Annotated in this window: 116 protein-coding genes and 2 tRNA genes (2 of these 118 running past the window's edge); 60 read left to right on the top strand and 58 right to left on the bottom strand. The window is 35.7% G+C overall.

Features of this window, described 5'->3' with window-relative positions:
* The 5 genes in view from J0L69_14950 to J0L69_14930 are tightly spaced (at most 51 nt apart) and all read right to left on the bottom strand, a layout consistent with a single transcriptional unit that may run on beyond the window.
* On the bottom strand, positions 1–689 hold the 5' portion of the coding sequence (locus J0L69_14950; GenBank protein ID MBN8694490.1) for an insulinase family protein. Its footprint begins 592 nt before the window's first position; the window shows 689 of its 1,281 coding nt (coding positions 1–689); the start codon lies at positions 687–689; its stop codon lies beyond the left edge, outside the window.
* A gap of 18 nt (positions 690–707) precedes the next feature.
* Positions 708–1,322 (bottom strand): adenylyltransferase/cytidyltransferase family protein, encoded by a 615-nt coding sequence (locus J0L69_14945; GenBank protein ID MBN8694489.1) that lies wholly within the window; start codon positions 1,320–1,322, stop codon positions 708–710.
* Positions 1,323–1,364: 42 nt separating this feature from the next.
* Positions 1,365–1,742, bottom strand: a complete 378-nt coding sequence (locus J0L69_14940; GenBank protein ID MBN8694488.1) for a GxxExxY protein — start codon at positions 1,740–1,742, stop codon at positions 1,365–1,367.
* Between the two features lie 51 nt (positions 1,743–1,793).
* Positions 1,794–3,032: an insulinase family protein gene (locus J0L69_14935; GenBank protein MBN8694487.1), complete on the bottom strand. Its 1,239-nt coding sequence runs from the start codon at positions 3,030–3,032 to the stop codon at positions 1,794–1,796.
* A gap of 14 nt (positions 3,033–3,046) precedes the next feature.
* Positions 3,047–3,994 carry a nitronate monooxygenase gene (locus J0L69_14930; GenBank protein ID MBN8694486.1) on the bottom strand — a complete coding sequence of 316 codons (948 nt, stop codon included), beginning with the start codon at positions 3,992–3,994 and terminating at the stop codon, positions 3,047–3,049.
* A gap of 63 nt (positions 3,995–4,057) precedes the next feature.
* Between J0L69_14930 and J0L69_14925 the strand changes: the two genes are divergently transcribed.
* Positions 4,058–4,966 (top strand): outer membrane beta-barrel protein, encoded by a 909-nt coding sequence (locus J0L69_14925; protein ID MBN8694485.1) that lies wholly within the window; start codon positions 4,058–4,060, stop codon positions 4,964–4,966.
* Positions 4,967–5,011: 45 nt separating this feature from the next.
* Here J0L69_14925 and J0L69_14920 read toward each other — a convergent pair whose 3' ends face one another.
* The gene (locus J0L69_14920) at positions 5,012–6,244 is read right to left on the bottom strand and encodes an HD domain-containing protein (GenBank protein MBN8694484.1); all 1,233 of its coding nucleotides are present in this window, start codon (positions 6,242–6,244) and stop codon (positions 5,012–5,014) included.
* 73 nt (positions 6,245–6,317) lie between these two features.
* On the opposite strand from J0L69_14920, the gene J0L69_14915 reads away from it, so the two are divergent.
* Genes J0L69_14915 through J0L69_14905 form a run of 3 tightly spaced genes read left to right on the top strand, consistent with a single transcriptional unit; the run spans position 6,318 to position 9,142 of the window.
* Positions 6,318–7,874, top strand: coding sequence for a bifunctional response regulator/alkaline phosphatase family protein (locus tag J0L69_14915; protein ID MBN8694483.1), 1,557 nt, complete (start codon positions 6,318–6,320; stop codon positions 7,872–7,874).
* Between the two features lie 14 nt (positions 7,875–7,888).
* Complete coding sequence (gene tsaE / locus J0L69_14910; GenBank protein ID MBN8694482.1) at positions 7,889–8,299, top strand: tRNA (adenosine(37)-N6)-threonylcarbamoyltransferase complex ATPase subunit type 1 TsaE; 411 nt, start codon at positions 7,889–7,891, stop codon at positions 8,297–8,299.
* Entirely contained in the window at positions 8,300–9,142 is an 843-nt protein-coding gene (locus tag J0L69_14905; protein MBN8694481.1) for a hypothetical protein, read from the top strand.
* 15 nt (positions 9,143–9,157) lie between these two features.
* On the opposite strand, the gene J0L69_14900 is transcribed toward J0L69_14905, so the two are convergent.
* Positions 9,158–9,988, bottom strand: coding sequence for a universal stress protein (locus J0L69_14900; protein MBN8694480.1), 831 nt, complete (start codon positions 9,986–9,988; stop codon positions 9,158–9,160).
* A gap of 119 nt (positions 9,989–10,107) precedes the next feature.
* Between J0L69_14900 and J0L69_14895 the strand changes: the two genes are divergently transcribed.
* A complete protein-coding gene (locus J0L69_14895) occupies positions 10,108–10,623 on the top strand; it encodes a 30S ribosomal protein S16 (protein ID MBN8694479.1) in 516 nt (171 codons plus the stop codon).
* Between the two features lie 72 nt (positions 10,624–10,695).
* Positions 10,696–11,541, top strand: coding sequence for a hypothetical protein (locus J0L69_14890; GenBank protein ID MBN8694478.1), 846 nt, complete (start codon positions 10,696–10,698; stop codon positions 11,539–11,541).
* 6 nt (positions 11,542–11,547) lie between these two features.
* On the opposite strand, the gene J0L69_14885 is transcribed toward J0L69_14890, so the two are convergent.
* The gene (locus J0L69_14885) at positions 11,548–12,516 is read right to left on the bottom strand and encodes a peptidoglycan DD-metalloendopeptidase family protein (GenBank protein MBN8694477.1); all 969 of its coding nucleotides are present in this window, start codon (positions 12,514–12,516) and stop codon (positions 11,548–11,550) included.
* A gap of 308 nt (positions 12,517–12,824) precedes the next feature.
* Between J0L69_14885 and J0L69_14880 the strand changes: the two genes are divergently transcribed.
* From J0L69_14880 to J0L69_14860, 5 genes are all read left to right on the top strand, one after another.
* Positions 12,825–15,209: a gliding motility-associated C-terminal domain-containing protein gene (locus tag J0L69_14880; GenBank protein ID MBN8694476.1), complete on the top strand. Its 2,385-nt coding sequence runs from the start codon at positions 12,825–12,827 to the stop codon at positions 15,207–15,209.
* 6 nt (positions 15,210–15,215) lie between these two features.
* A complete protein-coding gene (locus J0L69_14875; GenBank protein MBN8694475.1) occupies positions 15,216–16,259 on the top strand; it encodes a PorP/SprF family type IX secretion system membrane protein in 1,044 nt (347 codons plus the stop codon).
* Positions 16,260–16,282: 23 nt separating this feature from the next.
* A complete protein-coding gene (locus J0L69_14870; GenBank protein MBN8694474.1) occupies positions 16,283–17,002 on the top strand; it encodes a methyltransferase in 720 nt (239 codons plus the stop codon).
* A 129-nt stretch (positions 17,003–17,131) separates the two neighbouring features.
* Positions 17,132–18,043: a 3-hydroxybutyryl-CoA dehydrogenase gene (locus J0L69_14865; protein ID MBN8694473.1), complete on the top strand. Its 912-nt coding sequence runs from the start codon at positions 17,132–17,134 to the stop codon at positions 18,041–18,043.
* 28 nt (positions 18,044–18,071) lie between these two features.
* Complete coding sequence (locus J0L69_14860; protein MBN8694472.1) at positions 18,072–18,482, top strand: hypothetical protein; 411 nt, start codon at positions 18,072–18,074, stop codon at positions 18,480–18,482.
* A gap of 109 nt (positions 18,483–18,591) precedes the next feature.
* Here the strand turns inward: J0L69_14860 and J0L69_14855 are convergent, their stop codons facing one another.
* Entirely contained in the window at positions 18,592–19,854 is a 1,263-nt protein-coding gene (locus tag J0L69_14855; GenBank protein ID MBN8694471.1) for a competence/damage-inducible protein A, read from the bottom strand.
* A gap of 53 nt (positions 19,855–19,907) precedes the next feature.
* Here J0L69_14855 and J0L69_14850 point away from each other — a divergent pair, with 53 nt between their 5' ends.
* From J0L69_14850 to trxA, 3 genes are all read left to right on the top strand, one after another.
* Complete coding sequence (locus tag J0L69_14850; protein ID MBN8694470.1) at positions 19,908–20,678, top strand: DUF4197 domain-containing protein; 771 nt, start codon at positions 19,908–19,910, stop codon at positions 20,676–20,678.
* An 83-nt stretch (positions 20,679–20,761) separates the two neighbouring features.
* Positions 20,762–23,341 (top strand): YfhO family protein, encoded by a 2,580-nt coding sequence (locus tag J0L69_14845; protein MBN8694469.1) that lies wholly within the window; start codon positions 20,762–20,764, stop codon positions 23,339–23,341.
* Positions 23,342–23,430: 89 nt separating this feature from the next.
* On the top strand, positions 23,431–23,748 hold the full coding sequence (gene trxA / locus J0L69_14840) for a thioredoxin (protein MBN8694468.1): 318 nt from the start codon (positions 23,431–23,433) through the stop codon (positions 23,746–23,748).
* Positions 23,749–23,820: 72 nt separating this feature from the next.
* Here the strand turns inward: trxA and rplS are convergent, their stop codons facing one another.
* The gene (rplS, locus tag J0L69_14835) at positions 23,821–24,186 is read right to left on the bottom strand and encodes a 50S ribosomal protein L19 (protein MBN8694467.1); all 366 of its coding nucleotides are present in this window, start codon (positions 24,184–24,186) and stop codon (positions 23,821–23,823) included.
* A 296-nt stretch (positions 24,187–24,482) separates the two neighbouring features.
* On the opposite strand from rplS, the gene J0L69_14830 reads away from it, so the two are divergent.
* The 12 genes from J0L69_14830 to J0L69_14775 all read left to right on the top strand — a co-directional run bounded on the left by J0L69_14830 (position 24,483) and on the right by J0L69_14775 (position 33,686).
* Positions 24,483–24,776: a GIY-YIG nuclease family protein gene (locus J0L69_14830; protein MBN8694466.1), complete on the top strand. Its 294-nt coding sequence runs from the start codon at positions 24,483–24,485 to the stop codon at positions 24,774–24,776.
* 107 nt (positions 24,777–24,883) lie between these two features.
* A tRNA-Leu gene (locus J0L69_14825) sits at positions 24,884–24,964 on the top strand.
* A 181-nt stretch (positions 24,965–25,145) separates the two neighbouring features.
* A complete protein-coding gene (locus J0L69_14820) occupies positions 25,146–25,346 on the top strand; it encodes a hypothetical protein (protein ID MBN8694465.1) in 201 nt (66 codons plus the stop codon).
* A gap of 163 nt (positions 25,347–25,509) precedes the next feature.
* Positions 25,510–25,923 (top strand): hypothetical protein, encoded by a 414-nt coding sequence (locus J0L69_14815; GenBank protein MBN8694464.1) that lies wholly within the window; start codon positions 25,510–25,512, stop codon positions 25,921–25,923.
* A complete protein-coding gene (locus tag J0L69_14810) occupies positions 25,913–26,512 on the top strand; it encodes a TetR/AcrR family transcriptional regulator (GenBank protein ID MBN8694463.1) in 600 nt (199 codons plus the stop codon). Before J0L69_14815 ends, J0L69_14810 begins: the two co-directional genes overlap by 11 nt.
* 10 nt (positions 26,513–26,522) lie before the next feature.
* Positions 26,523–26,915, top strand: a complete 393-nt coding sequence (locus tag J0L69_14805) for a hypothetical protein (GenBank protein MBN8694462.1) — start codon at positions 26,523–26,525, stop codon at positions 26,913–26,915.
* A 36-nt stretch (positions 26,916–26,951) separates the two neighbouring features.
* Positions 26,952–27,401, top strand: a complete 450-nt coding sequence (locus tag J0L69_14800; GenBank protein MBN8694461.1) for a hypothetical protein — start codon at positions 26,952–26,954, stop codon at positions 27,399–27,401.
* A 10-nt stretch (positions 27,402–27,411) separates the two neighbouring features.
* Complete coding sequence (locus tag J0L69_14795; GenBank protein MBN8694460.1) at positions 27,412–27,699, top strand: hypothetical protein; 288 nt, start codon at positions 27,412–27,414, stop codon at positions 27,697–27,699.
* Positions 27,700–27,715: 16 nt separating this feature from the next.
* Positions 27,716–29,050 carry a TolC family protein gene (locus tag J0L69_14790; GenBank protein MBN8694459.1) on the top strand — a complete coding sequence of 445 codons (1,335 nt, stop codon included), beginning with the start codon at positions 27,716–27,718 and terminating at the stop codon, positions 29,048–29,050.
* Between the two features lie 24 nt (positions 29,051–29,074).
* Positions 29,075–30,124: an efflux RND transporter periplasmic adaptor subunit gene (locus J0L69_14785; protein MBN8694458.1), complete on the top strand. Its 1,050-nt coding sequence runs from the start codon at positions 29,075–29,077 to the stop codon at positions 30,122–30,124.
* A 12-nt stretch (positions 30,125–30,136) separates the two neighbouring features.
* Positions 30,137–33,235, top strand: coding sequence for an efflux RND transporter permease subunit (locus J0L69_14780; GenBank protein MBN8694457.1), 3,099 nt, complete (start codon positions 30,137–30,139; stop codon positions 33,233–33,235).
* A 1-nt stretch (position 33,236) separates the two neighbouring features.
* Entirely contained in the window at positions 33,237–33,686 is a 450-nt protein-coding gene (locus J0L69_14775; protein MBN8694456.1) for a DUF2141 domain-containing protein, read from the top strand.
* Positions 33,687–33,879: 193 nt separating this feature from the next.
* On the opposite strand, the gene J0L69_14770 is transcribed toward J0L69_14775, so the two are convergent.
* The 9 genes from J0L69_14770 to J0L69_14730 form a co-directional block, all read right to left on the bottom strand.
* Positions 33,880–35,322 (bottom strand): TolC family protein, encoded by a 1,443-nt coding sequence (locus tag J0L69_14770; protein MBN8694455.1) that lies wholly within the window; start codon positions 35,320–35,322, stop codon positions 33,880–33,882.
* Positions 35,306–38,509, bottom strand: a complete 3,204-nt coding sequence (locus J0L69_14765; protein MBN8694454.1) for an efflux RND transporter permease subunit — start codon at positions 38,507–38,509, stop codon at positions 35,306–35,308. Before J0L69_14765 ends, J0L69_14770 begins: the two co-directional genes overlap by 17 nt.
* 15 nt (positions 38,510–38,524) lie before the next feature.
* Positions 38,525–39,607 carry an efflux RND transporter periplasmic adaptor subunit gene (locus J0L69_14760; protein MBN8694453.1) on the bottom strand — a complete coding sequence of 361 codons (1,083 nt, stop codon included), beginning with the start codon at positions 39,605–39,607 and terminating at the stop codon, positions 38,525–38,527.
* Between the two features lie 703 nt (positions 39,608–40,310).
* Complete coding sequence (locus J0L69_14755) at positions 40,311–41,072, bottom strand: MBL fold metallo-hydrolase (GenBank protein MBN8694452.1); 762 nt, start codon at positions 41,070–41,072, stop codon at positions 40,311–40,313.
* 6 nt (positions 41,073–41,078) lie between these two features.
* The gene (locus J0L69_14750) at positions 41,079–41,660 is read right to left on the bottom strand and encodes a rhomboid family intramembrane serine protease (GenBank protein ID MBN8694451.1); all 582 of its coding nucleotides are present in this window, start codon (positions 41,658–41,660) and stop codon (positions 41,079–41,081) included.
* A 72-nt stretch (positions 41,661–41,732) separates the two neighbouring features.
* The gene (locus tag J0L69_14745) at positions 41,733–42,419 is read right to left on the bottom strand and encodes a queuosine precursor transporter (protein MBN8694450.1); all 687 of its coding nucleotides are present in this window, start codon (positions 42,417–42,419) and stop codon (positions 41,733–41,735) included.
* A 3-nt stretch (positions 42,420–42,422) separates the two neighbouring features.
* Entirely contained in the window at positions 42,423–44,471 is a 2,049-nt protein-coding gene (locus tag J0L69_14740; protein MBN8694449.1) for an OmpA family protein, read from the bottom strand.
* Between the two features lie 7 nt (positions 44,472–44,478).
* The gene (gene crcB / locus J0L69_14735; protein ID MBN8694448.1) at positions 44,479–44,835 is read right to left on the bottom strand and encodes a fluoride efflux transporter CrcB; all 357 of its coding nucleotides are present in this window, start codon (positions 44,833–44,835) and stop codon (positions 44,479–44,481) included.
* Positions 44,836–44,843: 8 nt separating this feature from the next.
* Positions 44,844–45,881, bottom strand: coding sequence for an anhydro-N-acetylmuramic acid kinase (locus J0L69_14730; protein MBN8694447.1), 1,038 nt, complete (start codon positions 45,879–45,881; stop codon positions 44,844–44,846).
* A gap of 151 nt (positions 45,882–46,032) precedes the next feature.
* Here J0L69_14730 and J0L69_14725 point away from each other — a divergent pair, with 151 nt between their 5' ends.
* Positions 46,033–47,172 (top strand): acyl-CoA dehydrogenase, encoded by a 1,140-nt coding sequence (locus J0L69_14725; GenBank protein MBN8694446.1) that lies wholly within the window; start codon positions 46,033–46,035, stop codon positions 47,170–47,172.
* Positions 47,173–47,299: 127 nt separating this feature from the next.
* Positions 47,300–48,673, top strand: coding sequence for a pyridoxal-phosphate dependent enzyme (locus tag J0L69_14720; protein ID MBN8694445.1), 1,374 nt, complete (start codon positions 47,300–47,302; stop codon positions 48,671–48,673).
* Here J0L69_14720 and J0L69_14715 read toward each other — a convergent pair.
* Complete coding sequence (locus J0L69_14715) at positions 48,670–49,824, bottom strand: FAD-binding oxidoreductase (GenBank protein MBN8694444.1); 1,155 nt, start codon at positions 49,822–49,824, stop codon at positions 48,670–48,672. The two genes, J0L69_14720 and J0L69_14715, sit on opposite strands and share 4 nt — an antisense overlap.
* A 56-nt stretch (positions 49,825–49,880) precedes the next feature.
* On the opposite strand from J0L69_14715, the gene J0L69_14710 reads away from it, so the two are divergent.
* From J0L69_14710 to J0L69_14680, 7 genes are all read left to right on the top strand, one after another.
* Complete coding sequence (locus J0L69_14710; GenBank protein ID MBN8694443.1) at positions 49,881–53,669, top strand: carboxypeptidase regulatory-like domain-containing protein; 3,789 nt, start codon at positions 49,881–49,883, stop codon at positions 53,667–53,669.
* Positions 53,647–54,642: a class I SAM-dependent methyltransferase gene (locus J0L69_14705; GenBank protein ID MBN8694442.1), complete on the top strand. Its 996-nt coding sequence runs from the start codon at positions 53,647–53,649 to the stop codon at positions 54,640–54,642. Before J0L69_14710 ends, J0L69_14705 begins: the two co-directional genes overlap by 23 nt.
* A gap of 67 nt (positions 54,643–54,709) precedes the next feature.
* The gene (locus J0L69_14700) at positions 54,710–55,726 is read left to right on the top strand and encodes a hypothetical protein (GenBank protein MBN8694441.1); all 1,017 of its coding nucleotides are present in this window, start codon (positions 54,710–54,712) and stop codon (positions 55,724–55,726) included.
* Between the two features lie 85 nt (positions 55,727–55,811).
* Positions 55,812–57,176 (top strand): peptidoglycan synthetase, encoded by a 1,365-nt coding sequence (locus J0L69_14695; GenBank protein ID MBN8694440.1) that lies wholly within the window; start codon positions 55,812–55,814, stop codon positions 57,174–57,176.
* A gap of 115 nt (positions 57,177–57,291) precedes the next feature.
* Positions 57,292–58,773: a hypothetical protein gene (locus J0L69_14690; GenBank protein ID MBN8694439.1), complete on the top strand. Its 1,482-nt coding sequence runs from the start codon at positions 57,292–57,294 to the stop codon at positions 58,771–58,773.
* A 68-nt stretch (positions 58,774–58,841) separates the two neighbouring features.
* Complete coding sequence (locus tag J0L69_14685) at positions 58,842–59,348, top strand: metallophosphoesterase family protein (GenBank protein MBN8694438.1); 507 nt, start codon at positions 58,842–58,844, stop codon at positions 59,346–59,348.
* 37 nt (positions 59,349–59,385) lie between these two features.
* The gene (locus J0L69_14680; GenBank protein MBN8694437.1) at positions 59,386–59,862 is read left to right on the top strand and encodes a hypothetical protein; all 477 of its coding nucleotides are present in this window, start codon (positions 59,386–59,388) and stop codon (positions 59,860–59,862) included.
* A gap of 4 nt (positions 59,863–59,866) precedes the next feature.
* Here J0L69_14680 and J0L69_14675 read toward each other — a convergent pair whose 3' ends face one another.
* Genes J0L69_14675 through J0L69_14665 form a run of 3 tightly spaced genes read right to left on the bottom strand, consistent with a single transcriptional unit; the run spans position 59,867 to position 63,643 of the window.
* Positions 59,867–60,652, bottom strand: coding sequence for an energy transducer TonB (locus J0L69_14675; GenBank protein MBN8694436.1), 786 nt, complete (start codon positions 60,650–60,652; stop codon positions 59,867–59,869).
* Positions 60,645–61,526: a peptide chain release factor N(5)-glutamine methyltransferase gene (gene prmC, locus J0L69_14670; GenBank protein ID MBN8694435.1), complete on the bottom strand. Its 882-nt coding sequence runs from the start codon at positions 61,524–61,526 to the stop codon at positions 60,645–60,647. The genes J0L69_14675 and prmC overlap by 8 nt, the downstream gene beginning before the upstream one ends.
* A gap of 2 nt (positions 61,527–61,528) precedes the next feature.
* A complete protein-coding gene (locus J0L69_14665; protein ID MBN8694434.1) occupies positions 61,529–63,643 on the bottom strand; it encodes a S8 family peptidase in 2,115 nt (704 codons plus the stop codon).
* A gap of 54 nt (positions 63,644–63,697) precedes the next feature.
* On the opposite strand from J0L69_14665, the gene J0L69_14660 reads away from it, so the two are divergent.
* Both J0L69_14660 and ettA read left to right on the top strand, forming a co-directional pair.
* Positions 63,698–64,336, top strand: a complete 639-nt coding sequence (locus tag J0L69_14660) for a hypothetical protein (protein ID MBN8694433.1) — start codon at positions 63,698–63,700, stop codon at positions 64,334–64,336.
* Positions 64,337–64,376: 40 nt separating this feature from the next.
* Positions 64,377–66,065, top strand: coding sequence for an energy-dependent translational throttle protein EttA (ettA, locus tag J0L69_14655; GenBank protein MBN8694432.1), 1,689 nt, complete (start codon positions 64,377–64,379; stop codon positions 66,063–66,065).
* Between the two features lie 56 nt (positions 66,066–66,121).
* Here the strand turns inward: ettA and J0L69_14650 are convergent, their stop codons facing one another.
* Together J0L69_14650 and J0L69_14645 are read right to left on the bottom strand one after the other, a co-directional pair.
* The gene (locus tag J0L69_14650; GenBank protein ID MBN8694431.1) at positions 66,122–66,313 is read right to left on the bottom strand and encodes a cold shock domain-containing protein; all 192 of its coding nucleotides are present in this window, start codon (positions 66,311–66,313) and stop codon (positions 66,122–66,124) included.
* A gap of 62 nt (positions 66,314–66,375) precedes the next feature.
* On the bottom strand, positions 66,376–67,581 hold the full coding sequence (locus tag J0L69_14645; protein MBN8694430.1) for an alanine dehydrogenase: 1,206 nt from the start codon (positions 67,579–67,581) through the stop codon (positions 66,376–66,378).
* A 28-nt stretch (positions 67,582–67,609) separates the two neighbouring features.
* Between J0L69_14645 and J0L69_14640 the strand changes: the two genes are divergently transcribed.
* Positions 67,610–69,079: a S41 family peptidase gene (locus tag J0L69_14640; protein ID MBN8694429.1), complete on the top strand. Its 1,470-nt coding sequence runs from the start codon at positions 67,610–67,612 to the stop codon at positions 69,077–69,079.
* Between the two features lies 1 nt (position 69,080).
* Positions 69,081–70,610, top strand: coding sequence for a beta-lactamase family protein (locus tag J0L69_14635; GenBank protein MBN8694428.1), 1,530 nt, complete (start codon positions 69,081–69,083; stop codon positions 70,608–70,610).
* Positions 70,611–70,715: 105 nt separating this feature from the next.
* Here J0L69_14635 and J0L69_14630 read toward each other — a convergent pair whose 3' ends face one another.
* From J0L69_14630 to hxpB, 7 genes are all read right to left on the bottom strand, one after another.
* Positions 70,716–71,513 (bottom strand): inositol monophosphatase, encoded by a 798-nt coding sequence (locus J0L69_14630; protein MBN8694427.1) that lies wholly within the window; start codon positions 71,511–71,513, stop codon positions 70,716–70,718.
* 68 nt (positions 71,514–71,581) lie between these two features.
* Positions 71,582–73,198, bottom strand: coding sequence for a T9SS type A sorting domain-containing protein (locus J0L69_14625; protein ID MBN8694426.1), 1,617 nt, complete (start codon positions 73,196–73,198; stop codon positions 71,582–71,584).
* A 1-nt stretch (position 73,199) separates the two neighbouring features.
* Positions 73,200–73,472, bottom strand: a complete 273-nt coding sequence (locus tag J0L69_14620) for a hypothetical protein (protein ID MBN8694425.1) — start codon at positions 73,470–73,472, stop codon at positions 73,200–73,202.
* Positions 73,473–73,703: 231 nt separating this feature from the next.
* Entirely contained in the window at positions 73,704–75,035 is a 1,332-nt protein-coding gene (locus J0L69_14615) for a dihydroorotase (protein ID MBN8694424.1), read from the bottom strand.
* An 11-nt stretch (positions 75,036–75,046) separates the two neighbouring features.
* Positions 75,047–76,165, bottom strand: coding sequence for an LptF/LptG family permease (locus J0L69_14610; protein ID MBN8694423.1), 1,119 nt, complete (start codon positions 76,163–76,165; stop codon positions 75,047–75,049).
* A gap of 1 nt (position 76,166) precedes the next feature.
* On the bottom strand, positions 76,167–77,297 hold the full coding sequence (tgt, locus tag J0L69_14605) for a tRNA guanosine(34) transglycosylase Tgt (protein MBN8694422.1): 1,131 nt from the start codon (positions 77,295–77,297) through the stop codon (positions 76,167–76,169).
* A gap of 41 nt (positions 77,298–77,338) precedes the next feature.
* Positions 77,339–77,986, bottom strand: coding sequence for a hexitol phosphatase HxpB (gene hxpB / locus J0L69_14600; protein MBN8694421.1), 648 nt, complete (start codon positions 77,984–77,986; stop codon positions 77,339–77,341).
* Between the two features lie 87 nt (positions 77,987–78,073).
* Between hxpB and J0L69_14595 the strand changes: the two genes are divergently transcribed.
* The 4 genes from J0L69_14595 to J0L69_14580 are packed head-to-tail and all read left to right on the top strand — an operon-like array spanning position 78,074 to position 80,863.
* Complete coding sequence (locus J0L69_14595; GenBank protein MBN8694420.1) at positions 78,074–79,216, top strand: glycosyltransferase; 1,143 nt, start codon at positions 78,074–78,076, stop codon at positions 79,214–79,216.
* Entirely contained in the window at positions 79,204–79,824 is a 621-nt protein-coding gene (locus tag J0L69_14590) for a sigma-70 family RNA polymerase sigma factor (protein MBN8694419.1), read from the top strand. The genes J0L69_14595 and J0L69_14590 overlap by 13 nt, the downstream gene beginning before the upstream one ends.
* A 1-nt stretch (position 79,825) precedes the next feature.
* Positions 79,826–80,455 carry a 16S rRNA (guanine(527)-N(7))-methyltransferase RsmG gene (rsmG, locus tag J0L69_14585; GenBank protein MBN8694418.1) on the top strand — a complete coding sequence of 210 codons (630 nt, stop codon included), beginning with the start codon at positions 79,826–79,828 and terminating at the stop codon, positions 80,453–80,455.
* 12 nt (positions 80,456–80,467) lie between these two features.
* Positions 80,468–80,863, top strand: a complete 396-nt coding sequence (locus J0L69_14580; protein MBN8694417.1) for a hypothetical protein — start codon at positions 80,468–80,470, stop codon at positions 80,861–80,863.
* A 56-nt stretch (positions 80,864–80,919) separates the two neighbouring features.
* Here the strand turns inward: J0L69_14580 and J0L69_14575 are convergent, their stop codons facing one another.
* From J0L69_14575 to J0L69_14455, 25 genes are all read right to left on the bottom strand, one after another.
* Complete coding sequence (locus tag J0L69_14575; GenBank protein MBN8694416.1) at positions 80,920–82,344, bottom strand: T9SS type A sorting domain-containing protein; 1,425 nt, start codon at positions 82,342–82,344, stop codon at positions 80,920–80,922.
* A 142-nt stretch (positions 82,345–82,486) separates the two neighbouring features.
* Positions 82,487–86,176 carry a phosphoribosylformylglycinamidine synthase gene (purL, locus tag J0L69_14570; protein ID MBN8694415.1) on the bottom strand — a complete coding sequence of 1,230 codons (3,690 nt, stop codon included), beginning with the start codon at positions 86,174–86,176 and terminating at the stop codon, positions 82,487–82,489.
* 717 nt (positions 86,177–86,893) lie between these two features.
* Positions 86,894–87,211, bottom strand: a complete 318-nt coding sequence (locus J0L69_14565; GenBank protein MBN8694414.1) for a rhodanese-like domain-containing protein — start codon at positions 87,209–87,211, stop codon at positions 86,894–86,896.
* Positions 87,174–88,457, bottom strand: coding sequence for an MFS transporter (locus J0L69_14560; protein ID MBN8694413.1), 1,284 nt, complete (start codon positions 88,455–88,457; stop codon positions 87,174–87,176). Before J0L69_14560 ends, J0L69_14565 begins: the two co-directional genes overlap by 38 nt.
* A gap of 67 nt (positions 88,458–88,524) precedes the next feature.
* Positions 88,525–89,088 (bottom strand): Crp/Fnr family transcriptional regulator, encoded by a 564-nt coding sequence (locus tag J0L69_14555; GenBank protein ID MBN8694412.1) that lies wholly within the window; start codon positions 89,086–89,088, stop codon positions 88,525–88,527.
* 20 nt (positions 89,089–89,108) lie between these two features.
* Complete coding sequence (locus J0L69_14550) at positions 89,109–89,462, bottom strand: TfoX/Sxy family protein (GenBank protein MBN8694411.1); 354 nt, start codon at positions 89,460–89,462, stop codon at positions 89,109–89,111.
* A gap of 31 nt (positions 89,463–89,493) precedes the next feature.
* On the bottom strand, positions 89,494–89,715 hold the full coding sequence (locus J0L69_14545) for a hypothetical protein (GenBank protein MBN8694410.1): 222 nt from the start codon (positions 89,713–89,715) through the stop codon (positions 89,494–89,496).
* Between the two features lie 358 nt (positions 89,716–90,073).
* Positions 90,074–90,283, bottom strand: a complete 210-nt coding sequence (locus J0L69_14540) for a hypothetical protein (protein ID MBN8694409.1) — start codon at positions 90,281–90,283, stop codon at positions 90,074–90,076.
* A gap of 10 nt (positions 90,284–90,293) precedes the next feature.
* Positions 90,294–90,851: a peroxidase-related enzyme gene (locus J0L69_14535; GenBank protein ID MBN8694408.1), complete on the bottom strand. Its 558-nt coding sequence runs from the start codon at positions 90,849–90,851 to the stop codon at positions 90,294–90,296.
* A 1-nt stretch (position 90,852) separates the two neighbouring features.
* Positions 90,853–91,464 (bottom strand): T9SS type A sorting domain-containing protein, encoded by a 612-nt coding sequence (locus J0L69_14530; GenBank protein MBN8694407.1) that lies wholly within the window; start codon positions 91,462–91,464, stop codon positions 90,853–90,855.
* Positions 91,465–91,474: 10 nt separating this feature from the next.
* Entirely contained in the window at positions 91,475–91,663 is a 189-nt protein-coding gene (nrtS, locus tag J0L69_14525) for a nitrate/nitrite transporter NrtS (GenBank protein ID MBN8694406.1), read from the bottom strand.
* On the bottom strand, positions 91,633–92,256 hold the full coding sequence (locus J0L69_14520; protein MBN8694405.1) for a thioredoxin family protein: 624 nt from the start codon (positions 92,254–92,256) through the stop codon (positions 91,633–91,635). The genes nrtS and J0L69_14520 overlap by 31 nt, the downstream gene beginning before the upstream one ends.
* Position 92,257: 1 nt before the next feature.
* Complete coding sequence (locus J0L69_14515; GenBank protein MBN8694404.1) at positions 92,258–92,707, bottom strand: DUF255 domain-containing protein; 450 nt, start codon at positions 92,705–92,707, stop codon at positions 92,258–92,260.
* Positions 92,704–93,021: a hypothetical protein gene (locus tag J0L69_14510; GenBank protein MBN8694403.1), complete on the bottom strand. Its 318-nt coding sequence runs from the start codon at positions 93,019–93,021 to the stop codon at positions 92,704–92,706. The genes J0L69_14515 and J0L69_14510 overlap by 4 nt, the downstream gene beginning before the upstream one ends.
* On the bottom strand, positions 92,996–93,673 hold the full coding sequence (locus tag J0L69_14505; GenBank protein MBN8694402.1) for a hypothetical protein: 678 nt from the start codon (positions 93,671–93,673) through the stop codon (positions 92,996–92,998). Before J0L69_14505 ends, J0L69_14510 begins: the two co-directional genes overlap by 26 nt.
* A complete protein-coding gene (locus tag J0L69_14500; protein MBN8694401.1) occupies positions 93,666–94,403 on the bottom strand; it encodes an NRDE family protein in 738 nt (245 codons plus the stop codon). Before J0L69_14500 ends, J0L69_14505 begins: the two co-directional genes overlap by 8 nt.
* Positions 94,391–94,897: a DinB family protein gene (locus J0L69_14495; GenBank protein ID MBN8694400.1), complete on the bottom strand. Its 507-nt coding sequence runs from the start codon at positions 94,895–94,897 to the stop codon at positions 94,391–94,393. Before J0L69_14495 ends, J0L69_14500 begins: the two co-directional genes overlap by 13 nt.
* 18 nt (positions 94,898–94,915) lie before the next feature.
* Complete coding sequence (locus tag J0L69_14490; protein MBN8694399.1) at positions 94,916–95,467, bottom strand: DUF4833 domain-containing protein; 552 nt, start codon at positions 95,465–95,467, stop codon at positions 94,916–94,918.
* Positions 95,468–95,608: 141 nt separating this feature from the next.
* The gene (locus J0L69_14485; GenBank protein ID MBN8694398.1) at positions 95,609–96,283 is read right to left on the bottom strand and encodes a hypothetical protein; all 675 of its coding nucleotides are present in this window, start codon (positions 96,281–96,283) and stop codon (positions 95,609–95,611) included.
* Entirely contained in the window at positions 96,273–96,830 is a 558-nt protein-coding gene (locus tag J0L69_14480; GenBank protein ID MBN8694397.1) for a YceI family protein, read from the bottom strand. Before J0L69_14480 ends, J0L69_14485 begins: the two co-directional genes overlap by 11 nt.
* Before the next feature lie 27 nt (positions 96,831–96,857).
* The gene (locus J0L69_14475) at positions 96,858–97,343 is read right to left on the bottom strand and encodes a hypothetical protein (protein ID MBN8694396.1); all 486 of its coding nucleotides are present in this window, start codon (positions 97,341–97,343) and stop codon (positions 96,858–96,860) included.
* A gap of 92 nt (positions 97,344–97,435) precedes the next feature.
* Complete coding sequence (locus tag J0L69_14470) at positions 97,436–97,741, bottom strand: hypothetical protein (GenBank protein ID MBN8694395.1); 306 nt, start codon at positions 97,739–97,741, stop codon at positions 97,436–97,438.
* A gap of 67 nt (positions 97,742–97,808) precedes the next feature.
* The gene (locus J0L69_14465) at positions 97,809–98,087 is read right to left on the bottom strand and encodes a hypothetical protein (GenBank protein MBN8694394.1); all 279 of its coding nucleotides are present in this window, start codon (positions 98,085–98,087) and stop codon (positions 97,809–97,811) included.
* A gap of 4 nt (positions 98,088–98,091) precedes the next feature.
* Positions 98,092–98,601, bottom strand: a complete 510-nt coding sequence (locus J0L69_14460) for a sigma-70 family RNA polymerase sigma factor (protein ID MBN8694393.1) — start codon at positions 98,599–98,601, stop codon at positions 98,092–98,094.
* A 204-nt stretch (positions 98,602–98,805) separates the two neighbouring features.
* Positions 98,806–99,600 (bottom strand): RteC domain-containing protein, encoded by a 795-nt coding sequence (locus J0L69_14455; protein MBN8694392.1) that lies wholly within the window; start codon positions 99,598–99,600, stop codon positions 98,806–98,808.
* Between the two features lie 87 nt (positions 99,601–99,687).
* Between J0L69_14455 and J0L69_14450 the strand changes: the two genes are divergently transcribed.
* The 15 genes from J0L69_14450 (at position 99,688) to J0L69_14380 (ending at position 113,712) form a co-directional block, all read left to right on the top strand.
* Complete coding sequence (locus tag J0L69_14450; protein ID MBN8694391.1) at positions 99,688–100,587, top strand: WYL domain-containing protein; 900 nt, start codon at positions 99,688–99,690, stop codon at positions 100,585–100,587.
* A gap of 51 nt (positions 100,588–100,638) precedes the next feature.
* Complete coding sequence (locus J0L69_14445) at positions 100,639–101,829, top strand: hypothetical protein (protein MBN8694390.1); 1,191 nt, start codon at positions 100,639–100,641, stop codon at positions 101,827–101,829.
* Between the two features lie 2 nt (positions 101,830–101,831).
* The gene (locus J0L69_14440) at positions 101,832–102,401 is read left to right on the top strand and encodes a hypothetical protein (protein ID MBN8694389.1); all 570 of its coding nucleotides are present in this window, start codon (positions 101,832–101,834) and stop codon (positions 102,399–102,401) included.
* Positions 102,385–104,028, top strand: a complete 1,644-nt coding sequence (locus tag J0L69_14435; protein MBN8694388.1) for an ATP-binding protein — start codon at positions 102,385–102,387, stop codon at positions 104,026–104,028. The genes J0L69_14440 and J0L69_14435 overlap by 17 nt, the downstream gene beginning before the upstream one ends.
* A gap of 242 nt (positions 104,029–104,270) precedes the next feature.
* Positions 104,271–106,055 (top strand): ATP-binding protein, encoded by a 1,785-nt coding sequence (locus J0L69_14430; GenBank protein MBN8694387.1) that lies wholly within the window; start codon positions 104,271–104,273, stop codon positions 106,053–106,055.
* Positions 106,052–106,906: a hypothetical protein gene (locus J0L69_14425; protein ID MBN8694386.1), complete on the top strand. Its 855-nt coding sequence runs from the start codon at positions 106,052–106,054 to the stop codon at positions 106,904–106,906. Before J0L69_14430 ends, J0L69_14425 begins: the two co-directional genes overlap by 4 nt.
* A gap of 3 nt (positions 106,907–106,909) precedes the next feature.
* The gene (locus tag J0L69_14420) at positions 106,910–108,001 is read left to right on the top strand and encodes a ribonuclease H-like domain-containing protein (GenBank protein ID MBN8694385.1); all 1,092 of its coding nucleotides are present in this window, start codon (positions 106,910–106,912) and stop codon (positions 107,999–108,001) included.
* A 1-nt stretch (position 108,002) separates the two neighbouring features.
* Entirely contained in the window at positions 108,003–109,229 is a 1,227-nt protein-coding gene (gene xseA, locus J0L69_14415; GenBank protein MBN8694384.1) for an exodeoxyribonuclease VII large subunit, read from the top strand.
* Entirely contained in the window at positions 109,198–109,398 is a 201-nt protein-coding gene (xseB, locus tag J0L69_14410; protein MBN8694383.1) for an exodeoxyribonuclease VII small subunit, read from the top strand. Before xseA ends, xseB begins: the two co-directional genes overlap by 32 nt.
* Positions 109,399–109,409: 11 nt before the next feature.
* Entirely contained in the window at positions 109,410–109,922 is a 513-nt protein-coding gene (locus J0L69_14405) for a hypothetical protein (protein ID MBN8694382.1), read from the top strand.
* A gap of 313 nt (positions 109,923–110,235) precedes the next feature.
* Positions 110,236–110,646, top strand: coding sequence for a hypothetical protein (locus J0L69_14400; GenBank protein MBN8694381.1), 411 nt, complete (start codon positions 110,236–110,238; stop codon positions 110,644–110,646).
* 20 nt (positions 110,647–110,666) lie between these two features.
* The gene (locus J0L69_14395; GenBank protein ID MBN8694380.1) at positions 110,667–110,927 is read left to right on the top strand and encodes a hypothetical protein; all 261 of its coding nucleotides are present in this window, start codon (positions 110,667–110,669) and stop codon (positions 110,925–110,927) included.
* Positions 110,928–110,938: 11 nt separating this feature from the next.
* Positions 110,939–111,652 (top strand): hypothetical protein, encoded by a 714-nt coding sequence (locus J0L69_14390; protein ID MBN8694379.1) that lies wholly within the window; start codon positions 110,939–110,941, stop codon positions 111,650–111,652.
* A gap of 166 nt (positions 111,653–111,818) precedes the next feature.
* The gene (locus tag J0L69_14385; GenBank protein MBN8694378.1) at positions 111,819–112,070 is read left to right on the top strand and encodes a hypothetical protein; all 252 of its coding nucleotides are present in this window, start codon (positions 111,819–111,821) and stop codon (positions 112,068–112,070) included.
* A 115-nt stretch (positions 112,071–112,185) separates the two neighbouring features.
* Positions 112,186–113,712, top strand: coding sequence for a recombinase family protein (locus J0L69_14380; protein MBN8694377.1), 1,527 nt, complete (start codon positions 112,186–112,188; stop codon positions 113,710–113,712).
* On the opposite strand, the gene J0L69_14375 is transcribed toward J0L69_14380, so the two are convergent.
* Positions 113,678–113,762 (bottom strand) — tRNA-Ser (locus tag J0L69_14375). The two genes, J0L69_14380 and J0L69_14375, sit on opposite strands and share 35 nt — an antisense overlap.
* A gap of 104 nt (positions 113,763–113,866) precedes the next feature.
* Between J0L69_14375 and J0L69_14370 the strand changes: the two genes are divergently transcribed.
* The gene (locus J0L69_14370; GenBank protein MBN8694376.1) at positions 113,867–115,336 is read left to right on the top strand and encodes a GWxTD domain-containing protein; all 1,470 of its coding nucleotides are present in this window, start codon (positions 113,867–113,869) and stop codon (positions 115,334–115,336) included.
* A 5-nt stretch (positions 115,337–115,341) separates the two neighbouring features.
* Positions 115,342–115,343, top strand: partial view of a glycosyltransferase family 2 protein gene (locus J0L69_14365; GenBank protein MBN8694375.1) — a 2-nt sliver only. 1,042 nt of this gene lie beyond the right edge of the window; a 2-nt sliver of its 1,044-nt coding sequence is all that appears in the window; its start codon straddles the right edge of the window (only 2 of its three bases are visible, at positions 115,342–115,343); its stop codon lies beyond the right edge, outside the window.

Below are 115,343 nucleotides of genomic sequence, written 5' to 3'. Positions count from 1 at the left end.
GCTGCCGGATTCCCCCACTCACTTTTTCCGAAATGTTGATTAAGAATATTGATAAGATTTGCGGAAAAGTTTCCGGATACAACAATAAAACAGTTTTTGGAGTTATAATGTGTTTTGTAAAAATCGAGAATATCCTGACGCTTTACTGTATCGAAATCTTCGTTTTTTAAGTCGATGCCATACGGGTGTGTTTCCCCGAATAGTAATTCCGAAAACTTTCTTCGCCCTAAATAATTTACTTTTTGTGAATTAATTAAATGTTTCTGTTTTCGGTTGGCTAAATAGATGTCAATTTCACTCTGCGGATAAACAGAATCTTTTACCAAGTCTTCCACATAAACTAAACTTTCATTCAAATATTTGTTTAATGAATAAAGTGTAACCGACGAAAAATCCTGTCCGGCTGATAATTCTAAAAACGAACCGTAATAATCGATGTTTTCAGATAATTGTAAAGCATTATATTTTGTGGTTCCATTTTCGAGTAAGGTATTGGCCGTGGAAGAAAGTAAAGTTCGGTTTTGATAAAACATACCTGCTTTAAAAATGAGCTCCACTTTGGTTAGTTCCTGCGAACCGGCATTAATACTGAAAACAGGAATGCCATTGTCCAATTTTTTTTCTTCAGCTTGAATAATGTCAATCTTTTCAATGGTTTTAAATTCCGGCGCAAGGGTTCTGTTTATCATGGGAATGAAGTATAAGTATTAATCTAAAAGATATTGCTGATGTTTATTGAATTTCTCCAGTGTTCTGATACCGGACGAACTGATATGTTCGAAATCTTTATTGCAAAAAATATTAATGATTTTTACATCCGGTTTTAATTCCTGTATGTAGCGATATTGATTTTGTTCATATTGAAAATCTGTTGAATTTCTTAATCCGCGGATGACTGTTACATCATACTTTAATGTGTCAAGAAAATCGGTGAGTAAAGAATCGTACTCGCAAATCTGACGATTTTTAATTGTTTTAGGCAGAGGCCAGTTTCTACCTTCCTTGGCGGGATTTTTTCCAAAGGCAATGATTACTTTATCGAAAATTAATTCCGCTTTTTGCAATACATTGTAATGTCCTTTATGAAAAGGATTAAAGCTTCCTGCAAAAACACCAATTTTAGGTTGATTGTATTTTACGAATGAAATAAGCGCATCGAGTTTTCTATCTTTATTGATTTTCGACAAATGTTTCAATCGTTCTTCGCGATATACCAGGTAATCGTGACTTTGAAATTGATTAAAAATCATTTTCTCGGTTTCCAATTGTTCTTCAAATGGTTTTTGAAGATAATGGTCGATACTATCTTTAAAATCTATCATTTCAGTTTGTTTCCCGCGGATATCGCAGATATACGCAGAGGTTTATAAATTATTTACTTTTCTATAAATTGAATTCGAAATATTATCAGTATTAAAATTAACTAAAATGCCCAACTTCTTATCATATAATTTTAAATAGGTCAAAACTTGTTTATGGTGAACATCCGCTAATTGTTCAACTGATTTTACTTCAATAACAACTAGATTATCCACTAAAATATCAATTCGAAAGCCCACTTCAAGTTTTTGACCTGCATAAATTAATGGAACAGGTACTTGAGTTTTCACGGACAATCCTTCTCGCTGAAGCTGAAAAGCCAAGGCTGCTTCATATACAGACTCTAATAATCCGGGACCAAGTTCATTATAAACTTTAAAGATGCACCCTCTTATTTTGTATGAAATTTCATTTTCAATTATATCTTCTTTATGCATAATAACATCTGCGATTATCACCGAAATCTGCGGGACTTATTTCTTTTTTAGATAATACAAAGTAGAGCAGTTGTTTTCGTCAAGAACTTTGTTAGCGATATCTTTAATATCATTAGCCGTAACAGCTAAATATTTGCCTATCTCCTGATTAATATAATCAGCATCTCCCATTAATTCGGAAATAGCCAGATTCGTTGCTTTATTTAAAACATCCGTTTCGGAAAAAGTAATGCTCGATTCAACTTTGTTTTTACATTTCTGTAATTCGTTTTCCGATACTAAACTGTTTTTAATTTTATTGAGTTCATGAATGATGGCTTTTTCAGCCGCTTCAATATCAACACCATTACTTAATTTTCCGGATACAACAAATAATCCCTCGTCAAAATCGCCCATTACGTAAGCATTTATTTCGGAGAACATAGGATTATCTTTTACTAATGAATTATATAAACGTGAAGAATTTCCTCTCGATAAAACATCCGATAGTAAATCACATGCATAGTAATTTTTATCATGACGAGACACCATATGGTAGGCTTTGTAAATGGAATCTACCGGTACATCTCTTTCAACGGTAAGTTTTCTCGCTTCGGTTTGCTTCGGCTCTTTAGGTAAATTTCTTTGCGGTTTAGTTCCTCCGGCAATTGGCTCGAACCACTTTTTTGCTAATTGTTTTACATTTTCCAACTCTACATTTCCGGCTACAACCATAATGGCATTACTCGGATTGTAATGCTTCTTAAAAAAGGATTTTACATCCTCCATGGTTGCATTTTCAATGTGCGAAATTTCTTTACCAATTGTTGCCCATTTATATGGATGAGTTTTATACGCTAGCGGGCGTAACAATAACCAAACATCTCCGTATGGTTGATTTAAATAGCGTTGTTTAAATTCTTCGATAACAACATTTCTTTGAACTTCTAAACTTTTGTCAGTAAACGCTAAACTCAACATGCGATCGCTCTCCAGCCAAAAAGCAGTTTCTAAATTTTCTGAAGGAACAGTGCAATAATAATTTGTAATATCATTCGTCGTGAAAGCGTTATTTTCTCCGCCTACCAATTGCAGTGGTTCATCATAATTGGGAATATTAATACTCCCACCAAACATTAAATGTTCAAATAAATGCGCGAAACCTGTTTTGTTTTCATCTTCATCACGCGCACCAACATCGTATAAAATATTGACACAAGCCATCGGCGTCGACTTGTCTTGATGAACAATAACAGTAAGATTATTTTGTAGTTTAAACTTTTCGAATTTTATCATAGTATAGTCGCGAATCAGAATGTTAAGTTACCGATTCTTTTAATGCAGGAATTAAAGTCTTTTATTATTTCTTCTACTATATCGGCGGCGGGTTTAATTTCGTTGATATCACCGCTAATTTGTCCGATTTCTAATTCACCTTCGGTTAAATCGCCCTCATACATGCCTTTTTTAGCTCGTGCTCTTCCTAAAAGAGTATTCAGTTCTTCAACCGAAGCGCCATTCTTCTCAGCTTCTAATACTTTATTGCAAAAGTCATTTTTAATTAAGCGAACTGGTGTCAATTGCTTAAGTGTTAAAATGGTATCGCCTTCCTTTGCTTTCACAACAGAATCTTTAAAGTTTTGGTGCGCTGAAGATTCCGGTGTTGCCACAAATCGACTACCAATTTGCACCGCATTGGCCCCTAAAGCAAAGGCCGCCGCCATTTGTGAACCGTAACCAATACCGCCGGCAGCTATCAGCGGAATTTGAATAGCTTTGCGAACTTGAGGAATTAAAACCATGGTAGTAGTTTCTTCCCGGCCGTTATGTCCACCGGCTTCAAAACCTTCAGCAACAATCGCGTCAACACCGGCTTCCTGACATTTTAGGGCAAACTTTACATTGCTCACGACATGAACAACTTTAATTCCATGTTCTTTTAAATGGTTGGTCCATGTTTTTGGATTCCCTGCGCTGGTAAATACGATTTTTACTCCCTCTTCAATGATTATTTTCATATGTTCCTCAATATTAGGGTATAGAAGGGGAACATTCACGCCGAAAGGTTTACCGGTCGCAGCTTTACATTTACGAATTTGGTCTCTTAAAACGTCCGGATACATAGAACCCGAGCCAAGTAAACCTAAGCCTCCGGCATTAGAAACGGCAGAGGCCAATTCCCACCCGCTGCACCAAATCATTCCGGCTTGAACAATCGGGTATTTTATGTTAAAAAGAGAGCAAATTGGATTTGACATAGGGATTAAAATTTAGTATATTTAAGCCATAAAATTAGAGATTTTTATTACTTTTGTAGTCAAATGAAAAAACTATTCTACTCGCTTTTACTTGTTTTCTTTTTTACCGCATCCTATTCTCAATGGTTGTGGGATTTTGGATTTGCAGTTGGAGCATCTAACTATTTGGGAGATATTGGAGGGAAGGAGAAAACCCGTCGTGATTTCGTGGCTGATATGAAATTAGCCAAAACACGTTGGAATGTGGGAGGTTTTGCACGTTATAAGTGGCGCCCAAGAGTTTCTGTAAAATTGGCTTTGGATTATTTGCGCTTAGAGGGGGATGATAAATTATCAACCAATCCGGGTCGCCGTGCGCGTAATTTGAACTTTCGTAATGATATGTTTGATTTGGCCTTTACAGCTGAATGGTTTTTTTATGAAAACAATGATTTAGGAAATACATATCGCTATCGTAATGGTTTCCGTGCCTATATTTTTGGTGGCGTTGGCGGATATTACAGTAACCCGAAAGGGAATTTAAATGGTGAATGGATTAAATTACGCCCTTTACAAACAGAAGGAATAGCTTATAAACCTATTGGCGTGAACATTCCTATTGGTGTTGGTTTTTATTTTACTTTAGAAAAGAAACATCGTATTGGTTGGGAGTTGAATTGGAGAACCACGTTCACTGATTACCTTGATGATATTAGTGGCAATTATCCTGATCAAGCTCCGGGAAATTCTTTGTCTGAAACAATGTCTTACAGAACAGAAGAATTAGGACCTAATTATCCTGATAATGCGCATTTTTCTCATGGTTGGGGCCAAAAACGTGGTGATAAAACCCATAATGATTCTTACATGACAATGAATTTATCATATAGTTATGTAATGCGTGGTAAGAGTTCGTTTTACCGTTCTCGCTACGGCCATTTCTTCAGTAAGAAGAAGAGAGGGGCAACCCGTAAGATTCGTGCTAAATTCTAATTTGGAAAATATGAATGAAAGCCCTGCAAATAATGCGGGGCTTTTTTATTTGAGTTCTTTAGTATAGCAAATGAAATGTTTCGTTACCGATTTATTTAAAGCTTGTATGTTTAATAAATCACTGGCAGTAGCAATGTCAACCAGTTTGCCCGTGTTATAAAGTATATTAATACCATGATCGCCGCTATTATAAGCACGGTTGTTTACGCTTTCTGAAAAAACAAAATAAGACGCTTCTTTTCGGCTAATCGAATAAGTTTTCATGGCCTTTTCAATTAGTTTGTTTTTATGTGCTGTAGCAATCGCTTCATTTTGTAATTCTATTTTGTACAAATTGCGCTCGAGCATGTTTTTGCAAAGTGTTTTTAAAATAAAATCATCGCAATCGCTCCAAGCTTTCACCGAAGCCATTACATCATAATCATCTAAAGCGGCAAACTTTTGTAACAACTCAGGTTTATTTAAAAAATCTTCTTTTGTGAAATCATTTTCTAAAAATAGAGAGAAGGTAGGTGTAGCAAAAAGAGGCGCACCTTTTCCGCTAAGCTCCTTGGCTCTTCTTAAAATGTTTACCAATAAATTCTCGGCACTCAAAACAGTTTTATGTAAATACACCTGCCAATACATTAAGCGCCGTGCAATTAAAAACTTCTCAATACTATAAATACCTTTTGCTTCAACAACCAATTTATCATCCACCACATTCAACATTTTAATAATGCGCTCACTGCTGATAACGCCTTCACTCACGCCTGTAAAGAAACTGTCGCGTTTCAAATAATCCAGACGATCCATATCTAATTGTGAACTCACCAATTCGTGTAAAAAAGGTTTGTTATACTGATTATTAAAGATTTTGATGGCCAACGACAACTTTCCTTTAAATTCTTTATTCAGGTTATCCATAATCATCGACGAAACATCTTCGTGATGAATTTCCTTAACAATGCTATGCTCCAGTGCGTGCGAAAACGGTCCGTGTCCGATATCGTGCAATAAAATCGCAATTAAAGCGGCGCGTGTTTCTTCGTCAGAAATTTTCACATCCTTGCTTTTCAAAACCTGCAAGGCTTCGCTCATCAGATACATGGCGCCAATTGCATGATGAAAACGAGTGTGTAATGCGCCAGGATAAACCAAATTCGTTAATCCTAATTGCTTAATACGTCGTAGACGTTGAAAGTAAGGGTGGTTTATAAGGGAGTAAATTAAATCATCATGAATGGTTACAAAACCATAAATGGGGTCGTTGATTATTTTACTTTTAATATTCGACATCAATGCTAAAAAATCTTAATTATCTACAATAATTTTACCTTTACTGCGTATATTGTAAAGATATAAAACGTTTATGGAAAAAAATACAATTCTTTGGGCCGATGATGAAATGGAGCTGTTAAAGCCTCACATTTTATTTTTAAATAATAAAGGCTATGATGTAATTACCGCTGTTAGTGGTGATGAAGCCCTTGATATTGTGAAGGAGAACAGAGGAATTGATGCCGTTTTATTAGATGAAAATATGCCAGGTTTAAGCGGACTGGAAACACTTGCGAAAATTAAACAGCTTCGTGCCGATTTGCCTGTTATCATGATTACAAAAAGTGAAGAAGAGCACATTATGGATGATGCTATCGGTGGAAAGATTGCAGATTATTTGATAAAGCCGGTGAATCCAAATCAAATTATTTTATCACTCAAGAAAACCCTAGATAATAAGCGTTTGGTTTCTGAAAAAACAAATACGGAGTATCGAAAGGAGTTTGGTCAAATCGGCATGACTTTAAGTGATAATTTGAAATGGAGCGAGTGGGTGGATGTGTTTAAAAAAATTGTGTATTGGGAATTGGAAATGGATAAAGCACAAGACAAAGGAATGTTGGATGTGTTAAAGATGCAGAAAGCTGATGCAAATACACAGTTCTTTAAATTCGTAGAAAAAAATTATGTGAATTGGTTAAATGGGAAAGATGCAAATCCACCAACCATGAGCCATACTTTACTTAAAAATAAATTTATCCCTGAATTAGACAAAAGTGAAAGCATCTTCCTAATTGTCATCGACAATCTTCGTTATGATCAATGGAAAATCATTCAGCCCGTGATTCAGGATTATTATAAAGTGGAGAATGAAGAATTATATATTAGTATTCTTCCTACTGCAACGCAATATGCAAGAAATGCATTATTCAGCGGACTTATGCCGAGTGAAATGGAAAAACGTCACCCTGATTGGTGGTTAAATGATGAGGATGAAGGTGGAAAAAATATGCACGAGGAAGATTTTTTGCAAGCACAGTTAAAACGTTTGGGTAAAGATGTTAAACTGTCTTACAACAAAGTAACGAATTATGCCGGTGGAAAGAAATTAGCCGAGAGTATAAATAACTTAATGCAAAACAAACTCAATGTAATCGTGTATAATTTTGTAGATATGTTAAGTCATGCTCGTACCGAAATGGAAGTGATTCGTGAATTGGCAGATGATGAACCGGCCTATAGAAGTATTACCATGTCGTGGTTTGAGCACTCGCCTTTATTGGATATGATTAAGCAGTTGGCCGCAAAAAAAGTGAAGATTGTTATTACTACTGATCATGGTACCGTACATGTAAAAGAACCAACCAAAGTATTAGGTGATAAAAACGTGAATACTAACTTACGTTACAAGCAGGGTAAGGCATTAGATTATAATGCCAAGGAGGTATTTGAGGTAAAAAATCCGAGCGATGCGTTCTTACCTAAATTACATCCGAGTTCACGATTTATATTTGCGAAAGAAGATCGCTTTTTTGCGTATCCAAACAATTTCAATCATTATGTAAATTATTATCGTAATACGTTCCAACACGGCGGTATTAGTTTAGAAGAAATGATTATTCCGTATATTACTTTATCACCACGTTAGTGAAGAGATTACAAATTGATATTAGTGATGCCAATAAATTGCCGGAACTTGCCAGGCAAATCTTAAATTTTGCGGGTGAATTAAAGGTTTTTGCCTTTGAGGCAGAAATGGGAGCAGGAAAAACTACTTTTATTAAAGAGTTGTGCAAAGCTTTAGGTTCTAAAGATAATTTCAGCAGTCCTACATATTCTATCGTCAATGAATATTTAACGCCCACAAAAAAATTATATCATTTCGATTTGTACCGATTAAAGTCGGCCGAAGAACTTTTAGATATTGGTTTTGAAGAATATGTTGATGGAAAACGTTATTGTTTTATTGAATGGCCAGAGTTAGCCTTGTCGTTTTTGCCAAAACCTTACCTGAGTATAATCATTAATGTAAAAGAAAATAATCGTTACCTTAGCGCCCAAATTATTGAGTAAATGCGCTTAAGTTTATTTTTAGTTTTCATTGCAGCAAGTCATTTGTTTTCACAAAACGACTCCCTGAAAATTAGTACAAAGAAAAAAGGAACCTTGTATTTGTCGGCAGGCTATACGCGTGTTTGGTTTTCAAAAAGTGACATTCGTTTTGTAGACCGCTCAAATACGTATCATCCGGAAACAGGTTATAATCACAATTATGATTTCACTGTGTATGACGCTGAGGCGAAGGATCGTCCTGATTTTGATAAAATCCCTGACATTGTAAATTTTACTGTTCCTCAATACGCTTATCGTTTAGGGTATTATTTTAATAATAAATCTGATTTAGCCGTTGAAATCAATTATGATCACACTAAGTATATTATGAAAGATTATCAAAAGTTGAGAGTGAAGGGAGATATCAATGGAACATACATTGACCAAGATACATTAATTGACCCAAAGAAGTTTTTACACTTCGAGCATTCGGATGGTGCAAATTTTCTATTGTTTAATATCGTGAAGCGTTGGAAGCTTGTAAATCCAAGTCCGCTTTTCAATATGGGTTGGGTTATTAAAGGAGGAGTAGGTTGTGTTATCCCACGTACGGATGTTACATTATTTGGTAAACGATTAAACAACGATTTTCACATTGCAGGATGGTTAGTGGGCGCTGAAACAGGATTACGCACTGAATTTTTTAAATATGGATTTTTTGAATTTGTTGGCAAAGCAAGTTTTGCGCACTATGTAAATTCACTTGTTATTGGTAAAGGAAATGGAAGAGCAACGCATCATTTCTTTGCGTATCAATTAACAGCCACACTTGGTGTACAAGTGCCGGCTTTTGGAAAAAAATAAGCTTTAAGTTTCGAATTAGAAGCCTGTACCAAAATGGTTCATGCTTTCACGCTTCATTGGGTTTACCGTCATAACAGGAATATTACTGATATCAACGATGTGTTGAGCTTCTGTACCACCAAAGAATTCTTTCACGCTTAATTCAGGTTTATTCATGATCATGATTAAATCCGACTCAATTTTGTTTGCATAATCCACTACTGTTTCAGCAACGTGATCGCTTGCAATTGATTTATTGGTACAAGAAATACCTTTACTCTTAATGAATTGTTTTACTTGATGAGAATACGCTAATAATTGATTTTCATAAGCGGCATCTGATGGACTAAACACTGAAAGTACACGAATAGAGGCGCCAAAATATTTCGCAAATTGAACTGCGATATCAACTTTTTCGCGTGATTGGCGGGATAAATCAAGAGGTAATAAAATATTTTCACAACCATCACGGTGTTCGCGACCGCGGATGGTAATTACAGGACAAGGAGCTTTACGGATTAATTTGGAAGCACTGCCACCGAAAATATCTTTAAATTTCATGTGACTTTCTATACCCATGATAATTAAAGTAGCACTAATTTCTTCCGCCACGCGATCCGTCTCTACATAAATGTCACCTTTAACATTCATGAATTCTACAGGAATTCCGCCACTTTCCGCTTCGGTTTGCTTGGTTAATTTGGTAAGATCTTCATAACGCTCTTCACCTACTTTTTCGTATACGTGTAAGAGAACGATTTTAGAGTGAGTATATTTAGCAAGGTTGTAAGATTGTTTGATGGCAAAAATTGATTGTTCAGAAAAATCGATTGGGATTAGGACAATGCCTCTTTCTTTAACTTGCATAGTTTTAGGTTTTTAAAGACGCAAAGGTATAAAAAAATGGCAACAAAAACAGGTATATTTATTTTTTGTAAAACCATAAAAAGTTCCGATATTTGCCACCCAATTAAAAATTAAATAAAATGGCAGTAAAGATTAGACTACAGAGACATGGGAAAAAGGATGCAGCCTTTTTTCACGTTGTAGTTGCGGATGGTCGTGCACCACGTGACGGAAAATTCATTGAAAAATTAGGCGTTTATAACCCTAATTCAAATCCTGCAACAATTGACATCAATTTCGACAAAACATTACAATGGTTAATGAATGGTGCTCAGCCAACTGACACTTGCCGTGCCATCCTTTCTTATAAGGGTGTAATGTTAAAAAAGCATTTGTTGGAAGGTGCCAAAAAAGGTGCTTTAACTGAAGCTCAGGTTGAACAAAAATTCAACAAATGGTTACAGGAAAAAGAAGGAAAAGTTAACAGCAAAAAAGATCGTTTAGCAAGCGAAGGTTCTAAAAAAGCCAGCGATCGTTTAAAAGCTGAAACGGCTAGTAAAGAAGCGAAGGCCGCTAAAATTGCAGCTAAAACAACAGCAGCTCCGGCAGAAGAAAATAATGCGGCAGCAGAAACTTCATCAGAGGAACAAGCATAAATATTTAATAAAATAAGGAGCCCCTTACGGGGCTTTTTTTATTTTTGTACCATAGGACTAAAACAATTTAAAGTGTACATTTTATTAGCTGACAGCGGATCTACAAAAACCGATTGGGTAGTTCTTGAGAACGGCAAGGTAATTGCCGATTATAAAACTATTGGATTTAATCCCTATTTTCAAACTACCGAGCAAATTTACGACGAACTAATTTTAAACCTTAAGCCATTTGTAAGTGAATACCTGCCAGAAGTTGATGTTTTATACTATTATGGTGCAGGATGTTCTAATGAGATAAATTGTAAGATAGTTGGTGATGGGATAAGGGCTGCCCTCGATTTGAAAAGCGTGAATATTGGTCACGACTTATTAGCTGCTGCAAGAGCCTTGTGTGGATCGAAATCAGGCATTGCTTGTATTCTAGGTACCGGCAGTAATAGTTGTTTATATAATGGAGTAGAAGTGGCTGAAAATGTCCCTTCTTATGGCTACATGTTTGGTGATGATGGCAGTGGAGCGCACATAGGAAAAACATTTGTACAGGCTTATTTTGATGGTGAGCTGCCTTCCAAAATCAGAGCCGCTTTTGAAGCAAAAGGATATCACAGGGAAGAGATTTTAGATAATGTGTACAAAAAGGGAATGCCGAGTCGCTATTTGGCCTCTATTAATTCTTTTGTGTCAGACAACATCAAAGACCCTTATATGAAAAAGTTAGTGAAGAATTGCTTTGTAAGCTTTTTTCACAAGCAAATTGAAAAATATACGGATTCAAGAAAGTATACAGTTCATTCGGTAGGTTCTATAGGTTACTATTATAAAAGCATACTTGCTGAGGTGGCGAATGAGGAAGGATATACACTCGGTAAAGTTATTAAGTCTCCTATCGAAGGCTTAATAGAATTTCATAAGAAATAGGAAGAGTTAAACTTTGAGTTTCTGACCAATTTGTAAAATCTTGGTTGGCTTTATGCCATTCTTTTTACAGATAGCACTTACAGTAGTGTGACAACGTTTGGCAATCACTCCCAGGTTATCACCCGGTCTTACTTTATAAATCCCGTATTTAACACCATTTTTTGTAGTGTATTTTACTGCACCAACGTCATGACGGTGACGATTGTGCATGGCACGTAAATCGTACTTGTTTTCAACGTCAGTTTTCCTTAGTGTAAATTCGTATGTTTTTAAATCTCCTTTTGCGTAGTCAATAAAGTCTTCTGTATCTAAAGCCTGCCCTAAATAACGCATTTCAAAATGTAAATGAGCTCCGTAAGAACGACCGGTATTTCCACCCAGACCTAATATTTCACCCGCTTTAATAGGTTGCCCGGCTTCTACTAAAATCTTGCTTAAGTGAGCATAAACTGTTTCTAATCCGTTAGTATGACGTATAATTACTACATTACCGTAACCGCTTATCTTACTTCTTGCGATTCGAACCATACCGTCAAAGGCAGACACTACAGTATCACCAATTTCCAAATCAATGTCAGTGCCGTAATGCGGACGATATCTTCTCCACCCAAATTCGCTGGTTATCATTCCTTTAAATGGCATTGAAAAACGACCTTCTCCTATATCAGTTAAACAAATCGTCACAGAATCTGTCCGAAAACAATCACTAAAATTATAAGGATGAATGGTAGTAGTATCCCAGGTGGCATATAAATCGTTGGAAGGAAACAAAATACTTGCTGTATCTTGTTCATCTTCTTCTATTTCAGCTATTTGAGTGTTTAAGGTGTGGTGAGTAGTATCGTCTCTTTTAGCCTTACTTTTCTTGTCATCACCGGGTTTATTCTTCTCATCATCTTTATGCAAATTACCTGCAAATGATGGTGTTACAGCCATCATAATAAGGAGTGCGCATATATGAATAAAACCCTTCATTTTCAGAATTTTGCAAAGTTTTAATATTTTACGAGAAATCCTACTGTTAATTTACGTTATTCATCCTAAAGTTATTAACAATTTGAATATTTCGGTTAATTACTTTAACAAATTCTGATTTTTAAATGTATTTTTTAAACGTTCACGAAAATTAAAAATCACCTGTTGATAGTTACCCTTCTTTCATTTTTATATGTAGTACATTATACTTATCTTTACCACTTAGTGAGTTTATTAAAGTATTGAGTGAGAAGCGCTCAAACTAAAATTTGTTTAGCTAACTTAGATTTAGATATAATACCTAAAATATGAAAAGATTTTTCTACGTTTTATTTTTACTGTTTATTTCCTTATTCACATTCTCGCAGGCTACTTTTACCCCTAACTTTGCTATTCCTTCGCCTTTGTGTTCCGGTATAGCGTTAACTACAACTTGCGCTGTAACACCAGGAACAACCGCAATTGTTGGTTACACCTGGACGTCAACTCCAGCCGGTCCGGTAATAGGGGCTCCAAACGCATCCGTTACTTCAATTAATTTCGGTACCGCAGGAACTTTTACTATTTCAGTTACCGCAACTGCGGGAGGAACAAATACAGCCAGTGTTAGTCAAGTTGTAACAGTTAATCCAACACCAACAATTACAGCAACTCCAAATCCGGCTACTATTTGTGTAGGTAATAGTTCCACTTTAACTGCAGCGGGAGGCACATCCTATACATGGACACCAAGCTCATCTTTAAGCAGCGCAAATGGTTCTCCGGTTACAGCAAATCCTAGTACAAGTACTAACTATACTGTTGTAGGTGAAAGCGGGGGGTGTTCAAGTACAGCTGTTGTGAGTTTGGTTGTTAATCCCGCTATGTCAGTTTTAGTAACAGCCTCACCTTCTTTCACAACTTGTCCTGGAGGTAGCGCAACATTAACAGCAACAGGTGCGGGTGCCGCCGGTGTTTATACGTGGTCACCGGGAACGGGACTAAGTTCTACAACCGGTTCAGCTGTTGTATCGTCTCCTACAGGTAATACGGCTTATACTATCATAGGACTGGATCCACTTACAGGTTGTACAGGTACAACAAATGTAAATGTGGTGATTGGTTCTCCTTTATCAGTTTCAGTTTCTCCTATAACCGCTACTACTTGTATTGGCGGTGCCGGTGTTACTTTAAGTGCATTCGGTGCTTCAAATTATGTTTGGTCTCCTTCAGCGAGTTTAAGTAGTGGTTTTGGTCCGGTTGTAGTGGCTACTCCAAGTACCTCTACAACTTATACAGTTTTAGGTTCAACCGGTACGTGTACAGGTCAGGCCGTTGTTAGTATTTCTGTTACTACGCCGCCTACATTGACAGTTACGCCAACGAATACGACCATTTGCTTAGGAAGTTCTTATACCTATACAGCAACCGGTGCAGGTACAGGCGGAACCTATACATGGACACCTGCTTTCACCCTGAATAATTTTACCGGCTCTACAGTAACCGCTTCGCCTACTGTTACAACTACCTATACCGTAACCGGACAAACCGCTCTCGGTTGTTTATCTTTACCAAGAGTAGTAACATTAACTGTAGTGCCTGTGCCAACGGCTACTGTTTCATTACTCACCAATACAAATGCCATTGCTACGAATACAATTTGTGGTAACCAAACAGCTACATTATCAGTTGCAACATCTACACCTCCTCCGGGAATGGCCTACAGTTACACATGGTCACCAACTATGCATATTGTTACCTCATCTAATTCAGCTTCTGTTTTGGCAATACCTGCTATGTCGGTTTGTACACAAAATTATTTAACGACGTATTCGTGTACGGTATCTTATGCAACTTTACAGGGTTGTAAAAGTTTAGTGGATACAGTTACTATGAGCGTTATTAATTGTTTTCCTCCTGTTGCCGATTTTACAACAGCTGTTGCTAACGACACCATTTGTACGAAAGGTTGTGTTTCTTTTATTAATACTTCATGCGGCGGTGAACCTCAAATTGTGAAGTGGTACTCTCCAGGAGGAAATCCTGACACTACATCGACACCATTCCCAACTATTTGTTATAATGTACCAGGTGATTACACCGTTAGTTTAGCAGTTACAAATCCTTATGGATATGATAGTATCGTGAAAACTAAAATTATCCATGTGGTCGACACGCCAAATACACAAGGGTTAAGAGATACTTGTATTCGTTTTGGTCAGTCGGTTCAACTTTACGGTATTCAAGCTCTGTATTATAAGTGGTCGCCTAATGATGGATCGTTAACTTGTCCGGATGGCTCTCCAAGCAGTTGTAATCCTTTGTTGATTTATAATCCTATTGCCACACCAACTATTACTACAAAATATGTCGTCACCGGATATAATAGTAAAAACTGTAAGTATAACGATACACTCACGGTCTGTGTCATAGATGATTGTGGTGAGATGTTTGTCCCTAATGCCTTCTCGCCCAATGGAGATGGCGTCAATGATGTCTTATACGTCAGGGGTAAATGCTTAGCAAACTTCACTTTTCAAATTTTTAATCGCTGGGGTGAGAAAGTATTTGAATCTAGTAATAAGGATTTAGGCTGGGATGGAACGTTTAATAGTGAGCCATTAAATACCGGTGTTTTTGTATACAGGTTACAAGGAACAACGGTCAATAATGAACCGTTTAACCTCAAAGGAAATGTTACTTTAATAAGGTAAACTTTTATGAATAAAATAATAAAAATAGGAAGTTTTTTAGGCGCATTATTTGCGGTTCATACGTCTTTTGCACAGGACGTACATTTTTCTATGTATAATGAAGCTCCTGTAAATATAAATCCTGCATTAATTACAACCGCTTACGATACCAGGGCGATTGCTAATTACCGTACTCAATGGGGAAGTGTTGGAAAAGCTTACACCACTTATGGAGTAAGTGTTGAGCAAGCTATTCGTCACTTGAAACTTAAGAAAAACTATATCGGCCTTGCTTTAAACATTAATAGCGATAAAGCAGGAGATGCGAAATTGGGTTCTTTAATGCCAAGCTTGGGAATTTGTTTTGTAACAAAATCATCTAAATTCAGTAAACTTTCCGGCGGATTACAAGCGGGTATGATTTATCGTACCATTAATATTAATTCGTTACGTTGGGATAGTCAATATGATGGTTACGCCTACGATCCATCTTTACCAAGTGGAGAATCTACTCCAAGAAGCGCTATAACAACATATGATATTGGTGGCGGTGTAAATTTCCATTATGCAAAAAGCGAACGTTATATAAGTGCTCAGGATGGTGCTAAATGCGATATCGGTTTTTCTGCATTCCATTTCCAACAACCTAAAAACTCATTTTTCGAATCAAGCGAGCGTTTACATACCAAATATATTTTCCATGCTAATTTAGATTATGGTATTAAGTCTGCTGCATTAGCCTTGGTTCCAAGTGTGCTTTACATGAAGCAAGGACCTAACACCGAAACAACATTAGGATTTATTTTCAAATACATTATCGAAGATCAAGCTACCTACACCAATGTAAAGAAAGCCAGTTCACTTTCGTTTGGAGTTTATTATCGTTTAAAGGATGCAGTGATTCCAACCTTGTTGTATCAAAAATCGAAATATGCCATTGGATTAGCTTACGATGTTAACTTATCGCAATTAACACCTGCTTCAAAATTAAAAGGCGGACTAGAAGTTACATTGCGTTATAATACCAGCCCGGGCTATGGAAGAGCTTTGGGTAATTCTGTAAACCGATAACCGAGCAATAATAAAATGAATTTATGTCCGGTTCAACATTTGCGTTTAAGCAATTTGTAATCCAACAAGACAAGTGCGCTATGAAAGTAGGCACTGATGCAGTTTTGTTGGGGGCATGGGTTTTTCCAAACGGATCAAAAACAATTTTAGATATTGGTACAGGAACCGGAGTTATTTCTTTAATGCTTGCTCAAAAAACAAGCTCCGCACAAATTACGGCCATTGATATTGACCCTAACGCTATAGAACAAGCCTCCATTAATTTCAAGGAAAGCAAATTTAGTGACAGACTTCAGGCAATTAATCTTTCTTTACAGGAATTCGCTAAAACAAATGAGTCGAAATTTGATTTAATTGTCACCAACCCGCCTTATTTTGTAGGCTCTTTAAAAAGTAGTGATACAAATCGATCGACGGCTCGTCACGCAGAAACCTTGCCTTACATTGAATTAATTGAGGGAGTTAAAAAACTGCTCAATCCAAAAGGTAAATTTTGTTTAATACTTCCGAAAAACGAGGCTATTTCATTCAGAGAAATGGCTGAAGCAAAGGGATTTCATTTATCGAAGTTGCTGAGAGTTAGAACACGATTAGATAAAGACACCGAAAAACGTCATGTGATGCAGTTTGAATTTCATCCCACTGAATTTTCTGAATCTACGCTTGTAATAGAGAAAGACTCTCGTATGTCCTATACCGATGAGTATAAAAATCTCACCAAAGATTTTTACATTAATTTCTAAATTATTTAGGGTTTAATCTTATTAAAAGTTACCACATCATCGGTTAAAAACTAATGTTTGCTTTAAATGGAATTGTCACTTAGATTTACGTGATAAATTAAGGCTAAGTCCTTACTAAAACTCTATTGTATGAAAAATATTACGGTTATAGGCAGCGGAACAATGGGAAACGGAATTGCGCATACCTTTGCTCAATTCGGCTATGCAGTTAGTTTAATTGATATCAATGAAGCTGCTTTACAAAAAGCTATCGCTACAATTACAAAAAATTTGGATCGTCAGGTTGCTAAGGGAAGTATTACCGAAGCTGATAAAGCAGCAACATTAGGAAACATTAAAACTTCTACCGATTTAAAATCTGCAGCGCAAAATGCAGATTTAGTAGTAGAAGCAGCCAGTGAAAACGTAGATATTAAACTTAAAATTTTTAAGCAGTTGGATGAAATTTGTCCTGAGAAAACAATTTTAGCATCTAACACCTCATCTATTTCTATTACACAAATTGCTGCAGTTACAAAACGTGCCGATAAAGTGATCGGAATGCATTTCATGAACCCGGTTCCTGTAATGAAATTAGTTGAGGTAATTCGAGGATATAATACAAGTGACGAGGTATGCCGTTTAATCATGGAAACCTCTAAAAAATTAAATAAAATTCCTGTTGAGGTAAATGATTACCCTGGCTTTGTGGCGAATAAAATTTTAATGCCTATGATCAACGAAGCCATCATTACTTTATATGAAGGTGAAGCGGGAGTAGAGGAAATTGATACAGTAATGAAGTTAGGAATGGCACATCCAATGGGACCATTACAGTTAGCCGACTTTATTGGCCTCGACGTATGCTTAAATATTATGCGCGTGTTACAAAACGGATTCGGAAATCCAAAATATGCGCCTTGTCCTTTATTGGTAAATATGGTTACTGCCGGACATTTAGGTGTTAAGTCAGGTAAAGGATTCTACGATTATTCAGGTGGCGGAAAAGAATTGGTATTAGCAGAGCGATTTAAAAAAAAAGATAGTTTAATACCTGCATAAACTTTTCTTGAACAGCTACAAAAACATATTGCCAATCGAATTTCCTGCTATTAAAAGCGCGGGTTTGTATTATTTCAATACACCTTCAGGTTTACGTTACGAAGTGCGTTTTGGAAGAAGGCAGGATAATATTCTGCATGCATCGATTGTGTTTGGTGTAGTGAATGATGAATTTGAAGGCGAGGAATATGTAACAACGAACAGAGGTGAGGTTTATCAGGTAATGAATACCATCGTTGAAATCGTGAAGGATTTCATTGCGCAACATCCTAAAGTCTGTATTTACGAATTCAATGCGGTTGGACGAGATGGTGAAAATGAAACTAAAGCCGAAAACGCGCGAATGATTTTATACAAACGTTTCCTCCCTAAAATTTACGATAAAACCTGGCAGTTTAAGATTGATGGCAATTACGCTTTGGTAACAAAGAGGGATTAGAACTTTATTCAGGGCTAAAGCCCATTTATATTGATTTTACATAAAACCCCGGACTTAAGTCTGGGGTTTTATGTATTCATAAGTTTTGGGCTTTAGCCCTGACACTATTTTATTCCTGTTTCAAAATTATTTTTCTGAGCATATTTAATGCAGCATTAGCTGTCATTTGAATATTACGCTGACGATTATCTCCAAATAAGAATTTGAGTGCAATGGTTTTTTCGGGCGAAGCAACGGCTACCCAAACCGTTCCAACCGGTTTTTCGGCTGTTCCGCCTGCAGGGCCTGCAATGCCGGAAGTGGCAATAGCATAATCGGTGTGAAATTTTTTTCTAGTTTCATTGGCCATTTGTATCACGCATTCTTTGCTGACAGCGCCTACCGTTTCAAACAAAGCGGCATCAACATGTAACAACTCATGTTTAATCTGATTTTGATATGGAACGATACTTCCATTAAAAATATCCGAGCTGCCCGCTAAGGATGTAAATAGAGAGGCGATGTATCCGCCTGTACAACTTTCGGCTAAAGAAACACGGAGTTTTCGTTCTCGCAATAATTCACTCACTATTTTCTCCAATCCCGGTTGATCTTCCCCGTAATTTTCATATCCATAAATATATTCCGGAATTATTTTACGTAGTTTCTCTATTTCATTTTCAATCACAGATTTTAATACCTCACTGTTTTCTCCGAATGTAGATAAGCGTAAACGGACAATTCCGGGTTGAGGTAGATAGGCAAGTTTAATATTGTTTTCTGCTAAGGCATCTTCCCATTTTTCAATTTTCTCTGCCAAAAAACTTTCACCGAGGCCTTGTGTTAAAACTGTTTTATGATAGATGTGAGGCAATTTATTTTCAGATTTTATTTTTGGTAAAATCAATTCACTCATCATCGATTTCATTTCATAAGGAACTCCCGGCATTGAAATAAAAACCGTGTTTCCTTTTTTCATCCACATGCCCGGTGCAGTACCGTTTTTGTTTTCAATCACAATACAACCTTTAGGCACTAATGCTTGTTGTCGGTTTATTTCTGTTAATTCACGGTTTCTTCTTTCAAAGAATCCCTTTACGGTATTTAAAACACGCTCATCAATTTCTAAAATAGTGTTAAAATATTCCGCGAAGGTTTTCTTGGTAATATCGTCTTTAGTAGGACCAAGTCCACCGGTTATAAACACAAATTCAGCACGTGTGACAGCATCATCAAAAGCCTTTATAATTGCCTCTTTATCATCGCTTACCGACGACATATGAACTACTTTTATTCCTAATAAATTTAATTGCTGGGCAATCCAAACCGAATTGGTATTGGTTATCTGGCCAATCAAAATTTCATCTCCAATGGTTAAAATTTCGGCACGCATAAAATACTTTGGCTTTATATTTGTACTAAAGTAATGGTATATTTATAATCCGTATGAAAAAGATATTAATAGTATTAAATGTGATGTTTGCTACAGCTTTAGTAAACGCACAAACTTTGGGTGATTTATGGAATCAAAACAAAGGGACCATCGTAAACACCGCTACGCAAGCCGCGCAAGCCGTAATTAATGGCACCAATTCCAACACACCATCACTAACCAATGAAGAAATCATTAAAGGTTTACGTGAAGCTTTAACGGTTGGAACAAACAGCTCAACAGCCAGTGCAAGTAAAGCCGATGGGTATTTGAAAAACACACGTTTATTCATTCCATGGCCGGAAGAAGCAAAAGACATGAAAGAGCGATTAACTAAATTAGGAATGAAAAAACAAATCGCCGATTTTGAAACCAGCTTGAATCGCGCTGCGGAAGAGGCTGCTAAAAAAGCTGCACCTGTTTTTATTGATGCTATTACCAAAATGAGCATCAGCGACGGAATGGCCATATTAAATGGAAATGATACAGCCGCCACTAATTTCTTGCGTAAAACATCCTATGCGCCATTATACGATCAGTTTTTACCGGTTGTAAAAGAAGCGATTGCAAAAGTAAACGTGACAAAGTATTGGAATCCTTTAGTGACAAAATACAATAAGTTACCGGGCGTGAAAAAGCAGAACCCAAATTTGGATGATTATGTTACGAAGAAGGCAGCCAATGGTTTATTTGTTTTGATTGCGGATGAGGAGGCTAAAATCCGTAAAGACCCTATGGCGCGAGTAACGGACATACTCAAAAAAGTGTTCGGGTTTAAAAAATAAATTTTTAATAAATAGTTAATTATATTAGGCAGAATTCAATGGGTTCTGCCTTTTTATTTTGATATTTGTTTGGATTAAAAATTATGAATTCACCACTAAAAAAATACTTACCATACATTGCAGCCATTGTGGTTTTTGCAGTTGTAACTTTAATATATTTCAAACCTCTACTTTCCGGCAAAGAAATTTCTCAGCATGATATCATGCAAGCCAAAGGAATGAGTAAAGAAATTGGTGACTTCAGAGAGAAAGAAAACACCGAGCCGTTGTGGACTAACTCCATGTTCGGTGGAATGCCGGCCTATCAGGTTTCTACATTATATCCCGGTAATTGGTTAGGAAAATTAGATCAGGCTTTCAAATTATTTTTACCTCATCCATCCGGTTATATCTTTTTGTGCTTCGCCGGTTTTTTTATTTTGTTGCTCTGTCTCGATATCGAACCCTGGCTTGCTCTAACAGGAAGTTTAGCTTATGGATTATCAACCTATTTTTTAGTTGCGCTAGGCGCGGGACATAACTCCAAAATAAATGCATTAGCGTATTTGCCACCATTAATTGGCGGTGTTATCACATTGTTTAAAGGTCGCTATTGGTTAGGGGCGGGCTTAACGGTTCTGTTTATGGCGATGGAATTAAATGCCAATCACGTTCAGATTTCCTATTACGGATTTATGATTATTGGGGCATTAATTCTTTCTTATTTCTATTATGCCGTAAAAGAAAAACAACTCCCCGCATTCGCTAAAGCATTTGGGATTTTTGTTGTAGTAAGTATTGTTGCCGTATTGCCAAACGCGGGAAATTTAATGTGTACAAATGAGTACGCTAAATACAGTATTCGCGGTAAGAGTGAATTAACAATTGATCGTGATGGAAAAAGTAATGCAGCGAATTCCACTTCCGGATTAGATAAAGATTACGCTACGCAATATAGTTATGGAATAGGGGAGACATTCACTTTTTTGATTCCGGATTATAAAGGAGGTTCTTCATTCAGTTCAATTGGTGATGCGGATAACAGTGCGCTCAAAAAAGTTGATCCGGAAATGCGTCAATCCGTTGCCAATAGCGGAACTTATTTTGGTGATCAACCTGCTGTTGGTGGTCCGGTTTACATTGGTGCCATTGTAATGTTTTTAGCTATTCTTGGTTTGTTTGTTATAAAAAACAGATTGAAATGGCCATTGTTGGGCGTTACTATTTTAGGGATTGCATTGGCATGGGGACATAACTTCATGGGCTTAACAAATTTCTTTATGGAATATGTGCCCGGTTATAATAAATTCAGAGCCGTATCCATGACGATGGTGATTGCTGAATTTAGTTTACCATTGTTAGCAGTGATGGCACTTGATGAGATTTTAAAAACAAAATCGCTCAATGAAAAAATAACATTGCAACTTTTCAAAAAAGAAATTGAATTCAAAAAAGTATTCATCATTGCTTTCGCGTTAACAGGTGGGTTTAGTTTAGTAGGTTATTTAGCTCCTGATTTAGTAAACAGCTTCCGCGGAAATAATGAAGAAGCACAAATGGTATACGCGTATACATCGCGCGGTGGTTACCCTGAAGATCAGGCACGTCAGTATGTTTCTCAATTAATGCCACAATTGGAAATTGCACGTAAAGAAATTTTTAAATCGGATGCAATCCGTTCGTTTATCTTCATCACCTTAGCTGCTTTGTTTATTTATTTATACATGAGCAAAAAAGTAAAGCGCGAATTATTGTTGGCGGCAATTGGCATTTTTGTGGCCATTGATTTATGGACAGTTGATACACGTTATTTAGGCGATAAATCATTTGTAAGTAAATCGCAGAATCAAGCCAGTTTTGAAAAATCGCCGGCCGATGAAGAAATCCTAAAAGATCAGGACCCGAATTATCGTGTATTGAATCTGTCTACAAGTCCGTTTCAAGATGCGGCTACATCCTATTGGCATAAATCCATTGGAGGTTATCATGGTGCTAAGTTGAGGAAGTATCAAGAATTGATAGATTTCCATTACGACCGACAATTGCAAACTTTTTATGGTGGTATTAATTCTACCAGAGGAAATGATTCTTTAGTGAATCAATTGTTTTCAAAATTGTATATGTGGAATATGCTAAACACAAAGTATATTATTGTTCCTGCCGGTGAAGATCGCAGTACGATTCCGTTTAAAAATCCACAGGCTAACGGTAATGCCTGGTTTGTAAAAAACATAACATTTGTGGAGAATGCGGATAAAGAAATCACCTCTCTCGGAAGTTTTGATACGAAATCAGCCGCGGTGATGCAAGTGAAATATAAAGGTGAAGTAAATGCGGAGGCTAATTACAGCGGAAGTGGTTCTATCAAATTAACGTCATACAAACCAAATCATCTTGTGTATGAAAGTGAGAGCGGAGAAAAGCAATTTGCGGTGTTCTCTGAAATTTACTATCCGAAAGGATGGAATGCTTATGTGGATGGCAATTTAGTAGCGCACGGGGCTGTAAATTACGTTTTACGCGGTATGCCAATTCCTGCAGGAAAACACAAAGTCGAGTTTAAATTTGAACCTCAAACTTATAAAACGGGTAATTCAATTGCCATGGTTGGTTCAATTTTAGTCTTCTTAACAATTGGCATGAGCGCATACATGGAATTTAAAAAGAACAAAAGTCAGGCTTAAAGATGCCAAAACGGCAAGAATAAAGCTTGGAACGGATATTGATAAACAATTAATGTATAACACAAAAAACAAAGAAAGGAAAACGTAACATGGCACTAGAAATTAATGACGCTAACTTTGAGGAGTTAGTATTAAAAAGCGACAAACCTGTATTGGTTGACTTTTGGGCAGAGTGGTGTGGTCCTTGCCGTATGGTAGGTCCAATTGTGGAAGAATTAGCTAAGGAATATGATGGTAAGGCAGTAATCGGCAAAGTAAATGTCGATCACAATCCAAATATCAGCATGAACTTTGGTATTCGTAACATCCCAACATTATTGTTCTTTAAAAACGGACAAGTTGTGGATAAGCAAGTAGGAGCAGTACCTAAGGCCAATTTAGCGGCAAAGCTAAATGCTCAAATGTAAAAAACTGCCATTATAGCATAAAAAAAGCCCCGAGGTTTGCACTCGGGGCTTTTTTTATATAAGTAGTTAAGATTATGCTTCTTCGTTGTTTTGAATCTTCTCACGAATACGAGCCGATTTACCGGTTCTTGCACGTAAGTAGAATAATTTAGCACGACGAACAACACCAACCTTGTTAGTTTCGATTTTGTCGATAAATGGAGATGCTACCGGGAAAATACGCTCAACACCAACACCGTTCGAAATTTTACGTACAGTGAAAGAAGCTGTAGCTTTTTCATTTTTTCTTTGGATAACAACGCCGCTAAATTGCTGGATACGTTCTTTATCACCCTCTTTAATTTTGTAGTGTACAGTTACGGTGTCACCTGCTTTAAACTTAGGATGTTTCACCTCAGGGGTTAACTGTTTTTTTACGTAGTCTAATAATAAACTCATTTTATTATTTTTTTAATTGTTAAGCTAGTCGGCATACTTTACCTTGTGTAAACAGCGGCAGAAAAGCGAGGCGCAAATATAGGTAATTATTGTCTTCGGGCAAATTTTATACCCCAATTTAGCCCATTTTTAAGGAAAAATCGCCAAATTTGCGGCCTAAAGCTCTAGTGTAGGTTCCGGCTGTAGCCGGAAAGTATACAAACCACGCTCAGGTGGTGGTCCCGATAGCTATCGGGAGGTATACACGTTCACTTGAGAGTTTTGTTCAGAATCAATGTATTGGTTTAACAATTACCTTGGCATCAGTTTATATATTATCATCTCAAAAGCTCAAAAAATTTTACATTGGAAGTTGTTTTGATTTAGAATTGCGTTTAACAGAGCACAAGAATAATAAGTACGTTGATTCTTTTACAACTTTGGCAAACGACTGGGAATTATTTCTCGAAATGAGTAATTTGGAAGGTGTAATTGCCCGGAAAATAGAGAAACATATTAAATCAATGAAATCAAAATCATACATTGAAAATCTAAAGAGGTTTCCTGAGATGAGGTCAAAGTTAATTTCTAGATTTTCAAACGAGGGTTAGAAATTATCCTTAAAATATTCATTTTAAACTTAAAATTCACCAAATTTGCGGCCTAAAGCTCTAGTGTTAGGCCCAACTGTCGTTGGGCGGTATGCTAAAAACCTCCTGCTCAGGTGGTGGAATGGTATACACGTACGCTTGAGGTGCGTATGCCGCGAGGCGTGGGAGTTCGAGTCTCCTCCTGAGTACTGAAGCAGACTATTTTTTAATAGTCTGCTTTTTTGTTTCTAATCCCCAGCAGAATCAAGGAATTTCGAATAAAAAATCATTTCGATATTTTAGCGGTTAAATAATCCGAATTTCTATTTGCATTGATAATGAAGTAATTGCAAGTTAGAGTCCGGTTCACCCAAAACCAAACTAAAAATCATGAACTCAAAACCTAAAAAACGTTTAAGTATTGCTGAATTAAAATCATATCCCGGATTTGAAAATTATACCGATGAAATGGCAGAAGAGACAATCGCTAGTCTTGAAACTTTATCAATTCTGTTTTATGAGCATTATCAAAAATCAATTCAGCAAAAAGAAATATTAAAGACACTTCCTACTTCCAAAGCCGAGGACTAAACAGAAATTTCCTATTACGTGAATTCATTAGTTTAACCAAGGCCTAATGCAGTAGCATGGGGCTTTATTATGATAAGAATTAGGAAATAAAATTTGTTAAATTCTTACTAGAGCTAAAAAATAATTATACCTTTGTAAGTGAACACTAACTTACATTGAAATTATGAAAGGAAAAAACAACATAGCTATCGGTTTTCTTGTAATGGGATTGTTTATGGCGTATGGCTTTCTATTGATTTATTTAAGAGACTTTGCTCCCGGTAAGGAAGAGTGGATTAATTCTTACTCAATAGGTAAACACTTTGAAACAAGATTAGCACATGTACACGGTAATCTTTTCGCCTTCTTAAATATTTTGATAGGTTACTTACTATTACATTTTAAAAATCAACTTAAAAACACAACGGTAATTTCTTGGCTTGGTTTAATTGGTCTGTTAATGCCAATAGGGATTTTGTTAGAAGTGTATTTGGGTGCGCCTCCGGTTTTTGTGCTTATTGGTGCAATTAGTATGACGGTGTCAGTAATTTGGTTAGGAATATCTTTTTATAAAATGAAACTTGAAAATGAAAAATAATAAATTCTCTGAAAGACAAATAGAAATCATTGAAGCTGCTACCAAAAGGATTGATGAGCATGGCATTCAGGATTTAACTATTAAAACACTTGCTGCTGATTTAAATCTATCAGAAGCAGCGTTGTATCGCCATTTTAAAAGCAAAAACGAAATATTACTTGGCTTGTTAACATACTTTATTGAGGAAATGAAAGGAAGGCTTGATGTAATACTTTCTAATAAAGATCGCAGTCCATCAGAACTATTAAAAGATCTGTTTGATTCACAACTGAAAACATTTGTACAAAAGCCTTCAGTAGTTAGTGTTATTTTTTCTGAAAGCATTTTTCAGTTTAATAAAGAATTGTCATCTACGGTTTCATCCATGATGGAATTGATGCAGAATCATATAGAAAGTATTGTAAAAAAAGGGCAGGCAAATGGATCTTTTAGTAAAATAGTGGGCGTTTCAACAACAACAACAATTATAATGGGCGGGATGCGAATTACAGTTCTTAAATGGAAACTATCAGGTCATAAATCTGATTTGATAAAAGATGGAAATAAAGTATTGAATGGCATATTAAAAATGGTAGAAACTAATCATTAACAAACAACTCATGAAACCAATTATTTTAAAAGCAGCAGCAGTTATCATTACATTATTTGCATTAATTACTCTATTTATGAGTACGTCTGTAATATTTGATTTGTTCGGAATAAGAGCGAAGGAGGGTAATTATGTATTGTTTGTTGTAGTCTCCAATTTTATTGCAGGTTTCCTGTATCTGTTTGCTGCATATGGATTATTTACAGAAAAAGCGTGGGCTACAAAATTACTTTTAATCACAACAACAATCCTTATTGTGAGTTTTGTTGGTTTGTTAATTCACGCAAATACAGGTGGAATTTACGAGCAAAAAACGATTAAAGCCATGCTTTCTCGTATTGCTATTACAGGCGCATTTGCAGGCATATCGTGGTTCTTTATAACAAAAAAAAGATTAGCATAAATGAAAAAATATTTGGCAATATTAATTGTGGTTCTTATGGGTATTACCTATGGCTGCAATAATCCTGTAAAGGAAGATAATAGTGAGATTTCGAATACTAAATCTATACCATCATCCAAGGAAAGCGAACACCAACATAAAGAGAGCGACTCCATTGAATTAAACAACGGGGCTAAATGGAAGGTTGTTCCGGAAATGATGGCGCATATTAGGAACATGGAATCAGACATTAATCGTTTTGTTGAAGCTAAACATATAGAACTAAAGGACTTCACACTACTTGGAGCAAGTTTGCAGAAAAACATTGATCTCTTAACTTCAAATTGCACAATGGAAGGAAAAGCCCATGATGAATTACATAAATGGTTGTTGCCTTATATTAATATGGTAGACAAATTGAATAAATCAAAAAATAACGATGAGGCATTGCACACCTTTGAGGAAATAAAAGCTTCTTATAAATTATTTAACATATACTTTGAATAAAAAAGAAATCATGAACATAAAATCAATTCACACCGAAGAAAAGCCTGTCAGCGCAAAGAAATTGTTTTCTACAACTGAAGGAAATGTAACTGCTTTAAAAATCAAAGCAAACGGCACATTAAAAGAACATATAACAATTGTTCCTGCATTACTTATTTGTATTAATGGCAATGTAGTTTTTAAAAATGAAAAAGGGGTAACAGAAAATCTTTCAAGTGGCGACATGGTTAACATTGAGCCAAACGTAAAACATTGGGTAGAAGGAATAGAAGACACTCAATTACTATTAATCAAATAAAAAAATTTGCCTAGTTATGTTAGTAAATACTCACTTATTAAAATTGAAATTATTAATGGTTCTCACCATTTTAATTTTCACAACCAATTCTGAGGCTCAAAATTGGTCACTAAAGCAATGTATTGATACAGCATTAGTGCATAATAAAACGTTGAAAATAGCACAAGGCGATATTGAGATTGCCAATGAGAGGAACAAGGAAGCAAAAGGTGGTTTAGTGCCAAAATTGTATGGCAATGTTGACTATCGGTATTACACCGATCTTCCGTATCAATTACTACCTGCATCTGTTTTTGGTGGACCAGCAGGCGTTTACAAAGAGGCTCAATTTGGTACGCCACACAATTTGAATGCAAATCTAACGCTTGATGTTCCTCTATACAACCCTCAAGCTATTGGAGCAATTACGGTTTCAAAAAGAGCAAAAGAATTAAATCAAATACAGTTTCAACAAACCGAGGAGCAAGTGGTATTTGATGTTTCTAATTTGTATTACAATGCACAGTTAGTATCAAATCAGATTGTGTTTATCAAAAACGGATTAAGTAATAGCGAAAAACTACTTAGTAATATTCAATTGCTTTACTCACAACAAATGGCAAAGGGTACAGATGTAGATAAAATTAAACTTCAGCAAAGTCAGCTAAACACACAATTAAGTAAGGCTAATGCACAGTACAAACAAATCATAAATCTATTAAAGCTTCAGTTAGGCATAACACCAACCCGACCAATTACAATTGAAGAAACATTTAGCACATCGTCAGAAGTAGTAAAGTATACAAGCAAACCAACCTCTGATATATTATTGTTTAATACGAAAGAACTGCTCTTGAAATCTGAATTAAAAACATTAAAACTTTCACATTTACCTTCTTTTTCACTTTATGGTACTTATGGAACTACCGGATTTGGAAACTACAGTGGTACAAATGATTTCTTTAAAACGTACCCGATTGGATTTGCCGGGGTAAAAATGTCTTGGATGATATTCTCCGGTACTACTTTAGAACACAAGGTTTTTCAAAAGAGAGAAGAGATAAAGCAAAATACAACTCGATTAGAATTATTAAATGATAAACAAAACGTTCAGATAGAAAATGCACAAATGCAATATGAAGTAGCAAGTTCTAATCTATTAAATGCCAAATCACAATTGACATTAGCAGAAACAATTTATTCTAAAACACTTATTCAGCAAAAGGAAGGTGTTGCCTCATTAACAGATGTTTTACTTTCAGATAATACCCAAAAGGAAGCACAACAAAATTATTTGTCGGCATTGGTAGATGTGATGAAGGCAGACTTAGAACTAAAAAAAGTATCAGGAAATATTTTAAAAACGAAATAAATTAATAATTAAAAATAACAGATAATGAAAAAGGTTTTATACATCATCATACCATTGGCATTAATTGCAATTGTAGTCATAAAATTAAAAAGTAATAAAGAAATCGTAATAGATAAAGTTTATCAATATGATAAAGAGCAAGCTATCCATGTTCAGGTAGATACAATCAAATCGGAATTAATAGGAGCTGAATTCGCTTATTCAGGAACATTTGAACCTAATAAAGAAACTAAGCTTAGCGCTGAAATACAAGGCAAGATAAATGATGTTTTAGTTGATGTTGGAACTTTTGTAACAAAGGGGCAATCATTAATTCAGTTAGATAATTCACTATTGAAATTGCAATTACAATCAGCGGAGGTTCAAGTTGAAGGATTAGAAGCTGATGTAAAACGATTTACTGTTTTAGCGAATGCAGATGCTGTACAAGGGGTTCAATTAGAAAAAGCAGAGTTAGGTTTAAAATCTGCAAAAGTTCAAAGAGCAACTTTACTTGAACAAATTAATAAAACAACCATCAAAGCACCGTTTAATGGAGTGGTTACTGCTAAACTTACTGAAGAGGGAGCATTTGCCGCACCGGGTGTGCCATTGCTTCAAATTACAGATATTTCAGTTTTAAAATTTACCGTTAATGTTTCTGAAAATGATTTGAGTTCATTTCAATTAAATCAAACCTTCTCGATTAATGCAGATGCTTATTCGGATGTGCTATTGTCGGGTAAAGCAACAATGATAGGTAGTAAAGCCAATATGGGCAGTAGTTTTCCTGTTCAGTTTATTGTAAGTAACACCTCCGATTTAAAAATCAAATCGGGAATGTTTGGTAAAGTAAATTTGAAAAGTGAAAATCAAAAAACAGGAATCATTATACCGGCTTCTGCTATTGTTGGATCGTCAACTCAACCACAAGTATATAAAGTAAAGAATGGAAAGGCTATTTTGCATAACATAACTATTGCACAAAAAATAAAAAATAAAACTGCTGTATCAAAGGGATTAGAAGAAGGTGATGTGATTGTAACAAATGGATTTATTAATCTATTTGACAATGCGAATGTAACTGTTAAATAAAATATTAGAATTATGAATATTACAGAAATATCAATCAAACGTCCATCGCTGATAATTGTTCTTTTCAGCGTACTTACCTTATTGGGAGTTATAGGATATAAAAACTTGAGTTATGAATTGATGCCTGATTTTAATCAACCTGTTGTGGTTATTAAAACTGTGTATCCCGGAGCAGAGCCCAACGAAGTAGAAACTTCGGTGTCCCGAAAAATTGAGGATGCTTTATCTAACCTAGAAGGGGTGGATTATTTGGTAACTAAATCATTGCCAAACGCATCCATCATTATTGCTAATTTAAAATACGGAACTGATTTGGATAAAACCATGCAGGATGCACAACGCTACATTGACAATATCCGCAAAGATTTACCGCAGGATATTTTAAGTCCTGTAATGAGTAAGGTTTCTCCGAATGATTTACCTATCATGTCAATTAGTGCAACAAGTAACTTGCCTGCAGCAGAGTTTTATCAAAAAATGAAAGACGAGTATCTTCCACAAATTCAACAAATAAAAGGGGTTGCAGAGCTTACGATTTTAGGTGGAGAAGAAAGAGAGATACAGGTTAAAGCAAACCGAGATAAATTAAAACTATATAAGATTTCATTGTATCAGGTTGTTGAGGCAATTAATCGTTCAGGTTTAGACTTACCTGCCGGGAAAGTACAAACGGATCAGGAGAATAACTCAGTTCGTTTAACAGGAAAATTTGCTACAATTGATGACATAAAAAATGTTCAAGTTGCTATGCCAATGCTCGGCAGTCCAGTCTATGTAAAAGATGTTGCTCAGGTCGTTGATGGAATAAAAGAAACAACATCGATCAGCAGATACAATGGAAAAGATGGCATTGGAATTCTATTAAAAAAACAAGGCGATGCAAATGCTGTTGATGTTTCAAAAATGGTTCGTACAAAATTTAAAAGTATCGAAGCACAAAATAGTAATTCATCTGTAAAATTCATCATTGCAGATGATAGCACAGATAATACAATTGCAGCAGTTAATTCGGTTGTATTTGACTTGGGTTTAGCAGTTATTTTAGTTTCTTTAGTAATGCTTTTATTTTTAAGAAGTTTCAGAAACTCTTTAATAGTAATCATAGCTATTCCCACCTCTTTGGTTACAGCTTTTGCAGTTATGTGGCTTTTAGGATACACTTTAAATTTAATGACCTTGCTTGCCATGTCTTTAATTATTGGAATCTTGGTTGATGATGCTACAGTGGTATTGGAAAACATTCAAAGGCATTTAGATATGGGAAAAGAAAAACGTACTGCATCAATGGATGGGCGCATGGAAATTGGATTTTCTGCATTGTCGATCACATTAGTTGACGTGGTTGTGTTTTTACCGATATTGTTTTTACAAGTATTTGTGGCAGATATGCTAAAGCAATTTTCGGTAGTTGTTGTAACATCTACTCTAACAAGTTTATTGGTAGGCTTTACGCTTACACCTTGGTTGGCTTCAAGAATAGGCAAGAAAGAGGATTTACAACCTACGAACTTCTTCAATCGTTTTTTACTTGGATTTGAACATCAATTAGAAAAATTCACCAATTGGTATGGCAAACAATTAGAATGGATACTCAGCCACAAATTAATTTTCACAGGAATAGTTGTTTTGCTTTTCGCTGTTACTTTGGGAATAATGAAACAAGGCATCATTGGTAAAGAACTTATTTCTACTGGTGATCAGGGTAAATTTCGTATGGCTTTGGAATTTGATAAATCAACTTCCATTCAACAAAACAATTTAATCGCTCAGAAAATAGAAACCTACATTATCAAGCAAGCAGATGTCTCTACTGTGTTTAGTAACATAGGTGGTCCGAGTACAGGCATTGGAAGTTTAGGTGTAGGATCAGCTAATAAAACTGAATTTACTATTCAGTTAAAATCCGCAAAAGAACGCAATAAGCAACCTACTGAAGAATTTATGAAAAAACTTAGGGAGGAATTAAAAATGAAATTTCCCGGAATAAATTATTCAATGGCTGCATTAGGATTGATACCACGTTCAGCTCCAATTGAAATTACTTTAAGCGGTAGTAATTTAGATTTAGTTATGAAAACAGGTAATGATTTAAAGTCGGTGATTGAAAAAATACCGGGTTCAGATAATGTGCGTTTATCTGTTGAACAAGGTAGTCCTGAATACAAAATAATTCCCGATAAAGATAAAATGCAACGCTTAGGATTAACGACAGCTTATGTTGGTATGAATTTAAGAACAGCTTTTACTGGCAATGACGATGCAACATTAACAGAAAACGGAACAGAATATCCTGTAAGAATTTGGCTTGACGGTTACAGTAGGCAAAATTATGAAGATGTACAGCGCCTCTCAATTGTTAATCCAATGGGGTTACCAGTAGAAGTATCGCAGTTTGCAACGGTAGAACGAGATAATTCACCATCCTTATTGGAAAGAAAAGATCGTCAGCCAGCGGTAACGCTTACATCTGACGCACTTGGTAGACCTTCGGGAACAGTTGCTGATGATGTAGTTGCTTACCTTAAAAATAACCCATTACCCGATGGAATTCAAATGACTTGGGGTAGTGATATCAAAAGACAAAATGATAGTTTTGGAGCATTAGGTTCTGTTCTATTGATCTCATTTCTATTGATTTATTTAATCATGGTGGCTTTATATGATAGTTTCGTTTATCCATTTGTGGTATTGTTTTCAATTCCTGTGGCTGCTATTGGTGCGTTTTTGGCATTGAATTTATCATTAAACAATCTTAGTTTATTTGCTTTGCTTGGATTGATTATGCTCATGGGATTAGTAGTAAAAAACGCCATTTTAATTGTAGACTTTACAAATCAATTGAAGGCGGAGGGAAAACATTTCAAAGAAGCATTAATCATTGCAGGAAAAGGTCGTATGCGTCCAATCTTAATGACAACCATAGCTATGATTATAGGAATGTTGCCAATTGCCCTTGGCAAAGGAACAGCAAGTGAATGGAAGAACGGATTGGCTTGGGTAATTATTGGTGGGCTTTTTTCATCATTGATATTAACTGTTTATTTAGTGCCAATGGTTTATTATTTAGTAGACAGATTGAAAGAAAAAATTGCAAATAGAAAAACGAATTAAAATGAAACAACTACTCTTATTCGCACTAGTCAGTATATCATTATTGACCTTATCTTCATTTAATGACCAAAAGGGAGAAACCTATTCTTTAACTGTGGAAGTAAAGGATCTGCAAAATTCGAAAGGTGTTGTTCAGTTTGCATTATATAATAAGGATGGGACAATCCCTGATGAAGATTACAAAAAGTGTTGTAAGATATTAAAAGAAAAAATACAAAATGGATCGTCTAAAGTAACCTTCAACAATCTTCCTTTAGGCAAATACGCTGTTAATATACTTCACGATGAAAATGAGAATGGCGAAATAGACAAAGGGTTTATTTTGCCAATCGAAGGGGTTGGTTTTTCGAATTACCAATCAATTGGTTTAACAAACCGACCCAACTTTTCAAAAGCAAGTTTCACGTTAGATAGAGATAAAAAAATCAGCATTAAAATCATTTACCTTTAAAGATGTATTAAGTCAAAAGTTGGAAATTTTGCCGCTTAGGGTATCCGAAGGTGAGTGCTCGTCAGAAGCCTAATTGCTTGAAAATCATCCAAAAAGTTCGATAAATCCAACCCGTAGGGTACAACTCCAAAAATCGGAGTTGAACGAATAAAAGCCGTGAGTATTCACGGCTTTTTACTTAAACAAAACAAACCTACTTCCACCCTCCGCCTAAAGCTTTATAAATATTTACTTTCGAGTGCATTTGCAACATTTTTGTTTCTACCAATTCAAACTTCGATTCCAGAGCATCTCTTTGCGTCATTAAAACTTCCATGTAGTCGGCTCGGGCCGATTTAAAAAGTATGGTTGATATATCGATGGATTGAGTTAGTGCTTCAACTTGCTTTTGCTTCAACTCGAAGCTGCTTTTTAAATTATTAAGATTGGAAAGTTGATTTGCTACTTCAATATAAGCGTTCAAAATACTACGTTCATAATTATACATCGCTTGAATTTGCTTGAAATTGGCAGAGTAATAATTAGCTTTAATTGCATTGCGGTTTATCAGTGGAGCTACTAAGTCTCCGGCTACCGAATAAATTAATGATTGTGGTGTTTGAAGAGGATATTTGACGTTAAAAGCCTGATAACCTATTCCGCCTCTGATTCCCAAAGAAGGATAAAATTCGGCCTTTGCTACTTTTACATTTAATTTAGCTGCTGTTAGCTGTTGCTCAGCTTGTCTGATATCCGGTCGGTTTTCTAATAATTGAGACGGAATACCGCTGTGAATGGAGTCAATAGAAATAAGCATAAAATCTGACGATTTTCTTTTTATTGGTTGCGGAAATCTACCTGCCAGGAAATTTAATTTGTTTTCTGTTTCTGTGATTTTTTGTTTTATGTAAAATTGTTGGCTCTGATTTTTGAAAACTTCTGCTTCGAACTTTTTTACTGCTAATTCGGTTACCCTGGCCGATTGTTTTTCGAATTTTATGATTTCAAGCGCATTTTTTTGAATCTCTATATTCTTATTAAGAATTTCTAACTGATTATCTAAAGCAAGTAATTCATAATAAGAATTGGCAATCTCTGCTATCAAATTAGTCACCATAAAATTTTTACCTTCAATTGTTGAGAGATATGAATGAATGGCCGACTTTTTTGAATTACGTAACTTTTTCCATATATCAATTTCCCAATTTGTATTCAATCTTACCATAAAATCAGATAAAGGATTTGGCGTTTTATTTCCGGGTATAATTTCATGCGCTTCATCGCTTACACCTTTACTGGTATAAAGTCCTGTTTTATCGGTTCCTGCTCCAACACCAAGTCCTACAAAAGGTAAATAAACACCTTTACGTGCCCGTACTTCGTTTTTAGCAATGTTTATTTCCTGAAGCAGGATATTTAGTTCCTGATTCTTACTTAAGGCGGTATCAATTAATGCCGATAAATCATTATCAGAAAAATAATCTCTCCATCTGATTTTGGCTGATGATAGTGTGTCCTGTGAAGTGGAAAAGTACTGAGGTGTTTGTTTATTCTCAGTTCTTTTTATCAATGATGGACCACTACATTCAACATAAAGTAGTGAGGCAAATAGCACAAAAAGATAATTGAGAAGCTTGAATTTAGTTGTTGTTTTCATTGTCTTGAGTTTGTGGAAAATTATCAATATGATGTACAAAGTCTTCCGATAAGGAACTATCATCTTCATTCTTTATCAGTTTTCTATTCTTAGCCATTGAACCAAATATGTAGTAAAGCCCGGGTACAATAATTATCCCGAAGATGGTTCCAAATAACATACCGCCGAGAGCAGAAGCTCCAATAGTTTTATTACCAATAGCACCGGCACCGTGGGCTACAACAAGCGGAATCAAACCGGCAATAAACGCGAAGGAGGTCATTAAGATGGGACGTAAACGAACCTTAGCGCCATTGATAGCAGCTTCCAATACAGGGGCACCTTCTCTTTGATTTTGAACGGCAAACTCTACAATTAAGACGGCATTTTTTCCGAGTAAGCCAACCAACATTACTAAACCCACTTGGGCATAAATATCATTGGCAAGTCCCATACCTTTTATTAAAAGAAATGAGCCGAATACACCAGCAGGTAACGAGAATACAACTGAAAGCGGGATGATAAAACTTTCGTATTGCGCGGCTAATACAAAGTATACAAATACAAGTACTATAATGAATATATATATGGCCTCATTACCACGACGGGTTTCATCGTAGGATAAAGCAGCCCAATCAATATCATAACCCACAGGCAGTGTTTTTGCTGCTACTTCTTTCACTGCAGCAATGGCTTCACCACTGCTATAACCGTCGGCAGGCCCCCCTCTTATTGCGGCAGTGTTATACATGTTGTATCTGTTGATTTCATTAGCGCCTTGTTTCTTATGAATTTTCATAAAAGCAGAAAAAGGAACCATATTACCCTTATCATTCTTGACGTATAAATTCATGATATCAGTTGGTAATTTTCTAAACTCAGGAGAGGCCTGAACAAATACTTTAAAAAACCGCTGATATTTAATGAAACCTAATTCATAAGTACTTCCAACAAATATGGAAAGTGTATTCATGGCGTTTCCAATCGTAACTCCTTTTTGCATGGCTGCTTGATTGTCGAATTCAATTTCATATTGCGGATAATTTGCACTGAAGAATGTAAACAAGCCGGTAATCTCTTTTCGTTTCTTAAGCTCATTCATAAAGTCGTTTGTTACTTTTTCCAATTGCTTATAATCGCCGGAATTTGTTTTATCCAACAATTGAAGGGCAAAACCACCGGCAGCACCAAATCCGGGTACAGCAGGAGGATCAAAAAATTCGATAGTTGCGCCCGGAATTTCCTTCGCTTTTTCTTCCAGTTCGTGAATGATTTCACTTACGCCATGTTTTCGTTCCGACCACGGTTTAAGGTTTATTAAGCAAGTTCCTGCATTGGAACCGCGACCTTCCGTTAATACTTCGTATCCTGCAATTGAAGAAACAGATTGCACACCATCAACGGTATTTATTAAACCAACTAATTTATTTGACAAATCATTGGTTCTTTCAAGAGTTGAACCCGGAGGAGTTTGAATGATAGCGTAAATCATTCCCTGATCTTCACTGGGAATGAATCCGGTAGGTAAACTACTGCTGATTGTAAATATTCCTAAGGCGAATATTACAAATAAGCCAACTGTTATTAGTTTTCGATGCGCAATTAGTTTTAATAAACCTACATATTTTCCGGTTAATTTATTAAAGCCGTTATTGAAACCGTCGATAAAGCGATTCATCCATGTTTTTTTTCTTGGTTTTCCATGATTGTTTTTTAAAATCATAGCGCATAAAACAGGCGTAACTGTTAAAGCCACAATTCCGGATAAAACAATGGATGATGCCATGGTGATGGAAAATTGTCGGTAGAAAGTACCAACCGGACCGCTCATGAAAGAAACAGGAATAAATACAGAAACCATTAATAAAGTAATGGCAATAACGGCACCACTGATTTCTCCAATAACTTTACGAACGGCATTGTAAGGAGAAAGATTTTCTTCTTCCATTTTCGCATGAACGGCTTCTACGACGACGATGGCATCGTCGACCACAATACCTATCGCTAATACTAGCGCGAATAATGTTACCATGTTAATGGTTAATCCGAAAAGTTGCATGAAGAAAAATGCACCAATCAATGATATGGGTACAGCAAGAGTTGGAATAAGTGTTGAACGCCAGTCGCCTAAAAATATAAATACAACTAATGCAACAAGTATGAATGCATCGCGTAATGTATGAATAACATTTTCGATAGAAGCATCAAGGAAATTGGAAACATCATAACTTATTTCGTAATCCATTCCGGGTGGGAACGTCTTTTTTAAATCCTCCAGCTTTTCTTTTACTTTACTAATTACTTCACTGGCGTTGCTGCCATAAGTTTGTTTGAGTACCATAGCTGCCGAAGGATGGCCATTAAGATTGGAATAGATATCATAATATTCGCTACCAAGGGAAACAGTAGCAACATCTTTTAAGCGAAGATTTTCTCCATTGGAATTAGAGCGGATAATTACATCTTCGTATTGTTTAGGATCATTATAACGATCAGAATAGGTGAGAACATATTCCAGGGCTTCGGCTTGTTTACTATCACCTCGTCCTATCCTTCCTGCTTTTCCAATGATGCTTTGTTCATTTAATGCTTCCATGACCTCGTCGGGAGACACACTATAAGCGCGCATACGATCCGGATTAAGCCAAACTCGCATCGCGTATTGACGACTCCCTAAAATGCGTACCTGACCAATGCCATTGATACGCTGTAATTCAGGTACCATGTTAACGCCGGCGTAATTAAATAAGAATTTCATGTCGGCGTTTTTATCTTTACTGTAAAGATTAACATACATCAACATGCTTGGAATAACAGGCGTTATAACAACGCCTTCCCTTTGTACCAGTGTAGGCAATCTGTTTGTTACTTGTTGTACACGATTGGAAACCTGAACCAAGGCTTGGTTGATATCGGTGCCCGGCTCAAATACAACTTGTATATTTGCTTCCCCGGCACTCGTAGCATCAGAGGTCATGTAACGCATGCCCCATGCTCCGTTTATGGATTGTTCGAGAGGAATAATTACAGATTCGGCTAATGATTTTGCGCTGGCACCGGGATAAGAAGCACTAACCATCACAACAGGAGGTGCTACTTCAGGAAATTGAGAAGTAGGCAAAGTTTTTATGGCCAGTACCCCAATAAATAAAATTACCAAAGAAATTACGATGGCAAGTACAGGCCGTTGAATGAATTTATTAAACATAACATTAATTTTTTTTTATTCTACATAAACACTTAGTTTCGGAATTACGTTTTCAGGCTTTTCATACGTAAAAGTTATTTTATCATTGTCTTTTACTTTTCGAATGCCTTCAAGAAGTATTTTATCGTTTTCATTTAAGCCACCTTTAATAAAATACAAGTCCGGAATTTCCTCGGCAATAGTGATTTCCTTTGCATGAACGCAATTATTTTTGTCAATTACATAAACATATTTTTTTTCTAACACTTCGAATGTGGCTTTCTGGGGGATGATAATTGCGTTTTTAACGGGAATAGACATTCTGATGTTTCCGGTTTCCCCGTGACGAAGTAATTTGTTAGGATTTGGAAAAGTAGCTCTAAAAGCAATATTACCTGTTTCGTTATTGAAATCAGCTTCAATAGTTTTTACTTCTCCTGGCTGATCAAACATCGTATTATTTGCCAATAATAAACTTACTTTATTAAGATTTTCTTCAGTCGAATGCATTTTGTAATTGAGATATTCAGCCTCCGGAACATTAAAGTAAACCCACATTTCACTGTTATCGGATAATGTGGTGAGTAAGTCGCCATCATCTACTAAGCTGCCTAATCTCACCTGAAAATGATCCATGATTCCGTCAAAGGGAGCTTTAATGTCAGTAAATTGTAAATGAGTTTGCGCTAAACTTAATTCGGCTTTTGCTTTATCCAATTTAGCTTTCGCTAAGGCAAGTTCATTGGTAGAAACTACATTTTTTTCCGAAAGTTGCTTTGTGTTTTGATATTCAATTTCCGCGAAATCTTTTTCAGCTTGCGCTTTTTGTAATTCAGCATTGTAAATAAGGGGCATAATCTTAAACATGAGTTGACCCTTTTTTACAAACTCTCCTTCATCCACGAATATCTTTTCTAAATACCCTTTTTCAAGTGCTCTCATTTCGATGTGTTGTATAGCGTGAATTTGACATACATAATTGCGTGTTATTACAGTGTCTTTTTTTAACGGACTTGTTGCGATAAAGCGAATGGCTTCTTCGTTTTGTTCGTGATTCGTGTGGCAACCGGTAGTATGTAATAGGATGTATGCGCTTAGTAATAAAAATATTTTTTTCATGATTATTTCTGTTAATTAATAGGTGTTAAAGGATGCTTAACGCGGTGGCTGTGTCGACAGATGCTAGCCACGGTTCATTACAATAATGATAGACGATGAAATTTTCCAGAGGGCTTCATGCCGCAATTGCATACTAAACACTCACCTTGAATAAGTGCTTGATATGAAATACATAATTGTAATTGTAGAGAAAAGGCTCTGGCCTCCGGTTATCACAATCTCAAGATAGAGAGTGAAAGATACTTTTTAGGAAATAAGTGACATTTGATGACATCAAACGAAGCTATTACTTTTTGGATAAGTGACGCTATGAAAGCAATACTAAGAACGAAAAATAAAATAATCGGAGTATCACTTTTTATGTGATTTTCTTCGTTTTCAGTTTCTTCTTCTGTTAGTTCTACAAATTGAAAAACCTTCAAAAATTTGTTTGAGTTTGCATCTGAAAAGGTAGGATTTTTAACGGTTGTCGAAGCGTTTGCGTTGGAAAGTGAAATATGCTTCTGGTTAAAATCGTAAGAAATAGAATTGAGAGCAACAAGGACAGTCCTGAATAAAAAAACGAGAATAAGTATTATTATGGTGTTTTTTCTCATGAAGAGCTCTAACAAAGTTTATGCAAAGTAAAGCCATTTTTTAGGATTCCGGCTTGTTTTTATCGAAAATTAACAAGGGAGCTATAAAAAGCCCCGGAAAACTAGCTTTAAAGCTCAATCTTCAAACCATCATAGGCTAATTGAATGTATTCAGGTAATTCTAAGCTAACGTCTTTATGCGTACCAAGCTGATGAGAAATGTGTGTAAAATAAGCGCGTTTTGGTTTTAACTCTTCCATTAATTCAATGGCTTCTTCAAAAGTAAAATGAGAAATATGATGATTTCTTCTTAAGGCATTCACAACAATAACTTCAGACCCTTTTATTTTTTCTTTTTCTGCTTCACTAATATAATTTGCATCGGTAATATATGTGAAGTTGTGTATCCTGAAAGCTTTCACACTCATCTTGTGATGCATAACTTCAATGGGTACAACCTTAATGCCATTTACATCAAATGTTTGGTCAACGATACTTTTTAATTCTATTTGCGGAATTCCCGGATATTTTTCTTCCGCAAAAATGTAAGCAAATTCACGCTTAATGGCACTCTGCACACGCTCTGTTGCATAAACGGGCATTATCATTTGATTGATGAAATTAAACGCGCGCACTTCGTCTAATCCTGCTATGTGATCCTTGTGTTCGTGTGTAAAAAGTACAGCATCTACTTTTCTGATATTCTCTCTCAACATTTGTTGTCTGAAGTCCGGCCCCGTATCAATCACAATGTTGGTGTCGTTGTGCTCTATAAAAACAGAGGTACGTAAACGTTTGTCTTTGGCATCTTGAGAAGTACACACGCGGCAATCACAACCAATTAATGGGATTCCCTGAGAGGTGCCGGTGCCTAAAAACGTTACTTTCAAAATAATCTAATGATTAAATATAGTCCTAAAAAAAATCGTGAACAACTCGGGTTTTAAAGCAATGGTATACACCACGCCAAAAATTGCACCCCAAAAATGGGCCTCATGACCAACTCTATCGGTTTCAGGATCTCCGGTTTTTCGTTTACTTAAATAATAACTTACGCCTAAAAATAAAATTCCCAATAACCATGCCGGCATTGGTAAAATAAATAAGTACAATGTTTGAAAGGGATTTATTATGATGAAACTAAATATAATGGCTTCTATGGCGCCGCTCGCTCCAAGCGAAGAGTAAGAAGAATTATTTCTGTTTCTATAATATTCGGTTATTGAAGCCGCGTAAATACCTCCGGTAAATAATCCTATATAGGCCAATTTCGCAAACTTAAATGCTTGCTCCTCGCCAAACTTGTCGGTAAATAAATCCACAAAATCTCTTTCCTCTACCTGGTAACCAAACATCCATAACGAGAATACATTTAAGAATAAATGCAAAGTATCGCCATGAATGAAGGCATGTGTTAAGAATCGATAATGTTCATTAAAACGACTGATGGAGTAGGGATGAAATAAATATTTGTTCATCAAACTCCGGTCGTAAAAGGCATATACCGAGAAAGCCAGTATAACAAAAATGAGTGTAGTAGTAACCATAGTTTATTCTTTCACGGCCTCTTCGGTTGCTTTCTCCGATTCGGCGGTTCCTAAAAATCTTTCAATTGCAAAATGCCCTAAATAAATTAACGGTATCAGCGCAACCGCTACCAATAATTTAAACACATAGCCATAGCTTGCGTTAATTATAAATTCTCCGAAAGCCCATTTACCGGGTAAAACAAAAGCAATGAACTGAACAACGAAAGTGTCGATTAACTGACTCACTAATGTACTGCCTGTTGCGCGTAACCAGATTAAACGTTTGCCTGTAACATTACGCAATTTCCAGAATATATATACATCTACTAATTGCGAACTTAAAAAGGCTACAATGCTCCCAACAATTATCCACTGACTTTGTCCGAACACCGTTAGAAATACGGAGTCGTTAACCGGTGAAAAATCAACAGCTTTTAAGTTAATGGCTACAGTAATCAGAATGTAAGTATATATTATTAACCCAATGGTTATGAAAGTGAGTTTTCGAACACCACTTCTTCCATAATATTCATTGATTAAATCGGTAAGGATGAAAACAACCGGCCATAAAATAATGCCGATACTTTGTGTAAAGATGCCGAAGAACTGAACCAGCTTTCCACCGATTAATTCGGCAACAATAGCATTGGTAACAAAAAAACCGGCGAGTATAATAAATACGAGGTCTTTCCGGTTTCTAAAGTCCATACATTATTTTTTAATTACGGTAAATTCAACACGACGGTTCATTTCATTGTGCTCTTTATCACATTCTTCACCACGTACACAATCATTCACCAAATTGGTTGCTCCTTTACCGATAACAACAATAATCTGTTTTTTGTTCACGCCGTTTTGTACCATGTAATCTTTAATGTTGCGCGCGCGCTTGTCGGATAAATTTTTGTTATATCCCGGACGACCTTGCGTATCGGCGTAACCATATACTTCCACTTTCAAATCGGGGTTGGCTTTTAAAACTTCAATGTTTTTATCGAGAATCGTTTTTGCATCCTCACGCACGTCAGAAGCGTTGAAGTTGAAGCGCACAGGAGTTACATTAAATCCTAAAGCGGCTAATTGCTCTTTACTTAATTTACCTTTAAAGTTTTTGAGTTCGTTAAGAATGCCACCGGTGTTTCCACCATTATTGTTTGCTAACACATCAACAGATTGTGTTGCCACAACATTAACACGCACAATATTACACAATACGATCGGTTCAAAACAAGTATCGCAATAGGCGAAGGCGCGTAGCTTTACGTTATTATCGCTTCCACCTGAAAAAACTGCTTCAGCATAATTTTCCGTGTCTTTCGTGTCGCTGTTATTAACCTTCCACTCATATTTTAAAACTTTTAAATAATCCGGTACTGTTGCAGTAAAGGCATAACGGTTATCAGCTGAGGAAATGGTTTCTGTTTTGATGCTTAACAAAGGATTTTCATCCGTTTCACAACGTTTGTTGTAATCTTTTAAATAATTGATTTTGTAGATGTCCATATCACCTTTTCCGCCCGGACGAGCAGAGGAGAAGTAGCCAATATTTCCATCTTTATTCTGCACCATGAAAATATCATGCGCTTGCGAATTAATAGGCATGCCTAAATTTTGTGGAGGACCCCATTTACCATCGGCACCTAATTCAGATTGATATAAATCGAAATTACCATAACCCGGTAATCCTCTGGAAGCGAAGAATAAGGTTTTTCCATCGTTACTTAAAAATGGAGCGTCTTCATCGTAAGGAGTATTTACATTGGGACCTAAATTCTCTGGTGTACCCCAAACGCCATCGCTTCCCTTAACCGAGCAATAAATGTCAAGTCCGCCGTATCCGCCTTTTGCTTCACTGGTAAAGAACAATTGTTTTTCGTCCTTACTCAAATAGGCATGATTTTGATAGGAGTCGAAGTTGATGTTTTTAGAAAGTTTTCTTGGTTCCGCTTTTTTCACTTCGGAAATTTCAATTTCATAAATTTTATTATCACGGTAAACAAATAATTTTTTTCCATCAGGTGACATAGAAATTACCGATTCGTGGTGCTTACGGAATTTAGAGCTCATGAATAAATCGGGAATGGTATAACGACGAGGCGTTTCAAATTTTCCATTATCGATTTTACTGATGTACATGCTTTCAAAATATTTTCCATCCAGATCGTTTATTTTTTCTTTTTCATGATCTTTACGACGGGAAGTAAAAAGTAATTCATTATCGGGTGTGATTACAGGAACATATTCCGGCATTTTTGAATTAATACTCGAGCCCAAATTTATCACATACCATTCCTTTTGAGAGGTAACAGAGTTGTTCGCCATGGCATAGGCACAATCTTGTTTTCTTTTGCTTAAGTCTAATTGAAAGTATTTATCCTCTTCATCGAGAGCGACTGCTCCGTTTAATTTTTCCAGAAACCCAATTGCTTTTTCGAATTGACCGGCATGCTGATAACATTTTGCCAAAGCATATAATAAATCCGGTAAAGTATCTGTTGGTGTGTGTGCATAAGCTTTTTCCAAATAAGGTAAGGCTTCTTCGTATTGATCCTGAAACTCAGATAATGTAATGCCTAAGCCTACATTCGCTTTATAGTTATCTTTATCTGTAGAAAGTATTTTTAAATAATACTCCTTCGCTTTTTCTAAATAGCCGTTTTCGGTTGAGCGAGCCGCTTTACGTAAAAAACGATTGGTTTGCGCCGACACCGTGCTAAAACAAAATGATAGAACAATAAGGAAACATATAAACTGACGCATGTAATAATTATTTACCTATAAAAGTAAAAAAAATCACAAGGCATAACAAGACACTTATCAAAATATTTGACGAAGCCCACATGATTTGACCTTGTTTTAACAATTCGTAGGTTTCAAAACTAAAAGTCGAAAATGTACTGAGTCCGCCACAAATTCCGGTTAAAAGGAACAATTTTAAAGTGGGTGTTTGCTGAAGTTTTTCGTTATAAAAACTTAATGTTAGCGCGAAAATGATGCAACTAATTAAGTTGGCGGTGAGTGTAGCAATTGGTAAGCTTAAACTTGATTTAGATAATAAATTTCCTAGCAAATATCGTAAGCTGCTGCCTAAACCTCCTCCTATAAATACCCATAAATAAGCCATGGTTAAATTTATGAATTAACGAAATAAACAGCGCCACCAACAGAATCTTTTTTTGCACCGGTTACCGAACAAAGTGTGTTAATCTGGTTGGTTAAACGTAAATAGCCTAAAAAAGCGAAAATCAAAGCTTCTTTAAAGTCAATTACTTTTTCATCCGGTATAATTACCTCACCTTTGTAAAATTTCTTTAGAGATTTAATCAAAAACGTATTTTTAGCGCCTCCTCCTGTCACAAATACGTTTTTTAATTTATTAGCATTAAGTACTTCCGCGATTTGAAAAGCGCAATGTTCAGCAATAGTACACATCAAATCATTAACCGGAATCACGTACTTTTCTACCACTCTAAGAAAATCAATCTCAAACCATTCTCTTCCTAGAGATTTGGCCGAATGACGCGAGTAAAATTCTAATTGATTTAATTCATTAAACAGTGCTTCGTGAATGCTGCCGGAGGCCGCCATTTCACCATCTTTGTCATATTCTTTTCCTTCTTTTTGCGCAAAAAAATTAAGTGCCATATTGGCTACACCAATATCAAAAGCAATTCGTTTTCCTTCTCTTTCGAATGAAATATTAGCAATACCGCCAATGTTTAAACAACTTTGATAATCGCCAAACAATAATTTATCGCCAATGGGTACCAATGGCGCACCTTGTCCGTTTAAAGCAACATCCAAACTTCTAAAATCACACACCGTAGTTAGGTTGGAAACTGCAGCAATGGTAGCGCCACAGCCCAGTTGTGTGGTAAATCCTTTAGCGGGTTGATGAAAAATCGTATGTCCATGACTGGCAATTGAACTTGGTTTTATTTGTGCGTTTTGAGACAGCTTAGCTACTTGTTTTCCTATAAACTTTCCAAATTGATGATGAAGTAAAAAGTAATTCTCAACATTTAGGTATGGCGCGGCTTGCAATTTGTTTTTTTGTGGACGATCATAAGCTACCGTTGTAGCATCCAATATCTTATAATTATATCCCGATTGATTTTTGCTGAACTCACAAATTGCAACATCAAGTCCATCTAATGAGGTTCCGCTCATTACCCCCGCTACTATGTATTTATCTGATTCTGACACTGTTTTTTAGTTGGAGAAAAAATTACAATAAAAGTCTTTAAAAATTGTGCGGATAGTCACATTCAGTTATATTTGCAAGGTTACAAAAAATAAGTCAAACTTAAATTATTATACCATGCATTTTGAACTTACCGAAGAGCATTTAATGATCCAAAAAGCAGCTCGTGAATTTGCACAGAACGAATTAAAACCGGGTGTGATTGAGCGCGATGAACAACAAAAATTCCCTACTGAGCAAGTGAAAAAAATGGCTGAGTTAGGGTTTTTAGGTATGATGGTTGATCCGAAATACGGTGGAGGCGGTATGGATGCTATTTCTTACGTTTTAGCAATGGAAGAAATTTCTAAAGTGGATGCGTCTTGTAGCGTAATTATGAGTGTAAATAACTCTTTAGTGTGCTGGGGACTTGAAAGTTTTGGTACAGAAGAGCAAAAACAAAAATATTTGGTGCCTTTAGCAAAAGGTGAGAAAATCGGGGCATTCTGTTTATCAGAACCGGAAGCAGGCAGTGATGCTACTTCTCAAAAAACAACTGCGATTGATATGGGCGACCATTATTTATTAAATGGAACAAAAAACTGGATTACTAACGGAAACAGTGCTTCAGTTTATTTAGTGATGGCGCAAACCAATGTGGAAGCCGGGCATCGTGGAATTAACTGTTTAATTGTAGAAAAAGGCATGCCTGGATTTACTGTAGGCCCAAAAGAAAATAAAATGGGAATCCGTGCCAGCGATACACATTCCTTAATGTTCGACAACGTAAAAGTTCCGAAAGCGAATCGAATTGGTGAGGAAGGTTTTGGATTTAAGTTTGCGATGAAAACTTTGGGTGGCGGACGAATCGGAATTGCTTCACAAGCTTTAGGAATTGCAAGTGGTGCTTATGAATTAGCTTTGGCTTACTCAAAAGAACGAAAAGCATTTGGAAAAGAAATCAGCAAACATCAGGCTATTCAGTTTAAATTAGCGGATATGGCGACTCGTATTGAAGCTGCTCGCTTAATGATTTTCCGCGCTGCTTGGTTAAAAGATCGCCATTTACCAATGGATAAAGAAAGTGCGATGGCTAAAGTATATGCTTCTGAAACGGCAATGTGGGTAACTACTGAAGCGGTTCAGATTCATGGTGGTTACGGATATGTAAAGGAGTACCATGTAGAACGTTTAATGCGTGATGCAAAGATTACACAGATTTACGAAGGAACAAGCGAAGTTCAGCGCATTGTTATTTCCCGTGCGCTCTTAGCATAATTCAATTAAGATAATTAACGCCCCGCTTTTGGTGAATCCTTAAGCGGGGCTTTTTGTTTACAACACGTCAAAATAAAATTCTCATTTCTTAAGGCTATTTTTTAATTTCGTAAGCAGTAATAAAATCATGAAAGTTTGTAAAAATATCATCGAAGCCATTGGTAATACACCATTGGTTCGTCTCAACAAAATCACGAAAGATTTACCTTGCGAAGTATATGCAAAGGTGGAAACTTTTAATCCGGGTAACTCCATTAAAGACCGCATGGCCATTAAAATGATAGAAGATGCGGAGAAAGATGGTCGTTTAAAACCGGGCGGAACCATCATTGAAGGAACCAGCGGTAACACCGGAATGGGGTTGGCAATTGGTGCAGTTATTAAAGGTTACAAATGTATTTTTACAACTACCGATAAACAAAGTAAAGAAAAAGTGGATGCTCTTCGTGCTTTTGGCGCTGAAGTTGTGGTTTGTCCTACGGATGTAGATCCTGAAGATCCGCGTTCGTATTATTCTGTTTCATCGAGATTAGTGAACGAAATTCCTAATTCATGGAAACCGAACCAATACGATAATCCAAGTAATGCCGTTGCTCATTATGAGCAAACCGGTCCTGAAATTTGGGATCAAACGGATGGAAAAGTAACGCATTTAGTTGTAGGAGTTGGAACAGGAGGAACGATTTGCGGTACCGGAAAATATTTGAAAGAAAAGAATCCTAATATTAAAGTGCTAGGTATCGATACTTACGGTTCTGTATTTAAAAAATATAAAGAGACAGGTATTTTCGATAAGAATGAAATTTACCCATACATCACTGAAGGTATCGGAGAAGATTTTTTACCGGAGAACGTTGACTTCAACATCATCGATCATTTCGAAAAGGTTACGGATAAAGATGCAGCAATTATGACGCGCCGTATTACCCGTGAAGAAGCGATTTTCGTAGGTAATAGTGCAGGATCAGCTTTAGCAGGTTTGTTGCAAATGAGCGGCATGTTTAAAAAGGGAGATGTGGTTGTTGTTATTTTCCACGATCACGGCACGCGTTACCTTGGTAAAATGTTTAATGATGATTGGATGCGAGAGAGAGGTTTCTTACAAGTGAATAAACCAAAAGCTTTGGATTTAATCTCTTCCCACAAAAATCAAAAATTGGTAACGGTAGAAGCTAACGCTACGGTGAATGATGCATTAACTTTAATGAATAAATACGGAATTTCTCAAATCCCTGTTACTAAAGGTGCAGAGTTTGTTGGGTCGTTAAATGATAGTTATTTATTCGCTAAATTGATTGAAAGCAATGATTCAAAAAACAAAACCATTGAATCAGTTATGCAGCCCGCTTTCCCAATGGTAGATGCACAAACACCTATCGATGAAATTTCAAAACTAATTACAAAGGATAACAATGCGGTTTTAATGAAAGATTTAGGTGGAAATGCCCACATCATTACTAAACATGACGTTATTCAGGCGGTAGCAAAAATGTCGAACTAAGAAACAAGTTGAGCAGCTTCTTTTCCTACTAAGCTGCCAATGGCAACACCCATACCACCCATTCTTACAGCGCAAACAATGTTTGCGCTGTAGTTTTTTATAATTGGTCGTTTTTCGCTGCCAACACCCATAATTCCGGCCCAACGGTGTTCAATTTCAAATTTTTGTTTTGGAAGAATAACCGTTTTTAAAAGTTGTTCCAATTGATTTTGAATTTTTGGCGTCACCTTAAGCTCAGTCGTGGTTTCACCCTCAAAATCAAGGTTTCGTCCGCCCCCAAATAATAATCGACCATCAATATTCCGGAAATAATAAAATCCTTCGTCGTAATGAAAAGTCCCCTTAATCTTTAAATTTTTAATAGGCTTTGTGATTAAAACCTGCGCACGGGCAGGAGCAACGTCTTTTATCTTCAGCAGTTCTTTTGCAAATCCGTTGATGGCAACTATACATTTTTTGCATTTAAACACACCAAATCCGGTGTTGAGTTCGACGCCGGATTTTAAATCTTTCAACTCATTTACATGTACACCTGAAATGATTTCAATGCCCGTTTTTTGAGCTAATTCCGCAAGTTGAGTGAATAGTTTTGAGGTGTCAATCTGACCTTCATGTTTATTTAAAATAACACCACTTAAATCGTTGAATCCAAACTTATTAATGCTTTTGTTGGCGATCGAATAACAATTGCTTTTGCCGATGTATTCCTTCGATTTTTTATTCAAATAATTTAGCTTTTCAGAGCATAACTCAAAACTCTTGTTTGTATTGAAAAGCTCATATCCGCCCCAGTTATGAAAATCGATGTTTTTATCGCCCAAATTTTTTCTCAGAAGCTGAAGTCCGTTCCAACGCATTTGAACGGTTTCCCATACACTATCTTCCGGCATTTTCTTTAAATCAGCGAGTAATTCGCTCGGACTGCCAAAGCAGGCAAATCCCGCATTTTTAGTGCTGGCACCCATTGGTATAATGCCGCTTTCCAAAACAAAAACTTTTGCTTTTTTGTGTTTGCGTTTATACTCAATAGCAGCAGTTAACCCAACGATTCCCGCCCCTACGACAATTAAATCAGCTAATGAAAAGTAATGTTTCAACTCCCAATAACTTATATTAACAGAAAGGTTTGAATTACTTGTCGGAATTGTCATAAAAAAGGGTAGATTATTTTGTAAATTTAAGATGTTTTTAGGATACTTGTTATTGTATGAAATTTAGGCAATTTTTAATAGTTACCTTCTGGGTCTTAATTTCTATTGCCTATGCTCAGGATGCGCCTACTTTTCCCTTGCATGTAGAGGGTACTATTACAAATCTGGAAGATACACCGATGCCTGGTGCTATCATTCAGGTTTCTCAAAACGGACAAGTGATTAAAAACATTACCACAGATGGTTCCGGAAGTTATCAATTCGATTTACCGCTTAATGCTGATTATGTGGTAACGGTTACCAAACCCGGGCATGTATCAAAAAAATTTACGGTTAGTACGAAGGGTGTTCCTCCTGATAGAGCAACGTCTAAATTCGGAACCGTTGAAGCTAGTTTAAGTTTATTCGAAAAAATGGAAGGGATTGATTATTCTGCGCTTAATCAGCCAATGAATAAATATTCCTACAACGCCAATAAAGAAAATTTTGAATACGATGCGAATTATCTGAATGCAATGATTGCTTCATTGCAGAATATTATGGCACAACAGGCAGCAGCCATTGAACGCGCTAAACAACTCGAGAGAAATTACCAAGCAGCGATCAAAGCCGGTGATAAAGCCTTCCAGAAAAATGATTGGGCAGGAGCAAAAGCTGCTTATACACAAGCATTGGGTTTAAAGCCAAATGAAACCTGGCCAAAGGATCAGATGACTCAAATTGATAAAATCATCAAGGAGCAAGAAGCATTAAACAAAAAGAAAGAAGAAGATGCTAAGAAGGCAGCGGAAGAAGCTGCTAAAGCAAAAGCGGAAGCTGAACTGAATGCTAAATATGCGGCAGCTATCAAAAAGGGAGATGATGCTTTCAATGCAAAAAATTGGGCGGCCGCGAAATTGGGATATAATGAAGCAATAGGTTATAAACCGGGCGAGCAATATCCGAAAGATAAATTAGCAGCGATTGATAAAGCGATTGCTGATGAAGCAGCGAATAAAAGTAAAGCTGAACTTGATGCTAAATACGCAGCTGCAGTAAAAAAAGGCGATGACGCTTTCAATGCGAAAAACTGGACAGCAGCAAAAGCCGGATATAATGAAGCATTAGGTTTTAAACCTGCTGAACAATATCCAAAAGATAAAATTGCAGCCATCGATAAAGCGATTGCCGATGAAGCCGCCGCCAAAGCTAAAGCAGATGCCGAAGCAAAAAATAAAGCGGAGTTAGAAGCGAAGTATGCCGCAGCTATTAAGCGAGGCGACGAAGGTTTCGCGAAAAAGGATTGGGCGAACGCAAAAGCCGCTTATACAGAAGCAAGCGGATTAAAATCAGCAGAGCAGTATCCAAAAACACAACTGGCTGCCATTGATAAAGCAATGGCTGATGAAGCTGCTGCTAAAGCAAAAGCTGATGCCGACGCGAAAGCAAAAGCAGAATTAGAAGCAAAATACGCAGCAGCTATCAAAAAAGGTGATGATGCTTTCGCAAAAAAAGATTGGGCAACTGCGAAAGGTGGCTATAATGAAGCATTAACAATTAAGGCAAATGAACAATATCCTAAAGATAAACTAGCCGCTATCGATAAAGCTATTGCTGATGAAAACGCTGCTAAATCAAAAGCTGAACTCGACGCTAAATACGCCGCCGCGATTAAAAAAGGTGATGATGCCTTCGCACAAAAAGATTGGACAAACGCTAAAGGCGGATACAATGAAGCTCTCACAATTAAAGCAAATGAGCAATATCCTAAAGATAAATTAGCCGCTATTGATAAAGCGATTGCAGATGAAGCTGCCGCTAAAGCAAAAGCGGAAGGTGATGCAAAGGCAAAAGCGGAATTGGAAGCGAAGTATGCAGCTGCTATCAAAAAGGGCGATGAAGGATTTGCGAAGAAAGATTGGGCAAATGCAAAGTCAGCATACAACGAAGCATTAGGTTATAAGTCGGCAGAAAAATATCCAAAGGATCAAATTGCAGCCATCGATAAAGCCTTAGCTGATGAAGCCGCCGCAAAAGCTAAAGCAGAAGCAGATAAAGCAAAAGCAGAGGCGGATGCGAAGGCGAAAGCAGAATTAGAAGCGAAATACGCAGCGGCTATTAAAAAAGGCGATGAAGCATTCGCTGCAAAAAATTGGCCAACAGCTCGCACGGGTTACAATGAAGCCTTAGGTTTCAAACCAAACGAAGCTTATCCAAAATCGCAATTAGCCGCAATAGATAAAGCGATTGCGGATGAAAAAGCAAATATGGATGCTGCTGCTAAAGCAAAGGCGGAGGCAGAATTAAATGCGAAGTACGAAGAGGCGATTAAGCAAGGTGATGCCGGATTTGCAAGTAAAGATTGGGCAAATGCAAAAGCAGCTTACAATAAAGCATTAGGGTTTAAGCCAGCTGAAAAATATCCTAAAGATCAAATTGCAGCTATTGATAAAACGTTAGCGGATGAAGCGGCAGCCAAAGCAAAAGCCGATGCAGATGCAAAATCAAAAGCAGAGAAGGAAGCGAAGTACGCAGCTGCCATTAAGAAGGGAGATGACGGATTTAACGCGAAAAACTGGACGAATGCAAAAGCCGGTTTCAATGAAGCTTTAGGTATCAAACCGGATGAACAATATCCTAAAGACAGACTCGCAGCTATTGATAAAGCCATTGCAGATGAGAACGCGAATAAATCAAAAGCAGAGTTGGACGCAAAATACAATGCAGCCATCAAAAAGGGTGATGATGCTTTTGCGAAGAAAGATTGGGCCACTTCCAAAGCAGGATATAATGATGCGCTTGGTGTAAAACCGGGAGAACAATATCCAAAAGATAAATTAGTAGAAATCGAAAAAGCTATTGCGGCAGACAATGCCAATAAATCAAAAGCTGAACTCGATGCTAAATACACCGCCGCTATTAAAAAGGGTGATGCGGCTTTCGCGAAGAAAGATTGGACAAATGCGAAGGCCGGATATAATGAAGCATTAACTGTAAAGTCGGAAGAACAATATCCTAAAGATAAATTAGCAGAAATTGAAAAAGCGATTGCAGATGAGTTAGCGAATAAATCAAAAGCGGAAGGTGATGCAAAAGCGAAAGCAGAGAAGGATGCAAAATACGCGGCAGCCATTAAAAAGGGTGATGATGCATTCACGAAGAAAGAATGGGTAACAGCAAAAGAAGGTTACATCGAAGCATCCGGCTTAAAACCGGAAGAACAATATCCAAAAGTTCGATTAGCTGCCATTGAAGCTGAAATTGCAAAAGAAGGTGAAGCAAAAGCGCTTGCTGAATTAAGGGCAAAGTATGATGCCATCGTTAAAAAAGCAGATGGTTTATTTGCAAAGAAGAGTTGGGTAGAAGCTAAAGCAGCTTATTACGAGGCATTACAGTATTTGCCGGATGAAAAATATCCTAAGATGCAAATTGGTGCTATCAATAAAGCCATGAGCGGCGCTAACGATCCAAATGAGCAAAAATACAAGGATGCGATTGCAAAAGCAGATAATAATTTTAACGGCAAACAATACAAAGAAGCAAAAACACATTATGAAGAGGCACTTACCTATAAAGGCGGTGATGCTTATGCAAAAGGACGCTTGTTAGAAATAGAAAAATTATTGAACTCTGATTCACAAGTGAAAACTGCCGACCGTAAGAAGGAACTTTTAGCAAAATATCCTCCGGGTGTAACTGAAGAAGTCATAAACGGACAAGGTGTTACCATTATCCAAAGAGCGGTTGTTAAAGATGGTGATGTTTGGATTTACCAGAAGAAAGTGTTTTCATGGGGTGGTATTTCCTACTTCCGTGATGGAAATCCAATTACCGAATTAATTTTTGAAAACGAAACGAAGCCTTAATGGGCCTATGCAAGTGAGCGAAAATATTTTTGAGGACATACGTTGTTGCGTGTGTGGCAATACCGATAAAAAAGCATTTACTGTTAAATACCAAAAATCAAATTTTGCGGTCGTTACTTGTAATTCCTGCAATTTGCATTTCATTCCACCTTATTACCGTAAAAAAATCAATTACGGAAATTATAAGGATGAAAAAGTAACGGAAGCTGTTCGTCAGGGTAATAACTGGGTGAAGGTGCAACGACACAAATTACGTTTTGATTTTATTAAGAAGTATAAATCTTCCGGTGATTTATTTGATTTAGGAGCTGGTTGGGGACACTTCATGTTGGCCGGAAAAGAGTTGGGATATAACGTGTATGGCATCGAGATTTCAGAGCAACCGTATTTGTATTCGAAAAACGATTTAAAATTACCGGTTGATCATATCGATTTCTTCGCGATGAAGGAAGATAAGCAATACGACATCGTTACACTTTGGGATGTATTGGAACACATTGATGAGGCCGATAAGTTTGTCGAGAAAATTGCACGTATCACAAAGAAAGACGGAATACTTGTATTACAGGTTCCTCAAATCGATAGTTATTTCGCCAAGAAGCATAAAGACAACTGGAAAATGATGGGACTCGATCACGTCAATTATTTCGGTAAGGATACCATTACCATACTATTAGAGAAATATGGTTTCAAGGTGGAAAAAATTAAATCCTCATTTGAATTAAAGTTGTTTATCATGTATACCATTTTACCTTTATTAAAACGGATAAAGGGCACTTCAAAGGCTAAAACAACGCAAGAGGCCAATTATGAAATCAAAGCCTCAGAACGCCAGAATTACTTTAATAAATTTACTTCCCGACCAATGTGGCAATTAAAACTCTTCGTTTTTATCCACAATATCATCTATAACTTATTGTCATTCTTCAATATTGGCGAAGAGATGATGGTAGTTGCCCGCAAAGTGAAGTAATTTATTTAATTTAGATATGGAATTTTAGTTCCGCAGGCATCTTAATTAAAAAACAAAATTAAATTATATGAAAAAGCTTATTGTTTTAACGGGTTTATTATTAAGCCTTGATTTAACAGCCCAACAAAAATCGGTTGAGGTAAAATTAAATTTATTGGATGGAAATGTGATAACAGGAACATCCATGATGGGTGATGTAGAACTGAACACATCATACGGAAAATTAATTATTCCGGTAGCTAATGTGAGCACGATTAAAGTCGGAATAGGTCGTGATAAAGCGGTAGCCGATAAAGCTCTAGGGTTTTTAAAAGTGTTGAATACTTCCACTAACGATGATGCCCGCAAAGCTGCTTATAATGACATCGTAAAATTAGGTGCAAAAGCGATTTCAGCAGTTTCCGATTTCAATAGCGATCCGAAAAATTACAATGAAAATTCATCGTATACAGGTGAATTTACTATCGATAATTTATTATCCGAATTACACTCTTCCGCTAATATAGAAGAAGGCGCTGAGGTGGATGATATTGTTACCATCGACGGACAATACACCATGGGAGGTACTTTTGCTTTTACTAAATTGGATGTAAAAACCGAATATGGAAATTTAAGTGTACCAAAAGAGAAAATTAAAAGCGTGGATGTTTCTGTTATCAGTGCCGGCGGAGCAGGGGAGTTAACTTTTAAATTGATGGCCACAAAACATATTAGTTCCAATCAAAATGGAGGTTGGTTAAAAACAGGTGTTACATTAAAGCAGGGACAAAAATTCACCATTATTGCTACCGGAGAAGTTACATTGGCAAGTTTAAGCAATCAAAAATACAAACCAGATGGAAGTTATGTAGCAACCAATGGTACGTCTTATCCTGCTACTGCTTCTGAAGAAGGAACCGGAACTACTTATCCTTCCTATGGAAATGTTGTTTATCATATTGGCGATGCCAGTACTGAAACGTTAAAAGCAGGCGCTAAATTCAGCGGTACTGCCAAATCAAGCGGCATGTTATATATTTCAATTTACGAAACGGTTTATAACGCGGCTAATACAGGCTCTTATACCGTTAAAATCGTGAAGTAACTATAAACATTTTACTGTGTAAAATAAGGGGAGCTATTGCTCCCTTTTTTTATGCTTTTAGCTTTACTTAGCGTAAATAAATTTTATGCGCGTACACTTAATTGCCATTGGAGGAAGCGCCATGCACAACATGGCTTTAGCTCTTTATGAAAAAGGTTTTATTGTTTCAGGCAGCGATGATGAAATCAACGAACCTTCTAAAAGTCGTTTGGCTAAAAAGGGCTTGTTGCCTTCTCAAATTGGTTGGTTCCCCGAGAAAATTACAGCCGATATTGATGCAGTAATCCTTGGTATGCATGCACGTGCTGATAATCCTGAATTAATACGCGCCAAAGAATTGGGATTGAAAATATACTCCTATCCCGAATATATTTACGAAGCAACAAAAGATAAAACACGAATTGTAATTGGTGGTAGTCATGGTAAAACAACGATTACGGCAATGATTTTGCATGTACTTAATTACAATAAAATGGATACTGATTTCATGGTAGGTGCACAATTGGAAGGTTTTGAAACCATGGTGAAATTAACCAAAGAAGCAAAAGTAGCAGTGATTGAAGGTGATGAGTATCTCGCTTCACCCATCGATCGCCGACCAAAATTCCATTTGTATCACCCTAACATTGCTTTATTAAGCGGAATAGCCTGGGATCATATTAATGTGTTTCCCACTTTTGATATTTATGTCGACCAGTTTACACAGTTCGTTAATTTAATAGAACCGAACGGCTCGCTTGTGTATTGCCACGAGGATAAAGAATTAGTGAAGGTGGCAGAAAAGGCAGGTACTGCTAACCAAATAAAGAAGTTCCCTTATAGTGTTCCTCCCAATAAAATTGTAGATGGAACAACTTATCTGCCGGTAAACGGTAAGGAAATTCCACTTTTGATTTTTGGTGATCATAACTTGATGAATTTAAATGGTGCACGCATGGTGTGTAATCAGGTTGGCATTTCGGATGATCAATTTTATAATGCTATTCAAAGCTTTAAAGGAGCAGCCAAGCGCTTGGAATTAGTGCATAAACAAGAACATTTTAATTTCTACAAAGATTTTGCGCATTCACCCTCAAAGTTAAAAGCAACCACAGCGGCGGTAAAGCAGCAATTCGCCGGACGTTATATTGTGGCTTGTATGGAATTGCATACTTTTAGTAGTTTAACTGAAGAGTTTCTGAATGAGTATAAGGGAGCGATGAATACTGCCGATGAAGCCATTGTGTATTACAATCCTCACACAATTGCCCATAAAAAGCTAAAACCTATTACCGAAGAACAAGTATTAAAAGCCTTTGACCGCAAGGATTTGAAAGTTTTTACAGATAGCGCTTCTGTTGTGAAGTACTTACAAGAAAAAAAATGGAATAACGCTGTATTGTTAATGATGAGCTCGGGTAATTTTGATGGTGTTGATTTCAAAGCTTTAGCTACGTCACTTCAGCTTTAAAAGATTGGTCATAGTCTATCAATGTTAACTGTACGGACAATTAACAGTCAGTGGTTTAGAAGTTGTTTTTTAATAACATGAAGACATTGTACTATTCACTTCCTTTATATTGAAAATGAAAAGTCGTAATTTATTATTAAGCCTGCTTTTGTTAAGCGTTTATTTAGCTAGCGCCCAAAAATGGTCGTTAAAAATCACCAGTCATATCGGTTACCGCAAATACATTGTTGACACGAAGGCTGTTAAAGACGAAGTACTTTTATCAGGTGCCGCTATTAAGCTTTATAAGGGAAATTCCGTTATCGATCAAGCTATGAGTGATGGTGACGGCTACTTTAGCATTTTTATTCCCGGAAACGGTGAATTTATTTTAACAGTGGCCTCTCCGGGATGCGTTACTAAACGCATATTTATTAACACGAATAATGTTCCTGAAGAAATTCAAAAGGATAATTTCAAACCAAATATTAGCATAGAAGGGTTTATATTATCGAAGCCTTTACCCGGAGTTGATTATTCAGCTTTGGAGCAAACATTAGCGAAAATTGTTTATATACCAAAAGATAGAAACTTCGGTGATGAAGAAATGTATACAAAGGAAGGTTTAGCGCTTGTTGCAAGAATAGAGGCGAATGAAATGGAATTGATTAATAATTTTTGCCAAGCCAATAAAGAGGGTGATGAAGCTGTGAAAAATGGAGATTGCTCTCTTGCAAAGAAAATGTATGAAAGTGCAATGGCTATGCTCCCGGCGGAGAAATATCCTGTAACGCAAATGGAGAAAGTTGGCGATTGTTTTAAGAAGAGGGAAGAGTTAGCGAAAAAAGCTGAAGAGGTACTTGCTGCAAAAGCTTTAGAAGAAAATTATTCTGAACTTTTAAGAAAGGGTGATGAGGCATTTAAAGCACAAAATTGGTCGATCGCAAAGGAAAGTTACACAGAAGCTTCGGCGTTGAAGCAAGATGAGCAATATCCAAAATATAAACTTATCGCAATTGAAAAAGCCATTGTAGAGGATGAGGAACAGAAAAAAGAAATTGCTAAGATGGATGAGTTAACGAAAAAATATTCAGACTTACTAAAACTGGCCGAAGGCTTGATGGCGAAAAAATTATGGACTGAAGCAGAGGAGGTATATTATGATGCTTTAAAACTTTTCCCAAATGAGAAATTGCCTAAAACACAAATTGTTGCCATCAATAAATTTGTAAGCAGAGAGTTTCCGGGAAATGATAAAAAATATAATGACGCGATAACAAGAGCTGTAAACCTGGAACCGGAGTATATTTATGCAATAAAAAAGAGCTATGAAGATGCTCTTACCTATGAGAGTGACGCCGCTTATTTAAAAAAGAAAACTACGGAATCGCCTACGAAAAATGCAGAGCATATAAAAGCTATCCTTGCAAAATACCCGTTAGGCTTAACTGAAGAAATAATTACAGGCAATGGAGTTGTTATCGTAAAAAGAGTGTTGGTAAAGGAAGGGGACGCATGGGTATATCAGAAAAAAATATTTAACTGGGGAGGAATTGCTTGTTACCGTGATGATGCAAGCATTACAGAATCCATTTTCGAGAACGAAACCAGACTGTGACATGATTCTCTAAATTGAATGTACCGTTGCAACATCGAAATGATTAAATCAATTTTCTTGAAAGTTAAATGAAAAGAATCCTTATCATTTCCGATACACATAGTCGTCTCGATGAAAAACTGATGAAATACATAGAGGAAGCTGATGAAGTGTGGCATGGAGGCGATATTGGCGACATCGAGCTTTGTCGTAAGATTGAATCTATAAAACCACTAAAGGCTGTTTGGGGAAACATTGACGGCGCTGAGTTCCGTTCAGAGTACGAAGAACATTTAGTTTTTATGTGTGAGGATGTAAAAGTGTACATCACTCACATTGGCGGTTATCCCGGCAAATATAATCCCAAAGCCAAAGCGTTTATAAAACAGGAAAATCCGAATCTTTTCATATGCGGACATTCACACATTTTAAAAGTGATGTTTGATAAGGAGTTTAATTTATTGCACATAAATCCGGGAGCCGCTGGGGTGCATGGATTTCATAAAGTAAAAACCGCCATTCGATTGCAAATTGATGGTAAGGAAATGAAGAATTTGGAAGTGATTGAGTTGGGACCGCGAGCTTCTGTTAACTAAACTTGTTAAGCCTTTATTTAATCTGTAATTTTGTACTATGTCAGAACAACAGGAAAAAGCCTATTTTAACGGAGAATCATTAAAGAAACTAATTGCTGCGGAGGGAAAACATCTGAAAGGTGTGATTTGTATTTTATGGCAGAACAGCATCAATAAGAATGATGTGGTTGAATTAATCGACCATGTTCAGTTTGTTTTTACAGATGGGTATAAATTAACTCTAGGAAGTAATCAGGACAATAATGGTTTGGAGGTAGTGGATTATAATTTTGAGCAGGAAAAAGCTGAATTGGCAAAAGAGTTTGGCGATAAAATAAAATTATTTGCCATTAATGCTACTCCTACCAAAATGTGGAAAGATGTAGAGGGCCTCAAATTAGATAGTATTCAAATTACAAAAGAAGGAAGCAGCACTTATTTAAGTGATTCTGTATTGTTTAATTTCGGCACAGAAAGACGCACAGTTTCCATTAGTCCGCTCGACGGAATTATCATTGATTTTTACGAAGAGTAAACGTTTATTGTCCGCTCGAGGAGTTGTCTCTATTCACGTTTTTTAAATTAAACGTAATGGGTAAAGTCATTTTGTAGCGAACATGTTTGCCATTTTTCACAGCAGGTTTCCATTTTGTTAGTAAAGCAACTCGGATGGCTTCTTCGGTACAGCCGCCATTTACACCTCGTGTCGACTTAACATTACTGACAAAACCATTGGTCTCTACAATAAAACTTAATTGCACTGTACCTTCGATGTTTTGAAGTTTGGCAACATTAGGGTATTCGATGTTTTCTAAAATAAAGTTGGGAAGTTCTTCATCACCTTTGTAAAATTCAGGAGATTTATCCGCTACTTCGTAAATTACAAAGCTGCTGTCTTGCGGTAACGTAATATTTTTTTTGTATTTCTTTCTTTCTTTTACTGATGCATCATATTTTGGGCCGCTGAAATTAAAAATTAAAGAACCATAGGCGTCTACACTTTTTCCTCCTATGCGGGCAGGTTCGAATTGAAAGTGTTTTAATAAACGTTTTGATTCTACTTCGTAGAAACCCTCGTGTTTTTCTTTAAAAAACGGGTCAACAACTTCACCATCTTTTGTAACAGTGAAAAAAATAGTTACGTTTTTTTCCTCTCGCCAAATAAAAGTTGGTGCAATATATTGTTGGGTTCTAACCACATGTTCTAATTGTGTTTTACCTCCAATGTTTATTGGTGGAGTTTCCGGGTTAGTTTCTATTTTTATTTGCGCCTTCATGGTAAACAGGGCAAATAAAAGATTCAATTGTAAAAATGTTCTAATCATTTCTTTCTGCTTTTAAAAAACGAATATTACCTGATAAATCCTTTAATAGGTTAACTGATTTAAATTCTCCGCATCCAATGGCAAGTTGCTTAATCTCCTGGGCATAAATCGGATTTAATTCAAAATATAAATTACCGCCTGCATTCAAATGTTTTTTACACAGTGTGATGATGCGTCGGTAAAAAAGTAATGCATCCTCATTATCTACAAATAAAGCAATTTGCGGTTCAAAATCTTTTACACGTGCATGCATGCTGTCGGCTTCTTTCTTTGCAATATAGGGAGGATTGCTAACTATGATGTCGTAATTCTCTAAACTGTAATCTGCCTCCTCAGTTAAAATGTTTACCTTATTAAACATAATGGTCACATTATTCAGAATAGCATTTTGTTGCGCGGTAATTAAAGCTTCTTGCGAAACATCCACCGCCGATACATTTGCATCCTCCAGATTTTTTTTAAGTGTAATGGGAATACATCCGCTGCCTGTACCAATATCCAATATATCCGGATCTTCAAATCCTGCGTTTTTGCAATCTTTTATAATTAATTCGACTAATTCTTCCGTCTCCGGACGAGGAATCAATACATCCGGATTGACTTTAAATTTTAAATGATAAAACTCGGTTTCTCCTAAAATATATTGGATAGGTTTGTTTTGTTTTAAAGCAAGTACACAATCATATAGTTTTATTACGTCGCTCTGATTGATGTTTTCATTCTTTCCGGTTAGAAGATCAGAGGGAGAATAATTTAAATAGTGTTTGCAAGCATATTGCGTTAATAATTTGATTTCTTCAGGCGAATAAACAGAAGCAAGTTCTGAATAGAAAAAATCAATTAAGTCACCCAGTTTATTAGAGGCAATGCGCATGTTTAGTCAATGGCAATAATTTTATAGTTTTGGTTTTTTCCACCTTCCGTGAATTGAACCATGTAAACTCCGGCTGCTTTTAAATTTCTGCGTTCAACAGTGTATTCATCCGATTTAATTTTCTCTTCGTAAATTAATTCGCCTATTGAATTAAAAATCTTCACTGTGCCGTTATATTCTTGTTTTAATTTGATGAGTATTTTCTCGTTAAATGGATTCGGATAAACATCACCTTGGTTTTCCAAAGACGTGTTTTCGTTTAATCCTGCAGTCACTACACAAGTAAATGTACTGAAGCCATCCAGTTTACCATAACCCCATTTGTTGTTAGGAAGAGCAGTTCCGGTAAATCCGTCTTTGTAGGTACAATTAGTGATGGCTTGCTTTACCTGTATGTTAGTAGAAGCAGGAAAGGCTTCTAAAAATAGCGCGGCTAAACCAGCCACAACCGGCGAAGCGGCTGAAGTTCCTCCTCCTGCCACATGAAAACTTCCTTGTGAAACTGCCGTTGGTGCATTCGTAATTAAATTAGCTTGCATGGATAAAACGAGACATGAGAAAATTCCTGCGCCTGAAGCTGCAACATCCGGTTTAATTAAATTGTTTCGAGTTGGTCCGCAGCTGCTGGAGCTGGCTAACTGTCCGGTAACATCTGTATTGGTGATTAAAGTATTAGTTACATCATAATAACTGTTTAAGTTTATGTAATTCCCTACAGTAATTACTTGATTGCTGCATTGAAATCCACTCACCATGGAAGAAACCGTATCAGGCATGGTGTATTTTACGATTTTAGGATAGGTTGTTGCCGATGGTAATCCTGTTGAAACAAAATCAAAATTCCAGGCATCAAATACTCCGGTTCCGTTGCTTTCTATTCTCCAAAAATAATTAGCGCTATCCGGAACAATTTCTAAAAACAATTCATAAACGCCATAAGCATTTACACTCGCTAAACTTTTTACAATACCAATGCGGTTGGTGCCATTCTTTAAAGTATCCGTTTTTAAAGTAAATCCGTAATTGTAATTTTTAAATCCTATTCTGCCTAAATCAGTAAAATTCGGACTATTTGCACCCACCGAATATTTTACGTTTTTAATATTCGCGGTATCTGCATACAACCAATAGTAAACATTACCGCTTGGTTTTTGTAACCAGGTGAAATTAGTATCGGTAGCATTCACCATATTTTTCGTGTGGAATTTTACAGTACCGGCATTTCCTGCTGCAGCAACTAAAGCGCGTCCCGGAATATTTGAAATAAGAGCTTCAATCATTTTAGCTTCAGTATCGGTTGCATCGTGACTACCATAATAGTCACCTAAACTGGCATTAATCACAAAAGGTTTTCCTGCCGCAGTGGCTTTATTTACGATATACTGAACACCATCGGCAATAATCGGAGCCGGCTTATTAAAATCAACAGCCACAACAATGATATTTGCTTTAGAAGCAACGCCGGCATGTTTTCCGTTTGCTAAACCATTTCCTGCGGCAATTCCACTTACGTGTGTACCATGTCCCCAATACGGCAAATCATTATGTGTACAAACTGATGCGTTAATTTGTGCCGCAGTCCATTCTTCACCATAATTAAAAGGCATAGGTGAATTGGTTGGTGTATTAACGGTTTGATCCCAAATAAAACTGATGCGGGTATTCCCCATGGCATCTTTAAAATCAGGATGATTAAAATCGATACCGGTATCAATAATCCCTACAATAACATTAGTTCCTTCGTATGCAGCAGTTAAAGGTGTTGTTCCCGCTTTTACCGGATTGATTCGGTTACGCACACGCATCGTATCATTCAATGGTCTCTTTCTGTTCTCAATTAACTCTATGTATTTAGCGGCTTTGCTTTCGATTAATGGAGCCAGAGCGTTAACACCTAAATTAACACAGGCTATCGTTCCCGCGTGGTATTTTACTTTTATACCCAGGGTTTTTTCGGCAGCCACTAATTTTTCAATATCACCATCAATCAATACATCAAAGGTATTTCCCGGAAGGGTATTGTTGTGTATTCGGCTTTTTAATGAGGTGCTGATGTTTTTCTGAGAAAACAAGGAAGCACTTATCAATAAACTTAAAATAATGGTAAAATAACGCATCGTAAGATTGGTTGTGTCGTATAAAAATAAAAAAAATAATCATCTTTGCCAATCATGAAGCCTTCGCTATTCATACTTTTCACCACTTTTTTTCTACTAAAGGGTGTTTCGCAGGGTGATTCGGTGGCTTTTTCGAATAGTTTTGTGTTGTATGAGGGACTTTACCTCAATTATTCCGATTTAAAACATAACTGGCCCATTCCTAAAGAAAAAATAAACACTAGCATTGATAAAAAACAACTGGATTTTTACACGAAACTAATCGAAAGTGAAGATGTAGAGTATATGGAGCGCGATGGGAAACCCGCTAAAGTAAACTCAGGTAATGTTTGGGGATTCTGTCAGAATAATGTCATTTATATAAACATTAACCGTGTTTTTTTTCGTGTTCCGGTTTTTGGCGCGATAAGCTATTTTGTGGCAGCTGTTCCTGTTAATACATCGCCCGGATACAATGTGTTTATCAATACTTCCGGAGGCTCCAATGCCACTGAAATGCGTGAATTTTTACTCGATTTTTATACCGGTGAGCTAAAAGAATTTAATTCTGATTTACTCGAAAACTATCTGAAAAAGGATGAGGAAATACTAAAAGCCTACAGCACTTTATCTAAAAAACAAAAGAAGGAACAGGCCTCACGTTACATTCGTAAATACAACGAAAAACACCCTATTTACTTTCCCCGCAATTAATCTTTTTTTTGTACATTCGTCTCTCTAATTTTTAATTACTATGGCAGAAGAAGGAAGACAAATAATATTCAGCATGGTGAAGGTGTCGAAAATTCACCCACCACAAAAACAGGTTTTAAAAGATATTTACATCTCATTTTATTATGGCGCTAAAATTGGCGTATTAGGTTTAAACGGTTCGGGTAAATCTACTTTACTCCGAATTATGGCTGGTTTGGATAAGGATTATCTTGGAGAAATTCACCAATCTCCGGGTTATTCAATTGGCATGTTAGAGCAGGAGCCAAAATTAGATGAAAACAAAACAGTAATTGAGATTGTACGTGAAGGCGCAAAAAAGCATGTGGATATTCTTGCTGAATTTGAGGAAGTAAATAATAAGTTCATGGATGAAGAGATAATTAATGATCCGGATAAAATGGAGAAATTAATTAATCGTCAAGCGCAATTACAGGAGTTGATAGATCAAAATGACCTGTGGAATTTGGATAATCGTTTAGAGCGCGCTATGGATGCGTTACGTTGTCCGGAGAGTGATACACCTGTAAAAGTATTGTCGGGTGGTGAGCGTCGTCGCGTGGCTTTATGTCGTTTGTTAATACAGGAACCTGATATTTTATTGTTAGATGAGCCTACCAACCACTTGGATGCTGAATCTGTTGACTGGTTAGAGCAACATTTAAAGAGTTACAAAGGAACTATTATTGCCGTTACCCACGACCGTTACTTCCTCGATAATGTAGCAGGATGGATTTTAGAATTGGATAGAGGAGAAGGTATTCCTTGGAAAGGAAATTACAGCAGTTGGTTAGAACAAAAAGGAGAGCGTTTAAAACAGGAAGAGAAAACAGAAAGTAAGCGTCAGAAAAACTTAGCACGAGAATTAGACTGGGTGCGTAAAGGTGTAAAAGGACGCGGTGTTAAGCAAAAAGCCCGTTTAGCGAACTATGAAAAGATGCTTGGTGAGGATGTAAAAGCAAAAGAAGAGAAATTGGAAATTTTTATTCCTAACGGTCCGCGCCTTGGTACAGAAGTAATTGAAGCGGTAGATGTGTCAAAAGCGTTTGGCGACCGATTATTATACGAGCATTTAAATTTTAAACTACCTCCTGCAGGTATCGTTGGTATTATTGGTCCGAATGGTGCCGGTAAAACAACTTTGTTTAAAATGATTATGGGTCAGGAGAAACCAACTTCCGGTGAGTTTAAAGTTGGCCCAACAGTTAAGATATCTTATGTAGATCAAACGCATAAAGATATTGATCCGAATAAAACGGTTTATGATGTGATTAGTGGCGGTTTAGATAACTTATTATTTGAAGGTAAAGCTATCAACTCAAGAGCTTATATCTCCCGCTTTAACTTTAGCGGCTCCGACCAGGGTAAAAAATGCTCTGTGTTATCGGGTGGAGAAAGAAACCGATTGCATTTAGCTTTAGCTTTAAAAGAAGGTGGCAACGTGTTGTTATTAGATGAGCCTACCAACGATTTAGATGTAAATACACTCCGTGCTTTAGAAGAAGCGTTAGAGGATTTTGCAGGATGTGCCGTAATCATCAGCCACGACCGTTGGTTTTTAGATCGTGTTTGTACGCATATTTTAGCATTCGAAGGAGATAGCAGCGTTTATTATTTTGAAGGCGGGTATAGCGAGTATGAAGAAAACCGCAAGAAACGTTTAGGTAATGTAGAGCCTAAGCGCCCGAGATACAAAAAACTCACAGTTTAATCCAACAAAAAACCCCGAATTTTCATTCGGGGTTTTTTGTTAAAAGGGATTATATATTAGGCAAGTTTTACTTTTACTGCATTAATTCCTTTTTTACCTTCTTGTAACTCGTAAGTAACTACGTCGTTTTCTTTAATCGGTTCAAGAATGTTTGTTACGTGTACAAAATACTCGTTTTTTGATTCGTCATCTTTAATAAAACCAAATCCTTTGGCTGTGTTAAAGAATTTTACTGTTCCTTTATTCATTTTGTTAGTTATTAATTAGCCAAATTTACAAATTAATTAACATGAAATCCATTTTTCTAACATTATTTAGCGTAATCGGCTAAATATTCGAAGGCAGGGCAGAGTTTGCCATCCTTACAAATACTTGCTCTTTCAATCACCGAATCGTTGTCTTCCCCAATAATATTAGGTAAAACGCGTTCCGTTAAATCCTTACCGAAGTCGTCGCTGGCATCACGTGGTAATTCGCATGGCAAATTATCTACAGCCATAATACAAACTGTATCCTTATTAAAAGGCAAATCTTCGGTGTCATTTTTAATGTTATAACCGTAAAAAGGCTGTGAAATCGTACTGGCACGCATAGTGGTTGGTACCGAACCGTCGATATCGCAGGTTACATCGGCAATAACACTAATATGAAAATCAGTGGCTTTCATATCTTCTTTGGTAAACATTTTTGGTGAACGGGGATCCCAATAATGAGCCGAAATGAATAAATCAGTGACTTTAGTAAAAGGCACAAATTTAGATACAAAGTGCTCCGGGTGCTTAAAAAAGTCGTTCAAGTCAAAGTTATGGTCATCGGGCCTTTCCACATAATCACGAGGGTTCAACTGACAATAAACAGGCTCACGGAAAGACGCCATCAAAAATTCTTCGGGCGTTACTTTACGAATACGTAAAGCACTTAAAGTTTCAATTACACCATTGGCAACACGACCACCACCGGTTAAACAAATTTTAATATTCGGAAGCTTCACACGCTTTAATTCTTCTTCCATTTCGGCACGGTCGCGGCATAAATTGGCAGGTTTTATCCGGAATAAGTCATATTTCAACCCATATCCTAAAATCCCATTATATGCGCCTACTACACCGGCATAACGACCAAAGCCAATAATACGGTTGTGGTTTTTATCGGTGAGGGTTTCGTAATCAATCATTTGAATTTTCTTTTCAATCAAAGCCTTCATCAATTTCTTATTGTGAGGCTGTTTTTTGATGGTATGCGAAAAGAAAAAGTACTTTTTATTTGGAATTAACTTATCCGTTGGCACTTCTTTTACACCCATTAGTATATCACAATCATTCAAGTCTTCTTGCAAGGTGACACCAAAGGAAGTGTACTCATCGTCACTGTAACAGCGAATTTTACTTGGCTGAACAACAATCTCCACATGCGGGTATTTACGCACCAACTCAGAACAAATTAGGGGGGTGAGCGGAACGCGCTTATCCGGCGGACTTTTTTCTTCACGTAAAACGCCTATTTTGATTTTTTGCATAACATTCTTGATTAACTTTACAAAAGTAATGTTTAAAAGCGGTATTAAAAACAGATTCAAAGCATTAATAACAGCTATTGTTATGATGCTGTTTTGCCTGAGTATACCGGCGCAAAAAAACTTTACACTTACTAAAAAGTACGCGCCTGCTCAATTACTGGAAGATGCGACTATTATTACAGATGCCGTTTTAAAAATGCATCCGGTTATCGGAATTTATTATCCGAAGTCGTATTACGAATCTGTTTTTAATAGACTCAAACAATCGATAACAGATAGTTTAACCGAGAAGCAATTCCGACTCAAATTGAAGTTGGCTTTTGATGAATTGCATTGCGGACATACCGAAATATGGAACTCTAAAGCTTATATCAAACTTGTAAAACCAATTAAGTTAAATTTTGTTCCATATTACATGGTGGCATTGGATAAAAAATTATACGTTGCTACATCAATTAATCCTAAGAGAGATTCATTATTAAAACTAGGTACCGAAATTTTAAAGATAAATGATATTCCGGTCGATTCAATTCTGAATTACAGTATGCATTTCATTAGTGGGGATGGTTACAATACAACCGGCAAACAATTGTACTTACGTACGGGGTTAAATTATTCTTATCCCAGTTTGTTTGGTCGGCCTGATTCGTTTATTGTTGAAACAAAGTATAAAGACCAAATACAAACACATTGCGTTCGGGCTATTAACTTAAAGGATTTGCCTTCACAAAGTTTTCAGCCTAAAACTGATTCAACATTTAAAAAATACCGAAAATCAAATATAAGTTCAGGTTATTTATCGGATGACAAAAGTGTTGCCGTACTTAAAATTAAGTCATTCAAGTCTATTAAGTATAAAAAAGTGTATCGCCGTTATTTTAAAAAAATCAAGAATGAAAACATTCAGCATCTGGTGATTGATTTGCGTTATAATGGTGGCGGAAACTTAATGAATAGTTATCGATTACTCTCTTATTTTTTAGACAAGCCGGAGACAGTAACATTGAAAACACACATAAGCTCCTATCCGAATAAAAAATACACACGCGGTAATTTCGGATTTAAATTTACACGCTGGGTACTTGGGATAGAAGGTAAAAAAATAATAAAAGGCGATACAGTGTATTATACGCACACTATAAAACCACGTAAAAAAAATCATTATAATAATAAAGTGTATGTGCTTACAAACGGAGGAACTTTCTCCGCCTCTTGTATTGTGGCTGCTTATTTGAAGCAAAGCAATAAAGCCATTTTGATTGGTTCTGAAACAGGAGGCGCGCGTGAAGGATGCAATGCAGGGGTGACACCTTATTACACTCTTCCAAATACAAAAATTAAAGTAAGAGTTCCTGCATTCAGAATAATTCACGATATTAATCCTTCCATTACAGGTAAGGGAATAAGTCCGGATTATGAAGTCAATTATTCGCTGATTGATTTTTTAAGCCGTAAAGACTTAGAGTTTAAAAAAGTTAAAGAACTAATAAAACAATAAAATGAAAAAAAATGTATTAGCACTATCCTTGAGTTTAGTATCAATGAGCTTATTCGCACAGGGGAATTTTATCAAAGACAGTTTAGATGTGTTTGTGAACCGTGAAATGAAGCGTTGGAATATGCCGGGTATGGCGATTGCTATTGTGAAAGATGGAAAAGTAATTGTGGCGAAGGGCTATGGTTATGCCGATGTAGCTAAAAAAATCCCCGCTACTGAAAATACGGTGTTTCAAATTGCATCCAACAGTAAAGCTTTTACAGGAACTTCATTAGCCTTATTGGAGCATTATGGTAAATTGAAATTAACAGATCCTGTAAAAAAGTATTTACCTTATTTCAAAATGAAAGATGCGTATTTAACCGAGCATGTGAACATTAATGATGTATTATCACACCGTATGGGATATGCCACTTTTCAAACCGATTTATTAAACTGGGCGGGAATTCCAAGCCGCGAATATTTGGTAAGAAATATGGAGAATGTAGACCTGCCTTATGGTTTCAGAGAACAATATGGCTATTGTAATATTGGATTTGTAGTAGCAGGGGAAGTGCTAAAGGCCGTTAGTGATACAACCTGGGATGAATATGTGAAGCATCACTATTTTACACCACTGGGTATGACAAATAGCAGCACATACTTTTCTGATTTTATGAAAAACCCGAACAGTTCAAAGGCCTATGCAGTCATTAATGAAAAGTTGGTGGAGATTATGCCTGCAAATATTGATAATATTGGTCCAGCTGCTTCTATATCATCCAGTGTAATCGATATCAGCAAATGGATTCGTATGCAAATTGATAATGGGATGTTTGAAGGCAAGCAAGTAGTTCCTGCACAAGTGATCCAAAAAACCAGAAAATCATTAAGCATAACCGGAAATGGACGAGGTAATTTGAATCATTTTTCTACTTATGGATTAGGATGGTTTATGAAAGACGAGAATGGAAGGAAAGTTATTTCGCATGGGGGAGGAGCAAACGGATTTTTAAGTAAAACGGTAATTATTCCACAAGAGAAGTTTGGTTTTGTTATTCTAACTAACAGCGATAATCAAAGTTTATTTGAAGCCTTGAGCGAAATCTTGATAAAAGACGCAACCGGACAAAACTACTTCGATTACAGTTCTTTTTTTCTTAAGAACAACAACGAGAATGTGAAATTAGAATTAGATTCGGTAAAGAAATGGAAAGCTGAAGCTGCAAAAATTAAACCCGCAAAAGATGCTTATAAAAAGCTTGAAGGTACATACAAACATCCTGTTTATGGTATGGTAACTGTAAAAGCGAATGCTAATAATGCAGAAATGTATTTTCAACACCATCCTCAATACAAAGCGGTGATGCAGTGGATAGGCGCGGAGCGATTGGTTTGTGAGTTTAATGAACACATTGCAGGCTATCAGGTATTGCGATATTTTGAAAAGGATGGTAAACAAATCTTAGATGTTAAAGTGAATGATTTTGTAGACATGGATCATTACTTGTTTGTAAAGGAGAGCAATACGTATTTTCCTTTTAAAAAATAAAGCATAAAACATAAACAAAAAAGCCAATCAATTCGATTGGCTTTTTTGTGATAGATTAATACTCTATGGATTTTCAATCCTCTGTTCCTGAAAGGTAAATAAACCCTACATCAAATTCCCAATCACAACATCATTAAGTTCGTCTTTAATGAGTCCGTTACTGCCGATGATTTCTTTTCCGTATAACCAATTATCACCGTCTTTAAAATCGGTAATGGTACCACCGGCTTCTTCTACAATGAGTGCAGCAGCAGCCACATCCCACGGACTCAAATTATATTCAAAAAAACCATCAACACGTCCGCAAGCTAAGTAACATAAGTCAGGAGCCGCAGCACCTATACGGCGAACACCATGTGTGTTTTGCATCAAATGTTTTAAAGCTTTCATATAACCGTCCAATTTCGAAAAATTATAAATTGGGAAGCCTGTTGCAATTAAACTGTCTTTTAATCTTTTGTTCTCTGATACTTTAATAGGATTGTTATTTAAATAAGCACCACGTCCTTTAACTGCGGTAAAACATTCGTTACGCGTAATCTCATACACTACACCTAATACAATTTCACCATTATGTTCTAATGCAATGCTCACTGCATAGCAAGGAATCCCATGCACAAAATTAGTGGTACCGTCTAAAGGGTCAACTATCCAGTTGTATTCTTTTTTTCCGGCGGCAGAATTTTCCTCAACGATAAATCCACAACCAGGAATAATTTCATTAAGATCGTTCACGATCATTTCCTCAGCGGTTTTGTCAACATAACTCACCAAATCGTTTAATCCTTTTACTTCAACTTTTGAGTTATTGAAAGTTTCACGTTCTTTCTTAATGAACGCACCGGCTTTTTTTGCTGTTTTTACTACATGCGGTAAAATGGAATTTAAACTTACTATTATCATGGATTTAAGTATTAGAAATAAAAAAGCCTCAATTAAGAGGCTTTACAAAAGTAATGTTTTGTATTGGATTATTTTTGAATGAATATCTTTTTGCTTTGCGTATCTTGCTCACTAATTATTCTAAGGAAATAAATGCCAGTTTCAGCATCAACAGGAATTACTGCCGTTGAATTACCAGATTGATAAAATTGTTCTCCAGAGATAATCACATTACCGGAGGTATTATAAACTTCGAAATTATATTTACCTGCAAATTTTGATGCTATGGAAATATTAATTTGATTTCCTGAAGCCCAAGCAACAAAACTTTGATCTTCACAACCTTTTACAGCTTCAGTATTAAATGTTTTTGATGTTCCATTTAAATCAGTTTCCGAAAGGCGGTAATAAGCAATATCATCAAACGCATCCTTAATTACATAATAATATTTTTTAGCATTGTAGCTTTTTCCGGCAGCTTTTACCTGACCAACCGGATAAAAATTAATTCCGTCCATACTTTTTTCAATCGTAAAATAATCAGAATTAATTTCAGTAGCAGTTTCCCATTCGCAAACTATTTTACCTTTCTCGCATTTAGCGGTGAAACCATTCAATTCTACAGGTAATACATTACATCCACCCAGTACGTTTGTTAGTACAATGGAATAATTACAAGCATCTCCGGCAAATCCATCTACAGCCATGTAAGCACATTGGCCCGCAGCTACATTAAAGTTAGAAGAAGTAACCGAACAGCCATTTGGTACCTGACCATTTCCTAATCCTCCACAAGAAGGAGTACTTTGCCATACTTGTGTTAGTGCGGTTGTTGTTCCTGTAAACACTGCAATTTGAGCACCATTATTCGGAGCAGCTAACACACAATTACTCACTGAGAATTGTACATTCCATGTGCCTGCCGAAGAGGCGCAGAATGTGTACCATGAAATGTTATTAATAACAAAATTTACATCATCACCGGGAGTTACACATGAAGGACAAGTGGTACCGGCATTATTATCTAACTGACCAAATCCTCCACCGTTTTCTGCACCGTTATTATAATATCCACCATTAGTTGTACCTGTGAAAGTAACGCCACAAGCGTTAATAGCAGAAGCAGTAGGTGGGCTGGAATTCGCCGCAGGAGTGGCTACACTTATACAAAAGTTAGGTAAAGTAGCACCACATCCACCACCACTAGCACTTTGAATTCGGATTAAATAAACGCCCCCAACAGTTAAGCCTGTTAAGAGTGGATGGTTTCCCGAATCACCATTCGATAATAAATAAAAAGAAGTTTCAGCCCCTTGATAATTATTATTGGTAGTCCAATTATATGCCGGGGCTCCACCGCAAGGAGCACCAAAAACCCCTGCTGTTGAACATCCTCCTGCAACGCTTGCAAATGGCCCAAATACGGAAATAATTGGGTAACATCCCGGAGTATTTGTAAGTAGAAAATTTAGAACCATGGAAGTTTGACTTGCCGTAAAACTATACCAAACTGATGCACCGGATGTACCGCCTCCATAACTTACTGTACACTCGCTAGCCTGCAGATTAGAAGAGGCCATGTTTTGCGCGCATAAAAGAGATCCGTTTACCGTTAAATTCGTAGCGCTGGCACAGTTATTATTTGCAGGTTGCGCAATAATTCTGAAAGATGAAAGGATAATTAAATAAGTTAATAGTCTTTTCATTTTAATGAGGTTTGGAAGAATTTTTATCTGAAGAAGATGATTTTTTATCTGTTGTTTCGTTGGATGGATTGTACATAATCACTTGCAAAGAATCCGGATTAATTGGATTAGGTTTAGTTCCTGTATACTCTTCTTTCAATGAAGGCTTCACTTTTTCTTCTGTTTCGGATTTAAGAGGCTTCTTTGAAATTTCTTTAACGTTATTATCTATATTCTGACTAAAGCAAATAGTTGAAGAAAATAGACTAAAAGTTATAAAAGCATATTTTGCCATTTTAAATTTCTTTCTTATGTATATACAAAAATAACAAATTATACTGTATGTCAAGTATTTATTGAGAGGAATCGTTAACAATAACTTATTGATTATTGAAATCTAAAATTTTGCTGAGTAAAGCAAAAAAATAAATGAGCGGAACGTTTATCTAAACGTTTAGATGAAGATGTGGGTTATATCTTTTACTTAGAGCTTTATGATTAAGTTAGGGTTAAATACAACCGCTAATTAGCCAAATAGTAATCTGTCACCCTTCTGACTTTCATCAAATTTTCCGTTATCGTAAACCAGGTTTCCATTTACAAAAGTTTTCTCAACCACCGAATTAAAAGTAGTACCTTCTAATGGACTCCAACCACATTTATATAAAATGTTTGATTTATCAACGGTTTGGGATTTGTTAAGATTCACCAAAGCCAAATCGGCATAATAACCTTCACGTATATAACCGCGATTTTTGATTTTAAATAAATCGGCTACGTTATGACACATCTTCTCAGCGATTTTCTCCAGGCTAATTTTTCCTTGCTTATGAAATTGAATCATAGCCTGCAAACTGTGTTGTACTAATGGTCCGCCACTTGGTGCTTGCAAATATGGTAAACTTTTTTCTTCGATGGTATGAGGCGCATGATCGGTTGCTACAACATCAATGGTGCCATCCAGCATCGCGGCAAATAATTTATCGCGGTCGTAAGCTGTTTTTACTGAAGGATTCCATTTGATGAAATTACCTTTGGTTTTATAATCTTCATCACTGAACCATAAATGATGAATGCAAACTTCAGAGGTAATACGTTTTTCTTTTAATGGGATTTTGTTAGTAAACAGGCTTAATTCCTTTGCGCTTGAAATATGAAACACATGTAAGCGCGTGTTGTGTTTTTTCGCTAACTCAACCGCGAAAGAAGAAGAGCGGTAACAAGCCTCATCATTACGAATGATAGGGTGGAAGTAAGCCGGTAAATCTTCACCATACTCCTCAATCATTTGTTTTTGTTTTTCCTTTATCATCACATCATCTTCGCAATGCGTAACAATAATGGCATTTACTTGCGAGAACACATTTTCTAAGGTCTTAACATTATCTACCAACATATTTCCGGTTGAGGAGCCCATGAAGATTTTCACACCGGCTACTTTGCTGTAATCACATTTTTTTAATTCCTCAATGTTGTCATTGGTTGTCCCCATTAAAAAGGAATAGTTGGCTAAAGAACACTCGGCTGCACGTGCGTATTTTTTTTCTAATTCCTCAATGGTAATGGCCGGTGGTTTGGTATTGGGTTGTTCCATGAAACTGGTAACGCCTCCGGCTACTGCAGCTTTCGCTTCGGTGTAAATTTCGCCCTTATGTGTTAATCCGGGTTCACGAAAATGCACCTGATCATCGATTATACCGGGAAATAAATGCAATCCTTCCGCATTAATTTCCTTTGCACCTTGCTCATCAATCTCCGGTTCTATACGGGCGATGATGTTGTTTTCAATTAAAATATCGTAATTACCAATAATGCCTTCGTTGACTACTGTTGCATTTTTAATAAGTGTTTTTTTCATGGTATTTAATTTTATTGTTGTGCCGTTTTATAAAAATAGAAAGCGACAAATGAGAAAATAATATTGGGCGTCCATACTGCCAGCATAGGCGATGCAAATCCTGTTGTTGCTATGGTGGTGAAGATGTACATCAACATGATATAAATACAACTTAAAAATAATCCCAAAGCAATTTGAATACCTACACCACCGCGCACTTTACGAGAGGAAATAGCCACACCAATAATGGTGAGAATAAAAGTCGCGAATGGAAAAGAAGTTCTCCTGTATTGTTCCACTTCAAAAAACTCGATTAGATTAGAGCCTTTTTGTTTCTCTTTGATAATGTAATTTTTTAATTCAAAATAGGGCATCACTTCAATCTTACTTTCGTATCGCCACATATCGGCCGGCGTAAAATCTATTTTTATTCGCAAGGTGTCGTAGGTTTGATGAATTTCTTTATGAATTGGTTTCTGGAAAGTCAACGTATCTAAACGTTCTTGTTGTGTTACTTGTCGCTCAAACGCATTTATTAATATCCATTGTTTGCCAATGGTATCCCAACTCATTTTTTCAGCTTTAAGTATGTATGTTTGGCGATTATTCACAAATTGCTCAATGGAAACTTTAAAAGCAGTGTTGCTTTTAATTTGATACGATTCGAGATACAGAACTTTATTTGGACCAATTATTTTATGTACATTTTTATCATCTGAGATGTAATTTTTATTTATCCATTTGTCTTCAAAACCAATTTTCTTTTTTTGAGCTAAGGGGATGATGAAATGATTAAGCAAGAGAGAACTAAATCCAATGATGAAAGCTCCAATTAAATACGGTTTTAAAATTCGGTTAAAGCCTGCACCGGAACTTAAAATGGCAACAAATTCGGTGCGGTGCGCCATTTTTGAAGTGAAGAAAATGATGGAGATAAATGTAAAAAGCGGACTAAACATATTCCCATACACAGGAATAAACATGCAATAATAATCCACAATAATTTCCTTTAAAGGAATATTATCAGTAACGAATGTTTGAATCTTTTCCTTGATATCGAAAACAATAAATATGGCGAGAATAAGTGAGATTGAGAACACGAAGGTTCCCAAAAACTTCTTTAAGATATATTTATCTATTATCGTCAGCAATTTATAAGCGTTGATTTAATTGAATTACCATTTTGTTTTTCCATTCGTAAAAAGTACCATCAATAATTCGTTTTCTTGCTTCGCCCACTAACCACAAATAGAAATGTAAATTATGCACACTTGCAATTTGCGATGCCAATATTTCACCGCATTGCAATAAATGTCTTAAATAAGCTTTGGTGTATTGTTGATCGGTAAAACATTCGCTGCTGTCATCAATAGGTGAAAAATCATTTTTCCATTTTTCGTTTTTAATATTGATGATGCCATTTTTAGTAAATAACAAACCGTGACGGGCATTGCGCGTTGGCATCACGCAATCAAACATATCAATGCCAAGTGCAATGCTTTCCAAAATATTGACTGGCGTTCCTACACCCATTAAATAACGCGGTTTTTCCCAAGGTAAAATATTACACACAACTTCAGTCATGGCGTACATATCTTCAGCAGGTTCTCCCACACTTAATCCGCCAATCGCATTTCCAAAACAATCTTTACTCGCAATGTATTCTGCACTTTGTATCCGTAAATCTTTATATACACTTCCCTGCACAATTGGAAATAATTCCTGATTGTAACCGTATTTTGGTTCTGTACTTCTGAATTGCTTCACACATCTGTCGAGCCAACGATGTGTCATGCCCATCGAGTCTTTTGCGTATTTGAATTCGCAAGGGTAGGGCGTACATTCGTCAAAAGCCATAATGATATCCGCACCAATGGTGCGTTCAATATCCATTACACTTTCCGGCGTAAAAAAATGCTTACTTCCATCAATGTGCGAAGTAAAAGCCGCACCTTCTTCGGTCAGTTTTCGTTTATGTGCTAAAGAAAATATCTGGTAACCTCCACTGTCGGTTAAAATTGGTTTATCCCATCCGTTAAATTTGTGTAATCCACCCGCATTTTCCAGTACCTGCAATCCAGGACGTAAATACAAATGATAGGTATTTCCTAAAATAATTTGAGCATGAATATCCTCTTTCAATTCACGTTGGTGTACCGCCTTAACGGTTCCTGCTGTACCAACCGGCATAAAAATGGGAGTTTGAATCGGACCGTGATCAGTTTCCAACAAACCGGCACGGGCTTTGCTGTTGGGGTCGGTATTTTGGACAGTAAATTTCAAGGTATACAAATGTAAGCTATAAGGCTCTATTTAAAGGGAATTTAGAATAATTTAATAATATCTTTCAAGCTATTGAGTTTATAATCGGCCAATACAAAGCGCGGGTCATCAAAATGCTCTTTATCAGGCACAGCTACAACTTTCATATGCGCCGCTTTAGCTGAAATAACACCGTTCACCGAATCCTCAATCACTAAGCAGTTTTGCGGGTCAATGCTTAATTCCTCAGCGCATTTTAAAAAGACTTCAGGATGTGGCTTTCCGTATTTCAAAAACTCAGCAGAAACTACCGATTTAAAATAGTGTCGCGATTGAATTTTTGTTAGAACAGCGTCCATCAGTGCATGCGAAGAGGAAGTAGCTAATCCTATAGGTAAATGGAGTTTTTTTAAATGCTCTAATAATTGTGGAGCACCATCAATTGGCATTCCCTTTGCGTGAATGAGTTCTATGAGATGATTAATTACATTTTTATCGAGTTCCTCCGGCTCAATGTGACGGATATTATGGTGAAAAAACCAATGTTTTACTACTTCTTTGAATCGCATCCCGGTTGTTTTCCGGCAGTCTTCATCGGTAAAATCTATACCAATATCATTAAACCCCTTTATCATAGCTAGGCGCCAAAGTGGTTCTGAATCAATCAGCACACCATCCATGTCAAATATTACAGCTTTTATGTTCTGCATTTGGAAGGGATAATTGTTAATTTCTTTGTTTAATAAATGCAAAGATATCTTTATTTGGCTTTGGCTGTGCAGGTAAATTTGTGAGATATGTGGTATCCGGAATTTAAACAATTTGGGTTGGAAGAAATATTGGCCATTGCCGGATTTTTGGTGTTTTTGGCCCTTATCATTTATTACTTTATGGCTTACTGGCCGGTGGCGGCTTTAAAAACAACACATAGTGGTGGATCTGACGGAAGAGAGCCTGTTTCGGTGATTATTTGTGCCCGTAATGAGGATGAAAATCTCACAGAATTTTTACCTAAAATATTAACGCAAGAGTATCCCGAATATGAAGTAATTGTGGTGAATGATTGCTCGTGGGATAATACGGAGACCGTTATAGATGAGTTCGCGAAGATTTTCCCAAACCTTCGTAAAGTAAATATTAAAGAGGATGCGTATTATAAGCATGGTAAAAAATTCGCTGTAATGGTTGGGATTAAAGGTGCGAAATATGAAAACATGTTATTTACCGATGCGGATTGTTATCCTTCCTCCGACAATTGGTTGAGCGAAATGGCTGCAGGATTCACAACCAAAAAAGAAATTGTACTAGGATATGGAGCATACATCAAAACAAAGGGTTTTTTAAATACACTCATTCGTTTCGATTCTTTTTTAATTGCGCTTGAATACATGACAGCCGCCATGAAAGGAAAGGCTTACATGGGAGTGGGCAGGAATCTGGCTTATAAAAAATCTTTATTTTTCAAGCATAAAGGATTTTCAAGTCATTACCACATTACATCCGGTGATGATGATTTATTTGTGAATGAAGCGGCAACTCCTGAAAACACCAATGTGTGTATTAGTCATCATTCCATCACCTATTCAAAAGCAAAAACAAATTTTGGTGATTGGCGACGTCAGAAGATGCGTCATTTAACCACTGCGCCGCATTATACTTCTTCTTCAAGGGCAAAAATTGGAGCCTCATTTGCTTTAAAGTACTTGTTTTATGCCACATTGGTCGTTCTTTTTTGCTTTAAGGGCACCGTTTTGGTAGGGCTTGGTCTTTTTTTATTGAAAATAATGTTTCAAATGATTATCTTTAATAAAGCCGCAAAGAAGTTTAATGAACCCGACCTTTGGGCTTTGTCATTCTTCTACGAAATCGTTCTTTTAGCAACGTATCCTGTTTTTCACATTTCAAAAATGTTTCACAAGCCAAATAAATGGACGAATTAGAAAATACCGATAAACTAACAACCAAAGCCGTTTATGATTATAAACTGGTTCAGGCTGCGCTCAATCAGGGCGATCAGAAAGCCTATGCGGAGTTGTTACATCGGTATAGGGAATCCGTTTATTTTATGATGTTGAAAATGGTGGGGAATAAAGATGATGCAGATGATTTGACCATTGAAGCTTTCGGCAGAGCATTTAAAAGATTACATCAATACACACCTAATTTCGCCTTCAGTACCTGGTTGTTTAAAATTGCCAGTAATAATGCCATTGATCACTTGCGTAAAAAGAAACAAGGGGAAGCGTTTTCTTTAGATACGAAATATGTAAACGAAGAAGGTCAGCAGTTGTCGCAAAATATTAAGGCCGGTACTTTGGATCCCGAAGAAAACTTCATGAAAAAGCAAAAGATTAAAATGCTGAATGAAGTGGTAGATAAATTAAAGCCAAAGTATAAAGAATTAGTGGTGATGTTTTATTACCAGGAAATGAGTCATGAAGAGATTTCTCAAAAACTGAATTTACCAATTGGAACTATAAAGGCTCAATTATTCAGAGCGCGTGAATTTTTATTCAACATCTTAAAAAACTCGGGCCACAACATGTAATATGAAGCCTGATATTATCTTTAAATATTTTCCGGATTTAAGTTCAAAACAAAGGCAACAGTTCGAAGCTTTGTTCGATTTGTATGTTCATTGGAATTCTCAAATAAATGTAATATCCCGAAAGGATATTGATTTGTTATATGAGCGTCATGTTTTACATTCTCTAGGTATCGCAAAGGTGATTCAGTTTAAACCGGGAACCAAAGTGATGGATATTGGAACAGGAGGAGGATTTCCGGGATTACCATTAGCGATTATGTTTCCGGATTCGCATTTTAATTGTGTAGACTCGATTGGAAAAAAACTGAAAGTGATTAATGAAGTAAGTGCCGGCATAGGCTTAACAAATCTCACTACGCAGCATGAGAGGGCAGAGAAGGTGGATGGTAAGTTTGATTTTATTGTGAGCAGGGCTGTTACTGAATTTCCGGTTTTTTACAGTTGGTTGAAAGGTAAATTTTCCATGAAGAGTTTTAATGATATGCCTAATGGAATTCTGTATTTAAAAGGAGGCGATTTAAAAGAAGAGTTCGGAAGATTCTATAATTCTTGTCAGTTTTTTGATTTGAAAAACTATTTTGAAGAAGAATTTTTTGATACTAAAAAAGTGGTGTACTATCAGTGGAAGTAATTTTTTTGTTTAGTGAAACTTACAATAAAAATAGTTTCTGTCGTTTTACTTTTGTTTAATGGAGTAGGTGCTTTCTATGGAGGAGGAAGTTTAATTCTTCATCCCGATGGGAGCGGATTACAAATGCCGCTCGAAATTTTAAAATCATCTCCTTTCAGTGATTTTTTGATTCCGGGGATTGTTTTATTTATTGTAAATGGTCTGGGAAGTTTCTTTGCACTGCTTACGGTTTTATTCAATCAAAAGAAAAATTATTTATTTGTGATGGCAGAGGGTGTTGTTTTGTGTGGATGGATAGTAATTCAGATTGTAATGATAAAGCAATTATTGACTTTGCATTATGTGATGTTTACAACAGGTGTATTGCTGATTGTGACAGGTTATTTAATAAGGAGACTCCATAAATAAAAGCAACAAAAAAGGCGGAGATTTTTCTCCGCCTTTTTTATGATTAGATCAGTTGATTATTGTTTAATTAATTTCGTAGTCGTTACATTGTTGTTCATTTTAATAATGGCATAATAAGTTCCTGAAGGAAGATTATTAATGTCAAAACGAACAGCTTTCTCCGATGTAGTTACTGTTTTAACGGATTGACCTAAAATATTTACAATTTCAATAGATTTTTCTGATTCGTTTCTGAATTCAATTGTAAAATTACCGGCGTTAGGATTTGGAGTAATTTGAATACCGTTAGTTTCAGCTAAGTAGTTTGTTATTCCTGTACATAAGTCTACAACAATGTTAGTTGAAGTTGAATTAGTACAACCGGTAGAAGAATCTGTATAAGAATAAACGGCAGTATAAGTTCCTGCGTTAGTTCCGGGAGTAAATACGTTACCGGCTACGTTAGTTCCAGTATACACACCACCTGCAGGAGAACCTGTTAAAGAAATAGTACCTGCATTAACACAGGTTGTGTACATAGAAGCTGTTAATGATACTGTTGGTAACGCATTTACGTTTACGGTAAAAGTAACCGGTGTAGCGCTACAAGATGTATTAGCACCCATTAATGTGTAGGTTGTAGTAACACTTGGAGAAGTTGATATACTTACTGAGTTAGAACCAGTGCTCCAAGTATAAGTTACAGCCCCTGATCCTGTTAATACAGCTGAATTTCCAGCACAAATAGTACTGGTTCCTAATACCGATAAAGTAGGAGTTACAGGATTGGTAGCGTTGTATAATGCTAAAACTTGAGCAGGAGTTAATGCGCTGGTATAAATACGGAAATCACCCATTAAACCAAGCGGACTTAAACCTGTGCTGCTTGCATAGGCACCTACTTTAAAAGGAGTAGTACCATTTAATGTAATGCTTCCTGCTTGAACAACAGTTACAGTTGCAACACCGTCTTTATACCCAACAATATTTCCTGCAGTTTGGTCGTAAACATAAGTAACCATGTTAGAGGTAGTTGTTGCTGCGTTGCTTATTAATACATCGGTAATACCTGTTCCGCGTAAAATCCAGTTATTTGGACCAGCTACACCATTTGTAAAACAACGAAATGAAGTTCCTGATTCACCAAAGATATACCATAAGGTTGAGCTAGGTTGAATGTTAGAAGTCCAAAATGAAATAGACCAAGAACCTGTTAAACTGGGAGTCCAACCTGTGTTAACGTAATCAGTTCCGCTACTTGCTCCTGTACCTACTAAAGCAGGCATACATCCAATAACACCGGTTTGTGTTTGTGCGCCAACAATTGTTCCAACTGTTGCGCTTGGTGGTGGAGAGGTTGCGTAATTTGTTACGGTTGCTCCTGCACCATCAAATTTATAATGTAATAAGTCTGGGGTAGGAACTTGCGCGTTAATTGTAGTTGTTGTAAAAGCGAGTGCCAATACCGACAAAAGAGATTTTTTAAGTAATTGTTTTTTCATTTTATATAAATTTTATACGAAGATATGAATACATTCTGTCATAATAATGTTAAAAAGAGCGTTTTTGTTAGATAAATAATGTTTATTAACCGATAAAAGACAATTATTCGTAGAAAATGCTACGAGCTAGAGAAGCGCCAAATTACTTTTTATTCAACCATTTTCTTGCGTTCACAAACGCTTCAATCCAAGGTGATACTTTATCGTTATTTCTTCCTTCCGGATAATGCGCCCAGTTCCAAGGAAAAATCGAACGTTCTATATGCGGCATCATCACTAAATGTCTTCCTGTTTTATCACACATCATCGCTGTATTAAAGTCGGAGCCATTTGGATTGGCGGGGTAGGTCTGGTAACCGTATTTTCCAACAATGTTGTATTTGTCTTCTGTATAAGGTAATTTAAATTTCCCTTCACCATGCGAAATCCAAACGCCTAAAGTAGCACCTTCTAAACTTGAAAGCATTACCGAATTATTCTTTTGGATTTTTACTGAAGTAAACCCGCTTTCATGTTTTTGAGAGGTGTTGTGATGCATTTTTCCATGTACTTCATGCTCAGGATTAATTAATTCTAATTCCATGAAGAGCTGACAACCATTGCAAATACCGATAGATAAAGTGTCCTCACGCTTAAAGAAATTTTTAAGTGCTGTATTCGCTTTCTCATTGTATAAAAACGCACCTGCCCAACCTTTGGCCGAACCTAATACATCCGAATTAGAAAATCCACCAACTGCACCAATGAACTGAATGTCTTTTAAATTTTCTCTTCCGGAAATTAAATCCGTCATATGTACATCTTTCACATCAAAGCCCGCTAAATACATAGCATTTGCCATTTCTCTTTCAGAATTACTTCCTTTTTCACGAATGATAGCAGCTTTTGGTCGCTTTGTCATATCGAGCGTAGTCGAGATATTTTCGAGTGTTCCATTAAAATTACTTGGAAATTCAAATTGTAATGGTTGATTTTTATAATTGGAGTAACGCTCATTCGCCATTCCGTTTCTTGATTGTTTAGAATCAAGTAAGAAAGAGGTTTTATACCAGGTATCTCTTGTTTCAGAGATATTGAATGTAAAGGAGTCAGAATTATTTTTTACAGTCAAATTATTTCCTTCCACAACCTTACCAATTTTGAATAACTGAATGTTGTTTTGAGCAAATACACTTTCAATAGCTGAATCTCCTTGAATAACAACGCTTATATTTTCATTAAATAATGCTTTTACCGAATCTTTCTCATTCAAGGCCGTTAAATCAATTTCAGCTCCAATGTTTACATTTGAGAAACACAATTCAAGCAAGGATGTGATTAATCCGCCACTTCCAACATCATGTCCTGCGGTAATTTTTCCTTCCTTAATTAAATTTTGCAATGTATTGAATGCGTTTTTAAAATACGCGGCGTCTTTAATAGTCGGAACTTCATTTCCAATTTGATTGAGAATTTGTGCAAACGAGGAGCCGCCAAGTTTGAAATTATCCTGAGAAAGATTTATGTAATAAATATTTCCACCGTTCCTTTTGAATACCGGTTCTACCACTTTCGTAATATCTGAACAGTTAGCAGCTGCCGAAATAATAACAGTACCCGGAGAAATTACTTCATCATTCGGGTATTTTTGTTTCATCGACAGTGAATCTTTGCCGGTAGGAATATTAATTCCCAATTCAAGTGCAAAATCAGAGCAACCTTTTACGGCTTCATATAAACGTGCATCTTCTCCTTCGTTTTTACATGGCCACATCCAATTAGCAGATAAAGAAACGGATTTCATACCATCCTTTAATGGAGCCCAAACAATATTGGATAAAGCTTCTCCAATGGAATTGCGTGAACCGGCAACCGGATCTACAATGGCAGATACAGGCGAATGTCCGATGGAAGTAGCAACGCCTTCTTTTCCCTTATAATCAAGTGCCATTACACCAACATTGTTTAATGGTAACTGTAACGGACCTGCACATTGCTGTTTAGCTACTCTTCCGCCAACACAACGGTCAACTTTGTTGGTTAACCAATCTTTACAAGCAACAGCCTCTAATTGTAAAACCTGATTTAAATAAGTGTGGATTTGAGAAGGGTTATACTCCAGGTTAGAAAAATCTCGCTTAACAATTTTATCATTCATGATGGTTTTTGGCGAGCTTCCGAAGAAATCTGCCAAATCATAATCCATCGGTTTTAATCCTGTTGTTTTGGAAACGAAAGTAAAACGATGATCGTTGGTTACATCACCTACCTGATACATAGGTGAGCGTTCGCGTTCAGCAATACGTTTTAAAGTATCAATATCTTTTTCTCCAATCACTAATCCCATTCTTTCTTGCGATTCATTTCCGATAATTTCTTTGGCGGATAATGTCGGATCGCCTATAGGAAGTTTATCTAAATCAATTAATCCTCCGGTAGCTTCCACTAATTCTGATAAGCAGTTTAAATGTCCGCCTGCACCGTGATCATGTATTGAGATAATAGGATTGTTATCACTTTCCACTAAACCGCGAATTGCATTCGCTGCGCGTTTTTGCATTTCAGGATTAGAACGCTGAATGGCGTTTAATTCAATACCCGAACCAAAAGCACCGGTATCCGCTGATGAAACTGCAGCGCCACCCATTCCGATCCGGTAATTTTCTCCGCCAAGAATCACAATTTTATCGCCTGCTTTTGGTTTTAATTTGAGAGCTTGGTTTACTTTTCCGTATCCAATACCGCCAGCGAGCATAATTACTTTATCGAAACCTAATTTACGTTTTGTGTTTTTTAGTTTATCGGTTTGTTCATGCTCAAACGTTAATACAGATCCTGTAATTAAAGGTTGTCCGAATTTATTCCCGAAATCAGAAGCGCCATTGGAAGCTTTGATAAGAATATCCATTGGAGTTTGGTACAACCACTTACGTTCTTGCATCCCTTTTTCCCATTCACGATCTTTTTCTAACCGCGAATAAGAAGTCATATATACAGCAGTACCTGCTAACGGTAAGGAGCCCTGCCCTCCGGCTAAACGGTCACGGATTTCTCCACCCGAACCTGTTGCAGCACCGTTAAAAGGCTCTACGGTGGTAGGGAAGTTATGTGTTTCTGCTTTTAAAGAAATAACCGATTCAAATTCTTTTTCTTCATAATAATCCGGCTTATCAGCGGTCTTAGGTGAAAACTGGGTTACTTTCGGGCCTTTAATAAATGCTACATTATCCTTATACGCAGAAACTATTTCGTTGGGATTTGTCTCGGAAGTTTTTTTAATGAGTTTGAAAAGGGAGGTTGGTTTTTCTTCCCCGTCAATTACAAATGTTCCGTTAAATATTTTATGGCGGCAGTGTTCTGAGTTAGCTTGAGAGAATGCGAAAATTTCGGAGTCAGTTAATTTTCTTCCTATCTTAATGGAAAGTTTATTGAGGTATTCAACCTCTTCCGGACTAAGCGCTAATCCTTCTGATTTATTGTAAGCATCAATATCACTGATTTCAAGAATTGGTTCCGGTTTTATGTTGATGGTGAAAATCTCCTGATTAAGCTCTTTGTATTTTTGAGAAAGCATCGGATCAAATTCAGTATAATCCGAGTTTACTTTTTCAAATTCTTCAATTCGGATAATTCCTGCAATGCCCATGTTTTGAGTGATTTCAACGGCATTGGTACTCCACGGAGTGACCATGGTAGCGCGCGGACCAACAAAAGTTTCGCTTAAAACAGATTTTTCAATTTTTGATGCGTTTCCGAAAAGCCAGTTTAGCTTTTGGATGTCAGCAGCAGAAAGTTCATTGTTCGTTTGAACGGCGTAAACCGTGTTGGAAGTATTACCAAAGAAATGAATCATTTTATAATAGATTTAAGCTTTAAAAATCAGTGGCACAAAGGTAGATAAACCTATAAAATATGATAAAAAGGAAAAGAATAATTATCCCTAGAAATCAACAGGGATTCCGGTATGATTTTTTATGTGAATAGGGTTTATCTGCGGTGACCCCTTTTACGCCCTGAATCACAATACAAAAAGAAGTCTGCCGCGCATACAGTCTTCTTTATTTTCGCTAGATTGTCTTGCTATTCAGGATTATCTGCGATGATCCCTTTTACTCCGTGAGTCATAATGTAAAAAGCCGTCTGCTGCGCATACGGTCTTTTTTATTTTCGCTCATCAACTCGAAAGTAAACTTTCGGTTGATTCGCTCAAATAAAAAAGCGCCCAAAGGCGCTTTTTACATTTATCAGCGGGCTCAAATTTACCCTGTTCGAACCAAATAACCAAAGAAAACCCCGAAGAAAAGAAAGAAGCTCAAATTCAGAGGTTTTTAGCCGATTTACGGGCAATAAATCACTTCTGCAAGGTATTTAGAGTTGGTCAGAAATAAAGGCAGTTATCGTATTTTACGGTAAATTTACGCTAAAAATTAAGGGTGTTTGGTTTATACAGATTTGGTTAGGTAAGGAATAACACGGACTATTTAATTAATTTATTACCCCTATCGCTGTCTACTATCCATTCCGTTAATTCTTTTCATTCCGCTCCATTCTGTCCCTTGATAAATTGTTTTTAGTTTTCAAGCCACCCAAAAGTTCCACCGCAAAGCCAAGTAGAATTTTTAAATCCTAACTCTTGCAGTTTCTCTGCTGCTTGTGTCGAACGCCCTCCGCCTTTTCCACAAGCCGTAATTACAAAATCACTTTTATCAAATAATTTACTTGCCAATTCTATTTCTAAAATAGCAATATTAATCGCACCAGGTATATGAGATTCCTCAAACTCTTCTTTGCTTCGCACATCAAGTATTTTGACTTGCTGCTGTCTTGTTTCTATTAAATGCTTTAACTCTTTAAGAGCAATGCAATTGTTGGGTGGTACATTCTCCATTTGTCTTATTTTTAAACCAATTCAAAAACTTAATTGAATTATCATTTTTACACTTCATGCGGTAAAGAATAATAACTGATGACGCAACTGTTAATAAGCCGATTACAATTATTGAAGCGTTAATGCCTAATGCATCCGCAATTATACCCGTTAAAATTGCGCCAATGGCGTAACCAGAATCTCTCCATAATCTGAATATTCCCAAACTTTTTGCCCTGTCGTGTGGATTGGTGTTCTCTGCAATTGTAGCAAGAAATGTCGGGTAAACCATTGCTGTTCCCCAGCCCAAAACAACCGAAAGAATAATGTAATGAGTCATTGTTTGAGCCCAAGGCATTATTAATAAAGCCAGTCCTTGTAAAAACATTCCGGTGAACAACATATCCTTCTTACAAAAATGATCCGCCATCTTTCCTGTTACTAATTGTCCCAGTCCCCAAACGGCAGGATAGGTTGCTGTTATGATTCCAATTTGTTCAAGACTAAAATTCTTATGAGCCAATAATATTGGGAATATTCCCCATACCATTCCATCATTTAAATTATTGATTAGCCCTGCCTGCGTTACTGACCCAAGATTTTTATCTTTCCATGTAGTATCCCAAAATATATTTTTTAGTAAAGGAACATTGCTTGATGTACTTTCTTTGGCAACATGATGTTTAGTGTCTTTTATAAATAACCAACTTCCGAAAAACCCAAGCAATGATAACGCTATTCCAATAAAAAATGGGTATGGTCTCACCCCATATTGCCCGGCAACCCATCCAGTAAGAAAGGCTACAATTGCGACTGATAGATATCCTGCAAACTCATTTAATCCCATTGCGAAACCACGTTGCTTTTCTCCAACAAGATCAATCTTCATCACAACTGTGCTACTCCAAGTTAATCCCTGATTGATACCTAACAATATATTCGCAGCAATGATCCAATTCCAATTTGGCGCATACATTAAAATAAGAGGGACAGGAAGAGCAAATAGCCATCCAATAACAAGAAGATTTTTTCTGCCAATTTTATTTGCAAGCGCACCTGTATAGTAGTTTGTTATTGCTTTTACTAATCCAAATACAATTATAAAGGATAGAATTGCAGTTTTAGCGGCAATATGAAATTCACCCTCTGCAATTTTTGGGAGTATTGATCTTTCAAGACCTACCATACCTCCAACAAACGCATTTATAATTACAAGCAGGGTAAACTGCTTCCAATTTTCTTTAAGACCAAGTTTTACATTTTCCATTTAGGGCATATTGACAATACAAAATTACCTTGATGAAATCTGAAAACACTTTACATATGATAAGAAATTACTTTTGTCCTCGAATTCGGCTAAGGCTTACAGGAGTGATGCCAAGATAGGATGCAATATACTTTAACGGAACTCGCTTAAGTACGTCCGGTGCTTCTTTTATTAAGGAATTATAGCGTTCCTCTGCTGTGTGAAATTGTATGCTTTCAACTCTGTTAACTGTATCAACCAAAGCTGCTTCAAATATTTTCCTGAACAGACTTTCGACATCATGGTGCTTATCGTAGAGTTTAAAAAGTTCACTTGAATTAATAGCAATCAATTCTGAGTCCTCAAGCACCTGAATTGCTTTTTTAGAAGGTCTTCCGGTAAATAAACTCTCAAACCTAACAACCATGTTGTTTTCAAAAGAAAAACTCTCGGTGATATCAATATCTTCTTTAAAATAATAGATTCTTGCTACCCCTTTTTTCAAAAAGTAAATTGTTTTGCACGTGTGACCGATTGATTGAAGTTCGTGATTCTTTTTAATTGCAATTACTTTACAAATTTCAGCAATAGCTTTCTCTGCCTCTTTAGAAAGCGAATTATATTTTTTGAAATAATGAAATAGAGAAGTCATTTAACATCATTAATAATTAATTATTTCACCTTCTTCGTCTTCTTTTTACTTGCTTTTGCCAAAGAGTTAAATTCGATGCATAAATCCACCCAATATTCAAATGCCTTTTTGGTTTTCATTCCTTCATCACTAATAAAAACGTACCCTTTCATTCTTTTTCCTGTAAAATCCATTGGTCGGCATCCTGTCTTTTCAAGAACAACTTCATCCATTGCCGGATTAATTCTGCACATCATTTCATCTTTAACTACGCCAATGCACATTTTCCCGTTAACCATAAAACAAACACCACCGAACATGTACTTTTCTTCAACTTTTGGTAAATCGACTAACGTTTCTCGTATGCGATCAACTAATTTTTCATCAAATGCCATGCGCTAATTTAATTCTTTTTACTTAATCGAATCAAGCACAACAAGATTTTCCAGTTTCTTGAATAGGTGGACACGGAACCGATCCATAGCTGCAATACACACAGCAATCTCCTTGCTTTGGTTTTAACTGAGCTTTGCAGTTCTCACATTCATAAAAATATTGACAGGCATCTGTAGGCATTGTTTCTTCTTTTTTATGTCCGCAGTTGGGGCATGTAATGGTTGACTGGAGAATTACACTTTTGTTTTTCATAAGATTAAATATTTTTGTTTCATAATAATTCATCAATCCGGAAATCATTAATCCAATCATTCCAAGGTTAGTAAATTCATTACCCTCATAAGAACTAAAATAATTGTAGAACACCAACCCAACGGATACAACAGCAATAATAAGTGCAGTTATCTTTCTATGATAAAGAAAAGAGAACACGCTTCCAATAAATGCAAGAAATGAAAAGCCAAGGAAAACATACATTGTAGAATTTCCGAATAACTCAAATGAACTATACCCAAGACTTGAAATTACCACTCCAAAGAGAGGAAAACAACAAGGTGAGGTGATTGCAGTTAATGCAATTCCTATTAACCCGATTTTTTCTATTGCTAGCTTATTGTTCACTACTGTTTTTATTTTTCCTAATGGGAATTTCACAATTACCCAAAAGTAAGCATTTGTTCATTAAGCCAAATATCAGGACAATTAAACCAACTACTCCCATTCCCCAAATGCCGTTAATAATCGCAGATATAATAATCACCACACCTAATGGTATTAAGGTTAACCTAAAGAATCCGTATTTTTCAATTATTTTAATCATGGTATTACTTTTAATATTTATACCCAGTGCCTTTGTCTTGCTCAAGTTCAACACCAAGCCCAAGCACCATTCTATTCACAAAATTAAAATAGGCTATAACCAAGTTTGCATCTAAGATGGCTCTGTCCTCTAATCCAAGTGCCTTCAGTTTTGAAATAAATGTTTCTGTAGGTAAACTTGGAAGTCTGGTTAATTGCCATGCCATATCGCATAATAGCATGTCAACACCAGTAATATCTAATTTGCTAAAATCCCTTTTCAATTGGTCTATCTTCTTTTGATCCTTCCAATAATGATTTAAGGCTTCAGCATGATGTATCTGACAATACTTGCAGTTGTTTGCTGCACTTACCACCACAGCTATCATTTCACGCTGAGCCCTGCTTAAGGGAGATTTAGAGTACATGATGGTCATGTAAAAATCCATATGCTTCACAATGGAATCCGGATTTAGGCTTTGTATTTTATGGACTTCTGCCAATTTCCCCCTCTTTGCTACTAAGTCATCATAGATAACTTTTAAATCGCCTTCAGCTTCATTATGCTCTATTACTTTAATATGCGGCATACTACTTTGTAATGATTAATTTCTCCTTTAAAATATTTCCTGAATCATCTGTTAGCGTGATGTAATATGATCCGTTATTCCAACTTGATGTATCTAAAAATATTTCACTCTCAACTACGCCCTCTTTTTTATAAATGACATTTCCAATGCTATTTGTTACAGTTAAGGAAAATTGTTTATTGCGATCGTTGTTAAATTCAATCTTTGCTTGATTAATGGATGGATTAGGGTATACATAAAGTTTACCCGGCTCAGTATATTTAATTGTAATAGTTTTAACTTCTGTAAACTGAGCATATCCAAGTCTTAACTTGTAATAATTAACTGAATTTAAAAGTGGGCTCTTATCTGTGAAATTATAAGGTGTTGCCGAGCTGCTACTCCCGCAAACTCCACCAATATTTCCAATTTCCTCATAATTTACACTGTCGGAAGAATGCCATACAGTTATGCCATTGCAAGTTGGGCCACTATCTATTGTCCAGTACAGCAAAACCTCTTTATTGTTTGGGATCAAATAAAAATTTGACAAATTCACATGCTGCGCTTTAACGGAAATAAAACCGAAAAGCAGAAACATATTCATAAATAGTAGCCAAACACGTTTTCTCATTTTGTGGTTTTTATTTAATTGCTTTCCATGATGAATAAAGTGATACACCAAATGGTACACAATAGGTCAATAAAACCTTAAATAATAATTTTATTGACCATTCGCCATTGAAAATAGAATCATAACTATTAATCAAGTTTAAAACTGTACCGATGAGCAATGCCACTTTTAAGGCTGTAAAATAGTTTTCCTTTCGCATTGTGCCATTAACTGGGTAAACTCATTTATTATTGTTTGTCCTTTATCTCGAGCATACCATAAATGCAATTCTTTCTCAAAATCTTCCCAAGTTATAGTATCCTTATTTTCTTTCCAGTTCAACATAATTTGTTGTGCCGGGGTTGGTCGTGGCCCCCATGTACACAACAATTCACCTGTTTCATTACATAGTACTAAAAGCTTGGGAATAGCTTTCGCTCCATTTGAATGATATTTATCAATCAATCCGGGATAAGCATCTCTTGATATTATTTTAAAGTTATACTTGCCCTCTGAACTCTCGGCAATTTTATTAATTACGGGGATTATTTGTGCGCAATCACCACACCACGCATCGCCAATTAAAAGCATATTCACGGGGTGAGATTGCGACTTAAATTTATTAATAGCATCTGAACTCAATTGAACTGTTTTATCAAGTCGATTCATTCGCTGAACATTCAACTTGGTAAACTCAAGCAACTTTTCGCTTTGAGTGTTACCTGTTGTTTTACCACCTGCAATCAGGTTATCTACTAATTCTCTGTACTCTGCGTAACTTAAAGCAGATTTAAATATTTTTTCTAATTCCATATTATTTTGCTTTTGCAACAACTTGTTCGCCCATTTCTAAAAATTCTTTTGACTTACGAAAGCCCATTGCTTTTCCTATGAATTTACCGTCAGGTTGTAAATAGATTAAAGTAGGATAAGCTTCTACGGAGTATTTTTCCGCTAATGCAGATCCATCTCCGGATTTTTCCATGTCGATTGCAATGCAAACAAAATTCTTATTGTAAAAATCTCCCACAGCTTTATCTGCAAAGGTTTTATTTTTCATCATTTTGCATGGCCCACACCAACTAGCATAGGCATCAAGAAAAATGTATTTATTTTCTTTTTTAGCTTTATCCAAAGCTTGTTGCCATGTTCCGGTAAAAAATTGGATTCCTCCTTCAACTTTTACTTCACTTTTTCTGTATTTAAATCCGGAAACAAAAAGAAGTATGGCAAGTGAAATTGTTGTAAATGCTATTGTCTTCATATATTCTTTGATATTAGTTTAAATTTTACTTTTTGTTCATTCTGAATAATATTCACTTCTGCACAATGACTCAGGTAGGTATATTCATAATCAAGATTAAGATTGATGGTTTCTCCTGAAACTTGTTGGAAGATTCCCGAACATTCCAATTTCCCTTCAGGACTATATCTAGCTATTAAAAAGTCATCCCCATTACTTTCTATATTAAACCACGATCCACAACCTTCACCGCTCAGCCATTTAATACTTTCCGGCAAATGAATTGGTTTACTTGGACTTGGTACGATTTTATGATATACTTCTGCTTGCTTCATTTGAGAATGGGATGGGAATGTATTTTGGTTTCAGAACAGGTGAATTACATGTAACACCAATGATTGCATAATTCGATAATGTCTTTACATTTCCGATGGGTGTTGGACTTAATGTTTTTGGATAATTCAACACTAACTTATGATACCACTTTGGAGAACCACTTACAATAACTGTATTTACGAATCGGGAGCAGTTAGTTCCATTTGGTAAAAATGGCCCGTAAGGAATTGGTGATGCTAATTGCATTTGATTTGCTTTATTAAATGCTTTATTGAAATCAACATCGCAATACGAAGCATGCAAGTTTCCATTGCCATGACAAGATTCGTTTTTGTAAAGTTCCCATAATATCTCATTATAATTTGTTAGTCTGCCATTTTTATCAAAAAGCGCTTTGCTTTTTATTTCGAGATCATGGTCGGAATAAGCACTTCTAACTCGTCCATATTGATAGGGTGCATGGTAACGACCAAAATCGAAATAGTGGCAGTTTCCGGATTCCTTTTCAATTAGAACAACTGCTGCATGTCCAACTTTGTAATAGTTCGATTTATTAATGCCGAACCATTTTAAAGGCTTGTCGTACCAAGCCCCGGCTTGTTTACATAAAGTTTCAGGCCATGCCAGTGCTATTGCTATTCCGCTATACATGTACTACCTCCTTTTGATTGAGTTTAACTGTGTGCAACTTGTTTTGAATGATGTCATGATAATTAAATAGAGCTTCACCTTCATTAAAATGAATTTGCGAAATACTCAAAGTCATTAAATCACCTTCTCCCTTCATTAATAAATCTTCCGAACTTGCTAAACCATGTTTTCTATTATGGAAGTCTAATATCATTGCATCAACAAAATCAATATGTTTATTAATCCACTGTTTAAAAAGTCCTTCTCTTTTTTGCTGTACTGTTGGATTGTATAAAGTGGCAGAAGACCATATTTGAGGAGTGGCTGTATCTATTTTTTTTAAATGTTTATTTTCTCCATCCCAACGAAACTCGTCAAAGGCTTTAAGATCTCCGGAAGTGTAGTCTAATAACAGTAGTGTAAATGGTTCAACATTTTCTAAATCAATAGAATTGTACAAATCATTTGCATCACTGTATTTAAAGCTTTCTAAAAGAATCAATCCTCTGCTTCGACTATAACTCTCCTTCTTTACATGATTTACAAAAGCTCCGTTTAACAAACAGGTTGTCTTTCCATCTAATGATGAGGCAATCCAGGTTCCACCTGCCAATGCATCTTTCGGATAAACAAGTTGAATTCCATCATTCACATATAATGCAGGACTCAATGTATCACGACTCGCTTTCTCATCTCTGCTTGAGGTGAAATAAAATCCTGCGGGAGTTGGTATGTATGTTACTGTGCACATATTTTTATATGTCTGATGGTTGATGGTGCGTAGCCGAATGTGTTTTTTACTAACGATGTCAACTGCATTTCAGTGATAGCCACTTTAATTAATGCCTGATGGTGGATGCTATGCTCAAGATTATAAGCAAGTTCTCTGTAAAAGGATGATTGAATTAAAGTTGGTTTCTGATCTTCTACAGTTGAATAATCTGCAACAAAGGTTACCGGAAAATCGGCTTTTATGTCAAGTAAGGCATTGATAATATCATCAATGGTCTTTGATGCGAAATGCACGTCTGACTCCAATTTTAAATCACGCTGACGAGCATCGTAGTTTACTTCTTTACTTTGCTCACCTTTGAATAAGCATTGGTAAAACTCTAAAATATGACGCACATGCTGACCAATTGAAGCATTGCTTAAAATTTCGAGTTGTCGGTTGTACTGTTCTTGTGATAAACCCTTTAAAAGATCATTTATTTCCACAAGGTTGTTGATGATGTGTCCGGTCATAATTTTATGTTTAATGGGTTATGGCTTAATGATTTCGGTTACTTCTGCCGAAGCAGATGGATCAAAGGCTTTTACTTCAACGTATTTTACATTCGGAACCCAAAAAGTTCCACCTTCAATTTTTACAAGAATATTATTTAGAATAGTCAGTTTGTTATTGATATAGCCATATACATGGTATTTTTTATCCGTAGCGGATTTCAATAGATAGAATTGCTTTTTATGGTATGAAACAAATTCAAATGAGAATGACTTTTTCTCTGCATCAATCATTTTAGATTGAACACCATAAGCGTAATTTCTTTGAATGTATGTTAAAGGGTCAATTTTTCCTCCTTGTGCATACTTCACCCAATAAACTTTAATCGGTTCCTTTTCATTCAGATTACCATCCTTATCTTCATTTAGCGTATAAACAATTGTATTGGCATTAATAGTACGCTGAACATAAAAAAGAAGATTGTCTACTCCTTCCGGTTTAGGATATGTATTTACCTCATTCACGTTTGCTTTGGGTGTAAACGAAGCAGTGATGATTAATACTCCCAATAAAATAAATATGTTTTTCATTTGCACGAGTGTTTAGAAAATGATAATTGCTTTACTTCTAAGGGGATAGTAGTAGATGAATTGAATTCCTTACAGGAATAACGGAAATATTTTAACAGAAAAGGTAACTTATTGTATTTAAGTTAAATACAGTGGCAATTGTTATGTAAATAATTGCTGCAATTGCTTTTCTAATGAAGCAATTATATCACTTGCCACTTCCGTCTTAGATTTCAAAGGAAAATGTTCTATTGAGTTATCTCTAAAAAGAAGGCTGATTTTATTGGTGTCAAATCCGAAGCCTTCCCCATTTTCATTAGTGGTGTTCAGTACAATAAAGTCCAAATTCTTTTTTTGCATTTTACCTTTACCATACTCAAAAATATTATCGGTTTCCAAAGCAAAGCCGATCGAAAATTGATCTGCTCGTTTTACCTTGCCGAATTCATAAGCAATATCCGGATTCTTTGTTAACTGAATGGTTATGGTTTCATCATTCTTTTTGATTTTTGATGACTCCATTATCAAAGGTCTATAATCGGCTACAGCAGCCGTAAAAATAGCAATGTCAACACTATCGAAATAGTGCTGACATGCTTGTAACATTTCTAAAGCTGTTGTTACCTGAACAATTTTAATTTGCGAAGAGTTACATTTTAAATTTGTTGGGCCGGAAACTAGAATTACATCTGCACCCTTGTGGTTTAACTCCTCAGCAATGGCATAACCCATTTTTCCGGATGATGCATTTGAGATGAATCTTACAGGATCAATAAACTCTTTAGTTGGCCCTGCTGTAATTAATATCCGTTTCCCGCTTAACATTTTAGTATTCAATTTTCATTGTTACATCAATGGTCTTTGCAATGTTTTTTGAAGGTTTACCTTTTTCAAATGCAATTTTATAATCAGCCAGTACAATTTTAAGTTTTGTATCAACTGTAATTTGTCCACCTTTAACGGTAACTGTTCCCTTTTCATTCACAGGATTTGTCGTCTCTTTAATAGTCATCTCACCCGAAACGGTAGCGTTGTAAACTCCATCTTTAGAAAAGTTGATATCTTTTAAATTGGTGATCTTTCCTTTGAACTTCGCCTTTGGAAATGCTTTTGTATCAAGGAATTTTTCGCTGTTAAAGTGCTTTTGCATCAAGGCTTTTTTGAATTCAAAACTTTGCATCGGTACGGATACAACTACATCGCCTGATTCCTTGCTTAATGTTGCTGTTGACGCATAGTTTACTGCGCTAATATCCTCCGCATCAGTGTGTGAGAAAATATCAATTTGACTTTTCTTACTGATTAATTTATCATCAGTTTGTTTAAAACTGAATAAAGTAATTGTTCCAATTACTAAAGCGATAACTACTGCTACTTTTTTCATACTATTTCTTTTTATATTAATTGATTGTTATTCTGTTACTACATCACATTTCTCGAGTAATACATTTTCGTATAACTCTAAATCCTCGTCATACTTTGCTCCTGATCGAATGATTCCTTTTATTGCGGTTTGTTGTCCTATTTGTAAGACGTCAGCATTCTTATTTGTCTCAGCCATAAAAACACACTTAACACCGGCTTTGTCATTGGCTTCCTGCAACAAAATGGTAACTTGATTATTCATGTCTGTATCCTTTGATTTAACCGTTCCCTTTATGACAAATATTTTTGAGTCACCCTCATCACCCAAATATTTAGCATTTGCAGCCTTTTCATCTTTGAGGTATTCATTAACGATACTTGTTGAACTAACAGAGAAATCCGCCTTTTGAGCCTGCACATCTATGTGGGGCATATTCCATAAGTAAAAAACAATTGCTCCGCCTACCAATGCTCCGAAGAGGATAGTAAGTAAAACTATTTTTCTGATTTTCTTTTTTTTATCTACAGTCATAAGTGATTTGTTTTGGTTAGAGAAGTATATCATGAGGCAATTATTTAATTGACCTCATGATACAAGACTTAGGAGATACCTAAAGGCTTCGATTATTTCATCTTCTTGCACTCAGCAGTGCAAGTATGACCTTTTTCGCCACAAGCGTATACATGCCCGCTTGATGTGCAAGCATTTGTACAAACGTGATCTTTCATAGCAGCAGCCTTGTTCTCTGCTTTTTTGCAATCCGCTGTACAAACATGGCCTTTTTCACCGCAACTGGAATGACTGTTTGTAGCAGTACTCTTGTTTGTTTCCGTTTTGGTAGTTGATTTAGTTTTGCTTGGAGCTGTTTGAGCGCTGGCTGCAAAAGAAATTCCTGCTACGATAGCAAGGGTGAAGATGATTTTTTTCATTTTTAGATTTTTAATGGTTTATACTTGTTAGTAGTAAGCCATTTTAAAACCTTACACAAAAAATGAATTATTTTTTAAGATTATCGTCTATCGCCTTCTGAATGCGTGTTTTAGAAGTATCTGCTAACTTCAAATTTGAAGGATTGGAGAATGATTGACGGTTAGATTTTAAGGCATTCTCAATTATAAGGCTTTGTTTTTGGTAACCCGCACATTTATCGCACATGGCAAGATGCATTTTCAACTTCACACGATCCATAAAAGATAATGGTGCTGCATGACTTTTCTCTATCAAAAGAGTAGCTTTATTGCAGGATAACATAATTATGTTCATTAACTTTTTCATTTTTCTATGCTTTAAACCAGTTTTTTTCGAGGCAAGCCCTTAATTGTAACTTAGCCCGGTGAATGATCACCCAATAGTTAGTCGAAGTAATATTTAATTCCTTACAAACTTTTTCTGTTTCTTCTTCCTCCACGAGTTTTAAAAGGATAAGTTGTTTCTGATTATCAGGAAGTTTGTCGATGCAAAAATTTAAAGCGCTCGCTAATTCCTTGTTCTCAATACCATTTAAGTTTTCTACTCCCCATGAGTGTGGAGCAGCGTTTTCTTTCCAATCTCCATCCTCGGAAAAGTAATTGTCGATGTACGAATTATCCTCAAAAGAAAAACTTTGGTTATTTACTTCATATTTTGTTGAAGCTTTGCGATAATGATCCGCAATTTTAAATTTCAATATGGCGAACAACCATGTGCGCTCACTGCTTTTCCCTTTAAAACTCTCCATTGCTTTTAATCCGGCAAGGAATGTTTCTTGCACTAAATCTTCCGCCAACTCTGTCTTTCCTGTTTTACTCATGGCATAGCCAAACAGCTCATCAGCATAAGTTGATGTCCAGTTATGAGGGTTGAGTATGTTTTGAGGTTGATTCAATGTGGTACAAAGGTAGAAAAGATCATTAAAATTTAAAGGTAAAATACAAACATATTCGAATTAACTACCTTTCATTTTAAAACATCCTATTCTCAAATAGAATAGACACCAATCCTACTTGTTTTTGATTTACCTCTTTCTTTTTCCTTCTATCAATGCTGTAGAATAAGTTTTATAAGCATCTTGAAGATTAGTAAAAATTTTTGGCTCATAATCATTTTTTGACTTATGAATGCTTGATGAGTGATTGCTCTGCCAGTTTTTACTTAACTCAAGATCAAAAATATTTGCTAATAATTCAACTATTTTCGTTATCTCTCCCTTTCCATTATTGATATATCCGGAAGTGTGTAGTCCGTAAACTAGCTGAACAAATTCATTTTTGTTGTCCCTACTTCCTGTCCATTTAATTATAGTTGAGTTCTTTAATGATGTTTCGGAAGCTATAGTAGTTTCAATTTCAGTTGTTATTGTAGGAAGAATATTATTTTTAATGAAGATTGTACTTAAATTTTGTGCAACTTCGTTACTAGCCAAATAACGTATAAAAAAGTGTTTCAGCTTTTTTGAATCCAAAACAAACTCCCTTAATTGCTTTTCTTCATCGCTAATATAAATTGGTAATGCTACACCATTCTCGATTTTTTTTATATCCAATTCATCCTTCACGTCTTCTCCATAGATTTTTTGAAGTAGAGGTAAGATCTCTTCGATGGCTTCACCTCTCCTATAATAAGTATTAAATGTTTCAACCATTTTCTCTTTATACTCACCAACAACTTGAATTATATTTAATAAGGCAAATTCTCTTTCGATTTCATCCCTTACAAATTCTTTATCCTTTGCCCTATTATAGCGTTTCTCAATGTTGCACTCAACTATTCTGATGTAGCGTTTAAGTAAATGTTCAAAAGTTTGTTTCATTTTCAATTCTTTAGGTTTGGGACAAAATAACAAAAGGTCATTGTCAATTTCCGTCAAAAGTTTTATATTTACTTTAAATACAGGCAGATGAACGATCAGGCAAAATTTCAAAGAATGTTGGAAATACTTATGAAGTTATCCGGCAGTTATGGATATAGTGTTAAACAACTTGCTGAAGATTTTGAATCATCCGAAAGAACCATATACAGGTATTTGACAACTTTTAAAAATGCCGGATTTCTATTAGATAATCACAATGGGTATTTTAAAATAGACAAAAAGTCTCAGGACTATAAAGACCTAAGTAAGCTAATTCATTTTTCGGAAGAAGAAGCACACGTCCTAAGCAAAGCAATTCATTTAATTGACGATGAAAGTAAATTCAAGAATGATTTGTATGAAAAACTGTATGTCCTTTTCGATTCTGACAAGGCGGTAAATAAAATTGTGAGAAAGGAGAGTTCCGAGAACGTTATAAGTTTAAAAGGAGCAATTAAAAACAAGGAGCAGGTAATTTTTCATGGATATAGATCATCTAATAGCGATAACATCCGAGATCGACTATTAGAGCCATTTGCCTTCACGTCAAATTATAACTATGTGTGGTGCTACGATATCGAGGCTAAATCATCTAAAACTTTTAAAGTTGCTCGGATTAAAGAGGTAAAAATAACTGATAAAAAATGGAAGAATGAGAAGCTTCATAAACGTAATGAAATTGATGTATTTAGGATTGGTGGGGAGAAAACTATTCCGGTAAAACTCATATTAAGCCTTATGGCTTATAATCTTTTACTAGAAGAATACCCTCTATCTGAAAAGTTTTTGATGAAAAGCAAGGATAATAAGTACACATTTGATGGATGGGTCTGTGATTTTAACGGTGTAGGGCGGTTTGTATTAGGCATGATAGATCAAGTAGAGATAGTAAGCCCCAAAAGCTTAAAAGACTACTTAAACAGTAAAATAAAGAATAAACGATTCTAATTGACGGAAATTGACAAACAGCTGATGTAATTTTGAACTTAGCAAAAACAAATGTTAACCTTTAACTCCATAAAAGAACTTATCAAAAGCTTGGATTGGTCGAAAGACCTTCTATCCGAGATGTTTGAGAAACGGAATTCCTTTTCATATAAATATGAAATGGCATTGGAAATTTTGGAGGAAGATAGAATTGAAAAACTAATCGAAAAAGAAGTTCTCCGGAGGAATGGTGCTTTCCTTGAGATAGATGAAAAATACCTCCAATTTTTTGAGTTGGTTTTGGAAGTGAACGAGCAGGTAAGCACGGCCTTTATTCATGAAAACATCCAACATGTAAAAGAAAGCATCAATTATTATCTAAAGGAGAGTGGCTCGGATAAGCAGTATTCTTATTTAAAAGTGATTAAATCCTCATTACAAAAAATTGGAAGGATAACTCATAGAAGTATTATTGACCTAAATAGAAATATTGAAAACACATTTAAAACAGAACCCACCTATAAAGTAAAAATTGCAAAGCTTGAGAATTTTGATATCAAAAGAAAGGACATAGAATTTCTCATTCATCAAACTGAGAAATTAGTTACGGAAGAAGAACTTACTTTCTTTAAAGCAGCGTTGGACGAAGAGCTAAAACGGATTACTAATTCCTTGAGAATAAAATTGAATGAAGGGAGACACAATTTAATTGAGACCCAAAAACAAATAATAAATTATTTAAATCAAATAAAACATCAAAGCGAGTTTATTGAGAAAATAAGACAAATAAAATATTTAAGAGATCAATTTGAACTGAAGTCTAAGACCAATTTCTTGGAAGTATTGTCTAACAATAACTCTGTTATTTTTGAACCAAAATCTTCATATCCGCTGAAATTATCGATAGATTATTTGCAAACAGATGAAGCCTATCAAAGTATATTAAAAATAAGTAAAAAGTTTACAAATGGTCACAAAAATATAGCATTAGCAGAAGCAATAGAGGATTCTTATTTGGAAACCGAAACCGAAGAAGAAATTTTTATCAATTTGGAAGAAGTGAAAAATGGCTTCATGGCTTCAGGTAATAATCTATATGACTTTGTTCAGAGTTATCGTTTCCCTAAGGATGTTTCATTTGAGGAGCGGTTAACTTTTTTCTGTCAGATGATCTCACAATACGAAAACGAGTTTAACATTGCTGATACATACAATAAGAAAAATGAAATAGAGTTCGTAATGGTTTATCCAAAAAATAATTAACTATGAATATTCCTCAAACAGGTGAAATTTTTGAAATACTTAGCAAAGGACAGTTTATTTCCTCCAATAGTGCTGACCATAACTTGCGGAAGTTATATGATATTATAAATGATGAAAATAATTTTGATAAACTGTGCGATTATTTTCATGCAATAAATTTTATCCTAGAGAGAGGTGATGAGTATTTCTTTTTCTCAAAATCTGAAATCAAAGCTGAACTTGATAGAAAAATTGAGATTGCATATAAATGGATTGATATTTTAGACTTTTTGAAAGCGTATGACAATTCTTTCGGCTCCAACTTTCGTTTTGATTATAGCCATATGGCAGGGCAAATTGGTAGAGATGTAAACCTCAAGGATAAGTTAGAAGGATTAAGAAAATACACTGGTGAAGGAAGTTATTTAGAACGAATAAAAAACCTTGTTGGTTTACTTGTAAAAGAAGGATTTGTCGAGCTTGAAAATGAAATTACTAATCAATATAAAGTTGTTGCTTCTTTCGGATATATGGAAAGATTAGTTAATAGTATTAACATCCCAAATGAATTACAAAATGAGATACCTCAATAAAATAATATTGATAAATAGCGCCACAATTAAATATTCAGAAATATTTACAGGCGGTAACGTGCATTTAATAGGAACACAAGGTGTAGGTAAGAGTACTATTTTAAGAGCCATCCTGTTTTTTTATAATGCCGATAGCCAAAAGCTAGGAATAAAGCCCGGCCAAAAAAATTTTTCTGAATACTATTTTCCCTATCAAAATTCTTATATCATATATGAAATAGTTAAGGAAACTGGAGTTTATTCTATTCTCTGTTACAAATCTCAGGGTAAGGTTTGCTTTAGATTTTTTGAAGGTGAGTACAACAAGGACTATTTTATAAAAGATAACTATGCTTTTGAATCATGGGAGCAGATAAGCAATCAGCTTAATCAAAGCAAAATATATTATTCGCGAAAGATTGACCGTTATGAAGAATACCGGGATATATTATATGGTAATAGTGAAGGAAAAAGCGAACTTAAAAAGTTTGCATTAATGGAAAGCAAGCAATATCAAAATATTCCTCGTACAATTCAAAATGTACTTTTAAACTCTGAACTCAAGGCGGAATTTATAAAGCAAACGATTATCCGATCTTTAGAAGATGAAGATATTGTTATAAGTTTAGAGGATTATCAGCATCATCTTACCGGATTTGAAAGTCAACTTTCAGATATAAGAAAATGGACAGAGAAAAACAAAAACGGAGAAATACCGGTAAAAACTCAATCTGAAAAAATTATTCAGTTAAGATCTGCCATTAAATTTTTAGAAAGAGAGAAAATAACACTGGCCAAGCAATTGGCTTGGGCTTTAAATTCGATTGAAAAGAACACCCCTAAAATTAAGAAAAAATTAGAAACCCTGGAATTAAAGGAAGTACAAATAAAAGCCAAGTTAACTGAACTTGATGGTAAATTTGAGTCCAAAAAAGAAAATATACAGAATGATATCAGTGTGTTTGATAATAAAATAAAGGAAGCAGAAACAAAAGCGCAGGAATATAAAAAAATAAACATCGAAGCTATAATTGAAGCCGTTACTAAAAAGGACACCTTATTGGTTGAACAAGGAAATCTTAATAAGGAAAAAGGAATATTGACTTCTAAGTACGCAGAAATAACTCAAAAATATTCGATGTTGTTAACTGAGCTTCAAAATCAGTTAAAAAGTATAGAAACAGATTGTGAAAAGCAGAAATTGACACTACAATCCAATTTTCTTTCCTTTAAGGAAAACACAACTAATCAATATGTTGATATCATTAAAGAAATCCGGAACAATAGTTTGTTGGCGTTGGACACCGCTAGAAATCATGTTAACGAGAAGAAGGATCAATCTCAAGAACTTCTAATAAAAAAGGCCGAAATTAATCATAAGCGGTTTTATGAAAATGAAATAGAGCAATTAAAAACAACTCTTCAAAAATTTAAAAATGATAAGATAAATGCCGAAAGCCAAGCTAAATTCAACAATGAACAAATAAAAACATTTCAAACGCAATGGGAGACTGAAGAAAACGGAAAAAAAGAAAGCCATAATCTAAAATTGGAAAAATTGAACAATTCTGTATTAAATATACAGAACGAAGTGAAGTCGATTGAAACAAAAATCATGAAAGCAAGGATTCATTTTATGGCTGGCTAAATGAAAAGTATCCAAATTGGGAAAACACGATAGGAAAAGTATGCACAGATGATATACTATTCCATAATGAACTTTCCCCGGAAATAATAAACTCGAAAGAATTAAACTTTTTTGGAGTAAAGATAGATTTAAGAGAAATAACCAAAAAAGTAAAAACAGTTGCCGATTACGAAAAAGATAAGGAGGAGCTAAATGGGCAAATAGAATTACAAAAAAAACAAATACTTGCAGCCAACGAAACATTGGAATCTGAAATAATAAAATTAAAAACGAAGTATCAGCCTAAGATAAAAGCAAGCAAGGATTTAATTAATGAGTATAATTATACAATTGAAACCAACACCGCCAAAACTGAAGAGGCGACTAACACACTAAACGATCTAACTCAAAAAGCTGCCAATGAGAAACATAGTTTATTGAAGGAAATACAAAAACAAATAGATCAACTGTCAGAAGAAATAATAGTAGCAGGAAGGAAGCTAAAAGCATTGGAAGAGCAAATTTCTCTTGAGGAGAAGGCAAAACAAGCGGAGAAAGACAACCTGATACGTGAAGAAGAAAGAAAGACTATTGAAGCCAAGGCTGAAATCGATACAACTTTTAAAACAAAAAAAGCCGAGTATTCACAACGAGAACTAGAAATAAAGGAGAAGCAAAAAAAGGAGCTTTCCGATAAAGGTGCAAATACCTCTAGGATCGCAGAAATTGATAAACAATTAGAAAAGTTAAAAGCGAAACTTGAGTATATAGAAAATAATTGGGACAAGGTTGTAGAATACAAAAAAGACAAGAGAGAATTATTTGATAAAGAGGAAGAGTTCAAAATTAAAAAGAAGAGTTTACAAGAGCAGCTTATTAATGAACAGCAAAAACATACGCAACAAAAGGGATCATTATTTACTGAACTCACCGAACTTACACGAGTAATTTCAGAATTAAAAAAAATTCTGGAAGATTATGGGGCAGATTTAAATGAGCTGGATTTATTTAAGAGCAGGAATTCTGAAAGCTATTCTGACCTTAACATTTATCTTTCAGACCCAAAGGAGGAAAATGCCGTTAATAAACCCGGTCGGGAACTAATTCGAGAATTGGAACAAAAAGATTATTCCCGAAAAGATCGGCTGGGTGAAATGAAAGAATCAATAAATAAGTTTTTAGGTAATTTTTCGGAAAAGAATATTTTTAATTTTAAAATTATTTTGATTGATTCAATAGAATATGTTCAGTTTGCGGATGAACTAAATGATTTCATTGAAGAAAGAAAAATAGAACAATTTGAAAAAAGAATAAATGAACGCTTTGCTTCTATAATTACGTCCATAGGCAAGGAAACTGGAAGTTTAATGTCCAAAGGAGGAGAAATTCAAAAGATAATTCATAGTATTAATAAGGATTTTGAACAAAGAAATTTTGTTGGGGCGATCAAAAAAATAGAATTACAATGGGATAATAGTAGCAACCCTGTTGTGAGTATATTGCTCGCTATAAAAAAGTTCAATGATGAAAATATAAATGAATTAGGCACTCCAAACTTATTTTCCGGTAATGACCAAGGTGCAAAAAACAAAAAGGCGGTTGATCTGCTTAAAGAACTAATTAAGCAAATTACAACTTTTGGAAAGAAAACTATCTCGCTTTCAGATTCCTTTGAATTAAAGTTCAGGATTCAGGAAAACCAAAACGATACCGGATGGGTTGAGAAGCTCGCAAATGTAGGAAGTGATGGCACAGACATTCTTGTTAAAGCCATGATAAATATTATGCTCTTGAATGTTTTTAAAGATGGGGCATCCAAGAGGTTTAAAGATTTCAGATTACACTGTGTTATGGATGAAATAGGCAAGCTTCATCCTAACAATATCAAAGGGATATTAAAATTTGCTAATGATCGTAATATTCTTTTGGTCAATGGTTCTCCAACGGAAAATAATGCAATTGATTACAAACACATTTATAAACTTGAAAAGGATGAAAAAAGCTTTTCTAAAATAAAAAGAATTATTACAAATCACGCTTTAGCATGACTTTACCATTGAACATAGCGAAAAAATTAAAACAGATGCTTGATAAGGTAGAAATACCATCAAGTAAACTCAAACATGCTGTAATAGCCGGATTAATAGAGGATGGTGTAATACAAGTTAGAAATATTGGTAAAAGTCAACGAATGTATTATGTAAATAAGCCGGAAAGTTTAACTGCATACATTGCGAATCACTTTGGAATTTCCAGTTTAGAAAATTATATTGAGTATCAAAAAAATGATACAGGAACAAGAAATGAATCAGTTTTAATAAGTTCGGATTCCAAGTTAAAGCAGGTTAGGACATTTAAAGGATTTCTAGTTAATTGCTATCAACCAATTGATGCGCTTCTTTCTGATAAGTCATTTATAATTAATCCTTTAGAAGGAACATACACTTTTATATATGATTATGAGCATTTAAAAGTTCCGGCCAACATAACAATTGTCGGAATTGAAAACCCGGAAAATTTTAAAGAAATACAAAAGCAGAAATCCTTATTCAAAAATATTTCTCCACTGTTTGTGTCTCGATATCCGCAAAATAAGGACTTAGTAAAGTGGTTAGGACGGATTCCCAATAAATATATGCACTTCGGAGATTTCGACTTTGAGGGGATTAATATTTATCTTAATGAATATAAAAAGCACTTGAATGAAAAAGCCTCATTTTTTATTCCAGATTATATCGAAAGTTTATTAAAAACTAATGGAAATAGAGAGTTATATAATAGGCAACTAGAAAGAAGGCCTGATAAAAAACAAATTACAGAAAAAGAAATTATAAAGTTAATTGCACTTATTGACAAATATAAAAAGGGATTAGAACAGGAAATATTTATTAATAACTAAGCAATGGGAAAGTTAGTCAAAGGTAAAAAAGTAATTAAAGTTGGTAGCAAAACCGCCAAAAATCCTCGTCAGGCAAAGCCAAAGACAGTTACTGTAAAGAAGATTACTAAAAAGAAATCTCCTGCGCCTTCAACCTTAAAAAGTATTGACTATTCTAAATTCGGCTATGATGAAAGAAAATACCAAAAGCATTTTAAAGGAATAAAACTTGAAAAATATTTATTCGGCCAAGAGGTCAAGAATAAAGAAGGATCATTTTATTTAATTACAAATACTGAACAAATTGATTTTCCTGTTGTAAATAAAGAATCAGCTAAAAATTTATTGTACGCTGAGCTTACCCTAATTGATGGAATAGCAAAGTTAAAGGAAAAAGAATTAAAAACTTTCGGTTATAAAAAGATCGAAGATTTATTGAGTCATCATAAATTTCAATTTAAAGCAAAGGAGCTTTTATCAATTATAGATAACCATGATGGGCATTCAATTCATAAATGGGTAAGGCGAAGAAATGATTACCCCAAATACAATACTACCGGATTTTCAGTTTCAAGTTTTTTTAATCCTGAAGATTTTATTGTGATTGATTTGGAAACATTAGGTTTCAATAGCCCGGCATTTCTTATTGGAATTGGTTACATGAGAGATGGGAAATTTAATGTAGATCAACTATTAGCTAGAGATTTAGATGAGGAAGGTGCAATCTTCTTTCACCTTAAAGATTATCTGAAAGGTAAAAACGTTTTGCTTACTTATAATGGAGCTTCTTTTGATGTGCCTCTAATTAAGTCAAGGGCAAATTCTTTAGGAATAGACCTTCTAATAGATCATGCCCATTTTGACATGTATTATTTTTGCAAACGGGCTTTTGATGGTGTTTGTTATGATTACAAATTAAAAACATTAGAAAGCGAAATATTGGGACATCATAGAAGAGGAGATGTTCCTGGATTTCTTGTTCCGTCTTTTTATAGTGCATACATGTCAACTGGCAATATTGGTACTGTTATTCCAATCATAGACCATAATAAACAAGATATTATTACAACATTTAAATTATTTGAATACCTACATTTAAAAGAAGTTAGTTTTTAATATGGAAGAAAATAAACAATATAGGCTCTCTGAACTTATTTCATTGGTGAAAGGGGTTCTAGATGCTAATCTGAATACATATTTTTATGTTATTGGTGAGATATCTAATTATAATGGAATCGAACCCAACAAACATCTATATCCTCGATTAATTGAAAGGAGGAATGGAGTTATTACTGCGGAAATAAAGACATGTATTTTTAGAGGAAGTGTTTATCAGCTAACGGAATTTGAGAGAAAAACTGGGCTTAAATTTGAAAACGGAATTGAAGTTTTATTAAAAGTGAAAGTTGAGTTACATCCGATTTATGGTTTATCATTAATAATGAATTCTATCGATCATAATTATACTCTCGGTAAAATTCAGGATGAGAAACTTAAAACATTGATAAGGCTTGAAAAAGAAAAAGTAATTAGACTAATTGAGCCCGGCATTTACGAAACCAATAATAAAAAATTAGATCGTCCATCTGTTATACAAAGAATCGCACTAATTTCTTCTGTAAATACAAAGGGTTATTCCGATTTTAAAGCAGCTCTTCTTGAAAATAAATATGGGTATAAATTTACTTTAACCGATTTTCCTGCTATCATGCAAGGAAATGAAGCGGCTAAATCAATGTTGAATCAACTTCAAGCAATAGATAAACGACGGGAAGAATATGATGCAGTTGCCATTATTCGTGGTGGTGGAGATGATACTGGATTTATTTGTTTTGATGATTATGAATTGAGTAAAGCCGTTGCCAATTATAAATTACCGATTATAACTGGCATTGGTCACGAACAAAATAAAAGTATTGTCGATATGGTGGCAAATATTTTCACTATGGTTCCCGCTATGGCAGCGAAAAGCATTATTGAGCACAACAAAGATTTTGAAAATTCTATTGTAGAATTAGGACATCAAATTGCAAATGCAAGCAAGGAAGTTATTGATTCTGAAAGACATGAATTAGTCGAATTAGATGGGCAACTTAAGCATGGATTTAAACTTCTAATCCAAAACGAAAAGGATACCTTAAACCAATTGATTCGAGATGTTAAGAATTTTAGTCCGGAAAATACTTTGGCTCGAGGATATGCGATAATCACGTTTGAAGGAAACATTTTGAATGACACTAAACAATTAAAATCCGGGAACAAAATAAAAACAATAACTAGTTCAAGCATTATTGAAAGTAACATAACTAAAATTGAAAAAAGAAATGGCAACATTAACTTATAAAAAGGCTTCAGAGGAACTTCAAAAAATTGTTTCAGATATTGAAGATGGAAAAGTATCAATAGACAATCTGTATGCTAAACTTGAGAGAGCAAAGGAGCTGATTGAAATTTGTCAATCTAAACTTAAGCAAACCGATGGCGAAGTAAAAAAATTACTTTCTAAAAAATAAATGATTACAAGATGATAAAACAACCTTTTCCAATTGTATTGAGGATTTATGAATTTTCTACAATTATAAAAACAGAAAAACTACGTGTTTGGAATCGCTTTCCTTATTTTCGATTGCTTTATGACGAATATAATTATAATGAAGGTGATGAGCTTGATCACGTTATTCGTTCAGAAGTAGAAAGACATGGAGAGGTAAATCAAAAAGTTTATCTGCTATTTAGCAAAGATGAATTTAACGATATTTCTAGAATGAATTTTAATGGGGCAACAAAAAATATATTTTATCAATGTACCCCAAATCTTCCTGATGATTATAATTATCCCGATACAGATTACAGAAGAGATGAATCATTAATTGAATACAATAAACAAGGGATTTCCATTTATTCTAGTGCTTTAGAAGAAAAACACCATTTTCTTTTGCCTGATCGTATAAGTATCTCATTGCCTTCAAATAAATTAAATTATTTAATAAGAACATTTGAACCAAATATTTTTAATTACCTGACCTTAATTCCCTAGACTCTTTTAAATGAAATTATTTATTCGGATTTTAAAAATTATTTTGGTCAATTCTTTACTCAAAATTGGCAGTTAATCTCAAAAACATTATCCTGCCCTTCCGCCCCGTCTTTCCTACATTAAATCATCTCCCACTTCGCTCCAACTAGGAGCCAAATCCCAAACCCATATCGTTACTTTGTTCCCGTCAATGACGATAAGGAATTGATAAACTATTGACGATAAACTAGACGCTAATTGACGGTAAAAGCAAAAACAAAGAGAGAAAGTAGACGGTAATTGACCGTAATAATGGCTAAAAAAGGAGGGCAACATGAGCAATAACGGAGAAAACAAACAACAAAACGAGCAAAAAAAGGATGAAACAAAGGATTGGATAGAATTAATCCAAGACTTTATTAAAAATCCAGTTACAACTGGAGTAGCAGGATTAGCAGCCGGATTTTTTATTGGAACATTTAAAGCAAATAAGGATATGGATGCTTTAAAAGAAGAACATAAACGACAGATGAGTGAACGAGATCAACAATTTTCTAAACTCATCCGGCAAATGGAACTTACAAATAAACTCATTGCTTCTAAAGCCATGCGTTCATTACCCATTGGAATTAGTGATGAGGAAGATGATACAGAAGATGAAAATACGATACCAATGGAAGAGGACAAGAAGACAAAAGTTTATAAGAGCGTAAATAAAAAAAAGCATTTTAAACTTGAGGGTTAAAATTTAAAAAGACAAGTGAAATGAAGGCACCAATAGAAAAACAAAGCGTAAAAATTCCGATTGAAATATTTTTAGACGTATGCAAAATGATACGAATCGGGAATTTAAATAACAAGATTATCGGTACAAACGAGGTAATGGGTGAAGTTGTTTTGGAATTAACTTATTCTAAAGAGAACAAAATCCAAAAATCAGCCATGCATAATATTTATGAGTCAGTAAGCGAATGGAACGAGCAACGTTATGGAGAAGAAAATCCAGATGAAATTTCACTTAATTAATATGAAAGAAAATGAACTGTTTACATTGCCATAAACCTATAGAAGGAAAACGAAGTACTAAGAAATATTGCAGTAGTACCTGTAAGCAATATGCTTACCTAAATAGAAATTTTAGTTCATCTAATAAATTAGAGCTTGTTTCCGATAGCGATATTAAAAGTCAATGTTTTGAAAATAACGAAATCGCAATTAAAGTTGAAGAACAAAAAAATATACAGCATGTAATAAAGGAGGAAGCAGAATACCAATACATCACACCTGATATTTTAGACAAAATTCAGCATGGTTATATTTCGTTAAACATTGGCAAAAATTATTTTTCTAACAATGCAAATAATGGAGGTCGGATTACGAGTAATAATTTTCCCGCCTTCTCTTATTTCGTCCCAAGGCTTCGTTGTATAATAGAGAATTTATTCCAAATCAGTTATAAAAGCAAAGTTCATTATAAAACCATTAAGGCTATTAGTATGGCCTTAGAAGAAATGCTTAGATCGGAGCAAATTAAAATGTTGCCGAATGATTTTCCATTCATTGATGATTTTATAAAACTGTTCGATCAATTTCTTCCTTTAGCAAGAGCCCTTGAAGGAGATAAAGAAGGCATAAAATTCACCTTGAATAAAGCGGCAATAGTCAGGTATGTTTTGATTTTGAATCTCATAAGGGATTGTACTAAGAGAGAGCCATTTAATAAATTGTTTCCGGAGGTATGCAAAAACTAGTTGAAAAGGAGTTCAGGAAATTGGCGAGTTTTAGGCGATTTAGGGGCATTTCTTTATTCCAAAAGATGTATGTAAATTAGCTACTATATTGATAATCAATATATTGAAACATAAAAAGGGGAGGCGTTAAAATAGTTTTAACCAAAAAGTAAGAAGAATAAAGTGTATGAAAAGTGTGAGCGAAAATAGCAAAGGATTAACGGTTGAAAAACTAAGAATGATAAAAGGTTATGAAAGTGTAAGCGATGAACAAGCAAACAAGATTGTATTATCAATCAAAAAACTGGCTGTTCTTATATGCGAACATCTTTCAAAATTTAAAAAGAAACATGAGATCGATGATTCAAGTGAAGCAAAAATAATTTTGTTGAATACAGAAAATGATGCTTCGGAAATTGAATACAGAAAACAAGCATAAAAAAATTAATACTAAAAGAAAGGAGGCAAAAATGACTGAAGAACAAATAATAGCAAACCGGTTTGGGCGCTTTGGTAAAAGGGAAGTAAAGCAGTCCACATCCAATTTGGCAGTTATGTACACAAGGGTTTCGGGCAAAGGGCAATTTGATAAAAACGAGTCTTTGGAAACTCAACGCAAATCGATTGAGGAATATGCTAAGAGAAATAATCTAACAATTGTTTCAGCGTTTGGTGATACTTATGAAAGTGCTAAAACGGATGCGAGGAAAGAGTTTCAGCGAATGCTGAGTTTTGTAAATACAAGCAAAGGGAAAATTAGCACTATCTTGGTTTACAAAATGACTCGCTTTAGCAGAACAGGAGGTAAAGCTATTTCCATTGCTGATGAACTGAGAGAAAAGCATGGAGTTCATATTAAAGCTGTAACAGAACCAATCGACACATCTAATCCAAACGGAGTTCTGTTTCATGATATGCAATTGTTATTCGGGCGTTGGGATAACGAACAACGAAAGCAAGTGGCAATGGCAGGAATGAAAGCCAAATTTGAAAAAGGAATTTGGGTTGTGAAACCACCGCAGGGTTATGATATTGTGAGAACAAACGGAGAAAGAAAAATTGTAGTGAATGCGGATGGTAAGAAAATTAAAAAAGCGTGGGAATGGAAACTAATGGGTATGAAGAATGAAGAAATTATTTTGAAGCTTCAGGCTATCGGAGTGAAAATGTACAAACAGCAATTGCATAAGATTTTCATCAACCCATTTTATTGCGGATTAGTATCACACGGAATGTTGAATGGAAAAGTAGTTGAGGGAGTGCATGAAAAAATGATCTCTAAGGAAACCTTTATGAAAGTGAATGAAGTCATTTCATCTTCAACTAAATTCGGAGTACCACACAAATCAGAAGATGTAAATATTCCACTTAAGGTTTTCATTAAATGCTCGGATTGTAATCAGCCATTTACAGGCTACATTGTAAAGAAGAAGAACTTGTACTACTACAAATGCAGAACAAACGGCTGTAAGTGCAATAAAAGCGCAAAAGAAATGCATCGTTTGTTTTCAGAGGAACTTGAGAAATATGAAGTAAAGCCTGATCTGAGCGAAGCAATCAAAATTGAATTGGAAAGCACCTACCATGAACTGAATAAAGACTCCGTTGAAAAGGAAGCGATCCTTAAGGCGAGAATTGTCGAACTAACCAAGGATATTGAAACCCTTGAAGAGAAGCACTTCATAAAAGAGGAGATGCCCAAGGAAACCTACGACCGTTTTAGGGTAAAATACACTAAGGAATTTGATAAAATCCGAAAGGAAATGGCGACTTGTGGGATTTCCATTTCGAACCTCAAAGAAATGATAAATGAAGCTGTAATTCTATGCCGAAACCTGCGCCAACTGTGGCAAGATGGCGGTATAGCATTAAAGGAGGGATTGCAAAATTTACTCTTCCCGTCCGGTTTGGTATATGACAAGAAAAACGGGGCATTTCGAACCTCTGAAATCAACTTTATAATTGCACAAATCGCCCGACACACGGGCGATTTTGCTATAATAAAAAAGGGACTTAGTTCTCTTTTTGAGCCTAAGTCCCTTTCAGCGGAGAAGGAGGGATTCGAACCCCCGGAGGTATGACCCTCAACAGTTTTCAAGACTGCCGCAATCGACCACTCTGCCACTTCTCCGGGGGCAAAAGTACTATTTTTTTTAATTTCGCAACTCACTTTGTAAAAATTATTTTCGTACCTTTAAAAACTCAAACATCTCCCTAATATTCAATCACATTACCATGAAAAAAGGTGTATTTATTTTTGTTTTAGGGATGCTGTTTTCCAGTCTTGGTGCTTCGGTTACTGCCTATTTTAATTATGGACTGTTTAATGTTCCCAAAGGCTCACCGTTTGTAGAAACTTATCTTACCATTGTGGGTTCCTCCATTAAATTTAAACCAACGAATGGTGGTTTTCAGGGCTCTGTTAATGTGAAGGTTTCTCTGGTGAAATCTGGGCAGGTTGTGGTCTCCAATAACTATAATTTGATGAGTCCTGTTGAAAAGGATACAGTGCAGGTTTCGAGTTTCATTGATAATCAACGTTACCCGGTTACAAACGGGATATATACTATTGAAATTACTTTAAGTGATAATAATGATTTGTCAAAAAAGTCATTCAGCTCCAAGGAAACGTTTACGGTTAATTTCTCCGCTTCAGAACTTTCATGTTCATCTATTCAAATGCTGGAATCCTATAGCAAATCAACTCAATCCGGTAACATTACAAAAAGTGGTTATGATTTAATTCCATACTGCGTTAATTATTATCCTAAAAACTTAAATAAGCTACAATTTTATTTCGAATCTTATAATGCCGATACTGTTTTGGGTGTTAATCAGCCATTCGTTTATTCTTATTATGTAGAGCGTAAGGAAGATTTATTTAAGCCTCAGGGTTGTTCCGGATTTAAAAAACAAAATACCGCGAAAGTAAATCCTCTGCTTGCCCAAATCGATATTTCAAAATTGGAATCCGGAAATTATTATCTGGTTATTGAGTTGCGTGACAAGAACAATAAACTTCAACTTGAGAAGCGTCATTATTTTCAACGTAACAATCCTATTCAACTCACACAAGAGTATAAAAACAAACGAAGTGTGAATGAGTTTTTTGGTGATTATAATAATGTTGATACACTAAAAATGTTTGTTGAGTGTTTATGGCCTATTTCTTCCGCTACCGAAAAGGATTGGGGAATTAATCAGGCGATTAAAAAGGATCCGGATTACATGAAAAATTATATCGTTGATTTCTGGCAAAAACGTGCCGGCGACTCACTGGATCCTCTTCAGATTTGGTTGGCGTATTACACGCAAGTAACTATTGCTAATGCTGAGTTTAAATGCGGTAAGCAAAAAGGATATTATACGGATAGAGGCCGTGTGTATTTGCAATATGGGAAACCTGATCAGCGTGTGATTCAGCCGAGCGAGCCCTATGCGTATCCATACGAAATATGGCAGTATTACAGAATTCAGGATCAATCGAACGGACAATTTTATACCAATAAAAAATTTGTATTCGTAAATAAAAACATTGCTGATGATTGCTTTCAGTTAGTGCACAGCGACATGCGTGGCGAGATAAACAATCCACGCTGGCAGTTTGAGATTTCTAAAAGAAGAAACGATCCAAATATTGATAAAACAAAGCCCGACCCACTGATAGGAAATAATGCGGAGGACTTCTATAATAATCCACGTTAACCGATAT

It is taken from the genome of Bacteroidota bacterium (assembly GCA_017303905.1).
Lineage (GTDB): Bacteria > Bacteroidota > Bacteroidia > B-17B0 > Aurantibacillaceae > JAHEYG01.
This window is presented reverse-complemented; position numbering and strand designations above follow the sequence as displayed.

What these genes read in the sequence shown, in the direction of transcription:
- J0L69_14635 (MBN8694428.1), top strand. Translation starts at nt 69,081, where the DNA reads ATGAAAAAAAATGTATTAGCACTATCCTTGAGTTTAGTATCAATGAGC.
- J0L69_14945 (MBN8694489.1), bottom strand. Translation starts at nt 1,322, where the DNA reads ATGATAGATTTTAAAGATAGTATCGACCATTATCTTCAAAAACCATTT.
- J0L69_14615 (MBN8694424.1), bottom strand. Translation starts at nt 75,035, where the DNA reads ATGAAAAAAACACTTATTAAAAATGCAACAGTAGTCAACGAAGGCATT.
- J0L69_14905 (MBN8694481.1), top strand. Translation starts at nt 8,300, where the DNA reads ATGCGCTTAAGTTTATTTTTAGTTTTCATTGCAGCAAGTCATTTGTTT.
- J0L69_14565 (MBN8694414.1), bottom strand. Translation starts at nt 87,211, where the DNA reads ATGGAGAATGTACCACCCAACAATTGCATTGCTCTTAAAGAGTTAAAG.
- J0L69_14775 (MBN8694456.1), top strand. Translation starts at nt 33,237, where the DNA reads ATGAAACAACTACTCTTATTCGCACTAGTCAGTATATCATTATTGACC.
- J0L69_14390 (MBN8694379.1), top strand. Translation starts at nt 110,939, where the DNA reads ATGAACTGTTTACATTGCCATAAACCTATAGAAGGAAAACGAAGTACT.
- J0L69_14875 (MBN8694475.1), top strand. Translation starts at nt 15,216, where the DNA reads ATGAATAAAATAATAAAAATAGGAAGTTTTTTAGGCGCATTATTTGCG.
- J0L69_14935 (MBN8694487.1), bottom strand. Translation starts at nt 3,032, where the DNA reads ATGATAAAATTCGAAAAGTTTAAACTACAAAATAATCTTACTGTTATT.
- J0L69_14480 (MBN8694397.1), bottom strand. Translation starts at nt 96,830, where the DNA reads ATGAAAAAAGTAGCAGTAGTTATCGCTTTAGTAATTGGAACAATTACT.
- J0L69_14555 (MBN8694412.1), bottom strand. Translation starts at nt 89,088, where the DNA reads ATGACTTCTCTATTTCATTATTTCAAAAAATATAATTCGCTTTCTAAA.
- xseA (MBN8694384.1), top strand. Translation starts at nt 108,003, where the DNA reads ATGGAAGAAAATAAACAATATAGGCTCTCTGAACTTATTTCATTGGTG.
- J0L69_14930 (MBN8694486.1), bottom strand. Translation starts at nt 3,994, where the DNA reads ATGTCAAATCCAATTTGCTCTCTTTTTAACATAAAATACCCGATTGTT.
- J0L69_14750 (MBN8694451.1), bottom strand. Translation starts at nt 41,660, where the DNA reads ATGAACAAATATTTATTTCATCCCTACTCCATCAGTCGTTTTAATGAA.
- J0L69_14715 (MBN8694444.1), bottom strand. Translation starts at nt 49,824, where the DNA reads ATGACAATTCCGACAAGTAATTCAAACCTTTCTGTTAATATAAGTTAT.
- purL (MBN8694415.1), bottom strand. Translation starts at nt 86,176, where the DNA reads ATGATTCATTTCTTTGGTAATACTTCCAACACGGTTTACGCCGTTCAA.
- J0L69_14515 (MBN8694404.1), bottom strand. Translation starts at nt 92,707, where the DNA reads ATGAAGACAATAGCATTTACAACAATTTCACTTGCCATACTTCTTTTT.
- J0L69_14535 (MBN8694408.1), bottom strand. Translation starts at nt 90,851, where the DNA reads ATGCCGCATATTAAAGTAATAGAGCATAATGAAGCTGAAGGCGATTTA.
- J0L69_14455 (MBN8694392.1), bottom strand. Translation starts at nt 99,600, where the DNA reads ATGAAACAAACTTTTGAACATTTACTTAAACGCTACATCAGAATAGTT.
- J0L69_14895 (MBN8694479.1), top strand. Translation starts at nt 10,108, where the DNA reads ATGGCAGTAAAGATTAGACTACAGAGACATGGGAAAAAGGATGCAGCC.
- J0L69_14885 (MBN8694477.1), bottom strand. Translation starts at nt 12,516, where the DNA reads ATGAAGGGTTTTATTCATATATGCGCACTCCTTATTATGATGGCTGTA.
- J0L69_14730 (MBN8694447.1), bottom strand. Translation starts at nt 45,881, where the DNA reads ATGAGCGGAACCTCATTAGATGGACTTGATGTTGCAATTTGTGAGTTC.
- J0L69_14685 (MBN8694438.1), top strand. Translation starts at nt 58,842, where the DNA reads ATGAAAAGAATCCTTATCATTTCCGATACACATAGTCGTCTCGATGAA.
- J0L69_14925 (MBN8694485.1), top strand. Translation starts at nt 4,058, where the DNA reads ATGAAAAAACTATTCTACTCGCTTTTACTTGTTTTCTTTTTTACCGCA.
- J0L69_14445 (MBN8694390.1), top strand. Translation starts at nt 100,639, where the DNA reads ATGTTAACCTTTAACTCCATAAAAGAACTTATCAAAAGCTTGGATTGG.
- J0L69_14645 (MBN8694430.1), bottom strand. Translation starts at nt 67,581, where the DNA reads ATGCAAAAAATCAAAATAGGCGTTTTACGTGAAGAAAAAAGTCCGCCG.
- J0L69_14370 (MBN8694376.1), top strand. Translation starts at nt 113,867, where the DNA reads ATGAAAAAAGGTGTATTTATTTTTGTTTTAGGGATGCTGTTTTCCAGT.
- J0L69_14815 (MBN8694464.1), top strand. Translation starts at nt 25,510, where the DNA reads ATGAAAGGAAAAAACAACATAGCTATCGGTTTTCTTGTAATGGGATTG.
- J0L69_14550 (MBN8694411.1), bottom strand. Translation starts at nt 89,462, where the DNA reads ATGGCATTTGATGAAAAATTAGTTGATCGCATACGAGAAACGTTAGTC.
- J0L69_14785 (MBN8694458.1), top strand. Translation starts at nt 29,075, where the DNA reads ATGAAAAAGGTTTTATACATCATCATACCATTGGCATTAATTGCAATT.
- J0L69_14725 (MBN8694446.1), top strand. Translation starts at nt 46,033, where the DNA reads ATGCATTTTGAACTTACCGAAGAGCATTTAATGATCCAAAAAGCAGCT.
- ettA (MBN8694432.1), top strand. Translation starts at nt 64,377, where the DNA reads ATGGCAGAAGAAGGAAGACAAATAATATTCAGCATGGTGAAGGTGTCG.
- J0L69_14675 (MBN8694436.1), bottom strand. Translation starts at nt 60,652, where the DNA reads ATGATTAGAACATTTTTACAATTGAATCTTTTATTTGCCCTGTTTACC.
- nrtS (MBN8694406.1), bottom strand. Translation starts at nt 91,663, where the DNA reads ATGCGAAAGGAAAACTATTTTACAGCCTTAAAAGTGGCATTGCTCATC.
- J0L69_14800 (MBN8694461.1), top strand. Translation starts at nt 26,952, where the DNA reads ATGGGTATTACCTATGGCTGCAATAATCCTGTAAAGGAAGATAATAGT.
- J0L69_14710 (MBN8694443.1), top strand. Translation starts at nt 49,881, where the DNA reads ATGAAATTTAGGCAATTTTTAATAGTTACCTTCTGGGTCTTAATTTCT.
- J0L69_14630 (MBN8694427.1), bottom strand. Translation starts at nt 71,513, where the DNA reads ATGATAATAGTAAGTTTAAATTCCATTTTACCGCATGTAGTAAAAACA.
- J0L69_14660 (MBN8694433.1), top strand. Translation starts at nt 63,698, where the DNA reads ATGAAGCCTTCGCTATTCATACTTTTCACCACTTTTTTTCTACTAAAG.
- J0L69_14575 (MBN8694416.1), bottom strand. Translation starts at nt 82,344, where the DNA reads ATGAAAAAACAATTACTTAAAAAATCTCTTTTGTCGGTATTGGCACTC.
- J0L69_14665 (MBN8694434.1), bottom strand. Translation starts at nt 63,643, where the DNA reads ATGCGTTATTTTACCATTATTTTAAGTTTATTGATAAGTGCTTCCTTG.
- J0L69_14595 (MBN8694420.1), top strand. Translation starts at nt 78,074, where the DNA reads ATGTGGTATCCGGAATTTAAACAATTTGGGTTGGAAGAAATATTGGCC.
- J0L69_14880 (MBN8694476.1), top strand. Translation starts at nt 12,825, where the DNA reads ATGAAAAGATTTTTCTACGTTTTATTTTTACTGTTTATTTCCTTATTC.
- J0L69_14495 (MBN8694400.1), bottom strand. Translation starts at nt 94,897, where the DNA reads ATGACCGGACACATCATCAACAACCTTGTGGAAATAAATGATCTTTTA.
- J0L69_14500 (MBN8694401.1), bottom strand. Translation starts at nt 94,403, where the DNA reads ATGTGCACAGTAACATACATACCAACTCCCGCAGGATTTTATTTCACC.
- J0L69_14475 (MBN8694396.1), bottom strand. Translation starts at nt 97,343, where the DNA reads ATGACTGTAGATAAAAAAAAGAAAATCAGAAAAATAGTTTTACTTACT.
- J0L69_14920 (MBN8694484.1), bottom strand. Translation starts at nt 6,244, where the DNA reads ATGTCGAATATTAAAAGTAAAATAATCAACGACCCCATTTATGGTTTT.
- J0L69_14790 (MBN8694459.1), top strand. Translation starts at nt 27,716, where the DNA reads ATGTTAGTAAATACTCACTTATTAAAATTGAAATTATTAATGGTTCTC.
- J0L69_14690 (MBN8694439.1), top strand. Translation starts at nt 57,292, where the DNA reads ATGAAAAGTCGTAATTTATTATTAAGCCTGCTTTTGTTAAGCGTTTAT.
- J0L69_14720 (MBN8694445.1), top strand. Translation starts at nt 47,300, where the DNA reads ATGAAAGTTTGTAAAAATATCATCGAAGCCATTGGTAATACACCATTG.
- J0L69_14650 (MBN8694431.1), bottom strand. Translation starts at nt 66,313, where the DNA reads ATGAATAAAGGAACAGTAAAATTCTTTAACACAGCCAAAGGATTTGGT.
- J0L69_14855 (MBN8694471.1), bottom strand. Translation starts at nt 19,854, where the DNA reads ATGCGTGCCGAAATTTTAACCATTGGAGATGAAATTTTGATTGGCCAG.
- J0L69_14740 (MBN8694449.1), bottom strand. Translation starts at nt 44,471, where the DNA reads ATGCGTCAGTTTATATGTTTCCTTATTGTTCTATCATTTTGTTTTAGC.
- J0L69_14810 (MBN8694463.1), top strand. Translation starts at nt 25,913, where the DNA reads ATGAAAAATAATAAATTCTCTGAAAGACAAATAGAAATCATTGAAGCT.
- J0L69_14460 (MBN8694393.1), bottom strand. Translation starts at nt 98,601, where the DNA reads ATGAGTAAAACAGGAAAGACAGAGTTGGCGGAAGATTTAGTGCAAGAA.
- rplS (MBN8694467.1), bottom strand. Translation starts at nt 24,186, where the DNA reads ATGAGTTTATTATTAGACTACGTAAAAAAACAGTTAACCCCTGAGGTG.
- J0L69_14915 (MBN8694483.1), top strand. Translation starts at nt 6,318, where the DNA reads ATGGAAAAAAATACAATTCTTTGGGCCGATGATGAAATGGAGCTGTTA.
- J0L69_14820 (MBN8694465.1), top strand. Translation starts at nt 25,146, where the DNA reads ATGAACTCAAAACCTAAAAAACGTTTAAGTATTGCTGAATTAAAATCA.
- J0L69_14395 (MBN8694380.1), top strand. Translation starts at nt 110,667, where the DNA reads ATGAAGGCACCAATAGAAAAACAAAGCGTAAAAATTCCGATTGAAATA.
- J0L69_14590 (MBN8694419.1), top strand. Translation starts at nt 79,204, where the DNA reads ATGGACGAATTAGAAAATACCGATAAACTAACAACCAAAGCCGTTTAT.
- J0L69_14510 (MBN8694403.1), bottom strand. Translation starts at nt 93,021, where the DNA reads ATGAAGCAAGCAGAAGTATATCATAAAATCGTACCAAGTCCAAGTAAA.
- J0L69_14640 (MBN8694429.1), top strand. Translation starts at nt 67,610, where the DNA reads ATGTTTAAAAGCGGTATTAAAAACAGATTCAAAGCATTAATAACAGCT.
- J0L69_14695 (MBN8694440.1), top strand. Translation starts at nt 55,812, where the DNA reads ATGCGCGTACACTTAATTGCCATTGGAGGAAGCGCCATGCACAACATG.
- J0L69_14465 (MBN8694394.1), bottom strand. Translation starts at nt 98,087, where the DNA reads ATGAAAAAGTTAATGAACATAATTATGTTATCCTGCAATAAAGCTACT.
- J0L69_14400 (MBN8694381.1), top strand. Translation starts at nt 110,236, where the DNA reads ATGAGCAATAACGGAGAAAACAAACAACAAAACGAGCAAAAAAAGGAT.
- crcB (MBN8694448.1), bottom strand. Translation starts at nt 44,835, where the DNA reads ATGGCTTATTTATGGGTATTTATAGGAGGAGGTTTAGGCAGCAGCTTA.
- J0L69_14520 (MBN8694405.1), bottom strand. Translation starts at nt 92,256, where the DNA reads ATGGAATTAGAAAAAATATTTAAATCTGCTTTAAGTTACGCAGAGTAC.
- hxpB (MBN8694421.1), bottom strand. Translation starts at nt 77,986, where the DNA reads ATGCAGAACATAAAAGCTGTAATATTTGACATGGATGGTGTGCTGATT.
- J0L69_14625 (MBN8694426.1), bottom strand. Translation starts at nt 73,198, where the DNA reads ATGAAAAGACTATTAACTTATTTAATTATCCTTTCATCTTTCAGAATT.
- J0L69_14900 (MBN8694480.1), bottom strand. Translation starts at nt 9,988, where the DNA reads ATGCAAGTTAAAGAAAGAGGCATTGTCCTAATCCCAATCGATTTTTCT.
- prmC (MBN8694435.1), bottom strand. Translation starts at nt 61,526, where the DNA reads ATGCGCATTGCCTCTAATAAACTGGGTGACTTAATTGATTTTTTCTAT.
- J0L69_14440 (MBN8694389.1), top strand. Translation starts at nt 101,832, where the DNA reads ATGAATATTCCTCAAACAGGTGAAATTTTTGAAATACTTAGCAAAGGA.
- J0L69_14850 (MBN8694470.1), top strand. Translation starts at nt 19,908, where the DNA reads ATGAAAAAGATATTAATAGTATTAAATGTGATGTTTGCTACAGCTTTA.
- rsmG (MBN8694418.1), top strand. Translation starts at nt 79,826, where the DNA reads ATGAAGCCTGATATTATCTTTAAATATTTTCCGGATTTAAGTTCAAAA.
- J0L69_14805 (MBN8694462.1), top strand. Translation starts at nt 26,523, where the DNA reads ATGAAACCAATTATTTTAAAAGCAGCAGCAGTTATCATTACATTATTT.
- J0L69_14770 (MBN8694455.1), bottom strand. Translation starts at nt 35,322, where the DNA reads ATGAAAACAACAACTAAATTCAAGCTTCTCAATTATCTTTTTGTGCTA.
- J0L69_14490 (MBN8694399.1), bottom strand. Translation starts at nt 95,467, where the DNA reads ATGAAAAACATATTTATTTTATTGGGAGTATTAATCATCACTGCTTCG.
- J0L69_14385 (MBN8694378.1), top strand. Translation starts at nt 111,819, where the DNA reads ATGAAAAGTGTGAGCGAAAATAGCAAAGGATTAACGGTTGAAAAACTA.
- J0L69_14425 (MBN8694386.1), top strand. Translation starts at nt 106,052, where the DNA reads ATGACTTTACCATTGAACATAGCGAAAAAATTAAAACAGATGCTTGAT.
- J0L69_14780 (MBN8694457.1), top strand. Translation starts at nt 30,137, where the DNA reads ATGAATATTACAGAAATATCAATCAAACGTCCATCGCTGATAATTGTT.
- J0L69_14545 (MBN8694410.1), bottom strand. Translation starts at nt 89,715, where the DNA reads ATGAAAAACAAAAGTGTAATTCTCCAGTCAACCATTACATGCCCCAAC.
- J0L69_14505 (MBN8694402.1), bottom strand. Translation starts at nt 93,673, where the DNA reads ATGTATAGCGGAATAGCAATAGCACTGGCATGGCCTGAAACTTTATGT.
- J0L69_14745 (MBN8694450.1), bottom strand. Translation starts at nt 42,419, where the DNA reads ATGGACTTTAGAAACCGGAAAGACCTCGTATTTATTATACTCGCCGGT.
- J0L69_14700 (MBN8694441.1), top strand. Translation starts at nt 54,710, where the DNA reads ATGAAAAAGCTTATTGTTTTAACGGGTTTATTATTAAGCCTTGATTTA.
- J0L69_14760 (MBN8694453.1), bottom strand. Translation starts at nt 39,607, where the DNA reads ATGAAAAAAATATTTTTATTACTAAGCGCATACATCCTATTACATACT.
- J0L69_14845 (MBN8694469.1), top strand. Translation starts at nt 20,762, where the DNA reads ATGAATTCACCACTAAAAAAATACTTACCATACATTGCAGCCATTGTG.
- J0L69_14865 (MBN8694473.1), top strand. Translation starts at nt 17,132, where the DNA reads ATGAAAAATATTACGGTTATAGGCAGCGGAACAATGGGAAACGGAATT.
- J0L69_14530 (MBN8694407.1), bottom strand. Translation starts at nt 91,464, where the DNA reads ATGAGAAAACGTGTTTGGCTACTATTTATGAATATGTTTCTGCTTTTC.
- J0L69_14540 (MBN8694409.1), bottom strand. Translation starts at nt 90,283, where the DNA reads ATGATTAAAATAATTGAAAAATACGGATTCTTTAGGTTAACCTTAATA.
- J0L69_14620 (MBN8694425.1), bottom strand. Translation starts at nt 73,472, where the DNA reads ATGGCAAAATATGCTTTTATAACTTTTAGTCTATTTTCTTCAACTATT.
- trxA (MBN8694468.1), top strand. Translation starts at nt 23,431, where the DNA reads ATGGCACTAGAAATTAATGACGCTAACTTTGAGGAGTTAGTATTAAAA.
- J0L69_14450 (MBN8694391.1), top strand. Translation starts at nt 99,688, where the DNA reads ATGAACGATCAGGCAAAATTTCAAAGAATGTTGGAAATACTTATGAAG.
- J0L69_14795 (MBN8694460.1), top strand. Translation starts at nt 27,412, where the DNA reads ATGAACATAAAATCAATTCACACCGAAGAAAAGCCTGTCAGCGCAAAG.
- J0L69_14435 (MBN8694388.1), top strand. Translation starts at nt 102,385, where the DNA reads ATGAGATACCTCAATAAAATAATATTGATAAATAGCGCCACAATTAAA.
- J0L69_14765 (MBN8694454.1), bottom strand. Translation starts at nt 38,509, where the DNA reads ATGTTTAATAAATTCATTCAACGGCCTGTACTTGCCATCGTAATTTCT.
- J0L69_14870 (MBN8694474.1), top strand. Translation starts at nt 16,283, where the DNA reads ATGTCCGGTTCAACATTTGCGTTTAAGCAATTTGTAATCCAACAAGAC.
- J0L69_14560 (MBN8694413.1), bottom strand. Translation starts at nt 88,457, where the DNA reads ATGGAAAATGTAAAACTTGGTCTTAAAGAAAATTGGAAGCAGTTTACC.
- J0L69_14405 (MBN8694382.1), top strand. Translation starts at nt 109,410, where the DNA reads ATGATAAAACAACCTTTTCCAATTGTATTGAGGATTTATGAATTTTCT.
- J0L69_14380 (MBN8694377.1), top strand. Translation starts at nt 112,186, where the DNA reads ATGTACACAAGGGTTTCGGGCAAAGGGCAATTTGATAAAAACGAGTCT.
- J0L69_14420 (MBN8694385.1), top strand. Translation starts at nt 106,910, where the DNA reads ATGGGAAAGTTAGTCAAAGGTAAAAAAGTAATTAAAGTTGGTAGCAAA.
- J0L69_14680 (MBN8694437.1), top strand. Translation starts at nt 59,386, where the DNA reads ATGTCAGAACAACAGGAAAAAGCCTATTTTAACGGAGAATCATTAAAG.
- J0L69_14470 (MBN8694395.1), bottom strand. Translation starts at nt 97,741, where the DNA reads ATGAAAAAAATCATCTTCACCCTTGCTATCGTAGCAGGAATTTCTTTT.